Genomic DNA, 115,343 nt, shown 5'->3' with positions numbered 1-115,343 from the left:
GCGCCCACGCTACAATTTGACTGGACGATTGACTTATGGAATAAGCTCAATAGCAGCAAGAAAGCTGCTGTTGAGCGTTATCTAGCGTCAGAAGCCGGACAACGTGCCGTTAAGAGTCAGTTAGTGGCAGATGTTGCCGAGAACTATTATATTCTGTTGGCACTTGATTACAAGTTGTCAGTTATGCAAGAATATATCTCACTGCAGAAGAATGCCGTAAAGATTGCACGCATACAGAAAGAGGCTGATGCAGGTACGCAGTTGGCTGTTGAGCAGTTTGATGCCGAATTGGCAAAGGCACAGGCAGATGAGTATTTGCTGCGTCAATCTATTATCGAAACGGAAAATAATCTAAACCTGCTGTTAGGTAGATTTCCGCAAACCATACAACGCACGAAGGTTGACTTCTTGCAACTACCAATGCCTACAACCTCGCATTCCTTATCTACGCAACTTCTGTTGCAGCGTCCTGATGTTGTGCAAGCAGAACATGAACTTGCAGCAGCCAAATGGGATGTGGAGACAGCTCGTAAGGAGTTCTTACCTACGTTTAACCTCTCTGCTGCAATTGGCTTAAATGCCTTCAATCCTAAGTACTTGTTTAAGTTGCCACAGTCATTGGTGTTTAATGCTTTAGGTGGACTTACTGCTCCTCTAATCAACAAGAAAGCGATACAAGCTAACTTCGCACAGGCTGATGCCATGCAGGTAGAAGCTCTTTATAATTACGATAAGACATTGCTCACTGCTTTTATAGAAACGAGTACGTTGCAATCTAAAATTGCCAACATCAAATTACTGCAACAATATAAAGAGAAACAAAATGAGGCTTTGAAGAGAGCCTTCTCTGCTGCTCAACAACTATACCTTAATAATAGGGCAACTTATTTAGATGTTATTGATAGTGAGCGCGGACAGCTTGATTGCAAGATGGAACTCATTGATACGAAATCACAACAGCTTTCAACACTGATTGAAATCTATCGTGCATTCTTTTAAGTAATTGTCAGGCTCAGCACATGCATCTTTCTAAAGCACAAAAGGAACGTTTATCACGATAATATTTTGTTTGCCCCTTTCTTCTAACTTCCTTTGTTATTGACGCTTAGCGACGCTGAAGAACAACGTAGATGATGACAGGCGCGCCAATGAGTGGTGTGACAGCATTAAGCGGAATAATACCTGTTTCGCCTGGAAGAAAACAAATAAAATTACAAAGCAGAGCAATGGCAGCACCGCACAATACTGTTCCTGGAAGTAGAGTTTGATGATTCTCTGTACGGAATAAGAGACGAGCGATGTGTGGAATAGCCAAGCCAATAAACGAGATGGGACCACAGAAAGCGGTTGTGATTGCTGTCAAGAGTCCAACAATAACTAACAATATGTTACGAAGTTTACGTGTACTAATGCCTAAACTTTCTGCATACTGCGGTCCTAGAAGTAGGATATTCAAAGGTTTCACCAATAGGAAAGATGCCATAATTCCCATCAAACAGAGGATTGCAAAGAAGGGAATATGGTTTATCGATACACCTCCGAAGTTTCCCATTCCCCATATCATATAACTTTTTACTCCTTCGTCAGATGCAAAGAAATTAAGAAGTGAGACCGCAGAAGAGGATACATACCCCACCATGATACCAACGATTAACAATAAAATGCTGTTGCGTACTAAGGTTGAAAGGAACAAAATCAGTGCTGTCACTGCGATTGCACCAAGGAAAGCAGCTGTGAGAATGGCAAGAAAACCAGATACAGTGAACATTGTTGTAGATACAGTCCCACCTAATAATAACATCACCAAAGCTACACCAAGGCCTGCACCTGAACTGATACCAAACACATCTGGACCTGCCAAAGGATTACGAAAAGCCGTCTGAAGCATCAGACCACAAACGGATAACGATGCTCCACAAAGTAAGGCTGTGAGTGCTTGAGGAAATCGATTTTCTAAAATAATATATTGCCAACTCTCTTTACCTATAAACCGACCAAACAGAATATCTAATACATCAGCAAAAGGAATCTGGACCGAACCTGTGATAAGATTCAATCCAAAGAGAAGTAAGATACTTACTGCTAAACACGTAAAAAGAAGAATATTCCGTTTCATCATCATGTCTTATCTATGCTATCAATCTGCCAACTTCTGATAGTAACGTAATGGCGCTATATGTAAGTCGGGGTGGAAGAGTTGTATCAAGTCAGAGAGCAACCAGTCTGGACGCCAGCTCACCTCCTCAAAGTAAGGTTTTCTATCTACCTGACAGCCATAAATCTCCTTTGTTTGATAAGGTTTTAACTTTGCATAGCCTTTATATTCGGCTAACAGGAGTCTGCGATTAAACTTACCATTGTAACTCAAAACCCAGAAATCACTCTGTCCAAACTTATCCAATATCGTTTCAAATGGCATTGATAAGCTACCACTATGTTTATCACTTGCATAAGCATAACTTCCGTGAGCATCCTTATATAGCAATCCCACACTGCTTTCGCCACCTGGCAAATACCAAACAGACCCTACCATCCTGTCTGGTAGGATGCTACGTGTTATCTTACTCTTTTTTGCCTGCGCACTTAAAGTCTTATAATTCTTTTCAACAACAGCAAACAGAGAGTCGGCTACCTTCTCCTTCCCAAAGAGTAAACCATAGAACTTCATCCATTCAGCTCGTCCTAAAGCTGAACGTTCCATATAATCCGCACACTCAATTATCGGTATGCCAATCTGCTCCAAACGTCCGTAGCCACCACTATTCTCAAAAGGTGATAGGAAGATAGCATCAGCATCCAAGTCAATGATACGTTCAATATCGGGTTTCATTCCGTCTCCGCAATCAACAATTCCACCTTTCAACCGTGCACGCTTCTGAATATCTGGTATAATCATGTACTTCAAGTCCGCAACCCCAGCAATGGCTTTCTGTGCGTGAAGCATCTCTGTGAGGTTAGCATGTGCAGTCGTGAAGATCACACTCTTGTGAAGAGGGACAACAACCTTTGTACCATCATCAGGAACTTTTACGTTTGAGTTATGTTCAACCAGATAGTAAGTGTGCAGAACTTTACCCTCTTTCCATGGGTTTAAGAGGCGTACCACTACGTATTGCTTTGTGTGTTCTATCGTAATGTTTTGGGCATACTGCAGTTCTGATTTTGTTACTTTATTGTCATCAGCAGCAACCTTTCGAGTAGGGTTACCACAAGATAAAAACAATAAAAGGGAAAATGTAAAGACCAATAAATGTCGCATATTCGAGAATTTGTTATGCAAAAATACAAAAAAAGCAGAATTCTTTTGCCCGATAAGAATAATTTTTATAATTTAGCCCGCAATAAAATGTAATAACCTAAATTTATTTAACTAAACAACTAAAACCATGGCAGAAGAAAAATCTAATGCACTCAGTAGCCATATTGAGATGAAAAAAGTTTGGGAGCTTTTAGCCATCTTCGTGGTTACAACCATTGTTTGGAACCTTCCCACCAGTGCTTTTGGCATTGATGGGTTGACCGTAGTACAGCAACGCATCATTGCAATCTTTGTTTTTGCAACACTGGCGTGGCTAACAGAATGTATCCCAGCATGGGCAACCTCGCTGAGTATCATGGCCATCATGTGTGTCACTGTGTCCAAAAATGCTTTTGGGGTCTTTAAAAGTGACGGAATCGGTGATTTACTTGACTCTAAGGAAATCATGGCATCTTTTGCAGATCCAATTATTATGCTCTTCCTCGCGGGCTTTATCTTAGCGATTGCAGCATCGAAGTCGGGTCTTGACACGCTCTTAGCACGTAACCTTATCAAGCCTTTCGGAAACAAAAGTGAGAATGTGCTTTTAGGTTTCTTGCTCATTACAGGTCTCTTCTCCATGTTCATTTCAAATACTGCTACAGCAGCATTGATGCTTACTTTCCTTACTCCTGTCTTTGCAGCTCTGCCTGCGAATGGTAAAGGACGTATAGCTTTGACAATGTCAATCCCAGTAGCAGCCAACCTTGGCGGTATGGGAACACCTATCGGAACGCCTCCAAACCTTATCGCTCTAAAATATCTTAATGATCCAACAGGCTTGAATATGAATATCGATTTCATGCACTGGATGGCATTCATGACACCACTTGTAATCATCTTATTGTTGTTGTCTTGGAGAATTATCCTTTACTTCTTCCCATTCACACAGAAGACTATTCATCTGAATATTGATGGTGAGGTACATCGTGGCTGGCGTATGTGGGTCGTAATTATTACCTTTATTGTCACCATTCTCTTGTGGGTAATACCTAAGGATGTTACGGGTATTGATACCAATACGGTTTCTATGATACCAATGGCAGTCTTTGCTATCACGGGTGTTATCACGGCAAAAGATATGCAGGAGATTAACTGGAGTGTCATCTGGATGGTAGCAGGAGGTTTTGCTATCGGTCTAGGTATGAATGGTTCTGGATTGGCAGATGCTGCCATCGAGAGTATCCCATTCGGCGAATGGAGTCCTATTATTATCCTTGCTATCTCTGGATTGATTTGCTACTTCCTCTCCAACTTTATTTCAAACACAGCTACAGCAGCTTTGTTGGTACCTATCCTTGCGGTAGTATGTCGCGGTATGGGTGACAAGCTTGATGGCATTGGTGGTACAAGCACGGTGCTTATCGGTATTGCTATTGCTGCTTCTACAGCAATGTGTCTTCCTATTTCTACACCACCGAATGCGATTGCTTATTCAACAGGTCTTATTAAGCAAAATGACATGCTAAAGGTGGGTCTGACTAGCGGTATTGTTTCCCTCATATTGGGTTACCTCCTGCTTTATGTCATTGGACAGGTAAATTTCCTCGGATAAGGAGAAACAGATATCAATATAAACTTTAAATGAAAAGGGGCACCATCAGTCTGTGCCCCTTTATCATGTACCCAAGTTAGGAATATTATTTATCAACAAACTAATTGACAAGAAGATGATTATAGCAGATTTAACAGCATGCCAGCGCTACTATAGCTTACATCCAAGAATGAAGGAGATGTTGGAATATATCCTCCAACATGATTTCAGCCGTCAAGCGTCAGGACGTATTCAGCTTGATGGAGACGACCTTTTCATTAATTTGGATGAGGTAGAGTTAAAGGCAAAAGAGGAACAACGTTTAGAGTTCCATAAGAATTATATTGATGTTCAAGTCCCTTTGCTCCAAGCTGAAACTATGGGTTGGACTGCTTTATCTGACTTGAACGCTCCGGATATTGCCTACGATTCAGACCGGGATTGTGGTTTTTATACGCAAGCAGCAAAAGAGTACTTCTGTGTCAATCCTGGAAAATTCACCATCTTCTTCCCTGAAGATGCCCATGCTCCTATCATCGGTAAAGGGAAACAAAGGAAGCTGGTTGGAAAGATTAGGATATAACCATCACACTCTTCCAAACTTTGGATGAACACAAGTTCTAAAAGATAAAAGAATTTATCGCATGAAACACAAGCATGGTTTTGATTTAAGTGGTTCTATAACGAATCGTGTGGCTTGTGTGTTAATATTCCGCACGTGTGGTGCGGGTGCTTAGCACATGTGGTGCGGATGGTATGCACTAATGGTGCGGATGGTATGCACCATATGTGTGAAGGGTTAACACCATTGCTGTATATGGAAGGGTAGGGATTTCATGTGAGTTAAGCGTACTAAAACTAAGGTCAATTTGGGGTTTTGTTCATGCATCTTGCTGAAATATAATAAGTTAAGTGCCTGTTATAAGTGACAGAAGTGGCAGGAACTAAGATTTATGAGTGATCTGGTAAAACGAATTTGACTAATTGTTATACACTTCTCCTCTTTCAAAATATGAAGTGATAATCGTAAGTCTCCCAATATCATTTAAAATCTCCGTTCGCTCCTTGCGCCATATAATTGGTACAGATGTTTTCTGGTTCTTTACCAATATAAAAGTAATTGACCTTCAATGTATTTCATTGAAGGTCAATTCTTTTTCTTATCCTTTAGTCGGATAAGGACGTTTACTAACTTTAATTGTATAATGTCTCTCCTGTATCCTCATCCTTGCAACGAGCAGCCTCTCTGGTTCTCGCTCTTCGGTGGGGTGTGAGAGTATTGTTTCCTTAGAAGTGTATGCTGAAGTCCACACCCATCTGGAATGGGTTACCCAGCTGAGCAAAGGTGTAGCGTGTACCAGTTGCAGCACTCTGGACGGCAAAGCTATTGTATTTTGTATCCGTCAGGTTACGTACCCACAGATTGACATTCAATGGACCAAAGTCGGCATCAGCGTGAGCACCAAGGACAGCATAGAAGTTCTGACCGAATGAGTTCTGCTCATCCCAAAACGTCTTACCCTGTGCAGAGAGATTCATTCCGACTGTGACACTACGAAGATGGAAACGATGTGATGGGTCAAGCAAAGCTGCTGGGTCAATGTCAATACGATAATCAGCGTTGGCACCCAGTGTATGCTGTGGAACGAAAGGAACACGCTTGTCCTTATAATCAACTATGCCACCTCCTGCAACAGAATCTTTATATTCATCAAACTGAGCGCTTGTAAATCCATAGCTGAGCCCATAAGTCAGCTTGTTATCTAATGCACCACCACGGAGCGTTGCCTCCAAACCACAGGAGTGACTGCGACCAGCATTCGTCATCACTCGACCGAAGCCATAGTTACCAGCCATCACAGAGAGTTGCTGATTACGAATCTGCATATAGTAAGCTGCAAGGTCAAGGTGCAATTGGTTGTTCAGAAGGTTAAGATGCGCTCCCACCTCATAGTTCCAGCTAGTCTCTGGCTTATATTCTATCGTCTTTGCAATACGCTCATAGTAAGCCTCGTCATGCGTAAGGTCAACATCAGCACGTGCCTTATTTGCCGCCTGTGAGGTCTCAGCTTGAAGTACATCAGAGAACATCTCAAAATTGTAACCACCAGCACGATAGCCCTTTGACCATGTTGCATAAACATTACTACCATCCTGAAGGCGATAGGTCAAGCCAATCTTTGGAAGTAATTGCTTAAAGCTGTCATGTTCTTTATGATTCAAAGAAGAAGTGATTACAGGATTGATAGTTATGCCCATCACGCTCTCTTGTAAGGCTACCCGCGCTGAAGTTGCGTAATCGATGCTCACGTGCGAGTAATCATAGCGCAAACCTAAGGTTGCCATAAGACGATCAGAGAGTTCTATATTACTCTCATGATAAACGCCAAGGTTGAGGGTTGGCGTACGGAAGACGCCTGGCATTGGATCCATTGCCATATTTATATTTACGCCACCTGCCCCTGCAATCATCGCTGCTACACTTGCACGTGCCGTCTTGTTAGCAAGCTCCTCTGACATTCCATTTGCAATCATTCTTTGTGCCATACTTCTTGCCATAGCGTTGAGCATACCATTATAGGCATAATCTGTAATCTTCTTAGAGAGATAACGATTCATTTCCTGATCGAAATAGACTGGCGCAGTTGTCTTCAACCACTGATAAGAGCCAAACGCACCGAAGGTCCAATGCCATTTGTTTTGATTATGACTTTTGATGGATAATTCTTCTGTCAGCGTATTCCCATGCTGACGTTGTGTGAGGTGCATGAAGTCTTGCGGACGATAGTCGATATCCATTAACATATAGTCGCGAAGCATCTGCCATGTGGTCATCGAGTTGATGTCGAAGCCGTTTCCTGCATATCTAATACCCATTCCAGTATTAATAATATTACGGCGGTAATTACCCTGACGATTCTGGTTAGGCAATTGCGTTCCTGCCTTCAAACCATAAAGGGGTGAAGTGATGGTAGCAGAAGAAACCTCATCATCAGTTACTACTTGTCCATAAGGGAAACCATTCTGACGAGTATATTGATAATCGGCAATGAAATCAAAGTTTAACTTCTCTGTTGGACGCCACAGGAAACGTCCCTTTGCACCAAACTCATTGATTAGATCAGCATGTTCACCATTAAACTGATTACGGAAGAATCCATTTTGTCCGCCATAGAAGCCTGCTAACGAATAAGCCATCTTATCGTTGAGTTTCGCATAATGACTAGCCTCTATCTGCCGATGTAACTTCGTACCGATGGAAAGCTTTACGTCTGTTCCCTGATACAGGAAAGGATTATGACTATAAAGACGAATCAAACCACCTTCGGTATTCATACCATAGAGTGTTCCTTGTGGACCATGCAACACATCAACACGCTCGACATCATACATGTGAAAATTGAAGGCACTCTTGCTTAAGATTGGCATACCATCAACATAAACGCCTACGGCTGGAGAATAGACACGTGAACCAATTCCACGTATATATATAGAAGAGGTGTAACGACTTCCATAAGCTGGCATTGAGAATGAGGGAACAAACGTTGACAGATGACGAACATCCTCAACATTGAGTCCTTGTAGAAGTTCGGTACTGAACGACGTACTACTCAATGGCTGCTGTCGCAAACGAAAGGCCTCTTTCGGTTGGTCAACAACTACGACTTCATCAATATCATACACTCGGGAGGTGTCGCCTTTCTCAATAATATTATTGGCTTGCAACCCTATAGGCAATGTCGATGCCACTAAAAGGGAAATACCTAACTTAGACTTAATCATCATATAATCTTGTTTTATGTTTTTGCTATTTGTTAACGTTGGCAAAGGTATGAAGAAAAAGTATAATACACAATCCTAATTTATTAGGAATATCGTTGGAGAGTTAACGAGTTGACGGGTTGACAAGTTGACAAGGTAATTGTTAGCGAGATAGTGAGTTAATAAGTTAGATATTGAATTTCTGTAAAGGTAATTCGCAACGGTAAAGCTATGGATAGGTGAATCTTGCGTCAAGTGTAGTGGTGAGATATTCTTAAATAAGGTGACAATTTTTCTATATGGTTGCCGTCACCGAGGTAAACATAAAATAATGTAAGCGCAAAATCCCTTTACTGATAGTGCAAGTCCTAAACCGGAGTGCAAAAAAAAGTAGAGGAAATCTTTGGATAATCAGTTGGAAAATAGTAACTTTGCATGCGTTTAGCAAATTTAGACACTTTAAAATAGTTGAATGAAGAATGACAAAATGAAAATGAAGTACCGCGTGAACGAGCAGATTCGCGTTAGGGAAGTGCGTGTGGTAAGCGATGATGGAGCTGAGGTGATGCCTACTCGTAAGGCGTTGGAATTGGCTCAAAAAGAAGGAGTTGACCTTGTGGAGATTTCTCCTAATGCGCAGCCGCCCGTTTGTCGTATCATCGACTATTCTAAGTTCCTTTACCAGCAGAAGAAACATCAGAAAGAGATGAAGCAGAAGCAGGTAAAGCAGGAGGTGAAAGAAATTCGTTTCGGTCCTCAAACAGATGAGCACGACTATAAGTTTAAGCTTAAGCATGCAGAGGAATTCCTCAATGCAGGTAATAAGGTCCGTGCCTATGTGTTCTTCCGTGGTCGCTCAATTCTGTTCAAAGAACAGGGAGAGGTGTTGCTGTTGCGTTTTGCAAATGACCTTGAAGAGTTGGCAAAGGTTGAACAGTTACCAAAGCTCGAGGGCAAAAAGATGTTTCTTTATCTTGCTCCTAAGAAGGCGGGTGTTGCTAAGAAGAGTCAGCAAAAGCGTGATCGTGAGGAGGCTGAGGCTGGCGCAAAGGCTGCAGCTGAGGCTGCAAACGAGGAGACAAAGGCTGATGGTGGATTATTCGCCAATGCTAAGAATGGTGCAGACGCACTGAAAAAGTTGAATATTGACTAACGCTCGTTGAACGTTTTCTCTTTACTGAGAGGAAAGTAAATGAGCAACCTGTGCGTAACGTCCTGGTATATACGTTGCCACAGATGAATATAAATAACAATTTTAAATTTTACAAAAATGCCAAAACAGAAGACAAATTCCGGCGCAAAGAAGAGATTCACGTTCACCGGTACTGGTAAGATTAAACGTCATCACGCTTACCACAGTCACATTCTGACTAAGAAGACAAAGAAACAGAAGAGAAATCTTGTTCACCAGACGCTCGTGGATGGTACAAACTTGAAGCAGGTACGCGACTTGCTCAATCTCCGTTAATTCATTAGTCAAACAAATTAAAAGGAAAGAAAAACTATGCCAAGATCAGTCAATCATGTTGCTTCTAAAGCAAAGAGAACAAGAATTCTGAAGCAGACTAAGGGTTACTATGGTGCCCGCAAGAATGTCTGGACGGTAGCAAAGAACACCTATGAGAAGGGTTTGACTTATGCTTATCGTGACCGTCGTAACAAAAAGCGTAACTTCCGCGCATTGTGGATTCAGCGTATCAACGCTGCTGCTCGTCTTTATGATATGAGCTACAGTCAGTTGATGGGTGCATTGCACAAGGCTGGTATCGAGATTAACCGTAAGGTGCTCGCTGACCTCGCTGTTAACAATCAGGAAGCTTTCAAGGCTATTGTTGACAAGGTAAAGTAAATTAATGACGCTCACATCGTGAGCACTCGTTATAACGGAATAGAGCTGTCGCCCGGATGGGTGGCAGCTTTTTTAATGTAGGCCACGAACAGGCATCAATTGGTCAGCCAACAGGCCTATTAATTGGTCAACCAACTGGCCCCTCCCCCTTACTCCTTCCCCGTAGGGAGGGGAGGAAAATGAGAGATACCCCTTGTTGTAAAGGATAGGTAAATGTGTAGGCGGGTTAAGAAATTGCTTACAGACTAGATAATTCCAAGCAAAGTAAGATAATAACTTTTTTAATCTACAATCATAATCCACAACCTATAACTCCTAATTCACAACTCATAATCTGTAATTCATGATTTCTAATCCACTTTTCATATTCTTGGTTATGAAGAGTGTAAAGAGAAAAACATCATGAAATGTGTTGGGTTATCAGAATAATCTATTACTTTTGTATGTATAAATGTTTATACGCTTATTACAGCTCTAATATCTGGTAGGAAGTTTTCGCTAATTTTGATAAAGGATTAGAGCTTGTAGAATTTAATGTGAATAGAACCATTATGGCTAGTAAGAGATTGTTTTGCAGTGTTTTTGGGATTCTCTTTCTTTCTTTCGGAGGTGGACAGCTAGTATTTGCACTAGATACGCCAATAAATGACACCTCACGTCACTTGTCTGTAAGTGATTCTCTGATATCGAATGATTTCGGTATGAAGATTGAAAAGCAGAACGTAGGTCCTTCCCATGCGGGTAATACATGCCTTGTGGAAAAATACTTCCGTAATGGTGCATCTCGACAAACTATACTGAGTATTTCTAAAGGAAGCCGACCAGATCCTGCTACTTATCTGAAGAGAAGATGTATTCGAAGACATTTAAAGGATTTCAAGGCAGGTGCATCATGTATTATAACAAAAGAAGCATTTGATCGTCATGATGGTGATTCACTTGGGAAAGCTGATAATAGTCAGTTTGTTATGACCAAATCAGAGATGGATAGTGTCTTAATAAAGAGCCATGGTAATTTAATACGGATAGAGAATGAACTGGGTATTCCTGTGAACACATGGAAGAATAAGATCTTAATAAGAATAGACATTCTTAAACCCAAGCGATTAAGGTTAAGGATGCCTTCGGGAAACGAAGCAGGTGTGAATGAATTATGGCTTCCGGGTGGTTATCTTCCAACAGGTTATAAAGAAGCTGTGGTTGACAGAATACCGAAAGGGAGTTACACGGCAACTGTTATTGAAATTCTTCAATGATGATGTCTGTATATTTACACATCATAGAATGGTTCCAATATTTCTGTATTATTTTACTGTCCAGATAGTAGATTTTATATATTATTTGTAAAGTCAAGTTTGGACGCTCATTATAAGTAGGTATTTATGCTAATTTTACATACAATAAAATGCATAAACACTTGATAATACATTATTTTTTATCTATCTTTGTCCTCGGTAATTAGTAATGCATAATTGGTATGAAAATAAAAACATACTCATTATAAGTTTCACATAATAACAAAATTATACACTCATGAAAAAAGCATGGAGAGGATTTACTGGAACGAAGTGGCTTGATGAGGTCAATATGCGTCAGTTTATCCAAGATAATTACGAAAGTTATGATGGTGACGCTTCATTCCTTGAGGCTCCAACCGAGGCTACAAACAAACTTTGGGGTATGCTCAAAGAACTACAGAAACAAGAACGTGCTAAGGGCGGTGTCTTAGACATGGAAACCGAAGTTGTTTCTAGTATGACTGCATACGGACCAGGTTATATTGGTGATGAAACAAAGAATCTTGAGAAGGTTGTAGGTTTGCAGACTGATAAACCGCTGAAGCGTGCCTTTATGCCTTATGGTGGTATAAAAATGGCTGAGCAGGCGTGTACAACCTATGGTTATGAGCCTTCAGAAAAGCTTCATGAGATTTTCACGAAGTATTGCAAGACACACAACGAAGGTGTCTTCGATGCTTATACTGATGAGATGAAACTTGTCAGACACAATCATATCCTTACAGGTCTTCCAGATACTTATGGTCGTGGACGTATCGTTGGTGACTATCGTCGTGTAGCACTTTATGGTGTTGACTTCCTTATCAATGAGAAAGCTAAGGACTTGCGCAATTGTGGCGACGGCACAATGACTGAGGATATTATCCGTTTGCGTGAGGAAATCTCTATGCAGATTAAGGCGCTGAATGAAATGAAAGAAATGGCAAAGATTTATGGCTATGACATTTCTGAACCTGCCAACAATGCACGTGAGGCTGTACAGTGGCTTTACTTTGGTTATTTGTCTGCAATCAAAACACAGAATGGTGCTGCGATGTCAGTAGGTCGTATTTCAACCTTCCTCGATATCTATATTCAGCGCGACTTCAAAGAAGGAACACTTACTGAGGCTGAAGCACAGGAACTGATTGACCACTTGGTAATGAAGTTCCGTATGGTTAAGTTCGCACGTATCCCTTCTTACAATCAGCTCTTCTCTGGTGACCCAGTATGGGCAACCCTCGAGGTGGCAGGATTGGGTATGGATGGTCGCTCAATGGTAACAAAGAACGACTTCCGTTTCCTCCATACACTTGAGAATATGGGTCCATCACCAGAGCCTAACCTCACTGTATTGTATAGCTCACGTTTGCCAAAGCATTTCAAGGACTACGCAGCAAAGATTTCAATTGATACAAGCTCAATCCAGTATGAGAACGATGACGTAATGCGTCCAATATGGGGTGATGACTATTCTATCTGCTGCTGTGTATCAGCAACCCAGACTGGTAAGGAGATGCAATTCTTTGGTGCGCGTGCAAACCTCGCTAAATGTCTCACCTACGCTATCAGTGGAGGCGTTGACAGTAAGACACGTGAGCAGTGTGGTCCTGCTTATCGTCCTATTGAGGGGGATGTTGTTACTTATGAGGAGTTTATGCCTCGTTTCATAGATATGATGGAGTGGCTGGCTGGTGTATATGTAAACACATTGAACCTTATCCATTATATGCATGATAAGTACTTCTATGAGGCTGCAGAGCTTGCTCTTATCGACACAGACGTACGTCGTACCTTCGCAACGGGTATTGCTGGCTTCAGTCATGTGGTTGACTCTATCTCTGCTATCAAGTATGCTAAGGTGAACATCATTCGTGATGAAACAGGCTTCCCAATAGAGTATAAGACTGAAGGTGACTTCCCACGTTATGGTAATGATGATGATCGCGCTGATGATATTGCTGTATGGTTGTTGAAGACCTTTATGAATATGATTCGTAAGCATCATACCTATCGTCATTCTGAACCTACAACAAGTATCCTAACCATTACTTCCAACGTTGTGTATGGTAAGTTCACGGGGAATATGCCTGATGGCCGTCCTGATGGAGCACCGCTCGCTCCTGGTGCAAATCCATCTTACGGAGCAGAACAGAATGGTTTGTTGGCATCGTTGAACTCAACTGCTAAACTACCATACGAATATGCATTGGATGGTATTTCAAACACACAGACTATCAGCCCTGATGCACTCGGCCATAATGAAGAGGAGCGTGTCAATACGCTTGTTGGCGTAATGGATGGTTACTTCAATCGTGGTGCACACCACCTGAATGTTAATGTCTTTGGCGTTGACAAACTGATTGATTGTATGGAACATCCTGAGAAGGAAGAGTATGCTAACTTCACAATCCGTGTGAGTGGTTACGCTGTGAAGTTCATTGATCTTACACGTGAACAGCAGATGGACGTTATCGCACGTCGTGCACATGGTTCAATGTAAAGTGGATAATACACAAACGGATTTTTCTAAATTACAAGACAATATGCTTCAGGTTCATTCCATCGAATCTTTTGGTTCGGTGGATGGACCTGGAATTCGCTTTGTTATCTTTCTTAAAGGATGTGCAATGCGATGCCAGTATTGTCATAACCCAGACACATGGAACAGAGCGGGGGGACAACTCCGCTCTGTTGATGATGTCTTAGCACAAGCACAACGATACCAAAGCTATTGGGGAGAAAAAGGTGGTATTACCGTGAGTGGGGGAGAGGCTTTGTTGCAGATAAAACCCCTAACAGAATTGTTTCGAAAGGCGAAGGCCTTAGGTATCAATACCTGTCTTGATACTTCTGCTCAGCCATTTAGTCGCGAAAGCAGTAATTTTGCAGCTTTTGAGGAACTGATGAAATATACTGACTTGGTTCTCTTGGATATAAAACACATTGATAGTGATGCCCATAAGAATTTAACTGGTTGGAGAAACGATAATATCCTCGATTGCGCACACTATCTCTCTGATATTAAGAAACCTGTTTGGATAAGACACGTTCTTGTTCCTGGTATTAATGACGACGACGAGTCATTACGCAAACTTCGTACTTTCATTGATACATTAAGTAATGTTGAACAGGTTGATGTACTGCCTTATCATGACCTTGGAGTATATAAATGGGAGCAACTGGGAATCCCGTATGCACTCACAGATGTAAAGCCACCTTCAAAGGAAAGCATCAATCATGCGAAGGAGATATTAACGGAATGATGATTTAGTAAGTAAAATATATCAGAAGGCAGATGGTTTGATTCATTGAATATAATTCCATCTGTTTTTTAATCAAAAGCTTTATTTATTGAAAACTCGGTTCCATTTGTGTTATCACTTCTCCACAAAATCTGATTTTATTTTGTTTGATGCAATAATGTTTTTTAACCTAATGTCTTCTAATATAAAAATCATATAATGACGCATATGATGATTTTTTTCACATCACGTTTTCAAAAGAATCTTAATTGATTAAAACTTGTCTATGCTATCTCTTTTTTAGTCTTTATAAAGTAGTAGTGTTTATCATTTTGTAAATATATTTCGAATCATCTAATCTTTCTATCTATAAAATACTCATTCGTTTCTTATACTATTCCAATAAAATAGATAATCGCTTTTGTTGTATTATCATTATATACACGTTTGTTAAGCGTGATTTGATCAGTTGTTATTATTTTGGATGAAATAGGTTTTTGTGTAAAATAAATTCATATTTATTTATTTTGCAACTTATATATTTTTGAGGTAAGGATTTAAGAAAGCTCTTCTTCCAAGTAGTGATATTCTTTTTTCAAATTCTATGCCTTGATAAAAAGGCAATTATACTACTAGATGAATCATAATAAAGGTTAAAAACAATAATGGACATGAAAATAATTTGAAAAAGCTTTTGTAGCAAAAAGAAAAACGTGTATCTTTGCAACAAGTTTTTTTAGTGGTTAATTTAGTTTTAGTATTTAAACCTTGGGTGATGTGAATCAGTCAAGGTCTTTTTGTGTTTGTTGAGATTAATGATGCAGATTACTCCTTGATTTAGGCAAGAAAAAACATCATGTATCTAAGATAAGTATTTATTTAATATGATTTGATATGAAGTATGTTAATGATCGTATAAGAAGACAAGATCGTCTAATGGACGAAGAACGTGCTGTCGAACTCTTGCGAGATGGTGAATATGGAGTTTTGAGTATGGTTTCTGAAGATATGGGCTATGGAATACCAGTTAACTTCGTTTGGGATGGTGACCATAGCGTTTATATTCACTGTGCACCTGAAGGACGTAAGCTTGAAGCCATTAAAAAGAATCCTAAAGTGTCACTTTGTATAATTGGTAAAGTAAACTTATTACCACGTAATTTCACTACAGAATATGAAAGTGCTATCTTCTTTGGTGAGGCGCGTATTAATCTCTCTGATGATGAGAAAATGCATGCACTGCATTTATTAATCGATAAGTTGTCGGCTGACTTTAAAGAACTTGGTGATAAATATGCTCACATGAGTTTTCATCGCGTTGAGATAATTCGTGTTGATTTCACTGAGTTCAGCGGGAAACGTAAGAAGGTACTTCGATAGTTAGTGGACGCGCATGTGTAAACAAGTTCTTTGCACTATCAGCTTCCTAATTGCAATAATCTCAGTAATCATCAGTTATTAGCCTGTTGAAGCAAGAATCGTGAACTTTATACATTATAATGGAGATAGCAATAATCGGTGGGGGAGCGGCTGGTTTTATGGCAGCCATCACAGCTAAGCGAACAAATCCTTCTTGCAAAGTGACTATTTTTGAACGTGCACAGAAGGTTTTGGCTAAGGTTGAAGTTACGGGTGGTGGACGTTGTAACGTCACTAATAGCTTTGCGGCAATAACTGATATGCGGCAGGCTTATCCACGTGGCCACAAAGTCATGAAGCGGTTGATGAAGACGTTCAGTCACGAGGATACTTATAGGTGGTTTGAAGCACATGGTGTTCCGTTGATGACACAGGAAGATGAATGCGTCTTTCCAAAGGCACAGGACTCACACGTGATTATAGATTGTTTGGTGCGTCAAGCCAAGGTACTCGGTGTGACTATATGTTGTCGCTACCGATTGATGGATATCCATAAGTTAGAAGACGGAAGGCTAAAACTGGAATTTGAGAATGGTACACATCGCGTATTCCATCGTGCAATTATAACAACGGGCGGCTCACCCAATGGGCGTGGATTACAATACCTCGCTCGACTTGGACATGAAATAGAGACTCCTGTACCATCACTTTTCACCTTTAATATAAAGGACCGTGCCTTCTGCGATCTCATGGGAACGGTTGTTGACCCAGTTGTAACAACTATTCCTGGAACAAAATTGCGCGCACAAGGGCCATTGTTGGTAACACATTGGGGTGTAAGTGGTCCTGCTGCCTTGAAGCTTTCTTCATACGCAGCTCGTTTACTTGCTGAAAACGATTATAAAGCTCCGCTTGCTATCAGTTGGACAGGGGAACGAGCACGACAAGAAGTAGAGGAAAACCTTCTGAAGTTGCAGGCTGCTAACCCACGAAAACAGCTCGCTACCCTACACCCATTTGGACTACCAAGTCGTCTGTGGCTCTATATACTTAGCAAACTTGGCTTAGAGCCTGCGAAACCATGGGCAGAAGTTGGGCGCAAAACATTAAATCGCATGATAGAAACATTGGTCAATGATCAATACACTATTGCTGGTAAAGGTACCTTCCGCGAGGAATTTGTGACTTGTGGTGGCGTAAGCCTTAGCTCTATTAATTCCAAAACACTTGAAAGCAAAGTTTGTCCTAATCTTTTCTTTGCAGGCGAAGTATTAGACATTGATGCCATCACCGGCGGCTTTAATCTTCAGGCTGCATGGACAACAGGCGTCGTAGCTGGACAATGTGCGGCAGGGAGTGTGTAGCTTATAGACCGTCGAGCAAATAAAACCAATCTTAGTATAAGACTATTATTAGCCCATTAAGATTCAATAACACCATATTTATTGCGGGATTACCTACTTAAAAGGTAATTCCACATTATTTTTAGATAAGCAAGTACATTATTTGCTTTTGGTAGTATAACACCTTTTTGACTATAGGTTTCCTCTACCCCAAAAACATATTACAAGCTACGAAACACCCAGCACCAATGGTGCTAACCATCAACACCACATGTGTTTACCCTCAACACCACACATATTAAGCAAGACAACTTCAGTAGAAAGTGTAAAGTGAGGTCTTAACTTATCACTATTAATAATAAAATTAAACTCAAACATACAAGAAAAAGATTTATCAAACAGCACCAATATGTACCAATCATATAGTATCAAATAGAATATTACAAAGATACCCTCCCTGTGCGCTGTTTAATTTTAGGTTCTTCCGAAATATGGAGTGATAACTAAAAGTCTTATATAATAGGCACACGGAGTAACGAAGAGACGGAGGTAATGCTATGTCACGGAGGTGCCGACGGCACAAAGAGCGACGGAGGTATAGCGTACAGATTCTTGATAACTATTTTGAGGTAAACGCTTTGTATATAAATTGCTAATAGAATTGGCAAACAAGCTCCGTCGCTCTATGCACCGACGGTGCCTCCGTTACTTCCATTGCTTTGTTTTAATAATCCTCCGTCCTCTCCGTGCCTCCGTGTGACATTGCTGCAAACTCTAAACATAAGTGGCAAACTTTATCACTCCAAAATCCTGAAGACCCTAATTTTATCATCCCATCAATACAATATTACATCTAACACACTGTTATTACACTCATTTTAGTTAAAAAGTGTTTTATTTTTAAATTCTTCTGTCTTAGATTTTGCAGTTTCAGAAATTATCTATACCTTTGCACTCGCTTTCAACAAGGAAGCAGGTAGACTACAAAGTTGCCTTCTGGAGAGATGGTAGAGTGGTCGATTACAACGGTCTTGAAAACCGTCGTACCGAGAGGTACCGGGGGTTCGAATCCCTCTCTCTCCGCTTTAGGTACTCTGAACAGACCAACAGAGAAATCCTAACAAAAACGTAAGTATCATAGCTACAAGTAGTTATGATACTTTTCTTTTATATACATTCTTCTTCTCAGAGTACGTACAGAGGGGGTAAATACTCCCTAAATACTCTACAATGGCTACAATCTGGCTACACTTTTTGAGGCAAAATAAAAATTGTAGCCAAGAGTTCGTACTGAGTACGCATAGAGTACACGCAAATTGCTGTTATTCAAATAAATATGTCGAACTTTGCAGCGTAGTTACAGAAGTTTACCCTGCTAATATTTCAATCTTTTGGCTACATTTCTATCAGAAGCTGGCTACAATTATTGAATTTTGGCTACAACTTTCCTTGCCACGGCTACAATTAAACAACAGCAGCGCAAATGAAAACCATTTTCAGAGCAGTCTTCTATTTCAACGCATCGTTCGCCTCACTGAATGCCGCCAAGGTCTTCATGAAAGACAATGGTATGGACAATTCCATGGCAAAAGTTATGTCGTTGATGTTCAATGCGAACTATACGAAATTAATTTTCGATATGTCCCGATGCCGACCGAACCGAACTTTAATTAGTAAGATTGTCAAAGAACTCATTGGCTGGCAGCCTAAGGCTGCGTAGCCATATATTCAAATTTTAATGAACTATTAATATGTCGTAACCTGAATAAAATGGCAATGATTTCGTATCTTTACAAGCATTATGAAGGGACAAGAAGTAATGATATCAGCTGAGAACCTGAAACCCTATTGCAATAAAGAATCGTAATCTTGTTCTTATATGGTGGTTCGTCATAGACCCTAAAAATATTGTCAAAAAGAATAGCCTCTAACTAAACACAATTACAAATAGACCTTCGTTTTAATACGCTTAACGCACATTAAATCCCTACCATTCCATATACAGCAATGGTGTTAACCCTTCGCACATGTGGTGCATACCATCCGCACCATTAGTGCGAAGCACCAACACCATATGTGCTAAGCACCCGCACCACACGTGTGGAATATTAACACACAACCCATACGATTCTTTATGGAGCCTTTAACAATATGCATGTGTTTAACCAGTACATAGTTGTATATTATCACCCAACACCCAACACCTCTCCCGAATTACTTTAATCTCCCATATACTTCCCCATAAAACAGATGTTGTTATACTTATCAAGGATGTAATAAAGGAAAGGATGGTCAGCCTTAAAAGTGAATGTAGATGAACTATCCATAGCTGATAATTTGGCGAATAGCATAACTTGAATGGCTTTTGCACTGATTCCTTCCTCGTTAATATTCATGTTTATCTGCTGGAAAACATCGTCAACAGTAAGCGGTTGAACACTCATCTTACCAAAATCGGCTTCACGAGAGAATAGATTACCTAAGCCCATTTCACCATAAAGCTGTTTCATAGGAATATTCGCAGAGATGGTAAAACGTGGAAAAAATACGTTTACATAGTCATACACTTTAGTGTTTTGAGAGATTTTATGCATTTCTTTGATTGTTAACTTACGAATGAGATTCTGCAAGTTATTCTTCTTTTGAGGTAGGACAGCATATAGACTAAAGCCGTTTTCTAAAGGCATACGCAGTACTTGATAATCCTTAGTGGTATAACCTTGATACTTTTGCATCGTGTCATAATTTCTCATCATATAGACCTGCTTGCTTTTGCCATCCTCAGTGAAGAAAGGCATAGGCTTTGTAATATCCTTGTCGAACGGTAAGGACCAAGCCGTCTTAAGTGTAACGGCATTGATAAGCTGTGCGGCACGAGGTCCTGTAAGGTTGATGGGCAAGGATTGAATCTCACCTTTTGTGATTGTTTTACAAAGTTTATTAGCACTTTCTTTGCCCTTCGGAGTGTTGACAGAGTCGATAATATTGGTAAAATAATAGTGTTCTAATGCTTCTTGAAAATCGGGTAATAGTTTTGTTTGCTCATGCAGCATTAGGAAGTTGGCAGTAATCATATATCCCATCGACTCATTATCTACATTCGTCTCCTCCTTTCTCTGACCAATCAGCATTGTTCTGTTAAGTGAATTAATAGCATCAAGGTTATCAGTCATATAGCCAAGTGCCTTCGAAATGACCTCTTGTGTCTTTCCGTTTGCGCCGTTGTTAATCATGTCTAATGAATAAACGACAGCCATGGGCGATAAAACAATACTCTCCTTACTGTTTTTGTTGGCTAATAGTTGGAACAACTTCAGACTGAACGTATTTGAACTTGTGACATACTTTGTCTCTTCTTCTGACAGAACGTAATCTGGTTTGGCTTTTTTGGCAGCATCTTCAAGTGTCAGCTGTGAACTTGTTGTAGTCTTCTGAGCTATTTTTTCAAGTATATGTAGAGTCTTTTTAGATTGTGTGCAACAAACTAATAAAAGTAGGGTAGGGACGTATAGAAGTTTTTTCGTCATAGCGTATTGTCTGTTTAGAATTAGAAAAGATGACTCAAAGATACAAAAAGAATTGCTCTGTTATGTATAAAGGGGCTCTTTTTCTACTTAAAAGTCATTTTTTCTCTTATTTCAATCACTATACCATACATTTTTTATACTTTTGCAAACGGAATGCAAATCAATATATCTCTGACAAATACTAATAAAAATCATTCTATACATGAGTAATTTACAACTATCGCCGACGCGAAAGGTCATTGTGGGAGTGCAATTCCTCTTTGTAGCTTTCGGTGCTACTGTTCTCGTCCCTTTGCTCGTTGGACTTGATCCAGCAACAGCATTATTCACAGCAGGTTTAGGAACATTTATCTTTCATTTGGTTACGAAAGGTAAGGTTCCTATTTTTTTAGGCTCTTCCTTTGCTTTCATTGCTCCTATTATTGAAGCTTCGAAGCAGTGGGGTATGCCTGGAACATTAGCCGGAATATCAGGTGTAGCACTGGTTTATTTTGTGATGTCTGCACTGATTAAATGGCAAGGAAAGAAACTATTGGATAAACTCTTTCCACCCGTCGTGATTGGTCCTGTCATCATTCTGATTGGTCTTTCTCTGTCAAAGGCTGCGGTAGATATGGCGAAAACCAACTGGCTCATTGCTTTCATCTCACTGGGTACAGCTGTTACGGTTCTCTCAATGGGGCGTGGTTTAATGAAGTTAGTACCTGTAATCTGTGGTATCGCAGTAGGCTATCTTGTAGCAGCATGTATGGGGATTGTTGATTTCTCAGGTGTTGAAGCAGCACCATGGTTTGCCTTACCTCCTGCCTTGGCTCACTTCCAGATACCACAATTTTCTTGGGAACCTTTCTTTTATATGATTCCTGTGGCGATAGCTCCTGTCATTGAACATGTGGGCGATGTCTATGTGGTAAGTGCTGTTGCTGATAAGGACTTCACGAAGTCGCCTGGTTTGCATCGTACGATGTTGGGTGATGGTTTGGCTTGTTTGGCAGCATGCCTCTTTGCTGGTCCTCCAGTGACAACTTATAGTGAGGTTACGGGTGCCATGAGTATTACGAAGGTAACCAATCCGCAGGTTATTCGAATTGCAGCTGCTACAGCCATTGTCTTCTCAGTGATTGGTAAGTTGAGTGCTCTCTTGCAGAGTATTCCTCCTGCTGTGTTGGGTGGTATCATGTTATTACTTTTTGGTACAATCGCATCCGTAGGTATTCAGAACCTCGTTCAGCATAAGGTTGATCTCAATCGTACACGTAATATCATTATCATCTCTGTTACGTTGACTATGGGTATTGGTGGTGCTGTGTTGCAGTATGGTCGTTTCTCTATCAGCGGTATTGGATTGTCAGCTGTGGTTGGCGTTATCTTGAACCTGATATTGCCACCTGCAAAGGAGAAAAAGAGCGAAGGTAATTCATAATTCACAATTCATAATTATGATTATCGTTTTTTGCGGTGTTTATTGATCATTAATGATTATGAAAGCTGTTATTTGCGGTGTTTATCGATATGAGCAACTTGTTAACTTGTAAAGTTCTTCAGTTGTAAATATAAATATTGGGCAGATAGGAATAACAAATCCTATTTGCCCAATATCTTTATATAAAAGGGTTAACCACCAATAGAATCTTTGTATTGTTGCTTTATCTTTTCTTCGAGTTCTCCTAAGGTCTGTTTGCTGCTGAAGAAACTTTTGATTAGCCGGAAGCCTAACCATATTAAAACCATACCTACAAGAGCAAGGAGATATTGAATTACGATACTTTTTACCAATGTCTTGGTATAGTTCTCGCAGATGACAAAACCTGCAATGAAGATGACATAATCAATCCATCCCGAACCATTATAGCTACGGGCAATACGTTGATATTCTTCATTGTTGGCAAGAATCTCTTTACGATTCTCTGTCCATTTCTTTTCAAATTCTTCGTTCGTCATGGGGGGTGTGGGTGTTGGGTGTTAGTTGTTGGGTGGTGATGAATTGTGGAGGGGGTGTGGGGTGGTTGAGTGATGGGTGGTGATGAATTGTGATGATAGACTTATACTTTCATTAAATCGCTCATAACAGAGTCGCTAACATAGATACCATTGCGAGTGAGCCGGAGCCAGCCATTGTTTTCGATGAGCAAACCTTGTTCTTGTAGAGGTTGTGCAAGGTGCATGAGATACGTTCTGTGTTCAGCTGACAGGTTCGTAAGGTCTATTCCTTCACACGTACGGAGAGCTGTCATAATCATGTCGTTATAGTGTGTATCTGCATCGATTATCTCCTCTTCGCTTGGCAATATGTTTTCTTGAATAGCAGCGATATAAGCCTTAGTGTCTGATACGTTCCAACTTCTCCTACCATTGCCGTACGAATGGGCAGAGGCTCCGATACCGATATAAGGAACGTTGTGCCAATAGGAGCTATTGTGTTGGGAACGAAAGGGACTTTGGACTTTGAAGTTTGGACTTTGAACATTGAACATTGAAGTTTGAAGTTTGAGGTTTGAACTTTGAGCTTTAAGCTTGGCAAAGTTGCTTATCTCATATTGCTCATATCCTGCTTCGGTTAAGCGGTCGATGAGGGTATCATACATCTGTCTGTAAAGTTCGTCGTCCATCTCCTTAACCTTTCCTGCTTGGAGAAGACGATAGAGTGGGGTACCTTCTTCGTACATCAGACTATATGCAGAGATATGTTCAATGTCTAAAGCTATCAGTCGCTCAATGTCGTCTTCCCATTCTGCAAGTGTCTCATTGGGGAAACCAAACATTAAATCCACGGAGATATTCTTTATATCCACGTCTCTTAGACGTTCGACGGCTGTCTCCACCTCGTCAGCAGTATGTCGTCGATGTAGGAACTTTAGGCGGTCGTCAGAGAAGGTCTGTGCCCCCATTGATACACGATTGATGGGAAGTGAACGTAAGTTCTGTGCAAACTCTTCTGTTACATCGTCTGGATTACATTCCATGGTGATTTCCATGGGAGTCGCAGTCTTACAAGTGTTGCTATCCTCATCCCTTTCTAAACCAATATGAAAGACCTTATCAATTGTCTGGAATATCTTTCTCAGACTCTGAAAGGAAAGTTGCGAAGGAGTCCCGCCACCAAAATAGATGGTTGACAAGGTTGTTCTCTCTCCCGTCATGTCATAGTCATCCCTCTCCCGTAATTCCATCTCATGACAGAGTGCATTCACATATTGCTCTTCTACAGAAAGCCTTTCGTCCTTCTTCTTTGCAGGTACTGTGGAATAAAACCCACAGTAAATGCAGCGACTAGCACAAAAAGGGATGTGAATGTATAATCCTGACATGATAAGTGTATATATGCGTATAAATTAATGTAAGCCTTACAAGAAGTAGTGCAAATGTACTAATAAGTTTTAAAAGAATTTGTTTTTTTTATTAGAAACTTTGGCACTTTCACTTAAAATGTCTAACTTAGACCGCTGAAATGATGAGCTTCGGCTTGTCCCTTGAGACGAAATAAATTATTACTAACAGCTTAAATCTATCAGATATGAGAGTATATCAGACAAACGAGATTAAGAACATTGCCTTGGTTGGCAGTGCCGGTAGCGGCAAGACTACCCTTGCCGAAAGTATGTTGTTCGAAGCTGGTGTCATTAAGCGCCGCGGTTCAGTAGAAGCTAAGAACACAGTTAGTGATTACTTCCCAGTAGAGCAGGAGTATGGCTACTCAGTGTTCCCAACAGTATTCCACGTTGAATGGAATAGCAAGAAGCTGAACATTATTGACTGCCCAGGTAGTGATGACTTCATAGGTGGCGCTATTACTGCCCTCAATGTTACCGATGAGGCTGTTATTCTTATCAATGGCCAGTATGGTCCAGAGGTTGGTACGCAGAACATTTTCCGTTATACCGAAAAACTCAAGAAGCCTGTTATCTTCCTTATTAATCAGTTGGACTCTGACAAGTGCGACTTTGATAATCTCTTTTCAACTATGCAGGAGATTTATGGTTCAAAGTGTGTTCTTGTACAGTATCCTATCGAGACTGGTCCTGGCTTCAATAGTTTGATTGACGTTCTGTTGATGAAAAAATATAGTTGGAAGCCTGAAGGTGGTGAACCAATCATCGAGGATATCCCAACTGACCAAATGCCTAAGGCTATGGAACTTCATAAAGCCCTCGTTGAGGCTGCTGCCGAGAATGATGAAGGCTTGATGGAGAAATTCTTTGAAGAGGAAACACTGACAGAGGATGAGTTGCGTACAGGTATTCGTAAGGGTCTTGTTACCCGTTCAATCTTCCCTGTTTTCTGTGTATGTGCAGGTAAGAGCATGGGTGTTCGCCGTCTGATGGAGTTCTTGGGTAATGTTGTTCCTTTCGTTGACGAGATGCCTAAGATTCATAATACACGTGGTGAGGAGGTTGCACCTGACGGCAATGGTCCGGAGTCACTCTACTTCTTCAAGACGGGTATGGAGCCTCATATCGGTGAGGTAAGTTATTTCAAGGTGATGAGTGGATGCGTGAAGTCCGGTGATGACTTGACCAACTCTGATCGTGGGTCAAAAGAACGTATGGGACAGCTCTATGCTTGTGCCGGTGCTAACCGTATTGCCGTTGACCAGTTGAATGCGGGTGACTTAGGTTGTGCCGTGAAGATGAAAGACGTGAAGACTGGTAATACCCTGAACGGTAAGGGAATTGACCAACGTTTCGATTTCATTAAATATCCTAACTCTAAGTATTCTCGTGCTGTTGAAGCAAAGAACTCACAGGATACAGAGAAGTTGATGGCTGCCTTGTTAAAGATGCGTCAGGAAGATCCAACATGGGTTGTTGAGCAGAGCAAGGAGTTGAAGCAGACCATCGTTCATGGCCAGGGTGAGTTCCACCTCCGTACATTGAAGTGGCGTTTGGAGAATAATGAGAAACTGCAGGTTATTTTCAAAGAACCAAAGATTCCATATCGCGAGACAATTACCAAGCAAGCAAAGGCTGAGTATCGTCATAAGAAACAGAGTGGTGGTGCAGGTCAGTTTGGTGAGGTTCATTTGATAGTTGAGCCATACGCAGAGGGCATGCCTGATCCAACAAGCTATAAGTTCAATGGTCAGGAATTCAAGATGAACATTAAGGGACGCGAGGAGCGTGACCTTCCATGGGGTGGCAAGCTCGTCTTCATCAACTCTGTTGTCGGTGGTGCTATTGATGCTCGTTTCATGCCAGCTATCTTAAAGGGTGTGATGGATTGTATGGAGCGTGGCCCACTGACGGGTAGCTATGCACGTGATGTACGTGTGATTGTCTATGATGGTAAGATGCACCCAGTTGACTCTAATGAACTTTCATTCACTTTGGCTGCTCGTCATGCATTCTCAGATGCTTTCAAGGCTGCTGGTCCAAAGATTCTCGAGCCAATCTATGACTTAGAGGTGTATGTTCCAGGTGACTATATGGGTGACGTGATGAGCGACTTGCAGGGACGTCGTGCCATGATTATGGGTATGGATTCTGAGGCAGGTTATCAGAAGTTACAGGCAAAGATTCCTTTGAAGGAGCTTGCTAATTATAGTATCTCCTTGAGCTCTCTCACTGGTGGTCGTGCAAGTTTCACAACTAAGTTCGCAAGTTACGAGCTTGTTCCTAATGACATTCAGCAGAAGTTGATTGCTGAACATGAGGAAGAAGTGAAGGAAGAGGAAGAATAGTTCTCCAAAATTAAACTAATATAGTTGAAGAGGCTGATTCGATGGCATTGCTAATGCTGTTAGAATCAACCTCTTTTCTGTTTGTTTACATGTCGGCACTGAATAATGAATATGTCTGCTTATTAGTCCTTATTTATAACAAAGTCGACCTTCTCAGCCTATTCTTAGCCGTCGTGTTGAGCCTTAGCACATGTCGTGTTGATGCCCCGCACATATCGTACTAAGGCTAAGCACCACATGTGCGCATACTAAATACGATACAAATGTGTTACTAAGTTTTACCAGATAGCAGTACTTTCCCTTATATAGAGACATACTGCTATATAAGAAAGAATTTTCTCTTAGTGAGTCATAATGTACCGATAGACTGGATATCGGAGTTAGCAAGGTCATGCAGGTGATATAGATTATTTTAATAGGAAACGGCTGTTTCCTGCATAAAAACGGCATGAGGATGAGTGTTATTATAAAAGATAAGTCTTGTGTTAGTTCCATTAATCTGATGTTTATTTTATTGCAAATATAAATATATATTAGGAATAATTCGAGTTATTCATACCTCTCCTATAATATTTTAAATCGTATGGTTCCAACTATGTTAAGAGGTCTCAATTGCGAAGTAGATGAATATATATCAAGACCACTATAGTTAACCCTTGTGTACTGACGCTGATTGAAAAGATTATTTGCTTGCAAGTCTAATTCAATATGTTTCAATTTGTATTTAAATAACATATCTCCAAACCATGTGTGCCTGTTCTTTTCGGTCAAATTATTGTAATTACCTTCTATTGTAGTTGTCAACGTAAATTGCTTAGTGACAAAGACATTTAACTTGATACGCTGAGTTGCTGTTCGAACAGTCTGTGAAGAATTATTATTTATAGCGTCTATGGATGACACATTCCATGCATATCCGCTGGTAATGACAATATTAAGCCATGTAAGAGGAGTGATAGTGCCACCGCCTCCAATACTGATTGTTCGAGAATGGAAAGGATAAAGATTCTGAGCAATGAGGCGCTCACTCTTACTATAACTATAGCCACCAAAAGCACGAATGGTTGATTGTAACCAATCAAAACCTTTGCTGCCATCAAAGCCGAAAGCATAATTATCTGTATATGTTTTTTTATCAATAGCATGTACAACACTGGTTGCACCTCGATATTCATAACCATAAATTTGGTTGTCACAAGTGTGTCCATAGTTACCATTTATACGGAAAAAGGTTGCTGTAAGAGCACTGCGATACCCAACTGATACACTCGTTGTGAAGCAACTTGTTTCTGACAAATGTTCAACATACGACCGTTGAAATGTTCGGTAGTTGTTCATTATATAGCCACTATAGATACTTCCAGGATCTCCGACATTCTTATAGTATGTTGCATTAATGTTACCACTCCAATCACGCCACTCATAGTTTACAGTAAACGATGGTGTTACAAGCAAGCGGGTATATTTATTCTTGTTTTTAGTGATGCGGTCATCAAGAGTTTGTGTGTATAAGTTTAGAGGGCAGGTAAGGGAGAGACGCCAACCTGCCTGCTCGAATTTGTATTGTTGATTTAGCGATAATTCATAAATGTTGTACCATAAATCATTCAATACCGACTGTGATGTGTGATTTTGACTACCATTTGCCGTCAAATTAGTAAAACCACTTAAATCTGTCTTTATGCCATGCAAATTGGCATTAGCTAAAACCCCATAGTCTATAGAGAACAATCCTAAGTGAAAGGTAAAGTTAGTGTGGAAGTCACCAGCTATGTTGCGTGACTTCAATTCTTGATTATAATGGACTGATGTTTGTGATAAAAGAGAATCTACATTAACTATCAATGTGTTAGGGCGCTGGGCATAACCAACAGAGAAATGCAAGTCAAGTGTACGTTTACCATAATTCTGAATGAGATTCATTGTGTTACTGACTGTTAGCGAAGGACGATGAAAATATTGATAAACCCGATTGTCTCCATAGTTGATGGGGACAGCTCCTGTTAGGTCAGAGGTAAGTTGACTCTGTACGTTATCATTATTCCATTCTCCATCTAACTTCAGTACATTGGCTATAAAACCATTTTCACCATTGCGATTGTATCTTAAATTTGTACTAAGATTATTCATGTGCGTTACAAATATAAGCGACTCGCTGCTCAATAGTCGTTGATTAGAACTATAAAATCGGTCGGCTTCTGAGATACCTTCTTGTCGTATAGATGCATGGAGATACGACATATTCAACGTTAGTTCAGATTGTTTGCCTATTTTTTCTAAGTGGTTCATTGATACAATGTGTGACTGATTGTCAAAAGTTCGTTTCTGTGGTAATCCACTGCCAGATGGCGTAACAACTCCCAGTGGGGCAAAAGTAACAAGCTCCACATCATTGATACCAGAATAATGTGAAGTTAATTCTTGGGAAAGATCATCACCTATATTGTTTCCTTTATAGAGTGTTATATTCTGCCTACGTTTTGCAAAGTACATACCTACAACCTCTGCCGTCCATAATGGATTTCTGCCAATAGGGTTTTGTGCATCAGAAAGGGAACGCATTCCGAATCCCCATTCACCAGATTGTTGACCACCACCACCGAGCATAGTGTTTACTGCTACTGTACCTTTAGCGGCATTTTTTAATTTCAGATTTATAGCAACATCATCGGTCGGTGTTCGTCCCTGTAGGGCTTTCACTGGTTGGTGGTTCTCAAGCACTTGAACCGAACCAACATCTTGTGCATTGATATTTCCTGTTGCAAGTCCATAGCGACCTTGCAACAAATCCATGTCTTCAACATAAAACTTAGAGATACTTTTCCCATTGAATTTTATACTACCATTATCTGACACTTCTATACCAGGCATACGCTTTAAAACATCGCCTATAGTGCGATCGCCTTGCTGTTGATATGCACCAACAGAATAGTTAAGAGTATCACCGTTTTGTCGTATTTTCTTGGCATGAACTTCAACTTCCTTAAGTTGTAGTACCTTTTCTTTGACTCGAAAGTTTAACCGTTGTGAACGGTTAGCAACAATTTTAACTTGCTGCCCTATAGACATACCAGCTGCGGTAATTGTTAAACTATCGGATTGTGAATTTACTTCCAAACGATATTCACCCTTATTATCTGTCTCAGCAAATGCCAGTACGCTATTATACCCTTTTGCCGTTACAGTTACAATGGCATCTCCTGCCTTTCCCTGTGCATCTATCACACTGCCTTCAAAGACTGTTTGAGCTTGTATTTTTAAGCAAAAGATAATCAGTAGACTGAATATGGTTGTAGTTTTCATCTATTCTTTTTCTAATGGCTCGTAAGGGTATGGCTTTGATTTTAATTGACCTGACTGATAGTCGCGAGCTCCTGCAGTCCTAAGGTGATCTCGATTAGCGGCTACTTGTAATTTATAAACATGTTCACGTGTATCCTTAACAAATCCTTTATATTCGCTTTTGATAATTGGGAAGTTACCAGATTTTATCTCAACAGCTTCCCATGTATAGAGATGATCTTTATCATATATCTTTAATATTAGTCCAGGTAGCCCACCGAATATCCATGGTCCGAGGCGTGTAGGAATTTTGGTAGTAAACCATGCTTCAAAAGTTCTACCTCTCCATAGGCAAGTTGCTTTTTGGCAATCATACCCCAGTATTGATAGCTGCTCATCAGAAAGTGTCCAATGTTGTTGATACATCGGCTCAGTATAGAAAGCATTATAGCGTTCCATAGCCCATGGCATCGTAGCATAGCAAGTGTATATACCATTAGCAGAGTAAATGTCAGTAAATTGATACTCGCTCCAATACTGACTGTTCCTTCCACCAGAAAAGCATATTCTCGGCATACTATTCGCATTTGGATTTTGCTTAATAAAATCATCATGTAAGGAATCGTTTAGTTCTAAGAAACGACTATAAAGCTTACTCAAACCTTTTCCTATTAGAAGCACTTGAGAATCTAAATAAGTATGTTCATCGTTAATATCATTAGCATTTAGAGCATATATAACTTTAATTGGGGCTTGCCCAATCACTGAACATTTTCCTATACCTCTACTGTTAGGGCGCATTACACGCCCTTGCTTTTCTTGTGCATGCAATGTTAATGAAAAACAAATAAATAGCAATGTTAAGGTTATTATCGAAAACGTTTTCATAATTCTATTTATAGAGTCATTTTTTAGTTGTATTTATTGATAGTTCAGTGTGTTAGTCATTTGTTAATACAGTTTAGTGGTTATTATTGATGAAGTTTAGCTGATAAACTTTATTTACCAGCTAAACTTGCTTCTTTTAGATGTTTACTTGTTAGGTATAGCATACTTGTCGCCGGTCTGCTTAACCAACTCACGCTTGAAATAGTCGCTGTAACCAGTGCGTTTTACATGTTCGCCAAGACCAGTTGGAGTACGAAGGAACTTACCATCCTTCTCTGGTTTTACAACCATATCATTGAACTTGACAATTAGATAAGTTGCTAACTTACGCCAGCATGCAATCATCTCATCGCTTTTCTCAACAGAGTAGTCGTTGAGATATTTCACTGCAGCAGCCTTGTCAGTGTTATAGAGTGTCAATGCCTTATCTTCAACTCCCTTCTGTGCTGCAAGATAAGAGTTGTCGAGTGAGTCGCGTACCTCTTTCAAAGCTGGGAAGAGCTGAGAGTAACGAGGGTAAACCATGTTGCTAACCCAGTTGCATACCCAATAAGCGTTCTTATCAGAGAAGGTTACAGCATCAGCACCTGGGGTGTTGAAACACTCTGCACGCTTAGTATTACTGCAATAGATTGGTACATAGGCAACCATGTTACCATCATCATTACCGAACCAGAGGATACCACCAATCTCACGTGGTAACCATGAACGGAGTTGAGCAACGTAAGTGAAACCTGACTGCTGTGTTGAGATAGGACGTTCGTTGAAGTACTTCTTGCCATCTACCTCAAATTTCAATGGGGTAGGACGGTAAGGTGAATCCCATATACCCTGTGCAATGTCCTTATCGAGTGATAATGCAGTGCCCTCATAGTGATCGCGCATGCAGGCTTCCATCATAGGCAAGTCAACTTTCTTGTCTGGTGCAATCCAGAGTGGCATATCCTCTGCGTTAGGGTCTTTGCCCAATGCCCATGGCAACCAGCGTGACATATCTTTGAAATGGTTGAAGTAACTCCAAACACGAGCATCACACCAACGACGACCACCGAAGTCAGGTGCTGCGTAGGTCATCTTCCAGTTGAAGTCCTTGTCTTTACCATTGAACCAACCCTTTGAACGTGCAAAGCTGATGCAGTTCTTAGAGGTAATTACCTCTGTGTTATAAGTTGAGAACTGTCCTATACGGCTTTGGTTTGCGTGGGCAGAAATCATGCCGTCAGGAATGCGAACAGCAACCCAAACAACCTTCTGTTTCTTGTCGCCGCCACAGCCTTGCATCTCAAGCAACCATACTTCGTTAGGATCAGCGATAGTGAAAGTTTCACCGCCAGAGTTGTAACCATAGGTTTCAACAAGTGAAGTCATGACCTTGATAGCCTCGCGAGCTGTCTTGCTACGTTGCAAACCTAGATACATTAGTGAACCATAATCGATGATACCAGACTTATCAACCATTTCTTCACGACCACCATAAGTTGTTTCACCAATACTTACCTGATACTCATTGATATTTCCAATAACATTGTAAGTTACGGGAGCTTCAGGAATAAATCCGTGACTCTCGTGTGTGTCATAGTCAATGATCTCGCGGCGGTCACCTTTAGCGTGTGTGCCTGCTGGATAATGGCATAGGTTAGTAAACAAGCCGTAATCGTCGGCGCTGTAAGTCACGAAAACAGAACCATCTGTTGTTGCTCCCTTTGTAGCAATGAGGTTTGTACACGCATTAGCATACGTAATCATTGTAAGGAAGAACAGTGTTACAAAAGATTTCTTCATACTCTACAATTTAATTGTTAATACTTTATTTTAGTCAGATATTCTTTTTTGTTGTTGCGATTGTCTGTTGCGATAATCTTCAATGTCCGTTCCATGTCTGTTGGTTGAACGGGAGTTTTTGTAAGGTCACAGAAGAATATTTCTTTGTTTTTACCAAACTGTAACAAGATAAACTTCCCATCCAAGTAAGCCTTACAATCTTGCAGACCACTACCTGTATCAGTCACCTTAAAGGTGAGATTACGAGGGTTCCGATTCTGTTCCGTTATTGTTGGCGCAGTCTCATCAGAGGCTAAGAAGTAAACAGATGCCATCTCACGCATACGTCCTATTACCCATCCATTGGCGTATGTTCCACCACAATAGGAGGCAGGACCGCTAGCATTAAGACTGTTCCGCATGGCTACATACAACTTTTCAGGATTGCGTACGCCGGCAGTAGGCTTGATACTTATCTGTGCATAGTTGAAAAGTGGGAATGCAGCCTTCGAGAAGCTGTAAGCCGCAGATAGTCCGTTACTCGTTCCACCATGCTGTAGCTGTAACCAACTATTTTTTGCAAGTAAGCCTTTTTTGATGTTCAGACGAATACTTCCCGCCTCAAAGCGATTGTCTTTTGCATAATAGAGTGGGCTTGCTCCTTCTGGATGGGAGGCCTTTGGAATAGCTTCTGGCTCACCTCTTACTGTGAATTCTTTTACTGTTTGATTGCCAAAGACATCTTTTATGACGTAACGAAGGTGGTAGTCTCGTTGCTGGTTGAAGTTTATGATGCCCCTATTGGCTCCTGCTCGCAGGATAGGAAGCGTATTACCAGGCTCAATGTAAGACTTCATAAACCAAATCTTTGTAGAAAGGAAGTGGTCGTAATCACCCCACGAATTAACCATTCTGTGGCAACTTGTAGGAATATTGTTCACATCTGAAGAGAATACCAATTTACCATCACAAAACAACTGTGTGTATCTTACTCCAAAATTATTATATACAGAGTCCATGTGGTCACTGGCTCTTACACCAAATCCAACCTTTCCCCATGCTTGGAAATGTCCCTTGTCAAAGGTGAAAATACGTGAGTTGGGAGAATGTTGGAACACACCTTCTCCTGGCTGTGGATAAGCTTTGAAGGAATAAACAGCAGGAGCAGTTTTGTCTTTAACGATACCCTTTAAGAAATTGAGCGGGTCATAAAGGTTGCTGTTTGTAGTCTTGTGTATCTCCAAATGGATGTGTGGACCTTGTGACGCACCAGTATTACCACTCAAAGCAATGAATTGCCCCTTCTTCACAGGGAACTCTCCCGGTCGGAATTTGACATCACAGGCAAACTGTTGATGCTGATACTGCCATTTGCGTACGGCAGCCTCAATCTGTGGAGCAAATCGGTTGAGGTGGACATAACAACTGGTATATCCATTGGGATGAGTGACCATGATGGCTCGCCCATAGCCATATTTCTCCACGATAGCACTTGATATATAGCCATCAGCAATAGAATAGACGCCAAGATTTACTTCCCGTTCAGTTTTGATGTCGATACCCCCATGAAAGTGGTTAGGACGAGGCTCGCCAAAGTTGCCTGCCAGTTGCAATGGAACGTGAACTGGAGAACCGAAAGGTAGTATGGATAATAAAAGATTCAATAATAAATTCATAGGCTATCAGATCTTTTCTACTTATCAAAGTGTGAGTATTCTACTTTCTGGAGGAACAACAGAATTACCTCAGTGGTTGGTTGTCTTTGTAGGCTCTGAGCTTGCCATCATTATCAGGACGTAGGGTGATAGTCCCCACGGTCCATTCTGTCATGGGCTCTTCCTCTGTGAAAGGATAGGCCTTGAGGACAATCCCATCCTCAATAACCACGATCCCTTGTTCTATTGTTCCTTCAGAAGTTTCAATGATGTTGGCTCCAATCCGTCTTATCGACTTCTTCTTGTCGTTCATAACTTATCGGGACCTGTTTGGTATGCCTCGTTCCTTCATTGCGTCAGCGGGAGTCCTTGTAGGAGGTGTGGGTTGACTTGGAGGCGATTGTGAACTGACAGGTTCACCACCAATCGTTCTGATTGGGTCAGACTCCTTCACTGAATCAGCAGGTTGTGTTGCTTCTTGTTTTCTTACATGCATACGAACAAGGTGAATATCGCTGAGGATAAGCAACTTAAAAGTAGTTGTAGGCTGCTGTCCCTTCAACATGAGGAAGTAGCCCCGTATGTTTTTGATACGCAAGGAGTCACCAGCGTCAATTGTCATGGTGTTACGAGAATCAGACGAAATATGCTGATATTGTGTTACGGTACTATCATTCGTATAGGTAACAGCCATCATGATAATAGCATCACGCATACCATCTTGTATGATAAATTGTGAGTTGAAGCTCAAGAGGAGGCGGTCGCCTTTATGGAATGCTGTATCAGCTTTAATCTCAAAGGACTCCCGATCTACTGGAGCGTATGGAGAAAGTATTAATGTGCGGTTGCCACGCCAGATATCTGTGGTATCTCCCTTTGACTTGATGTCACCATATTGTGCTAACTCACTCTCTGAAGCACCTTGTGTACGTGCCTCATTCTCCAATCGCTTGGTAAGTTCAATATAGATATCGTGTAGCTTCTCAGTATGTCGTATGTAGTATTGAAGTGATTTATCAAATTTCTCTTCCGATACGTCATACTTCCTCATAACAGCCAGCTTAAAAGCTTTCTGTTTGATATCAGTATAGCCATCGCGATTTGCTATTGCCATAGAAAGATGATAATCGTAGAGCATATCCTCCATCTCGGAAGGTTGGATATACTCAGAAGGGATAGAAGGTTTACAACTTACAACAAAGATTGTAAGTAGTAACCCACAAAGAGTGGCAAAGGAACGTACCAGATATTTACTTCTCATTGTCTATCTACTGATTATCAGCAATGTCTTCTTTGTCATTAAGTTTCTTATCTATAGTTGGTACCCAACCATTGAAGTCCTTACGGAAGAAGAGGATGATTGTAATGACACCTACAGAGATGCAGGAGTCAGCAAAGTTGAATATTGGTGAGAAGAAGACAAATGACTCACCACCCCAAAAGGGGAACCAATCGGGGAATGTACCATGGAAAAGAGGGAAATAGAACATATCTACTACCTTACCCATCAGTACTGGCGCATAGCCTTCTCCCCATGATACGAGTGTTGCTGGTGTGGCTCCTTCTAAAAAATAGGGTGTAGAAGCTGTAAAAATCTGCCCATAGAGGAGGGAGTCGAAGATGTTACCTGCAGCACCGGCTGTAATCATGGATAACACAATGATATAACCCATTCTGGCTCCCTTTTTAATACGAGTATAGATATACCATAATAGGAAGCCTATAGCAACGATACGGAATAAGCTCAGGAAGAGTTTACTTCCCAATTCCATACCCCAAGCCATACCATTGTTCTCGATGAATTGAATCTGAAACCAATCAAAGATATGGATTGATTCGCCTAAATTCATGTTAAGTTTGACAACAACCTTAATAATCTGGTCTATTACTATTAATAGAATGATTAGCAAGGCTGCTATCAAACTTTGTTTTTTCTGTTTGCTCATTAGTGATTTTTATTTGCCATCTTGGATGCTACGCTCAATGTTGCATGTGGAACAATGCGTAAACGCTCCTTCGGTATCAATTCGCCAGTAATACGATCGATGCCGTAAGTCTTGTTATTGATTCTGACAAGCGCAGCCTGAAGCGCTTGGATAAATTTCTGCTGACGTTGCGCCATCTGGACGAGTTCCTCCTTCGTTTGGTTGGAACTCCCTTCTTCCAATGCCTTATACGTAGGTGATGTGTCATTAACATCGTTCGTATTCTTGTTCATCAGGATTTTCATCGTCTCATCGTAATCGGACTTAGCAATAGCCAATCTTTCATTTACTATCGTGCGGAACTCCTCGAGTTCCTCATCGGTATAACGCTTCTTTGTTTCCATAAAGTAAAAAATTGAATTAGGTTATGAAAGTAATCGATAATGTATTTGAGGTCGTTGAAAGCTTGGTAATAGGGACGTGTACTAGACACGTCCACTATCGTGTTTGGCTTATAGATGTACATGGCGTACATCCCAACTATTTCATTTAGTTCTTTTTGATCTCAATACGGAGTTTGAAGTCATCAAACTCAACATCTGTTCCATTGTTCTCCGCCAGCGTTATGTCATTTGCAAGAACCTGTGTTTTAATCAGGTCGCCAAATGACTCAACAGCTGCTATGGCCTCTGTGTGTGGTTCAATAACAACAGAGATGCGGTCGGTAATCTCAAGACCCGTTTCCTTACGGAGGTTCTGTATGCGGTTGATCAACTCACGTGCCATACCCTCACGACGGAGCTCTTCTGTCAGCTCAACTTCAAGAGCAACTGTCAGGTTACCCTCGTTGCTTACCAACCAGCCTGGAATATCCTCTGAGATGATTTCAACATCTGCAGCCTCTACCTTAATAGGCTGACCATCTAAGTCGAAGTTGAATTCGCCTGCAGTTTCCAATGCAGCAATCTCTTCCTGTGAAAGTGCATCCATACGGGCTGCAACTTGCTTCATCAGTTTTCCGAACTTCTTACCCATAACGCGGAAGTTACACTTCACTTTCTTTACAAGGATGCCTTGACCCTCAACGAAAGTAAGCTCCTTTACGTTCACCTCGTGTTTGATAAGGTCGGCTACTGCCTCAATATGCTTCTTCTGGGTTGTATCAACAGCAGGAATCATTATCTGTGCTAATGGCTGGCGAACCTTGATGTTCACCTTACGACGAAGCGCCAAAACCATTGAAGTGATACGTTGAGCCATATCCATACGTGCCTCGAGGTCAGTATCAATGACAGCCTCGTTGGCTACTGGCCAGTGATCCAAGTGGATGCTTTCTAATTCGCCACCTAGGTCTGAATACAGCTGGTCAGCATAGAATGGAGCGAATGGAGCCAACAAACGTGCAACAGTCATCAAGCAAGTGTACAATGTGTCGTATGCACTCTTCTTGTCAGCACTCATTTCCTTACCCCAGAAACGTTTACGATTCAAACGAACATACCAGTTACTGAGGTCATTGTTAACGAATGAATCGATGAGACGACCGCCACGTGTTGGGTCATAGTTCTCTAACTCTGCTGTCACACCTTTAATGAGTGAGTTGAGTTTAGAGATAATCCAACGGTCAATCTCTGGTGCATCAGCCTTCACTGCCTCACATGTTGTGGCATCATAGCCATCAACATTAGCATAAAGAGCAAAGAAGCTATATGTATTATATAAGGTGCCGAAGAACTTACGACGACACTCGTCAACGCCTTCTGGGTCGAACTTCAAGTTGTCCCATGGTTCGCTGTTCGTCATCATATAGTAACGTACAGGGTCAGCACCATACTTATTCATCATCTCGAATGGGTTGGTCACATTACCCACGTGCTTACTCATCTTGTTACCCTTTGCATCGAGCACAAGACCTGTTGAAATCACGTTCTTAAAGGCAACAGAGTCAAACACCATTGTTGCTATAGCATGGAGTGTGAAGAACCAACCACGAGTCTGGTCAACACCCTCGTTAATGAAGTCTGCAGGGAAGAATGCTGGTGGAACAGCTATACCCTCATAGCATGAGTGTACCAACTGGTCACGATACTCAGCCTCAGTCTTACCCGTAGCCTTCAAGCCTTCAGCATTAATCTCACCCTCAAATGGATAATGGAGCTGCGCATATGGCATAGAACCACTATCGAACCAAACGTCAATGAGGTCTGATTCGCGATGCATTGGCTTTTCTTCATCATTTACGAGGACGATATCGTCAACGTATGGACGGTGAAGATCAATCTTATCATAGTTCTCTTGGCTGAAATCACCAACAACGAAGCCCGCCTCTTTCAGTGGATTCTTCTCCATGATACCCGCAGCAACAGACTTTTCAATTTCGTTGTAAAGTTCCTCTACAGAACCAATACACTTCTCACCACGATTCTCATCACGCCAGATAGGAAGTGGTGTTCCCCAGAAACGTGAACGGCTGAGGTTCCAGTCATTCAAGTTCTCAAGCCAGTTACCGAAGCGACCAGTACCAGTTGACTCTGGTTGCCAACGGATAGTCTTGTTCAACTCTACCATACGTTCCTTCTTAGCAGTGTCCTTGATGAACCAGCTATCAAGAGGGTAGTAGAGGATTGGCTTATCAGTACGCCAGCAGTGAGGATAGTTGTGTACGTGCTTCTGAATGTTGAAAGCTGTACCTTCCTGCTTCATCTCCATACAGAGGATGATGTTCAAGTCCTCTTCCTTTTCAGAAGCTTTCTTGTCCCATACACCATCTGGGTTGAAGCGAGGGTCGTATGCATTCTTCACATAGTCGCCAGCATGATGGCCGTATGCCTTTTCATTTACACAAGCCTTAACGAAGTTCTGATCTAACTCTTCGATAGTAAAGTACTTACCTTGGAGGTCAACCATAGGACGAGTCTGTCCCTTCTTTGAAATCAGATAAAGTGCTGGGATATTTGCATCCTTAGCCACCTTAGCATCGTCCGCACCGAAGGTAGGAGCAATGTGTACAATACCAGTACCATCATCTGTTGTGACGTAATCGCCAAGGATGATACGGAAAGCCTCGCTCTCCATCTCTACAAACTTGTCACGACCATCTTCACTTGCAAACACCTTCTCTGGGTGAGCTGCAGCATAGTCGTTCACAAACTTTGGTGCAAAGTCGCCTGTCTGCTCAACAGGCTTTACCCAAGGCATCAACTGCTGATAGTGTAAGCCTTCAAGCTCTGTACCCATCACACGACCAACGATACGATAAGGAACATACTTGTCTCCACGATCGTACTCAGGTAATTCACCACCATCGGTAATCTCACCTTCTGACTTCAGGTAGGCAGCTACACGACTTGCAGCCATTACGAGTGTTAGTTTCTCTGCATCGTATGGGTTATAGGTCTCAACAATAGCGTATTCAATCTTTGGACCAACACAAAGTGCAACGTTTGAAGGCAAGGTCCAAGGTGTGGTTGTCCATGCAACAAAGCAAGGTTTACCCCATGTCTCCTTTGGTAAGTTTGCCTTTTCAACCAATGCTTTCCAATCCTCTGTAGGGATAGCAAACTGTGCAGTAACGGTAGTATCCTTTACATCACGATAGCAACCAGGCTGATTCAGCTCATGGCTTGATAAACCAGTACCTGCGCCTGGTGAATATGGCTGAATAGTGTAGCCCTTATACAGCAAGCCCTTGTTATAGAGTTGCTTAAGAAGCCACCACAATGTCTCGATATATTTGTTATCGTAAGTAATGTATGGGTGTTCCATATCAACGAAATAACCCATCTGCTCTGTCAACTGCTGCCATTCAGCAGTAAACTTCATTACATTCTCACGACACTTATGGTTGTATTCCTCTGTTGAAATATATTTATCAGATGCGTGGTTGTCGATATCTTTCTTCGTGATACCTAACTCTTTTTCTACACCTAACTCTACTGGCAATCCGTGTGTGTCCCAACCCGCCTTACGGTGCACTTGGAAACCTTGCATTGTCTTGTAGCGATTGAAAGTATCTTTAATAGAACGTGCCAATACGTGGTGAATGCCAGGATGTCCATTTGCTGATGGAGGTCCCTCGAAGAAGATGAATTGTGGCTCACCCTCACGCTCATCGATACTTTTGTGGAAGATATCCTTCTTCTCCCACGCTTTCAATATTTCCTGATTTGTGCTAACAAGGTCAAGTCCCTTGTGCTCGGCGAATTTCTTTGCCATATTATCTATTTGTTTTACTTGTTTTCTAAATACCTGCAAAGATACAAATAACAACTGAAACTACCAAACTTTTTGTTTGTATGAAAGGTGCTGGACTTCCTTTTTTACAATGTGTCATCTGAAGTTAACATTTATACTCTTTCTTATTGTAATATTCATGACTCTTCTGTTCTTCAAAGTTCATAGAAAATGCATCTAATAATAAGTCTTTTTATGGAGAATAATCTATCTTTTCTTGGCAGTCTATAAATCTGCACTATTTTGTTCAAATGAGTCAAGTGGGATAGGGAGGTTTCATACTTCTTAGAATTATGTAAGCTTTCTTTTGTAAAGAAAAATCATAACATGATTTTTTGTTTGGGAATCATTGTTATTCCAAAACTTGAAAGCACATTTTAGACTCTATAATGAATCGTGTGGGTTGTGTGTTGATATCTCACACGAGTGGTGCGGGTGCTTAGCACATGTGGTGCGGGTGCTTAACACTAATGGTGCGGATGGTATGCACCACATGTGCGAAGGGTTAACTCCATTGCAGTATATAGAAGGGTAGGGATTTAATGTGAGTTAAGCATATTAAAGCTAAGGTCAATTTGGCGTTGTCTTTAGTTCGAGGCTATACGTCTTGACTATATTTTAGGCTCTATAACGAATTACCCACATGATCTATTATAGAGCCACTTTTTATCATTAGCTTGTTGTGAACCTATTTCCATACCGTTTTCATACTAAGCCTGAAGAAGGTTAGTTGGATAAAAAAACGGACGCACTAATTGTGCGTCCGTAGAGATTTACAGCTACAGGATAGACCTGTCAGCGTTTTATATTTATTATATGACGATGCTGTTAAAGAATTCAGTCAATGTAATACAGAAAAGAATCTGCCAACTTGCTTGAATCAAAAGATTGTTCGAATCGATATTTGAACTCCTTTGACCAAGCCTGACCTCTTGACTTTTGCTGAACGTCGTATTGTTTTTGCAACTTAAGCTAAGGCATGTTTAGTTCAGTTCCTCACTCTCTTTCATTGCTTCAAGGCACTGAGGACAAATACCTTTATAATAAAGCTGAGTATCGTCAATTCTGAAGCCTTTACCAATTTCACCTGTGTAACGAGGCATCTCCATTGCTTCAAAGTCGAAAACCTTCTCGCAACGCTTGCAGAAGAAGTGTGCATGTGGCTCGGTTATACCATCATAGCATACGCGATGGTCATCAATGGTAATCATTGATGCAGCACCATGTTCTGATAACATTCTCAGTGTGTTATAAACAGTTGTACGGCTCACTGTAGGAAGATGTTTCTTTAATGCAAGAAAAACCTCTTCCACTGTTGGATGCGTCCGATGAGTTGCCAAATATTTCATGATTGCAACGCGTTGGATTGATGGGCGAATACCCAAAGTTGTTAGTTTGTCATATACAGGATCCATTGTAATACCGTTTTCTAAATTTATACCTATTTTTTAAACAACCTAATTATAACAAATCATCTGAAATAATAAGGATGATTGAACTAAAACGTTTGCAAAGATATGAATTTTGTGTAAAACTTACAAATATTTTGTTGTAAAAACTACAAATAGATTTAGATTTTCACTTTATTTTACGTTCCATGTTTTTTGGAAGTTGTTCGTCATTATTTAGTAGTCATAATAGGTTAGTATTGTGTTTGTTGATTTGTGTTTGTTCTTAGATTTTTTTATTTAGGCTTTTATTTGTTTCTTTCGTAGTATCTTGGGATAAATAATTAGTTTTTTTGGTTATATTCTTTTAGCTGTTCAATTCCTTTGTGTTATTGACATTTTTCTTTATTATTATGGATATTTTAAGAGGGGTGAGAACTCTCGATGATTTTATCTCTAAATAAACGCATGGATTCTGTTAACACTTCATCGCTATTCGGCGCCTGAATTTTAGCTATATTTATATACTCAGGTGTTATATCGGTAATATAGCAAGGATAATAACATATTGAGATGTATAAATACACTCAATTTCTAACTTTTTATCTTTTGGAAATTTAACCATATCCTCTTCTGAATTTACTACTTTTTAACCACAAGATAACTTTACTTTCTGTACTTATTTCTACTTTTGCGCAATAAAACACATAATAATAACTAATATGAGAAAAATCTTTTTACTACTGTTGTCTATTTCGTTGAGTGTTGTACTTCATGCACAAAATGGATTACCCAAAGTAACTCTTAAGAATATTGAGGGTAAAAGTGTTGACGTATCATCGATTACAAATGATGGAAAGCCTATCATTATCTCTTTTTTTGCAACTTGGTGTAAACCTTGTAATCGTGAATTGAAGGCCATTCATGAAGTTTATTCAGATTGGCAAGAGGAAACTGGCGTGAAACTAATTGCAGTGTCTATTGATCAGGCGCAGAATATAAATAAGGTAAAGCCTCTTGTCAGTACCAACGGATGGACTTATGAGGTATTGCTTGATCCTAACAGCGATCTTAAACGTGCGCTCGGAGTACAATTAATCCCTTATGTCTTATTGCTGGATGGTAAGGGTAATATTGTGTACAAGCACAATGGTTATACTGATGGAGCTGAATTTGAGCTTTATGAAAAGGTAAAATCATTATGCGGTAAATAGTCATGAAAACTTATATCATAGCAGGTTTGCTGCTCTGTGTTCCTCACATGGAAATGTGGGCGCAGGAAAACAACAATGAAAAACTAAACCTTACGGGAAGTGTACAGAGCGATGTGCTTATCCCACAGGAGGATGAGAAAACGGGTGCAACAAAATCTTCAGGTGATTTCCTAACGAATACTTATATTGACCTCAACGCAACAAGTAAGTATGTAGATGCTGGACTACGTTTGGAGTATCTTAAGCATCCGCTTCCTGGTTTTGAAAATGATTTCAAAGGATGGGGTGTACCGAACTTTTATGTTAAAGGTCGGTATAAAACAGCCGAGCTTACACTTGGTACCTTTTATGAACAGTTTGGCTTAGGCTTCATTCTGCGCACGTATGAAGAGCGCAGTTTAGGCATTGATAACTCTCTACTTGGAGCACGCCTATTGGTTAAACCAGTGAAAGGTGTAACCCTTAAGGTTCTTTCTGGAAAGCAACGTCGCTATTGGAAATATAATCATGCACTTGTTTCAGGAGGAGATGTAGAACTCAATCTTGATGAATGGTTCAAAGCATTGAAAGATAAGACATATATCACTGTAGGTGCTTCATTTGTCAATAAACATGAAGGTGACGAAGACATTATGACAGATGCTACGCACAGATTAAATCTTCCACATAATGTAAACGCATTTGATGTTCGCGCTAGTTTACAACATGGTGCTTTCTCTGTTCTTGCTGAGTATGCCATGAAAGGGCAGGATCCTTCGTTCGACAATGGCTATATCTATCGTAATGGATATGTTGCGATGCTCTCTGGCTCTTATTCAAAACGTGGAATGAGTGTACTTCTTCAAGCAAAACGAAGCGTAAATATGGCCTTCAGAAGTGCTCGCAGTATGACGGGAACTTCTTCGTTTATCAATCATTTGCCACCTTTTACGATGGAACATAGCTATGCGCTTGCAGCATTATATCCTTATGCGACACAGCCTGGTGGTGAATGGGCATATCAAGGAGTGTTTGGATATACCTTCCCTAAACATACTTTCCTTGGAGGAAAATATGGAACGAGTATGAAGTTGAATGTCTCTCATGTACATGGCATACGTAGAAATGAAAAAGGTGGAAAGGGTAGTGATGGATACGGCTCTGCTTTCTGGGCATGGGGACCATCTACTTATTATCAGGATATTAACTTACAGATGGAGAAGAAACTATCTAAGTCTGTTAAGTTGAACCTTATGTATATGAATCAACTCTACAATAAAACTGTCATTGAGGGTGAGGGAGGCGTGATTCATTCTGATATTTTCATTGCTGATGCAAAGTTCAAATTGGCGTCAAAGGCTACTTTACGTACAGAAGTACAGTATCTTTCTACAAAAGATGATGATGGGGATTGGCTCTTTGGTCTCGCGGAATTTTCACTTGCACCATCTTGGATGTTCACCATTTCAGACATGTATAATAGTGGTAAGACTAATTTACATTACTACCAAGGTCTTGTAACTTTCTTGAAGGGTGCACATCGCATACAAGTGGGATACGGAAGAACACGTAGTGGTTACAACTGCTCAGGTGGAGTCTGCAGATATATTCCTGCAAGTAAAGGATTTACACTTTCTTACAATTATAACTTCTAATAAATAATGAATAAGATTTTTCCTTTTATAGCATGTATTCTCTTGATGCTATCTTCGTGTAATAGTATTGATGAAGATGATCGTTTGATTTATGTGGCTCCTACAGCTGTGGGAAGGTGTGTATTGATCGAAGATTTTACAGGACAAACATGTCTCAATTGTCCTCGTGCTGCATTAGGCATCGAAGAACTTCAGAAACAATATGGTGCTGATACAGTGATTGCTGTCGCTATTCATTCCGGTCCCCTTGCATTGAAGCCTTCAGCTTCAGTAGTAGGGCTGCGTACTGATCTCGGTGACCTTTACTATTCACATTGGAAGGTTGAAAGTCAGCCATCGGGACTTATCAATCGTAAAGGTGCTCCTACGAATGATAGTCAGTGGGCATCCCTTGTTCATAATGAGCTCCAACAGCAGGCTACAGTTAACATCAAGCTGACTGTCAGCTATGATGCTACAACAAAACGTGCGCATGTTAAGACTGCTATGACCTCTTTGGGGGCAGCCGTTTCTGGTAAGTTACAACTCTGGTTAGTAGAAGATGGTATCAAAGCTATCCAGCGTATGCCCGACGGAAAGTACAATAGAGAGTACATACATAACCACGTTCTCAGAAAGGCCATCAATGGAGATTGGGGTGAGGATGTAACGCTTGACAAGACAGCAACGATGGAAAAGGAAGCTGATGTTCAGATTGATAATGGGCAGATGGCAGAGCATATGTCAGTTGTTGCTTTTGTTTACAACGATGAAGGGGTACTTCAAGTGACCCGTCAATCTATCACGAAACCTTAGTTATTAACCATAATATAAAGAATGTATGAAAAGATTATTTACCCTTTTTTATGCCATGTTACTTGGCGCTGTGCCTTTGATGGCACAAGGAAATCGTATTTTTGAGTTTGTCGATGGTGCAGGAAAGACCATTGACAATGGCAAAACTGTATCAGTCGCTAAGATTGAAGAGTTTGTTCCTGGTGTCCCTGAAGCTGGAATGACAATGCCTGCTGACATCTCCGTCCGTAATATCTCAGGAGAGAAACAAAACGTTGTCATCGTCGGTACTATTAAGAAATTGAAGGGAGAAGCAATAGAAATTTGCTTCCCAACTAGTTGTAAAATGTGGGACAAGGTCGCAACATTCACGTCTGAGGAGGGCGAATTAAGCGCCGACAAGAAGGTTACCAAGTCATTGGAGATGAAGTTTAATCTTGGTGCGGAAACACAAGGTAAAGGCGTTTGTACTATCAAGTTACAGTTGTTTACTGTTAAGAAGAAAGGTGACAAATTGGTGAAAGACAAGATGGGACCTTATATAACAGTCAACTTTGATGAAGCTTTAGCTTTAGGTATCAACGATGTCAGCTATGGCAAAGCCGTTAGCTACGATGTTTACAACTTACAGGGCGTACTCATTGGTAAAAATCTCACATCATTGCAGGATCTCTCCAAAGGTACTTATGTAGTGAAGACAGTTGATAATAAGGGGGGCGTAACCACCAAGAAGTTCGTTGTTCGCTAATCGAAGTCTATATTTTTATTATTAGTATTAACCTTTTAAAAATAAAACCATGCAAAAAAAATCTACCTTAAGACTTTTTCTCGCATTGTCATTAGCTTTGTTCCAAGCAAATGCATACGCACAAGTATCTACCTTGCCTGCACAGGAGGCTTATGTAGATATTAACTCAAATGGTGTTAACCTGCCAATCTCACTTTCTAAGATGGGCAAAGGAGTGAGAAGCATAGAGTACACACTTACCCAAGGAGGTAAAGTAATCGCAACTAAAACAATAAACATCCCTGCCCAGAGCATGACGAGTTCTGGTCAGTCTGCTGTTAATGTGCTCATTCCACCATATAATGATACTACGGTTGACGAGCTTTCATTAAACATAATAAAAGTAAATGGTCAGCCAACCAATATGAAGGAGCCTTATACAACTATCATACGTAAGACGCTTTCACAGTATGCTACTCGCAAGGTTGTTGTAGAAGACTATACTGCTATGTGGTGTGGATGGTGCCCAAGAGGTTTGGCAATGCTTTCTTACCTTACGCGTCAACACCCAAATGATTTTATCGGTATTGCTATTCATGGCTCAAGTGATCCATTGATGTGTCGTGATTATTCTGATATGACTAGCAGGATAAGTGGATATCCTACTATAACCTTCGATCGGTCCGTAGATTCTAAAGACTACTCCGGTGAAAATACATTCAACTCGGAAAGAAGACAGGGTGCAGACATGGATGTGAGTGTATCAGCAGTTTGGGATAGACAGAAGCGCAATATTTCTATAACAACCAAAACGACTTTCCGTACAAGACCTTACAGAAACACGTATGCACTTGCTTATGTGTTGACAGCTGATGGTTTACAGAGTAGATCTTATTATCAAAAGAACTATTTTTCTGGCAATAGACAGTATAGCGGTTATACAAATGAGTTGAACTACTTTGTTAACGCTCCTAGTACAATAAGCAATTTCAAATTTGACCATACAGCAATCTCTGCTCTTGGTATTACAAGTGGTATAAATGGTAGTATTAGTCAGATTGTTGTTGACAAGCCTCAGACTCACACTGCTTCATTCGATAACATCTCACAGTATAGAGTTATCCAAGATAAATCTAAACTGCATGTTGTCGTATTGGTACTCAACACGTCAACAGGGAAAATCGTCAATGCAGACCAATGTGAAATCTCAGATCATACTCCATCGGGTATAGAGTCTGCTCCAACAACTGATGAGGTTGTAGAAGTAGCACGATATAATATCTCTGGAGCACTTCTCGACAAGCCTGTAAAGGGTTTGAATATCGTTAAATATAGTGATGGACGCATTGTAAAGGAAATCGTGAAATAGGAATTCGGAAGTTACTAAGAAAATCTTGGGTAAATCTTATGCTTACGCAATTGCAACGAATAAGCAATTATAGGTTTTGAAATTAATAACTTAATATCTTCCTAGTGAGCTTAATAAGTTGTTTGTCAGATCTTATCTGAATGTAAGCATATCCTATCTCCGTGTTGTCTTACACATTATTCAACCTTAGCACACATGGTGTTTTCTATGACACCATGTGTGTCTATCTATAAGATAAGTTTAATGTCTATTTGCGGTCACTTTTAATGATTAATTTATATCATTGAATAATAACGAGTTAAATCTATACAATTGATGTGTGGATTGATAGGAAATGACCTTTGAACTTTGATCTCTGAACTTTGAGCCTTAAGCTGACTTTTCAGTTTTGACCTTTGAGTTTTATTTCTTCCTTTTATCTTTTTACTCTTACCTTTTTACCTTTAGTTTTTACGTTTTTGATTTTTATTTGTATCTTTGTCTTAGTATGATGCTTTTGCATCATTAATCAAGTAGGGTTTATTAAAGAATAAACTTTTTCGCGAACGTATTGTTTAATATTAATTTAAGGTATAAAAAGGAAAGGAATCATGACTGAGGTAGATTTTAAGAAATTGAAGTTTAATCCGTTCAAACTTTTAGGAAAAGAATGGATGCTATTGTCAGCTGGTAATGAACAAGATGGTTGTAACACGATGACAATCAGTTGGGGACATCTTGGTTGTATATGGGGAAATAACGACCCTACGGCTGTAGTTTATATACGCCCTAGTCGTTATACAAAGACCTTTGTAGATAAGGAAGATTATTTTACGCTTTGTGTGATGGATGCCTCTTTTAAGAAGCAAATGGCTTATCTTGGTTCTGTATCAGGACGTGATGAGAATAAGATTGAGAAAGCTGGATTGACAAAGGTTTTTGCTGATAATAGTGTTTATTTTGAGGAGGCTAAGTTGGTTCTGATTTGCAAGAAAGAGTATGCTGCTGACTTAAAAGAAAGTGGTTTTATTGATAAGGAGGTTTTAGAACAGGCTTATCCTATGCGCGACTTACATACGATGTATGTTGGTAAAATAGAAAAGATACTTGTTCGTGACGATGAATATCTTGGTTGAGTTAGTTGACGAGTGAACAAGTTTACAAGTTGCTTGTAATAAAAAAAGTGCCAGACAATCATCTTGCCTGGCACTATATTTTTAAGCTAATTGGTCGTGCCTCTCATCAAATTCCGTCACTAAGACGAAAACCTGGGAGAGAGCGACCTATAGAGATAGAACTTTAGAATACGAACTGCAGACGAGCTTGAACCTGGTGGAAGTTTTTGTCGTAAGGCAGGAAGTCCTTGGTGAGGTGATGGTAGGTATAATCAACCATCACTTGTGCAAACTTGTTGAAACTATAGTTCAAGCCAAGTGTGTAAGAACGTACGGCACCACCACCAACGCTGCTAGAGTTGTAAGGCCAATCGGCCATGTAACCATCAGGATAGTACTGGTTGCGACCTACAGAGTAGTATTCACCCTTTACAATGTCGTTCAATCCGGTGTAGTTGAAACGGCCAACAACCTCGAGAGAACGGCCACTCAAACCACGAAGTACACCTTCGTTCTTGTCGTAGCTGTAAGGTTTACCAAAAATCATGTAGCCAGCTTCGATATATCCTCCATGGAAATTGTTGGAGCGAAGAGGGTTGGCTGTAATCCAAGCATCGAGAGTTCCCCAAGTATCAATGTTGTTGTTGCTTGCATCAAAGAGGGTCTTTGAGTCGCGTTTCTTGGTGACATGCTTGTAGAGATATTCACCACGAACAAACATCTTCTGGTTATGATAGAGTGCTTCTACGCCGGCATCAACAACGTTTTCAGCCCAAGGAAGTTCGCACGAAACAAATTGTTTGTCTTCGTCAACAAAGGTTTCCATAGTCTGCCCGAGCTTCAATGTCTTCTTCAGGACATTGTTTTCAGCAACACCGCCACCTACATGCTGATAACGAACGCTACCACCGACGGCTAAAGTCTGATGTTCATCGATGATTGGACGATAGAGGTATCGGCCAGACAGCACAATGCCATTGAAGCCGGCTTCAATCTTGTTGTACTGGTCCTCAGTGAAGATACCCTGATAAGCCATGAACTTATCATTGGTATATTTATAGGTAAGACCCAGTTCACGTCCTTCACCCAGTGCATTGGTAGCGCCTGCACGCGAGATGAAATGATAGCTGCCTAGCGAGGTGTTGCGTGCCATAGAACCTGCAGGGTCGTTATAATAACCACCCTTGATGGCGTGACGACCACCCTTGCTGTCTTCTTTGGCATACTGCAGGAAGATGTTCTTTTGGCTGAACTTGCCGCCCCCGAAGCCAAAGTCAGCATAGAAGTACCAGTCCTGGTAAGTCAGCGAGGTACGGATACGTGCATCGGTGATGGCTGCTCCACTCTGCATAGGAGTGAAGTCTGTATGATAGTAGGCAGCGTCAGCCATGAAACGGGCTCCTACAGTGAAATGAAGGTCTTCGGCCTTATTATCAATAGTGATAGTTGGTTTAGAGTCGAAGTCCTGTGCGTTTGCTGACAATGCAGTGAGAGCCAGCAGAGGCATCAACATATATTTCTTCATATTCGTTTCTTACTTTGATTGTTTGATGGAATTTTGTTCCTAATTAATAGCCTAAAGCATCGAGAACTGCATCGGCATTAGGTACTTTTGAAGGTGCCTGAGAGTTGTCGTAGAGCTGTCCAGGATGGAAAGGATTAGCGAGTTTCGCATTGCAACGGAAACCGTTTTCAATCATATAGTGGAGTGAAATCTCCGAGCGATTGGTGAAATAGCCATCCATGTAAACAGGATGTGTATCTGGTTCGGTGAACGTTGTGTAGGCAGTTGGCTGTACAGTTACATTGAGCAAATCATCAAACTCAGTAGGATTCTTACCCCAGAAGTTCACATAGTAACCCATGTTTCTCTTCATCTGAGCATCAGAATCAAATGAGTATGGATGGTTAAGCATGCCTGCCTTGCGAATCATATAAGCCTGCCAAGGCTTGTTCATCTCAGGATAGTTGTTTGGTGCACCAGCAATAGATGGGCCAATGATGTGCGCACCATTGTCTTGTGCATACTTAATGAAGTCAGCATAACCTGCAGGTGTGTCATAAGCAAGGTCTGTTGCATAAGCTGGCTTGCTGATCCAAAGCAGGTAGCACATAGGTACTTTACCCTTAAACACACCATAAGCACGGTGTAAAGCATCGAAAGAGAAGGTCTGAAGAATCACCTTTCCATTGGTGTTACCTACATTCACCTTACCACCTACATAGAACGGATTATTGGCGTTCTCAGGCTTTGTGATGATGTTCCAGCCCCATTCGTCAAGGATGTTATAAACGCGAATTTCGATGTCTTTAGGGTTCAACCATGACTCTTTGAACTCAGGATAGATGCCAGGACGGTTACCATTGTCGGCAGGGTCGTTGACATAAGCTGTAGAACCATTCTTATCACCGAAGCTATATTCTACGAAGTCCATGTATTTTGCAGCCTTGCTACCCACGACACTTGGCTCATCACGCTTCACAGCAGCCTTGGCAGCCTTGTATATTTCGGCTAAGGTCATGTTCTGGAATTCTGGTTTAATCTTGTATGTAAGCACACGACGACCATTGGCATCACGGTTGAGTTTCTTACCCATGGCATAGTTAATCTGATCCTGCAACGCTGAAACATACAAGCCATCTGAATACTGGATGGTTGGAGCGCCACTGGCATTGTAAACTACCTTACCATTGTTTCTTGCTGCAAACGAAGCTCGTTCTTGCTCAGGTGTAGCGTCGTTGAACCACTTTCCTGCATCGAGCATCAGCAATTCTGCATAATAATAAGATAAGGTATAGTTCGAACGGAAGTCCTTTTTGTCGCGCTGATACTGTTCTTCAATGTCCTGTTCCGTGAAATGCTGACTGCCATCGGCATTACGGAAGCTACGATAGAAATCCTTACGAATTGTTGGAACCTCATCAGAGAACACGTCTTCAATGTTTGTCGTACGTTTCAAATTCTCATCGTGGTTGGCAAGTACCACGCCATCTTTAGTGGCCTGAAGGTCACTTTCAAGATAGTCTGCACCCATGTTACGTGCCCAACGCCATGCTGCCTCCGTCTCTTCCGGAGCCCAATAGGTTGAACCACGGTGTGCCATACAGGCATACAAAGGCACATAGTCGCGTACTTTAGCCATCTCTGGAGAAATCTGCTGCACTGCAATACGCTTTGCATCTGTGTTCTCGTTGGTGAACTCCTGTTCATCAGAACAAGAGGACAGGACTGATACGGCTGCTAACCCCAAGAGTCCTAATCTGTAAAGAGTCTTCATCTTTCTTTTGGTTTTAGTTGTTTATGATTTATTTTAACATATTTCTTATTTCTCTTCTTCCTGAGATTTCTTGGCCAGATACTGCTCCTCGCGATAGGTCAAGCCCATGAAAAGGATAGAGAATAGACAGGCAAAGATTAGAAGGATGAAGGTCCAGTTCCATCCGGCTGCTTCTGCCACGTAGCCGATGACGATGTTAGCCAACAGCGCTGTACCAAGCACATAGCCCATGAATCCTGTCAAGCCGGCTGCAGTTCCTGCCGCATTCTTTGGGGCAAGGTCGAGTGCCTGAACGCCAATAAGCATCACAGGACCATAAATTAGGAAGCCAATAGCTATCAAGCAACCGATAACTACGTTCACATTGTCAATGTTCTGCCAGTAGATAACGATGGCTAAAGCCACGAGAATCATGAACAAGATTGTAGGCAATGCACGACGGCCTTGAAATACTTTATCTGAAAGCCAACCGCAAATGATGGTTCCAGGAATAGCCGCCATCTCATAAGCAAAATATGCCCAACCAGCACTCTTGATGTCAATGCCACGCTCAGTGAGGATTGTTGGTGCCCAATCCAAACAGCCATAACGCACCATATAAACGAATGCGTTTGCAAAGGCTATGTACCAAAGGAACTTATTGCTCAATACAATCTTGAAAATCTCTTTGGTAGAAAGCACTTGCTCTGCCTTCTCCGAATAGTTCTTTGAAGCCGAACCGCTCCATTTCTCAATAGAAGGTAAACCGCAAGATTGAGGGGTGTCGCGAATCATGCTATAGGCCATCAGTGCTATTAAGATGGCAACAGCAGCTGGGAAAGCATAAGTTCCGATGAGAAAATAACGCTGCTCGTCTGCACCATAGAACCAAGAACCGAACCAGAGTGCACCATAAACGGCCATTGGACCTACCAATGCGCCGCCCACATTATGGGCACAATTCCAGAACGACATCCAGGTTCCACGCTCTTTGATAGAGAACCAATGGGTCATCACGCGACCGCAAGGAGGCCAGCCCATGCCATTAAACCAACCTACAAGGAAGTTCAACACTGCCATGAGCAGGATGGCAAGCGACTTATGATCGGCTCCAATCCACTGAATAGGCACGATCATAAAGAGCATAGAAATGGCCGCCATAATCAAACCCAATGGGAGGAAGGTGCGTGCATTACTACGGTCAGAGATGCTCGCCATGATGAATTTAGAGAAGCCGTAAGCGATAGCGTTCATCGAAAGCACGATTCCAAGCTCACCTTTCTCAAATCCAAAGTCGGCAAGCATAGGGATTGCCATAGAGAAGTTCTTACGAACAATGTAAAATCCGGCATATCCAATAAATATACCTAAAAAGACTTGCCAGCGCAGTTTCTTATACTTTGCGTCAGCTTCTGGGCCGGTCTGTTCAGCTTTATAGGCCGGTGGGGTTAATAGTTTCCACATAATCGATTGTTATAGTATTTGGTTTGATAATTTTGTTCTTATTTCTTGGCTGGCCATATGCTCAGAAGTTACATTGCTCGGACGACGTATTTTTGATACATCGACCATATTACTTTGAGCCGTTCGCTTTATTTGGTTTTACCAAGTATTGTTTAAGGCCTACATATTCGTACCTCAAACTATTGTTAGTTTCATTTCGGAATGGTTTGAAAGTTATTCGCTTGCAAAGATAAGATTATTTGTTTCATTTCGAAACAAAGAAAGATGATTTATGTCAATTATGTGTTATATATTAACATTTTTTATAAATTTGGTTCTAAAACGTAACTATGCAAGTTCAATATAGAACCAAAGTTTTAGGTGCAGGCGTTGCCAAATAATCTATAGCTGAAAACACCGAGGGGGTGTGGGCGAGCAGCCCTCATGCAAGAGATAATTCAACAAGTAATGCATAAAAACAAATAAGGAGACCCCATCTCCCAAAGATTAATAAAATTTGCATTGTGAAGTACAAACAATTAACCTCGGATCAAAGGTACACAATTTTTGTACTATCTCAAAATGAGACAAAACGAAAAGACATCGCCAAGTCGATAAATGTAAAAACGTTAATGCTCCAGTTTCCTAGTTCCAAGGATAATCTTCTATGTTCTTATCGTTCATTACTCTAAACTTCTGAAACGTTCTTTATGTAACATAATACTGTTCTGAGTACAAAATAATGAGAATTTGTATCGTTTCTATTTGCAGTCTAGTTAGGTCATGCATAGTGCTCACCATCCTCATATCTGGTGCTAAGTATCCGCACGCGTGGTGTTCACCCTCCGCACGCATGGTGCTAAGCGCCCGCACAATATGTGCGGAGCATAAGCACATTGGTTAAAGATTTTGTTCCAAGGACAAGGTAAGAATGTGTTGTTTACTACTCTTCACTCAATATTCAGGATGAAGGGAGAAATGAACGAAATAGCGGAACAGGATAAGTATGTAATTCTCTATTTCTTCACAATCATTTCCCTTGTTTTGGAATCAAAAAAAGAAAGCCCAATTAACAGAACTTTATGTAATGATAAGCTACTGTTAATTGGGGTAAATATGATAATGCAGAATTTGTTATGTCTTACTTTCTTGTAACACGTACATATCTCATCACTTTCTTAACAACCACTCTTCGCAAATCGCTGTCATTGAACTTCGTTTGAGTTAACTCAAACTCGTTGTTGTTTATAAATCTAATTTGCAAGTGCTTGCGCATCTTACCATCTATCTTCATGAAGAAACCATCATTACGGAAGCCATAGACACCCATGTCGTCATCGCGTTCCCATCTACCATTGCCTTCTTTTTCAATTACACTCATTGTGCCATCACGATAGAAGTCAAAGCGGTGCAACTCATCATCGAGATCATTATCGTTGTGATCAACAAGTGTTCGCAGGTTTACACTTTCGCCCGTTTTAAAATCAACTGGAATGAATTTGTAATCGTCATATCTGTCGATTATGAAACCAACTTTATATTCTTGGTGTGTTCTTGGATTACGGACAATGGCATAGCTACCTTTGTTAGTAAGTTCCCAAGTTCCTACAATCTGTGAATGTTTGATTGGTGCAGCCGTTATTACGTTATTTTTTTCGTTTACTTCATTCTTTGCAGCATTTAGACTGGAAAATGTAAACAGTCCACCTAATACCAAGCCTGCGTATAAAGTATGCTTAGAGAAACATGATTTTTTCATTGTTAAAATATTCATTTTTGGATTAATATATTGCAAATATAAATAAAGTTGTTATGGGTAAAAGAATAATGTATGTACTTTTTAAGTGATTTTGTGTATATTGAAAATAAAAGAGCATCTAATTAACAGATTTGTTCAAAATAAAACAATTCCTATTAATTAGATGCTTAAATTGTGTATTTACTTTTTATTTAATTGGTTTATTGTCCATCGTAAAGTCGATATTAGGGCCCGAAAGCAAAAGCTCATGTTCAAAATAATGATGCGGATAAGGTTTACCATTGATTGTTATACGCTGAATAAAACAATTTTCTGCATCATTCTTTTCAGCATTGATTGTTATTATCTTTCCATTTTCTAAATGTACTCTAACCTTCTGGAAGTATGGTGTTCCTATCATATACTGTGTACTACCGGGGCAAACCGGATAGAAACCGAGTGCTGAGAAGACATACCAAGCTGATGTTTGACCATTGTCTTCATCGCCACAATAGCCGTCAGGCTGCGCCGTATAGAGTCGGTCCATCACCTCACGCACCCAATATTGTGTCTTCCATGGCTGTCCGCTGTAGTCATAAAGGTAAATCATGTGCTGGATAGGTTGGTTACCATGTGCGTAATTACCCATGTTCATGATTTGCATCTCACGTATTTCGTGAATGGTGAAGCCGTAATAGCTATCATCAAATATAGGAGGAAGTTGGAAAACACTATCCAACATAGCGTTGAACTTGTCGTATCCACCCATCAGTTTTGCTAGTCCTGCAGGGTCATGGAAGACACTCCATGTGTAATGCCAGCTGTTGCCTTCTGTGAAGGCGTCGCCCCACTTGAAAGGATTAAAAGGTGATTGGAAACTGCCATCTTCATTGCGTCCGTGCATTAATCCAGTCTCCTTATCGAAAACCTTTTGATAGTTCATGGCACGAAGCTTGAAAGGTTTTAACTCTTTTGCACTCTTTCCGAGTTTTAATCCTAACTGATAGATGCACCAGTCATCGTAGGCATACTCTAAAGTGCGGGCCACACTCTCGTTGATTCCAACATTGTAAGGTACATAACCTAAGCGATTGTAAAATTCGAAACCCTTACGCCCAGTGGAACTAACAGTTGGATGTACGGCATTGGCATCATGGACGAGCGCTTTCCATAGCGTTTCAATGTCATAGCCACGCAATCCCTTAATATAAGCGTCAGCAACGACTGAGGCCGAGTTATTACCCACCATGCAGTCGCGATGTCCTGGACTTGCCCACTCTGGTAGGAAGCCACTCTCCTTATAGGCATTAACAAGACCTGCTTGCATCTTCTCATTCATAGAAGGATAGACAAGGTTAAGCAATGGGAAGAGCGAACGGAAGGTGTCCCAGAAGCCTGTGTCAGTAAAGAGGTAACCCGGTAGTACCTTTCCATTATAAGGGCTATAGTGGATAGGCTGCCCTTGTTCGTCAATCTCATAAAACGAGCGTGGGAATAGGACTGAGCGATAGAGACAACTATAAAAAGTGCGAAGATGGTCGATGTTGTCATCTTCTACCTCTATTCTTCCTAATATATTATTCCATTCTTTCTTGCCTTCAGCCTTAACTATATCAAACGATTTCCCTTCAACTTCTTTGAGGTTACGTTGTGCCTGTTCATCACTGATAAATGATGAGGCTATCTGCACGTTGACTTGTTCGCCTCGCTTGGTATGGAAACCCACAACAGCCATAGCGTGATTGCAGGTCGTTGATGTCTTTCCTTCTGATAATTTACCATCTTCAATACTGCCAACAAAAGAGAAGTCGTGGTCAAATCGAAGGATAAAATAGTTTTTGAAGTTTGCTGGAACACCTCCGCTATTTTTTGTGGTATAACCAATAATAGTGCGCTTATCGGGTATAATGGTCACAGAAGAACCTTTGTCAAAGGCATCTACAACCAAGTAAGCCTCCTCGGTTTGTGGATACGTAATGCGCACAGCAGCAGCTCTACTGGTAGGACTAATCTCTGTGGTGACGTCGTAGTCAGCCAAATAGGTCTTATAATAATAAGGTGTAGCTGTCTCAGCTTTGTGCGAAAACCAACTAGCACGTCCTTCTTCATCAAAAACTTTTTTGCCAACGACGGGCATGATAGAGAACTGTCCGTAGTCGTTTATCCATGGACTTGGCTGATGAGTTTGCTTGAGACCGCGAATCTTATCGGCCTCGTAGGTATAAGTCCAGCCGTCTCCCATCTTTCCTGTTTGTGGAGTCCAGAAGTTCATACCCCATGGTAGGGCTGTGGCAGGGTAGGTGTTACCGGTTGAAAGTTCTGATTTTGAAGCCGAACCAACTAATGTGTTTACATAATCGACTGGGTTCTTTACGTCGAAAGCATAACTATTAAATGTCAATGACAAAAGTAAGAGAATAAGAGAAAGCGCTTTTTTCATATCGTGAAAATGTGATTTGTTTTTATATTTTAAGCTAAGAGTAAACTTATAAGTAAAGTTGAGATGATGTTATAGTTTTCTAATGTTATGCAATGGTAGTGATTACAATTACTTAGTTGCCGACTTCCATACCCATACTTCGCCCATTTGAAAGCGAATTAATAGCTTTGCACCTTCATCTGAAAGCATAATACCTTTTGTGCCCGGTTGTAATAAGAAGACCTCTCCATTATTCAATTGATCAATGAGTGTAGAGTCTGTTTTACTTATTTCATTTGGACGAGGCAATAGGTCAAGATCATTCTTGTTGACAGCTCCAAAGCAAGGGCTTGTCAATGTAAGCTCATTAGCTCGGTTACTAATGAAGCCTGCATCCCTTTTGTTAGCATCTTTGATAGTCTGATCTCCGTTCTCTACAATCTCGGTAGGGAGTGTACTCATGCTGTGATAGTCTTGTTTTGGTTCTTCTTGTGGCCCTTTTTTACAGCTACTTAGCGTTAAAGCTGTTGCAGCAATAAGGGTATATTGCTTTTTAATCATATCGTTTTACGCTTAATATGCAAGTACAAATGTACACTTTTACAAGCATAAAGGCAAGAGATGTAGAAAAAAAACGATAAATATTATTTCAATAGAGGATAATAATTCTGAAGTAATAACTTTATATTGTATAGAATAAAACTAGTGTAAAAGCTAGTACTTTACATATTGTTTGTTCTTACTAATATTTCGTATTACATTGAAATATAATACGAAAAGTTATTCAATTAACTTTATTTAGCTATTTGTACTTGACTTTATTACGAATAATTCGTAGCTTTGTGGCGTGAACTTTTAGATATATAATTTATGGAGAAACTAACTAAACAAGAAGAAGAAATAATGTTGCAGGTATGGAGTTTGAAAACTTGCACTATCAAAGATGTGTTACAAGAGTTGGAAGAGCCTAAACCTCCTTATACCACAGTGGCTTCTATTTTGAACAATCTGAAGCGTAAGGGATATGTAGTCGCTGAGCAGCATGGACTGACCTATCACTTTGTTCCGAAGATAGAACAGACGAAATATAAGGCAGATTTCATGAAAGGCTTCGTTGATAAGTACTTTAAGAGTTCTTTCCGTGAAATGGTTTCCTTTTTTGCAAAGGAGGATAACATCTCGCCAGAAGAACTGAAAGATATTATAAATGAGATTGAAAAGGGGAAAGAGGAGTAGTCTATAAATACGAATCTTATCTTTTCATCTATAACAATGACTAAACATTTTATCGATTATGATAATGTATTTATTGAAATTGAATATAGCCCTTATTCTACTTTTCAGCTTTTATAAGTTGATGTTCACAGGGGATACTTTCTTTTCATGGCGTCGGGCTACGCTTATCGGAATGTATTTTGTTGCTATGATGCTACCTGTAATGGATTTTTCCGCATGGCTAAGCAACAGTGAAGGAATGACATCCATTGCAAATGAATATGCAACAGTTGTTTTACCAACTGTATCTACTTCATCGAAAGGTGGTGGAGCCTTACTATGGGAGTTGGTAGTGTTGATAGTTTATGGTGTTGTTACCTGTGTTTTACTACTACGTTTTTTATGGCAGTTATTTTCTATTATATTGTTAAAGAACAATAGTCAAACTGCGTATATATATGATACAGAGGTTTATGTGTTAACCGATGATGAAGGTCCTTTCTCTTTCTTTAATTGGATATTCATCAATCCAGAGAGGCATAAGAGTGATGAGGTTGAGGAGATTATGATGCATGAATTAACACATTGTCAGCAGCTTCACTCCATAGACATAATCTTTGCAGAACTATTTTGTGTAGTCTTTTGGTTTAATCCTTTCGTTTGGTTGCTCAAGCGTGAAGTGCGATTAAATCTTGAGTATCTTGCTGATAATAGCGTACTTGCTAATGGTAAGGATAATAAAGAGTATCAGTATCATTTGCTTGGCCTAACATATAGGAAGAATGTAGCTACAATAACAAATAATTTTAATGTTTTACCTATTAAAAAACGAATCAAAATGATGAACAAAAAAGAAACAAAAGGAATCCTTAAAGCAAAGTATATGCTTTATATTCCATTGGTAGCAATGCTATTGGCGGTAAGTAATATCGAGACTATTGCACGTAATGTAGCAAAGGTTACGGCAAGTGTTGAGATACAGCGGAAACCAAAGAAAGCACCTGAACGAGTATATACAGTGGCAGAAGTCATGCCTACATTTAAAGGTAATTTATATCAATGGCTATCAGAGAATCTTCGTTATCCGAAAGATGCAGTAAGTAGAAAAGAGCAAGGACGTGTTATGGTACGTTTTATCGTAACAGACAAAGGTGAGGTTATTAAGCCAGAGATTGTTCGTTCTGTCACTCCATCTCTTGATAAGGAAGCCCTTCGTGTTGTGTCAAAGATGCCAGCGTGGAATCCTGGTAGAAATGGTAATAAGAATGTTGCTACAAAGTATATGTTACCTATTATTTTCTCCTTAGGTTCGAAGTAGAATATATATAGGTGTAAAGTATAGTATTCTTTGATGGTTTATATTGCTGGGATGCACAATATTTTGTGTGTCCCAGTTTTTATGACCTTTCTCTTTAATGCATGGGTAACTACCCCTATAAGGTGTATAAGTTTAACGGAAGAGCCTAAAGTGTTTACTAAACAAAACCATAATGTCAAAGTACAATAAATGATGAGATCCCTGTTTGATAAGCAATTATCAAACAGGGGTCTCAGTTCTTATGATGTTTTGTTAGTCAATTGGTGTTAACTCACCTGTATGTGAATCAATGATAAAGCCACGTACTACAACGTTTTTGGGTACGAGTGGGTGCTGTTGAACTGCCTTGACCGTGCGGCGTACACTTGCCTCTGTGTCATGAAATCCGTCCAAATATTTGTTAAGATTAACGTGCTTTTCAGCTTCTTGGATTGCCTCGTCTGTGATTCCACGCTCACGCATCAAATGAAGAAAATGGTCTGCATTCATGTGGCAAGCACCACAACCAGAGTGATGAATAATCATAATCTCCTGACAATCTAACTCATAAATAGCCACAAGAAGGGAACGCATCACAGAATCGTAAGGTGTAAGAATGGTTCCGCCGGCAACCTTGATAATCTTTGCGTCACCATTTCGTAAACCGAGTGCATTCGGTAGTAGCTTGGTCAGTCGAGTGTCCATACAACTGACGATTGCTAACTTCATATCAGGTTGTCCTGACGTAATAAAAGGTTCGTAGCCCTTTTCGGCCACGAACCTTTTGTTATAAGAAAGTATCTGATCTATCATAATTGAATAAATTACTTCACTACTCTTCCACGATAATAGGTGTCAAATGCATCTTCTGCATATCCATCTTTCAGAACTTTGAAGCTGGAGCTTCTTGCATCCTCTATCTTTTCCCCTAAGTAATAGACATCAAAGACATCTTTTGCATATCCCCACCCTAAATCCTTGAAGCTGCTTGGGCGTTCACTAATCTTCCTGCCGTTATAGAGAACGGCGTTAGAAGTAACGACATAACCTTCATTATAATAAGGGTCATATTCATCGCTTGGATCAACGGGATAATCGCCTGGGTAAACTCTGCCTGGAACCTTTAGTCGGAAGGTCGCAGGGTCAACGTAAGGAAGAATCTGTCCTTCAAAATAAACGTTGTATCTATCTTTTGCATACCCATAACCAAGATCTATGAAGGTACGATAGTCAATTCCCATGACTGGTTGACGACCATAGAAAACACCTTTCTTATTAAACGAGTAGGGACGTACTTGGCGTGAAGACTGTGCCGAAGCTGTGAGCGCAAAGACTGCCATGAGGACTACGCAACTTAGGCGTAGTTGGCGATAAAAGTTCATCTTTTCCATAATCATCAGTTTTCGTTTATTATTATTTTAAATGTTATAGCGCAAAGTTAATAGGAATAGATTATTCATCTTGTGGAATGACCCTAAAAGAACTTAGGGGAACGCCTTTTTGTGCGTGGGAATTTCCGCTACCAGGAATAACCTGTTGGGTTAGGCTAACTCTGATAATTCTAACCAACGAAGCTCAAGCTCATCTAACTCATCTTTTAAAAGCGGTAGGCGTTTACTCTTCTCTGTCAGCTCCTCAACAGATAGATTTCCTGAGCAGAGTTCTTCTTCGAGTTGTTGCTTCTCATTCTCTAATTGGGCAATCTTCTCTGTCAGTTGCTCATATTCATGCTTCTCCTTGAAGGACATCTTACGTTTTTGATTGTTATGATAATCCTTCTTAGGTTCGTTCGGCGTTGTGTTATTCTTTGTTTGTTTCAGCTGCTCTTCTTCCTTTGATTTCATCTTTTGGAAATCACGGTATTGTGTGTAGTTTCCAGGGAAGTCTTGAATCTCACCATCGCCTTTGAAAACTAAGAGATGGTCAACAACCTTATCCATAAAGTAGCGGTCGTGTGATACCACGATAACGCAGCCTGGGAAGTCCTGAAGATACTCTTCGAGAATCTGTAGGGTCTGTATGTCTAGGTCGTTGGTAGGCTCATCAAGAACTAAGAAGTTGGGATTCTTCATCAAAACCGTACATAGGTAGAGCTTTCGCTTCTCACCGCCAGAGAGCTTATAGACATAGTTATGCTGTTGCTCTGGCGTGAAGAGAAAGAAATTGAGGAACTGTGATGCCGTCATGTGCTTACCTCCACCAAGGTCGATATAATCAGCTATGTCTGTGATAATATCAATAACCTTCTGGTCATCACGGAACTTTAAGCCTTCCTGTGAGAAATAACCGAAGCGAACAGTCTCACCAATATCGAACTTACCACCATCAGGTGCAACCTCTCCAAGCAACATCTTTACAAAGGTAGATTTCCCCGTACCATTATTTCCAACGATGCCCATCTTCTCAAAGCGTGAGAAGTTATAGTAGAATTCATTGAGTATTATCTTATCGTCAAATCTCTTTGAAACGTATTGGCACTCAAAGATTTTACTACCAATATATACATTTGACGACTTCAATCGTACCTGTCGTTCTTCAATTCGCTGTTTTGCTTTTGCTTCCAGTTCATAGAAAGCCTCTTCGCGATAGCGTGCTTTATGTCCACGTGCTTGTGGCATACGACGCATCCACTCTAATTCTGTGCGATAGAGGTTGTTTGCTCGTGCAATCTCTGCGCGGGTGTTGTCAATTCTCTCTTGGCGTTTCTCTAAGTAGTATGAGTAATTACCACGATAGGTATATATCGTGTTATTATCTAACTCAAGGATGGTATTGCAGACATTATCAAGGAAATAACGATCGTGCGTAACCATGAAAATAGTCTTGTTCCCACGAGAAAGATAGCCCTCTAACCATTCTATCATCTCTAAGTCAAGATGATTGGTTGGCTCATCGAGGATAAGGAAGTCTGGCTCTAAGATAAGCACATTTGCCAAAGCAACACGCTTCTGTTGTCCACCACTTAGTTGTCCCATAGGTTGGTCTAAGTCGTAGAGTTTCAACATCGTGAGAATCTGCTTTGCCTTTAAGAGTTTCTCTGGGTTCCCTTCGTGGTTGAAGCAAGCATCAAGAACACTTTCTTCTGGGTCGAAATGTGGACTTTGCTCTAACATTCCCACCCGCAAGTCATTGCGATAGATGATTGAACCACTATCATAACCCTCTTTCCCGGTAAGGATAGATAGTAAAGTGGACTTTCCCGTACCATTTTGAGCAACAAGTCCGATGTGCTGTCCTTCGGCAATAGAGAAAGAGATATCCTTGAAAAGGACCTGTGCACCGAAGCTCTTTGTTAGATTTTGGACGTCAAGATAGGGTATCTGTGCCATAAGTCCTATTCTAAAGTCTTATTGATTTCGTCAATATAATCTAACACCTCATCTCTGCCCGTCTTGTTTTCTGCAGAAGTAATGAAGTAGGGTGGGAGAACTTCCCATCTGTCTTGCAACTTCTTCATCCAGAGCAGGGCGTTTGACTTCGCTTTAGCAGGTGACAACTTATCCGCCTTTGTAAAGATAATAGAGAAAGGAACATTGCTTTCACCCAGCCAATCAACGAACTCACGATCAATCTTTTGTTGCTCATGACGGATGTCAATGAGAACAAATACGTTGACAAGCTGTTTGCGTTGGAGGATATATTGGGCGATCATCTGTTCTAATTTGTTTCTTACAGTCTTTGAACTTTTCGCATATCCATAGCCGGGGAGATCTACCAAGTACCACTCGTTATTGATAATAAAGTGATTGATAAGTAGCGTCTTACCTGGTTTTGATGATGTTTTTGCCAAGCCCTTATGGTTACAAAGCATATTGATGAGGCTTGACTTTCCTACGTTTGAGCGTCCAATAAAGGCATATTCTGCCTTTGTATCTTCTGGACACTTTGACAAAGAAGGTGAGGATATAGTGAATTCTGAATTCTTGATAATCATATATTGATAAGTATGTTATATAACAGCTTTTCTTGCAAAGTTACTAAAAAGTTAATACCTATGAATGGTCAGTTGATAGTTTTTTCGTATTTTTGCAGAAAAATATGTTGCACTCGGCAATGTGAGAGTAAGCTTTCTTTGCTGTCGCTGATGTGTTTGTAGAAAACAAATGTGTAAATGAAACAAATCAACTGGGGATTTATTGGCTGTGGTGAGGTGACAGAAAAGAAGTCTGGACCTGCGTTCAACGAAGTAATGGGTTCGCATGTTGTCGCTGTGTTTAGCCGTAGCGAGTTGAAAGCACGTTCGTATGCTGAACGTCAAGGAATTCGTAAGTGGTACACCGATGCACAGGCTTTGGTCGATGATCCTGACGTAAATGCAATTTATATCGCTACACCACCTTCTGCACATGCCACCTTTGCTATCATGGCCATGCGTGCAGGAAAACCCTGTTACATAGAGAAGCCACTGGCTGCATCTTACGAGGATTGTGTGCGTATTAATCGTGTCTCAGAGCAGACAGGCGTACCTTGCTTTGTTGCTTATTATCGTCGTTATCTGCCTTACTTCAGGAAAGTAAAAGAAATCGTTGATAAGGGTGAGCTAGGAAAGATACTTACGGTGCAAGTACGTTTTGCCGTTCCTCCACGTGATTTGGATTATGAGCATAATGAACAACTGCCGTGGCGTTTGCAGTCGCATATCTCTGGTGGTGGCTATTTCTATGACCTTGCACCTCATCAGCTCGATCTTCTACAGAATATGTTTGGTGTTATTGTCAAGGCACATGGTTACACTGCCAATCGTATGGGACTCTATAACCTTGAAGATACGGTCAATGCCGTCTTTCGTTTTGAATCGGGATTGACAGGTAGTGGCGCTTGGTGCTTTGCTGCTCATGAAAGTGCGCGTGAGGATCGTATTGAGATTTATGGCTCAAAGGGCAGATTGTCCTTCTCTGTATATACTTACGCACCTATTCATCTTTGTACAAGTGAAGGTGAAAGAGATATTGAGGTAGCTAATCCTCCTTATGTTCAACTCCCTATTATTAAGTCAGTTATTGAGGATATGCAAGGATATGGTACCTGTGATTGTACGAGTATTAGTGCAACTCCAACTAACTGGGTGATGGACCGTATCCTCGGTAAGATATAAAAGAAGGCTTTAAGGTATTTGTTTTTGTTTTATTAATTAAATGAAGCTAACTTTCAACGACTACTTGATTTTGTGTCTCCTCCTATTGTTTTTAGGGGGAACAAAGGTTTATGCGTTTTCAACAACGACTTTATCTGATAGCTTGGTTGTTAGGAAGGATAGTGGAGATATTCCTCCAAGCAAGCAGCCAACTGACTCTGTGCGATGGATGCGCAGAGGCGAACCTTCATGTTTTTTTAAGCAGAAGTCGGGTAAGGGCGGTGGCTTTTTCCAGTATTTCAATGAGATAGATACTTCTTATATTGAGCCTCAAAAGTATAATTTTGCTTTTATGTTGCAAAATACAAATACCTATGAGGTGTATCGTTTGAGTAGTTCGAAAGAGCAAAGTATCACCTTTGCACCAGAGGCTACTGTACGTATAGGACCTTATTTCGGTTGGCGATGGATATTCTTGGGTTACACACTCGATATAAAGCACTTAGATTTTTGGAACAAGAACAATAATCCACGACAAGAATATGATTTAAGTTTATATAGTTCGATGCTTGGACTTGATATTTATTATCGCAAGACAGGCAATGATTATAAAATCAGGCAATTGTATCTTGGGAAGGATATTAACACAGATGCGATACGTGGTACTGACTTTGGTGGACTGACCTCAACCATTAAAGGTTTCAATCTTTATTATATCTTCAATCACCGTCGATTCTCTTATCCAGCAGCTTTTAGCCAAAGTACGATACAACGTCGTTCAGCTGGTAGTCCGTTGTTGGGTATTGGATATACCCAGCATAGCCTTGATGTCAATTGGGGGGAACTTAATAAAGTTATTTCAAATCGTCTTGGTAGCCTGGTTCCTGCTAATCCGATAGATAGTACATTGATGTTTAGCGAGGTTAAGTATATTGATGTTTCTATTAGTGGTGGCTATGCCTATAACTGGGTTTTTGCTCGAAACTGGTTGTTGGCAGGCTCTCTGTCTTTGGCATTAGCTTATAAGCATAGTGCCGGAGATGTTCTCCATAGAAGTTTCTCTTTCAGTGATTTCAAGTTTAACAACATAAATGTTGATGGAATTGGGCGCTTTGGCTTAGTATGGAACAATAGCAGATGGTACGCCGGAACAAGTACAATCCTTCATGCTTATAACTATCGGCGTCATAACTTCTCAACGAATAACTTCTTTGGAAGCATAAACGTCTATGCAGGTTTTAATTTCGGGAGAAAGAAGTAGAAAGGGTATATGACCTGTCACCTGATTTGTAGTTTATTAAGATATTATTTTTGAAACGAAACTAATAAAAATGACACTAAAATATAGTTTTTTCTTGTCAGCCCTATTTGCTTTTTCTTCGTGTGGGGCAAAGCCTGACCTGAAAGCAACAGTAGAGATGGTGGGTGATGCGATTATGGAGACACAACCAGAGGCAGACACTATTCCTGCGGCTTCGACTACAGAAAAAACAGATACGTTACCAACCTATATTGATCGATACACCAAGGCTGATAGTAATATGGTTTGTCAGTTGTTACAGGAATTTGTGCTACAGCGACAGCAACTCACCAATGAACAGCTTATCATCGGGATTGCACGAAAGTTTATTGGCATACCTTATGTATCTCATTCTTTGGATAAAAACGACGATGAAAAACTTGTTGTCAATCTGCATGGATTAGACTGCACGACTTACGTTGAGACTGTTACTGCGTTGACGCTTTGTGCAAAGAAGAATGAAATCCGTTTCTCAGACTATGTTCGTCAGTTAGAACAATTACGCTATCGTGGTGGTAAGCTGAGTTATATAAATCGTCTACACTATTTTCATTGGTGGCTGGAAGATAATGAGCGTATGGGTTTTGTTAAAGAGATTGATACTCCTAATCCTCCTTTTATGGCTGTTCAGACGCTGAAAATCAACTATATGAGTCAGAATGCGGGACTATATGATATGTTGAAGCATAACCCAGAGCGTGTTGCTGAACTAAAGAAATTAGAGGATGCTACCAATGGAACAAAGCTACGCTATATCCCTAAGAGCTTGCTTAACAATAGTAAATTACTTCGAGAGGTAGTTCGTGATGGTGATATTCTTGCGATTGTAACCAGTAAGCGCGAGTTAGACACAACGCATCTTGGTTTTGCTGTGTGGCATAAAGATGGTCTTCATTTACTTAATGCCTCTAATTTGAGGAAGAATGGTAATCAGGTTGTCGATCCTGTTGAGACACTCTATAACTACATGATGGCTCGTCCTGCTAATCTTGGAATACGTGTTGTGCGTATTCTATAAAACTATTAGCGCATTATAAAGAATGTGCACATGTCGTGCGGGTGCTCCGCACCATTGGTGCTAAGGCTCCGCACACATGGTGCGGAGGGCATGCACCATTCTTAATAAGCATATCATAGATTAGACGATGTCACTGTTAAGAGAATAATTCATTGTGAATAACGAAATCACATGTGGCAGAGCTGTTTCTAACAGCTTGTAAAACAGATAAAAATAAAAAATGCTCTGGCAGAGAATTAATCGTTCTGCTAGAGCATTTTTCTTATTTATTCATCTTAGCTTTGCGTGCATACTCGAAGAGTGCAGCAGGTAAATGGCAATAACCAGTTGGATGTTTGTCAAGATAATCTTGGTGGTATTCTTCAGCAGGGTAGAAGTTCTTGAGCGGTTTCACTTCAACGGCAATCTTTCCGTTGATGTGCTTCTGCTCCTCTTTAAATACTTTTTTTATTATCGGGAGGTCGGCAGGGGCGGTGTAGTAAACGCCTGTTCGATATTGGCTGCCACGGTCGTTACCCTGCTTGTTTATGCTCGTTGGGTCGATAGACTTAAAGTATAAGCCGAGCAAGAAGTCCAAACTTATAACCTTAGGGTCGTAGGTTATGTGTACAGCCTCGGCAAACTGTGTCTTATCTGTGCATACCTCCTCATACGTAGGGTTCTTGATAATGCCGTTGGCATACCCTACTTCGGTAGCCGTAACGCCCTCTATCTGTTTGAGGTAATGCTCTGTTCCCCAGAAGCAACCACCTGCTACATAAATTTCTTTCATTGGTCTTACTAATTTAATATAGGCTTCGTAGCCTTTTGCTTTCATCTCTTCGAGTGGGATGAAACGTAACGAAGCACTGTTGATACAATATCTTTTGCCCCCAGTCGCTGCTGGTCCGTCATCAAAGACGTGGCCAAGGTGCGCCTTACCTGTCTTGCTTCTCACTTCCGTACGCACCATACCATGTGATGTGTCGGTGTGGTTTGTAATGACTTTCTTGTCGATTGGTTTTGAAAAAGCTGGCCAACCGCAACCAGAATCGAACTTATCAGTAGAAGAGAACAGCGGTTCGCCGGTTGTGATATCTACATAGATTCCCTCTCTGAACTCATGGTCATACTCGTTGGTGAAAGGTCGTTCGGTGGCAGCCTGCTGTGTTACAGCATACTGTTCGGGGGTAAGCATCTTTCGTAATGTCGCATCATCAGGACGTGTGAACTTCGTCTTAGGAGCGATGATAGAATCAGTTTGTGTCATAGTTGTCTTGGTCTTGTTTGTGCAAGATGCTGTTCCTGTTATTAATAAGCCACAAGTTGCGGCTTCAACAAAGGTCGGAAGAATCAGTGTGCACAATATGGATAAAATGTTACGCATAATTTGTAGTGTTTATAAATGTGATTAATAAAAAGTCAAGAGATAACAAAGGGTGTATCAAAATCCAATATTCTGGATTCTGAAACACCCTTCTTTATATTTGTTTTGTTTACTGCTTCTGCAAGAAACGGTCAACCTCAATAGCTGCCATTGCACCTGTACCAGCTGCTACGACACCCTGACGATAGGTTGGGTCTGCCACGTCACCTGCTGCATAAACACCCTCGATATTGGTTGCTGTAGACTTTGGCTTGATGATGATGAAGCCGTGATCGTCCATCTCTAACTGACCTTTGAAGAGGTCGGTGTTAGGAGTGTGACCAATAGCCAAGAAGAAACCATCGATGTTGATATCGAATTTCTCCTCGTTCTCCTCACCCTTAAAGCGTACCAAATGTGCACCCTCTACACCGTCTTCACCAAAGAGACCGAGTGTATTTGTATTATAAAGAATCTCAATATTCTCCTTCTCTGTCACACGCTTACGCATAATCTCTGCCGCACGCAACTGAGGCTTACGCACAATCATATAGACCTTCTTTGCCAAACCAGAGAGATACATAGCCTCTTCGCAAGCAGTGTCACCACCACCAACAACGGCTACGGTGCGCTTACGATAGAAGAAACCGTCGCAAGTAGCACATGCACTCACACCCTGACCACGGTATTTCTCCTCATCAGGTAAGCCCAAGTACTTTGCACTTGCACCTGTTGCGATGATTACTGTCTCTGCTTCAATCTGATTACCACGCTCATCTTCGAGGTGGAATGGACGACTGCTGAGGTCTGCCTTTACGATAGAACCATCGCGAAGGTCAGCACCATAGAGCTTAGCCTGCTCACGCATCTCTGACATGAGTTGGTTAGCATCGATTCCTTCGTGGAAACCTGGGAAGTTTTCTACTATGGTTGTGGTTGTCAACTGACCACCAGGTTGCAGACCAGAATAGAGTACTGGCTGGAGATTAGCACGTCCAGCATAGATAGCTGCAGTATAACCTGCAGGGCCGCTACCAATTATAAGGGTTTTTACTTTTTCCATATCAATATATTGTATGTTGCCCCTTTAATAGGACTTAACTCCTAAGTGGGGCTTGATTAATATTTTTGTACTTATTACAGAACAAACATTGTGCCAAAGAAAGACTATCCCTCTTATTCCATTGGGAATAAGCCAAAGAGTCGGTCATCAATCATATCTGTGACACGTTTGAAGTCTTGTGGGTTGTCTTGGAAGTCTGTTGTGTCACCATCGACAATCATTAGATGTCCTTTGTAGGTCTTAATCCATTCCTCATAACGCTCGTTGAGACCACGGAGATAGTCAATTCGCATGGTCTGTTCGTAGTCGCGGCCACGCTGTTGGATGTGATCGATGAGGCGTGGGATAGAACAACGGATGTAAATCATCAAGTCTGGCAGTTTAACCAGTGAGAGCATCAAGTCGAAGAGGTCGGTGTAATTATTGAAATCACGCTCTGACATCAATCCCATATCATAGAGGTTCGGTGCAAAGATACGTGCATCCTCAAAGATAGTACGGTCTTGGATAATCGTATCCTTTGATTGTGAAATCTCTACAACATCACGAAAACGCTTGTTGAGGAAGTAAATCTGCAGATTGAACGACCAACGAGTCATGTCAGCATAGTAGTCTTCCAAATACGGGTTGTTGTCAACTGGTTCGAAGTGAGCCTTCCATCCGTAACGTTTTGCGAGCATTTTGGTGAGTGTTGTCTTACCTGCTCCAATATTTCCTGCGATTGCTATATGCATAATATGTGTGTATCTAATTGCCCATCTCGTGGTAACCCCTAATAGGAGGCATAGTTGATAACAATGCTGTGGGCATGTGATTTCTTGTTAGTTAGTTGATGTTAATCCCCTTTTCACTACTTTGATAATCCTCTTTTCGGTGAGGGTAGGGGGCTTTGGGCGTGTATTAGAATAAGCCGAAGAGCTCTCTGTCAATCTTGTCAGTAATGAAGCCAAAGTCTTTCGGTCGGTGTTGATAATCGAGATTGTCAACATCAATTGTCAGTACACGTCCTTTATATTTCTCTTTGATAAACTCATCGTAGCGTCTGTTGAGGTTCTCAAGATAGTCTAAAGGCATCTTCTGTTCGTACGCTCGACCACGTTTCTCAATGTTTGAAACCAGATGGCTGACAGAAGCACGAAGGTAAATCATGAGGTCAGGGTAGCTAACAGCATCCGTCATGTCCTCAAACAACTCTATATAGGTCTCATAGTCACGGTCGTCAAGATTACCCATAGCATAGTTGTTCTCCGTAAAAACGTAAACACCTTCATAGATAGAACGGTCTTGAACAACTGACTCATCACTCTGACTTATCTCTAGCAAATCCTTAAAGCGTTCCTTTAAGAAGAATATTTCCATAGGGAACGACCAACGCTTTATGTCTTTATAATAGTCTTCTAGGTAGGGATTATAGTCAACAGACTCAAACCTTGGCTTCCAACCATAGCGTTTGGCAAGCATTGTTGTCAGCGTAGTTTTACCGCTACCAATGTTTCCTGCAATTGCAATGTGCATAACATAATGTCCACAAGTATATCTCTGGCTTTCCCTCTGATAGGCAAAACCAGAGATGTCAGTGGAGGATAATTGTTTAAATTTAGAATTGATTTCTTGCCTCACCTACACAACCATTTGGCATCTGGATGTGTAACATCGCACAAACAGTAGGTGCAATGTCCACGATATGTGCCTCAACATTGCTAGCACCATGCTTCACGTTCCAACCAAAGAGGACGAAAGGAATGTGTGTATCGTATGGGAATGGCTGTCCATGCTGTGTGCCACGGAAGTCAGGTCTGTCCTTACCTCCGAAGAATTGTGGGCGTGTGACAACGCCAATCTCGCCTGAACGGCCACGGAAATAACCATTCTGCATACGCTCCTTAATCCATGATGGCATTGTTGTCTCGCTAATTTTCTCCTCGTCAAAGACATAAAGGAATTGAGGGTCTTTCTTTAACCATTCTACAGACTCATCAATAATCTCCTGCTTCTTCTTTCCTGCAGCAGAGATGGTAGAGTCGTTGAGGTAGAATTGATAGTTGTCTTCACCCATTACAGGGCTAATACCAAACTTTCCTTGCAGATAAGTATTGAGGTCTGCTACAGTCTGCTTATAATCCCATCCACCTGCAGGAATGCGGTGCTCACGCATATAGTTATAGTTGTGAGCAGCACCATGATCGGCAGTAAGGAAGAGTAGATAGTTGCCTTCACCCACCTCTTTGTCAAGCACCTTAAGGAACCATGCCAAGTCTTTATCTAACTGCATATACACCTCGTGGTTCTCTTTTCCACGTGTAGAGAATCTATGTCCGATGATATCTGTAGATGAGATACTCACGGTAAGCATGTCAGTTTCTTTTCCCTTACCAAGTTTCTCGTTCTTCAAAGCAGCTTCAGCCATTTTGAAAGTCATGGTAACCCCCTGTGGTGAGCCCTTGATGTCGAACTTAGGAGCTGTGTGGTTCTTGGCGTTAAAGTCTTCTACCCACTGTGGCAGTTTGTCCATATAGAAGGTTGAACTAACGAAGTGGCCAGCAGAGGTATCCCACCAATAAGCAGCATCAGCAGCATGACCAGCAGGAAGGATTGAAGCACGGTCCTTCAGTGCCACACCAATCACCTTTGAACGGAAGTCTGTTGCTACTTGAAGTTCATCCCCAATCGTAGAGGTAAGCATGCGACGTGGACTCATCTGACCTTCTGAACTATCAGAACCAACACTCTTCACGGTCTTATCTTCGCAGCAGTAAACACTCTTGTCGTCTTGATAGAAATAGTTTCCAGCAATACCAGTAAAGGCTGGGATAGAGCCTGTGTATACAGAGCTATGTCCGATGGCAGTTACGGTTGGTGCATAGTTGATATGTGTGTTCTCAAAAGAGAAACCTTGGTTGAGCAATCTTTTCAAACCATCATTACCATACTCATTGTAATAATAGTAAAAATAATCCCAACGCATTTGATCGACAACAAGACCAACAACCAACTTCGGTCGCTGTATCTGTGCATTCGCAGCAGCAGCAATTAGCAAACCAGCTACAAGAAAAAGGAGTTTCTTCATCTTAGGTATGTGTTTAAATTATGTTGCAAACTTACATAAAAATTTTTAATTTCTCGACTTTTTTATCTACTTTTGCACTTGTCGAAATGATAGCAAATACTAACAAGAATTATGCAGAATATTATCATTGCAGATAATCAAGACATCACGCGGGCTGGAATGGCTTATGTGCTTTCAACTAGGGGGGATGTAGCTTCTCAAGTGGCAAGCAATAAGTCTGAGTTAATACTTCGCTTAACGGATTGTCCTGAGGCGGTTGTAATACTGGATTATACGTTATTTGATATCTCTAGTACGTCTGACCTTATGAATATTGGGCAGCGTTTCCCACTTTCTCATCTTATTTTATGGAGTGAGGATTTAAGTATTGACTTTATTCGTAGCCTTGTTAATGCAAGTAGTCGCATCAGTGTGCTTATGAAGGATGCCCGCATGTCAGAGATAGAACAATGTCTTGACTATGTGCTATGCGGCAATCGTTTTCTTTGTCAGCATGCTACAAATATGATTTTAGCACCTGAATACGTACTTGATAAGGAAGGAATACAATTGACTAAAACTGAAGTTGAGATTTTGAAAGAGATTGCAACGGGTATGACGACGCGTGAGATTGCCGAGAAACGTTTCTCATCGTTTCATACGGTGAACACACATAGAAAAAATATCTTTCGTAAATTAGGTGTGAATAATGTCCATGAAGCGATTCGCTACGCCATGCGCTCGGGATTGGTGGATGCTGCAGAATACTATATTTAAAACTGCTCCTTATTCATCAATCTGATATTTTCCTCCATCTTTTCGGATGAATAAGGAAATTGTGAACGTTTGTGGATTGTGAAAAGTATTTACTTTTGTATCTGTTTATGACCCGATTTTTCTCTCTGAAGTACCCATTTTGCGTACTTCTATAATTTGCTTGTTATCAGATACTTGTGATAGGATAAACCTAAAGGACGTTAACAAAGTCCTAAAAGTGCCTTAGTAAGACTGTCAAAGTGCATATGTTGAAAGGCAATTGGGCCTTAATTAGAATGCTGTTCAGCCTTAGCTTATTTTTATAAGTTGAATTTTTATTACAATTCTCTGCAAGTTGATTGTACTTTTTGGAGTGTTTTATATAATCTTGGATACATTTTTCAAAGGTATAAGCATCGTAAAAGAGCCGTATCAAACACACTTATGGTGATTTGATACGGCTCTTTATACGTGTTTATAAATTGTCGTCTAGCTTGGAAATCTACTCTGATAAATCCTTCTTGTTGAGCTTTGTAGCAAAAATGAAGTAAAGAATCAATGCAGCGTAAGCAACGAGAGAGAGAAGCTCAGAGAGATGGTTCTCCCACCATGAAGAATAATCGAACTCGATACCACCAAACTTCAGTAAGGCAGAAACAACACCCATGAGGGCACCTCCAGCAATGAAACCAGATGCGAGGAGAGTTCCCTTGTCGCCACGAGCCTTGTTAATGGCCTCATCTTTAGAGCGAGTCGTTACATACCAGTTCACGGCACCACCAACGAGGAGTGGAATGTTCAACTCTAAAGGAATGAACATACCGAGTGCAAAAGCCAATGCAGGGACCTTACAGCGATCGAGTACGAGTGCGATAACTGCACCGATGCCATAGAGAATCCATGGAGCACCTTGACCACTCATCAATGGTTTGATGACAGCAGCCATTGCGTTGGCCTGTGGAGCAGCTAACTTTCCAGAGTTGAAACCATAGGTCTTGTCCAAAACAATCATCACACCAGCCACGGTAGCTGCAGAGATAATCGTGCCGAGGAACTTCCATGTCTCTTGTTTCTTAGGAGTTGTACCAAGCCAATAACCAATCTTTAAATCGGTAATGAATGAGCCTGCCATGGAAAGGGCTGTACATACTACGCCACCCATCAAGAGGGCTGCTAGCATACCTGCATTGCCTTTCAAGCCAACAGCTACCATAACTACAGATGCAAGGATGAGTGTCATCAGCGTCATACCTGATACAGGATTGCTTCCAACAATTGCAATGGCATTGGCTGCCACGGTGGTGAAGAGGAAGGCGATGATTGTAACCAGAAGGATACCAACAACGGCATGGAGAAGATTGAAGTCCATCACACCAAAGTAGAAGAATAGGAAAGTGATGAGTAGGGTAGCGATACTTCCGAAAGCAATAATCTTGAATGAAATGTCACGCTGTGTACGGATGACTTCTTCTTGTCCACTACCCTTACCTTTCATCTCACGTGCTGCCAAACCAACAGCACTTTTGATAATGCCCCATGACTTCACGATACCAATGATACCTGACATTGCTATACCACCGATACCGATTGAACGAGCATATGACTTAAAGATGACTTCTGGTGCCATCTGTCCTACGGCTGTTGTGATAGATGGGTCCCACTGGTTCAGTATGGTGTCTGGGAAGAGGAGTGCCATTCCTGGTACGATAAGCCACCAAACGGTTAACGAACCAACACAGATGATAAAGGCATATTTCAAACCGATGATATAACCAAGCCCGAGGACAGCTGCACCTGTATTGACCTTGAAGACGAGTTTCGCTTTATCAGCTATCGTCTCACCAAAGCCAATCATACGACTAGTAACGTTCTCATTCCACCAACCGAAGGTTGCTACGATGAAATCGTACAGACCACCTACAAGACCAGCGAGGAGAAGAGGTTTCGCCTGACTTCCACCTTTCTCACCACTCACGAGCACCTGTGTTGTAGCTGTTGCTTCTGGGAAAGGATACTTACCATGTTGATCCTTAACAAAGTATTTACGGAAAGGAATCAAAAAGAGAATACCTAAGATGCCACCCAAGGCTGCCGCAATGAAGATTTTGAAGAAGTCGGCCTCCAAATCAAGCATATAGATGGCTGGCATAACAAAGATGCCACCTGCTACGACAGCACCTGAACAGGCACCAATACTCTGGATAATTACATTCTCACCAAGAGCATTCTTGCGCTTTGTGGCAGATGACAAACCAATAGCGATAATGGCAATAGGGATGGCAGCCTCAAACACTTGTCCAACCTTCAAACCGAGATAGGCTGCAGCAGCAGAGAAGAGAACGGCCATGAGAATACCCCAAGTGATAGACCATGGACTTACTTCACGATATGTCTCATTTGGTGACATGACTGGCTTATACTCTTCGCCGTTTTTCAACTCCCTAAAAGCATTCTCAGGAAGTTCAATGTTTTGATTCGCTTTATTTTCCATTGTTTAATAGTATTATTTGCTTGCAAAGATAAATAAAAATCATTTATCTTGTATCAATTCACTGTAAAATATTACCTTTGTCCGTATGAAAGAGATTAAACCCATTGCTTTTTTTCATTCTCCCCTGACATCGAAGTTTGGTATTCCACGTCAGAGTGGTCTGTCTGATAGTCTCATCGGTAAGATTGTCTTCGAACCTCAATATCAACGTGAGGAAGCACTGCGCGGATTGGACGATTTTGATTATCTGTGGTTAATATGGGGCTTTTCTGCTAATAAGTCTTACGATGATAGCAAGCTGACTGTTCGTCCTCCCCGCTTGGGTGGGAATGAACGGTTAGGTGTTTTTGCCACGCGTTCGCCCTTCCGTCCGAATGGGCTTGGGCTGTCTTCTGTTCGGATAAAGCGAATAGTGAATGGTGTTATCGAAGTTGTAGGGGCAGATCTGATGGATGGTACACCTATCTATGATGTAAAACCTTATATTTCTTATGTTGATAGTCATCCTACGGCAAGAGGTGGCTTTACTGATAAGAAAGAATGGCAACAGTTGTCTGTTATTATAGCGGAAGAATATTCGAAGTGCTTCTGTGAAGAAGAACTGACAGCCTTAAAGGAAGTGCTCTCGCAGGACCCACGCCCGCAATATCAACATGATGCAGCACGTGTTTATGGAATGTCTTTTAGTGGAAAGGATGTGAAGTTTAGGGTTGAGGGTAATGTGTTGGAGGTTGTTGGGGTCGATAATTAGGCCAATTGCCTTATTAGCCCAATTAGTCTAATAATAAATTATTTTCTCCTTAAATACCATATCCAAGCAAATGAGCGCCGATGAGAAAGATAATCAAGGTTATCCATATTTTGGTAAGCCTCTCGCTCAAATGATAAGTTCATATAGGCACGTCCTGTCATAGGAAGGCGTATAAGCCACTCTGTGAAGTACCATATATAAAAAGGGAGGATGAGCATTTCCTGCATCTGTCGTGTGTGGATGCGCTCATGATTGATTATCTCCTTCGTCAGTTTAACGCCAGGATGAATAAAAAGAAGCCCAAGAATGTTGATTGCATCATACTTCTTGGGTGGGAGATATTTCGATCGAATAATCTTCATTAATCTGTTTCAATTGATTCGATACGAGGTTTAGAGGCTGCAGGAGCGACAGGTTGTGTCTCACCAGAAGAATTTGAAGACGCTTCTGAAGAACCATTCTGTTCGTCTGCATTGTCTGATGTAGCATCATTGTGATTGTTAGAATGGTTTGAACGATGACTTCTTCTGATGCTATTGAAGACTTTCTCAGCCTGTTTTTCTTCTTGTGCATCGGCTGAATCCTTCGCTGTAGTGTCTCGAGCGATAGTGTCAAACTTCGCCTTGTTGTTGTCTGCTAAGTTCGAGTCTGGCTCAATAGCAGTCTGTGTATATTCAGGGTCGTTCTTATGTTGCCCATAGTAAAAGAATCCAAAAGCCACAAGGAATATCGTACCAAGAATGATAAAGGTAATCATACCGAAACCTAAAGTTGGTCCGTCGTTCGTATCATTCTTATGTAGTGGTGTGTTACAATAAGGACAGTTCTTATCCTTCTCACTCACCTCATTATTACAATTTCGACATTTCATATTTCTTTCTTTATCTTTGATTTCTGACGACAAAGGTAAAAGAAAAGGTAGAGATGACAAAACGATTTCGCTTTTTATTCGTTTCTTCTTTCTTTTTTGTATCTTTGCAGGGATTTTAAAAGACATTATAGTCATATTACAAACAGAACAGAAGGATTTTTTCGAAATGAAAAAAACATTGATAATTATATGTCTCCTTACTTGTTGGCTGTGTGCTTCTGCACAGAGTCTGCGTGAGGTATGGATTGAAATGCCGGATAGCGTATTGCCTTATCTGAGTAAGAGCCAACGTACAGAACTAGCTGATTACGTTGAAATGAAGGCTGATCCTGCTGTGTTGAATACTTTTGGTGATTCCGTGCGAATTGAACGTATGACTAAAAACTATCTTTTGCTCAGAGCAAGTAATGTGTCTTTCTTAGAAATAAAGTTGTTGGACGATAATACCTTGGCTTTAGTTCAAACATGGAAAGCACCAGCGGCAGAGAGTAAACTAAGTCTTTTCAATCTGCAATGGCAACCTAAAAAGATGGTTGTGGAATGTAAAGAGAATTTTGTAAAACCTGTCGCAATGAGTGATGAAGAGTTTAATGACCTGCAGTCATTGATGGTTCCTCGTTTGAAAGAATATCATCTGTCGGCAGATAACAACTCATTGTCAGTAAGTTGGAACTATCCATTGCTGTCAAAGAAAGATGTAAAGCGTGTTGCAGACTTATTAAAACCACAGATACTGAGTTGGACAGGAAGAGATTTTCGGTAGTAAAAAACGTTCGCACATTTGGCAGTTTCTGATAAAATAACTACTTTTGTACTCATAAAATAATAGCTTATAGCATGAATTTGAAGGTACGTTTAGCGTTGATGAACTTCTTAGAGTTCGCAGTGTGGGGAGCTTATTTGACCTCTATGGGTCGCTATCTTGGTAATATTGGTATTGGACCTGAGATTGGTTATTTCTACTCAATGCAGGGTGTGGTCTCAATTTTTATGCCAGCTTTGATGGGTATCGTTGCCGATCGTTGGGTACCTGCTCAGCGTTTGTTAGGCTTCTGTCATCTGCTTGCTGGTTTGTTTATGTTTGCCACAGCTAGTTATGGTTTGAGTATTGGTGACCATGCAGAGTTCTCTACTATCTTTACACTTTATTCGCTTTCTGTTGCCTTCTATATGCCAACACTGGCTCTCTCAAACTCAGTTGCCTATAGTGCTTTGAGTAATGCAGGCATGGATACAGTGAAAGCATTCCCACCTATCCGTGTGTTTGGTACTATAGGTTTTATACTTACGATGTGGTTGGTTGACCTCTTGGGTTTCCAAAGCAATCAGAATCAGTTCATCACTTCTGGTATAGTAAGCATTATCCTCTTCCTTTATACCTTTACATTGCCTAAGTGTCCAGTTAGCAAGGGTAATGAAAAGAAGAGTTTTGTGGATGCTTTTGGCTTGCGTGCCTTTGCTCTTTTTAAGGAGAAGAAGATGGCTATCTTCTTTATCTTCTCAATGTTATTAGGTGTGAGCCTTCAGATTACTAATAGCTTTGCTAATCCATTCCTCTTTAGTTTTGGTGCTCAACCAGAGTTTGTAAACTCTTTCGGAGTACAGCATGCTAATATCTTGATAAGTCTTTCACAGGTTAGTGAGACTTGTTGTATTCTTCTGATTCCATTCTTTATGCGTCATTATGGTATTAAGAATGTGATGTTGATAGCTATGTTTGCATGGGTATTACGCTTCGGTTTGTTTGGGGTTGGTAATCCAGGCTTCCCAGGCATCTTCATGTTCGTACTTTCAATGATTGTTTATGGAGTAGCCTTTGACTTTTTCAATATCTCTGGTTCACTCTTTGTTGATAATAGCACGGAGCCAGCTCTTCGTTCTTCTGCGCAAGGTTTGTTCATGTTGATGACCAATGGTGTTGGTGCAACAGTAGGAACATTGGCAGCTCAAGCTATTGTAAATGCCTATACACATCCACAGACTGTGGGTTCAGATACGTTGACAGTCGGTGATTGGCAGTCTTGTTGGTTCATCTTCGCAGGCTATGCCTTTGTTGTAGGTGTCTTGTTTGCTGTTATCTTCCGACCTAAGAAGGCATAATTGCATACTGATAAATCGTATAGAATTAATGAGTAAAGTTCAACTTATATATGAAGGTGTCTCACAGATAGTAGGAGGTCCAGAGTTAGGACTCCTAGTTCTGTCTGACCTTACACATACAAGGCAGATTGCTATTGTGTGTGATAAACATATGGAGTTTGAACTTGGTTTGCGAACAGGTGAAAAATCTGTTACAGAAAGATTGTTGCCAGAAGTGCTTTGTAGTGTGAATCCAATGATGACAAGTGAGCACTATGAGATACTCTTCAATTCTATTATAGATGGACAATATAAGGCTCTTTTGGTAAATAAAGATAACTTAACGCTTACCCCTATACGTGCTTCTGATGCAATATTATTGGCACATGTGGCAAAGTTGAACATCTTTATGGAAGAGCATCTATTCAAGCGTCAGAGTGTTGATAGCAGTGTAAGCCAGAACAAAATGGCCTTACCTTTAAATGCTTTAAGTTTTGAGATGTTACATCATGCCTTGGAGAAAGCTATAGAAGATGAGAACTATGAACTTGCTTCTATGCTTAGAGATGAAATGAAGAATAGGGCTAAGGAACCTTGATTACGAAAGCTAATCAAGAATAACGAATTGCTATATAGAACATCTTTTGTTAAGAAGATGATATAAAACCAGAGAATGAAAGAAGCAAGATATTTTTATGTCCCTAATGCAGCCGCAGAAACGGAGTTGCCTGCTGATGAAGCTGTTCATGCAACACGTGTACTTCGGTTAAAGGAAGGCGACGAAATGTTCCTTATGGATGGTGATGGTTACTTTTATAAAGCAGAAGTAGCATTGGTATCATCGAAGAAGTGCCTTTATACAATTAAAGAAACGCTGAAACAAGACCTTGTTTGGCGTGGAAAAATTCATCTTGCTATTGCTCCAACAAAAGATATGGGACGCATAGAATGGATGATAGAAAAGATTACTGAAATAGGTTTTGATGAAATTAGCTTCTTAGATTGTAAGTTCTCTGAACGTAAGACATTGCGTGTTGATCGTATTGAAAAGATTGTCATTTCAGCTGTAAAGCAAAGTCGTAAAGGCTGGAAGCCAGTTGTAAATCCGATGACACCTTTTCATCATTTCATAGAGAATTGTTTTAACAATGGACGGAAGTTTATCTGTCATTGTTATCCAGAGATTTTACGAGCAGACTTCTTTACCGCCATTTCACAGGAATGTCAGCCTTCATCTGCAGAGGATATTACCGTATTGGTAGGTCCAGAAGGCGACTTCTCTATTGATGAGGTACGTTTCGCTTTAGAACACGGTTTTGAGAGTGTAACATTAGGTAATAGTCGTTTGCGCACAGAGACAGCAGGACTTAGTGCCGTTATGATGTCGCAGCTTGCATGTAGAGTGTAAGCTGTTTTTGTGTGTATAGAGTTACAATAGATGGTGATGAGTTCTAACAATAAATATGAGTAATTGCAATTATCATATTCCGCACCATTGGTGCTAAGCGTTCGCACGATGCGTGTTAAGCGTTCGCACTATTGGTGCGGAGCATCTGCACGACAGCAAATGATGGATAGATTTATCCTTCATAGACATTAGCTGATATGTAACAAAATAAATAAGGGATAATATAATACTAATAATCAACTTATATGAGAAAAAGTTTATCGGACGTAAATGAATTGAGTTTTTTCATTCCACTCCCGTGTTTGTATCAGAAAAAATGCTTAATTTTGCAGCATTCATTTAAATAACGTTATTATTTATATTAAAATTTTTAGCTAAACTATGCAGAAAAGATTACTTTTCTTGGTTACGTTGTTGCTTGCAATGACAACTACTGTCATGGCACAGATAACAACATCAGGAATCAGTGGTAAGGTAATGTCTCAAGGTGAAGATGTTATTGGTGCTACCATTACAGCAACGCATCAACCTTCAGGGACTGTTTACCGCGCTGTGACGAACATCGATGGTCGTTATACCATTCAAGGTATGCGTGTCGGTGGTCCGTACAAGGTGACAGTGGCTTACATTGGTCAGAAGACAAAAACTTTTGATAATGTGACACTTCGTCTTGGTGAAACGGAAGATCTCTCTTGTTCACTTCAAGATGATACAAAGGAACTTCAGGAGGTTGTCGTGAAGGGTAGTGCGGGTGTCAACGCAACCAAGACGGGTGCTGCACAGAGTATCAGCTCTAAACAGATTGCTGATATGCCAAGTATTACCCATGGTATTGCTGATGTCGCTAGACTTAATCCACAGTTGACTACAACGAATAGTGGTGCCATGTCATTCGCTGGTACAAGCAATCGTTACAACTCTTTCATGATTGATGGTGCTGCCAACAACGACGTTTTTGGTCTTTCTAGTGATGGAACAAATGGTGGTAGAGCAGGTGCACAGCCAGTTTCAATGGAAACGATTGAGCAGATTCAGGTGAACGTGGCTCCTTTCGATGTTCGTCAAGGTGGTTTCACGGGCGGAGCTATCAACGCTATTACGAAGAGTGGTACTAACGTTTTCCATGGTAGTGTTTATGGTTTTGGTAACAATCAGAATCTTGTCGGTTCAACGTATCCACTTGCGGATGGCGGTTATGCACCAAAGTTCAACAAACAGCAGGAGTACAACATTGGTGTAACCTTAGGTGGTCCTATTATTAAGGACAAGCTGTTCTTCTTTGCAAACTATGAGAAGACCAACAAGACTTATCCAAACCTTTATGCTCTTGGTTCAGAGCAATCAGCTGTTGATGCAGCAAAGGCAAACGATATCTTGATAAAGATTGCAGATATAGCAAATCGTCAGGGTGTTAACTTCCCTACAGCCCTTTCAACAGATGATATTTATACGAAGAGTGATAAGGTTGGTTTGAAACTTGACTGGAATATCAATGAGAGTAATAAGGCTTCTGTACGTTGGAGTCTTGTGAATGCTGTTCAGTTGAATAATGCTGGCTCAAGAACTGCTGTTAATGGTAAGAGCTTTGCCTTCCCATTTGAGAGTGTTACCAACTCATTCATTGCTGAGTTGCAAAGTCGCTTATCTCCATCAGTTGCTAATGAGGCTCGTGCCAGCTATGTACGTGTAAGAGATAATCGTGCTATTACTGGTGAATACCCTAATGTAACAATTAATAATGTGGGTGGTGGTTCGGTAAACTTGGGTATTGATCGTTCTTCTATGGCTAACCGCTTGGACCAGGACATCTATACGCTTGAAGATAACTTGACATGGTATAAGGGTAATCATACCTTTACTTTTGGTACTCATAATGAGTTGTATAAGTTTACAAACCTTTTCCTCCAAGATCTCTTTGGAAGTTATACTTTTAAGAACTATGATTCTTTCGTAAGCTACTACAACGATTATGTTGCAGGAACATTAGATCCTAGGAAATCTTATATCAACCAGTATCGTTATGGTCACGCAAATGTTGACGTAACGGGTAATCCTCGTTGGGAAAGTTCTTTCGGTGCAGCGCAGTTAAGTTTCTATGCACAGGATAAGTGGGATGCTACTTCAAACTTCCAGTTGACTTATGGTTTGCGTATGGACATTCCAATCATCATTGACACACCTACAGCTAACGAACCGTTTGCTCAGTATGCTGACACCAAGGGTTGGAACGTTAAGACAAACCAGCGTTTGGCAAGTACTCCTCTTTGGAGTCCTCGTGTAGGTTTCCGTTGGGATATTAATAAGGATCGTCGTTACATTCTCCGTGGTGGTATGGGTGTGTTCACAGGACGTATTCCATTCGTTTGGATTAGCAATAACTATGCTAACACGGGTATTCAGGTATCTACCTTTTATGCAAACTCTCCAACAGGATTGGAACTGTTGCTCGACCCAGCAGGACAGGATGCAAATGCAAATAAGTTGAAGGCGTTAGGAAATCAGACGATTAATGTTTACGATCATAACTTCAAATATGCACAGAACCTTCGTTTCAATCTTGGTCTCGATTTTAATGTGTTGGGCATTAATTGGACAGCTGAGGCTATCTACTCAAAGACATTGAATGATATCCTTTATCAAAACCTTGCATACGAGCAGACTGGTATGACATTTGGTCAGGTTTATGGTAGTGCGGGTGTACCTGTAGAGGATAATCGTCCACTTTATTCTAAGGTGACAAACGGAAGCCCTTATGCAAATATCTATAAGCTCAGCAATACCTCAAAGGGTTACACTGTAAACTTGAGCTTGAAGGGTGAGAAGCACTTCGACTTCGGTCTTGATTTGATGGCAAGTTACACTTGGACAAAGTCAATGAGTGTAAATAATGGTGGTTCTTCTGTTGCTGAAAGTAACTGGAGATTTAATTACACATATCGTAACCCTAACGACCCTGAGTTGGGTAATTCAGCTTATAATATCCCTCATCGCATTCAGGCTTCTGCTTACTATCATATAAACTATGGTGCTCAGAAACAGTGGCAGACGACAGTGGGGCTTATTTATCAGGCAAAGAGTGGCTCTCCATATACTATCTATTACTATGGTGATGTTAATGAGGATGGTGCAAATGGCAACGACCTCTTCTTCATTCCAACTGATGCACAGATTGATAAAATGCAGTTTGATGAGACAAATTTCTCTGCTAATGCACTCACAAATACAGTCTTTGGTGATGGTTTCACAGCTCCTAAGTTGACTGCTGATATGCAACGTGCGATGATGAAACATTGGATTGGCAATGATTCTTATATGAAGAAGCATCGTGGAGAGTACTACAAGCGTTATGCTGATAACCTCGCTTTTGAGCACCACTTTGATGTTCACTTTGCACAGAAGTATAGCTTTAAAGTGGCTGGTCAGGTTAACTCTCTTGAGTTGAGCTTTGATATTATCAACGTTGGTAACTTGCTGAATAAGGATTGGGGTCACACTTATGGAGATGGCTTCGGTATCTACTACAGCCCAGTAAACTATCAGAAGAATGGTCATTACCAGTTCACAGGTGGTTATGCAACACGTAACTATAGCGACTACTATAGCCGTTGGCGTGGTCAGCTTGGTTTGCGTTACACATTCTAATCTGTCAAATAAAACCAAATAAAAAAGCAGAGACTCTTATGGGGTCTCTGCTTTTTTTCTTATCTTTGCATATAACAATTTAAGAATTATGATAATTGATTTTGACAAGATTGCCGAAGAGCATATAGAAGGCTTTAAAGGCGGTGAAGGAAAATTGGACTTACGTGCTTTTGTTGATGATAAGGCGCGTATCATGTACTCAACTTTGCGTCCAGGTGCAAGCAGTGGTAAGCATCAGCATGTAGGTACATTTGAGGTGATGTATGTTATCAGTGGTGAACTGACCGTTCATTATGATGATACAACGGAGGTTGCAAGGGTAGGGCAGTTGCACTATTGTCCGGAAGGTCACTTTCATTGGTTTGAGAATTGTACTGATCACGATGTTCTTTATCTTGCTATTGTCCCTACGTTGAAATAACAGTTAGTGCTTTTCGAGCAAAGATATATTATTCTTATCGAAAGATATTTCCGTCCGATTGATTCATCACGTGGTGTTATCTTATCGGAGGATACGGATATGCTAACAACGAATGATAAGGATAATAATTGATTACGACAAGGATTTATACTCTTTGTCGTAAGTAAAGACATCCATATACTAGCTTTAATGTATGATGGATACTCACGAGCAACATTAACCTAAAACGATGAAACTTAAAAACCTAATAATGACAGCGATAACCTTATTGACGGTATTGGAAGTGAATGCTTCTGATGCTGATAGCTTAGTGTTAATGAGTGGCTTTCCTAGTGAAGAAGTGGGAATTGAACAGGGCGTTTCCGCCTGTTATGCGGGGTGTATTGATAATCAACTTGTAATGGCTGGTGGATGTAATTTCCCTGTACACACTTTGGCACCTGATAGTAAGAAGCTTTATTATCGTGGGATTTATGCATCCAAGACTGATGAGGATAATCAGCTGAATTGGAAGTTGGTTGGTCATTTACCTGAACCTCTGGCTTATGGTGTCGCAGTCAATTGCGATAACAGTATGATTATTGTAGGTGGAATGAATAATGATGGGAGCTGTAGGAACGTTTATCGTGTTAACTTCGTATGCGGTAAAGCTGAAGTTATGTCTCTACCTTCTCTTCCTTATTCTGCAGACAACATGGCGGGAGCCTTAGTAGGCAGACATCTTTATATTGCAGGAGGAATGATGGATGGCAAGGCTTCGAATCGAGTTTTACGATTAGATTTAGATCATCTTTCAGCTGGTTGGAAAGACGTAAAACCTTTCCCCGGAATTGTGCGTGTGCAGCCAGTAGCTGGTAGCATTGGTGATAATCGTTTCTGTCTATTTGGTGGTTTTGCCCCTGCTGCAAATGGTGAGGAAGCAAAATTGGCGATGGATGGTTGCATATATGACGAAACTACAGATGAATGGCAGACGATTGAAGGACCAAAAGATGAAAAAGGTGAACCATTGTTTGTTGGAGGTGGTACGGGTATTAACCTATCCAAAGACCAGCTGCTTGTGATGGGAGGCGTAAACAAAGATGTGTTCCTCTCGGCTGTCAATCATCCGCAGCCAGATTATCTCAGTCATCCTATAGATTGGTATCGTTTTAATCCTTACACCTTATATTATAATGCAGATGGTTGGAAGGTCCTCTATAAGAGTCCTGACACGGCTCGTGCTGGTGCAGCTTTGGCACAGACGGAGCAAGGTCTGTATGTTATTGGTGGTGAGCTAAAGCCAAGAGTGCGTAGCAATAAGGTTGTGAGATATCCTAAACGCTAATAATACTCCTCGATTCTTACTTATTGAAATTAATCATTAATTGCCCATTTTTCTCAACGGAGCCTTCTTTTACTTCTTTTGAATGAAGAGGATGATGTTAGAAAGGGCTAAATTCATTTATGAAAAAATATTATCCTTGGGTACTTGTTGCTCTCCTCTGGTTTGTTGCCCTGCTCAATTATATGGACCGACAGATGTTATCGACAATGCAGGAAGCAATGAAAGTTGATATTGCTGAGTTAAACCATGCTGAAGCATTCGGTGCTTTGATGGCTGTGTTCCTGTGGGTTTATGGTCTTGTGAGTCCGTTTGCTGGAATCATAGCTGATCGTGCAAACCGCAAGTGGCTTGTCGTAGGCAGTATTTTTGTTTGGTCAGCTGTGACCTTGCTCATGGGATATGCAGAGAGTTTCAATCAACTTTACTGGCTTCGTGCGTTTATGGGAATCAGCGAAGCACTCTATATTCCAGCAGCTTTGTCGCTTATTGCCGATTGGCATGAAGGAAAGTCACGCTCACTGGCGATTGGTATTCACATGACGGGTCTGTATGTGGGCCAGGCAGTGGGTGGTTTCGGCGCCACACTTGCAGCGATGCTTTCATGGAATGCTGCCTTTCACTGGTTTGGCATCATCGGTATAGTTTATTCAATTGTCTTACTCTTATTCATGAAAGAAAGTCCTAAGCATGGACAGAAACGTACTTCACAAGAAGAGGCTAAAACAAGCAAGAATCCTTTCCGTGGATTGTCAATCGTCTGCTCTACATGGGCTTTCTGGGTAATACTCTTTTACTTTGCAGTACCAAGTCTTCCAGGTTGGGCAACAAAGAACTGGTTGCCAACATTGTTTGCTAATAGTTTGAACATTCCAATGTCAACTGCAGGACCGATGTCAACAATAACAATTGCAGTCTCATCGTTTATAGGTGTTATCATGGGAGGTATCGTTTCTGACCGTTGGGTACAACGTAACCTGTGCGGACGTGTTTATACCAGTGCCATAGGTCTTGCCCTGACTGTTCCTGCTCTGATGTTGTTGGGTTTTGGTCATAGTCTTGTTGCTTTTGTTGGAGCAGGGTTGTGCTTCGGTATCGGTTATGGTATGTTTGATGCTAACAATATGCCAATCCTTTGTCAGTTCATATCTTCAAAGTATCGTAGTACGGCTTACGGAATCATGAATATGACAGGTGTGTTTGCTGGTGCCGTCGTAACACAGGTGTTAGGCAAGTGGACAGATGGTGGAAACCTCGGTCTTGGCTTTGCCATCTTAGGAGGTATTGTGGTTTTAGCTTTGGTTTTACAACTCTCTTGTTTAAAGCCAACAACCGACAATATGGAATAAGAGGTTTTTATAATTGCTAATAATTATCACATATAATCGTCTTTACCACTCACGTAATTCGCAATGAAGAGAATAGAAGGTGGAGGGCAACATCATTTATGGAAAAGATTATCGGATTAATTGACGCTCCGTTCACGCCATTCTATGCAAATGGCGATGTCAATCTTGAGCCTATAGAGGCTTATGCTGCTATGTTGCAGAAGAACGGATTACAGGGTGTTTTCATCAATGGTTCATCAGGTGAGGGCTATATGCTCACAACAGAAGAACGTATGCAGTTGGCTGAACGTTGGATGCAGGTAGCACCAGAAGGTTTTAAGGTTATCGTACATGTGGGTAGTTGCTGCTTGCGTGAGAGTGTACGTTTGGCTGAACATGCTGAGAAGATTGGTGCATGGGGTATTGGTGCTATGGCTCCTCCATTCCCAAAGATTGGTCGTATTGAGGAGTTAGTGAAGTATTGTGAGACAATTGCAGCTGCAGCTCCTTCACTTCCTTTCTATTATTATCATATCCCTGCTTTCAATGGTGCTTTCTTGTCAATGCTTGAGCTGTTGAAGGCTGTTGATGGTCGTATTCCTAACTTCGCTGGTATTAAATATACCTTTGAAAGCCTTTATGAGTACAACCAATGCCGTCTTTACAAGGATGGAAAGTTTGATATGTTGCACGGACAAGATGAGACAATACTCCCAAGTCTAGCACAGGGAGGTGCAAAGGGTGGTATCGGTGGTACAACTAACTATAATGGACGTGAGTTGACGGGTATTATTGAGGCATGGAACAGGGGAGATATTGAGACTGCACGTGAGAAGCAGAACTTCTCACAAGAGGTTATCAATGTCATTTGTCACTTCCGTGGTAATATTGTTGGTGGTAAGCGTATCATGAAACTGATTGGCTTTGACCTTGGTCCTAATCGTGTTCCGTTTCAGAATATGACGGATGAGGAAGAGGCACGTATGAAGAAAGAACTTGAGGGAATTGGTTTCTTTGAGCGTTGCAATAAGTTCTAACAAGCGATTATATAAACGGGAAACAGCCCGATATTTCTCTTTAATCTCCTTTATAAGTTTGTTGACTAGGAGATTGGGAAGTATTGGGCTGTTTCTACTCTGTTTACACAGAGTACTCTTGTAATTCTATGTCGTTTAACTACGTACTTTTGTTTTGTGTCTTTTTGTGAGGTTTCGTTGGTTTCAATTATAGATAGTGATTTCACCTGCAATTGATTGATTCATGTATTTACGGATAGTTTCCGTGTCTTTATACTTAGCTTGCAGGAACATCAGTTTTGTTACAGCAGCCTCAACGGTACTGTCATAGCCACTGATAACGCCAGCATCCTTGAGTTGATAGCCCGTGTCATAACGGTTCATCTCAACCTGGCCACTAATACATTGGCTAATATTGACAACAATAATATCACGCTCTGTAACTTTGCGGAGTAAGTTCATGAGCCATGGTTGTTGTGGTGCGTTTCCACTACCATACGAGCGCATGACTATGCTTCGCAACTCTGGAGCATCAAATGTGTGTCGAATTAAATGTTCTTCGATGCCAGGGAAGAGTGAGAAGATAATAACATTGTTGTCTAACTCGAAATGTGGCACCATAGGCTTCGAGAAGTCAGGCTTTAAGATATTGTGTTCTTTAAAGTTGAAGTTGACCCCAGCTTCACAAAGGTGAGGATAGTTAAATGAGTCAAATGCGTTGAATTCATCAGCATTTTGCTTCGTTGAGCGGTTGCCTCTAAGAAGGTGTCCACTAAAATAGACACAAACCTCTGGCACAATAGGTGTGCCATCCGCATGATGAGACGATGCCAATTCAAGACTTGTCATAAGGTTCTCCTTACCATCGGTACGAAGCTGTCCAATAGGAAGTTGCGAACCTGTAAGAATGATAGGCTTTGTGAGGTTCTCAAACATGAACGATAAAGCAGATGCGGTATAGGACATCGTGTCAGTACCATGTAATACAACGAAACCATCATACTCATCATAGCGGTCTGAAATAACTTTTACTAACTGCTTCCATTTTACAGGTGACATGTCAGAAGAGTCAATAGGAGGGTCAAACTGGTAGGTATCAACCTCTGTAGGGATAAGTTTGAATTCGGGAACGTTGTCAACGAGATGGTTGAAATCCAATGGCTCCAATGCACCTGTCCGTTGGTTATGCCCCATACCAATGGTGCCACCTGTGTAAATAAGCAATACTTTGTTGGTTCTGTTCATCGCGCATTAGTTTGTTGTTTTTGCAAAGATAACAAAAAAAATAACTCATATCCTAATTTCTCTACATTATTTTTTATTAGTGTTGAACAATAAAACATTTCTCTAAAAAGGAATCCTTAATAAGTCTGTTTGGCAGTTGTAATAAAGGCACTAACCTTTTTCAAAAAATCTACTAATAAAAAGCATGAATGGTGCGGAGGCCTAGCACGAGTGGTGCTGGTGCTTAGCACGAGTGGTGCTAAGGCCCCGCACGAAGTGTGCGGAAGGCTAAACACATTGTCACATGCTTTTAGGATGAAGTCATTCTATTGTTAATGAGAATTTGAAGAAGTATAAACAATGAAAACTCTGATAGTAATGTATCTTACTTCCTCTTTGATAGGGGAGGATAATTGTTAATGTGTCTTTTTTGAGGAAGTTATGTATAGGAAAGCTTTTGTCAGTCATTGTGTATGCGTGATTTCCTTTACAACGTTTGGTTATCTCTGCATTTATGCTTATCTTTGTGTTTCAAACATAATCATTCACTATATTACCAAATTATCTTTCAACTATGGAGAAGAAATATTTTGCCCCTTCGGAGCTGATTATAAATGAAGATGGAAGCATCTTCCACCTGCACTTGAACCCAGAGAATCTTGCAGATAAAGTTATACTTGTTGGTGATCCAGGTCGTGTAGCACTTGTTGCTTCACATTTTGATAATACCGAATGTGAGGTGTCTAATCGTGAGTTCCGTGCTATCACAGGTACATACCATGGGAAGAGAATCACCGTTTTAAGTACAGGTATTGGATGTGATAATATCGATATTGTTGTAAATGAGCTGGATGCACTTGCAAATATAGATTTCAAGACACGTACAGAGAAAGAAAAATTGCACCAGTTGACACTTGTACGTATCGGTACTTGTGGAGGATTACAGCCTTACACACCTGTTGGTACTTATATTGCATCTGCTAAGAGTATTGGTTTTGATGGTTTACTAAACTTCTATGCTGGTCGTAACCAGGCTTGTGACCTTGAGTTTGAAGCGGAGTTCAAGAAGCAGGTGAACTGGGACCCTCAGTTGGGAAATCCGTATGTGGCATGTGCTGATAAGGAATTACTTAATACGATTGCTTCTGACGATATGGTACGTGGCGTCACAATCGCATGTGGCGGATTCTTTGGGCCACAGGGTCGTGAACTTCGTTTACCTTTGCAGGACCCTAAATTGAATGAGAAGATAGAAAACTTCTCTTATAATGGTATGCAGGTAACCAACTTCGAGATGGAATCATCTGCCCTTGCAGGTCTTGCAACCCTGATGGGTCATAAGGCTGTAACTGTATGTATGGTTATTGCAAACCGACTTGCTAAAGAAGCTAATGCAAGCTATAAGAATACGATTGATGGCTTGATAGAGAAGGTGTTGGAGAGAATATAAGAAACCATATTTTATGAGCAAACAAACTGATAAGATATCACAATCAATGTTATCCACTCCCCAGTCAATTCTTTCGGGGAGTGGCGAGCCAATCTGCTCGCTTGCTACTCAGCCCGGTGGAGCTATAGGTATCATCCGTGTGAGTGGAGAGAAAGCGATAAAAGTAACGGACAAAGTCTTTCAGGGTATTCATAGAAAGCATTTAACAGATGCGAAAGCTAATACCTTGCATTATGGCGAGATCCTCGACAAGGAGGGGAATACCATTGATGATGTTCTTGTCAGTGTCTTCCGAACTCCTCATAGTTATACGGGTGAGAATAGTACTGAGATATCTTGTCATGGTTCTGCTTATATTCTTAATCAAGTAGTTAAGGCACTTATTGATGCTGGATGCCGTCAAGCTCAGCCTGGTGAATATACACAGCGGGCTTATATGAATGGTAAGATGGATCTCAGTCAGGCTGAGGCTGTTGCCGACCTTATTGCTGCTTCTAACCGAGCGTCGCATCAAGTGGCATTAAGTCAGCTTAAAGGTCATTTTAGTTCTGAACTTTCACTCTTGCGTGAGCAGCTATTGAAGATGACTTCTTTGTTAGAGTTAGAACTTGACTTCTCTGATCATGAAGAACTTGAGTTTGCTGACCGCACTGAGCTGAAGGCTTTGGCAGAGAAGATTCATCAAAGAGTAAAGTCACTCACTGATTCTTTTGAAACAGGTAAAGCATTAAAAAAAGGTGTACCTGTAGCCATTGTTGGTAAGACGAATGTCGGTAAATCAACGCTATTGAATTGTCTTCTCCATGAAGAGAAAGCCATCGTCTCAAACATTCATGGTACCACCCGTGATGTCATTGAAGATACTACCGAAATCAAAGGTGTCACCTTTCGCTTCATCGATACAGCGGGAATTCGTCATACTGACGACCAAATTGAGAAGTTAGGTATTGAGCGCGCTTATCAGAAAATGGATGAGGCAGCCATTGTTTTGTGGGTTGTTGATGATGTACCAACAGCAGAAGAATGTGCTGAGATACAACGATTAGCACAGAGGAAGCATTTGATTACGATCTTTAATAAGATAGATAGTAAGGCTGCGGAGCCAAGAATGGCTAATAAAGAACTACATACAATCTATATCTCTGCTAAGTTGAAGCAGAATATCAATGAATTAGAGGAAGCAATTTATGAAGCTGCAGACATCCCTGAGATAAACGAAAATAGTGTTATCATCACTTCTGCCCGTCATTACGAGGCCTTGACTCATGCGGATGAGTCAATCCTTCGAGTGATGTTAGGTCTTGATTCCGGTCTTAGTGGTGACCTCATTAGCGAGGATCTGCGTATCTGTCTCCATCAACTTGCTGACATCACAGGTGGCCAAATCACTACACATGAGGTTCTTGGTAATATCTTTAAGCACTTCTGTATCGGAAAGTGAATTCTCAGAAACTTGAGGTTTTATAGTTTGTTGGATTCTGTTTACTGAGAGATATATCCCTCTTGGTCATACCCCTTCCGCTCACTATGAATGAGATTTATCAATTGTTGAATCTCGTTTATATCTGTTTTAATGTTTTTATAGCGAGCATATTGTTCGTTATATCGTGTAGCAGACCCATGTTTTAGCCGAGTTGAAATATCCTCTGGGATTAGGAAGGTGGTGCGTTCAGCCCCTAGATGTCTTTGAAACTCTGTTAGAAAAATCTGAATACCAGCTAAATCGAAGTCGCCAAAATGAAGGTATTGATTCGGAAGAGAAGCTAGCCATTCTCTAAGGTCTGTTGATTGTGGATAACGTGAAACGAATAATACCTTCTGAGAAAGTTTGTGTTTCTGCAGATACGTATCAAAAAACGCACGCTGTTGGCGTATCATTCTGAAATTCTCCATGTTCTCAATTCCTATTATGGTCATATCCGCTGGAATTTTGAATGTTCTCCAGTCAGCAACAAATAAGAATGAACCTTCTACAGGATTGATAACAAAAGCTTTATTATTAAAGCTACATTCTATTGGTTCATAGCTGTTTACAGGAAAGCCTGGGCACGAACGTACAGTCACGAGTTTTGAGTTCCCTGTTTCGTTTGCCATTGAATGCCGTGAGTCTGAATCATCAACTTCTAATATTCTAAAATTCTCGTCTTTGTCAATGAGATGTCTTTTCAAAGCTTCGATGTTGATGGCTCGATACGACTTTCTAGAACCGCGAATAATGATTTGTAGCAGTCCTTCTTGCATAAGTTCTGTTAGCAGTCTTGGGTTTATCTTTGAACCTGCAACTGTCTCGCCAGCTATTAAAGCTTGTAATGATGCACTTATTGCCATAACCCTTTCTTGTCAGATTCTTTTTAAAAGTTTCTCTACTCTTGTCTTTACGCCATGCTTGCTAAGTAAATAGGTATATCGATAATCGTATGGATTATAGGATGTCGGAGAACTATTAATGAGATAGATGTTACGAGAGTTAGCAAATTGTAGTATGCCTTTGATGTTGTTGGGGTGCAAACGTCCTATCTCATCCATCATACAATGTACAATGAAGTCGCCATTTTTACGTGCTGCTTTCTTCTTAAAGACATTTATAAGCATGATGTTAACCATCGCTTTTACTAAGATATCTGTTCCGTCCGAGCCAACGTTATTAATGCGTTCTACCCATCCTGTATCATTGTCGTTTTCTTTAATACGGAATTGTAAACGGAAAGCATCACTCAATGACACATTACTTCGATTTGGTTCGTTCTGTAACTGATGAGACAAACTCTTGAGATAATCAACAACCTTACGATTTACTTCATCATGATTATCACTTGAAAATAGGTTTAGTTCTCCAATTGAAAGTGCATTGTCAACACTGTAATCATGAATTGAAATAAGCAATTGCATAAGCTTATCAGAGGACTCATTCGCTCTTAACTCTATACTTTTGATAACGCCTGCAAAGTTCTTTTCTACAAAGTCACGATTGATGTCGAGAATTACTCTATCAACATCAGACCTACGTTTCATCAATGTACCTATCTCGGTTGAGATACGTCCTAAGATGTCTTTGTAATGTTCGCTTGTACGCCTTCTATACTCTTCAATCTTGTTATTGTCCATGAACTCTTGTAAGTCAACTGAGATCTGCATATAATCGCTGTCTGTTACAGGCATCGTGTTGAAGTGAAAAGCATTCTGAGGCTTAAAGTTGCGATTGAAGTTTACGACGGTTCCTTTTAGTATCTCAATGGCTTCTCGTTTCTGATTAATGGTGCCTCTCAGCTGGCTTATTAGCTGTAAACAGTCTAAATGTGTAGCCTTTACCTTATTATCAGCGAGATAATCGTTGGATACTAAGTGTTCATTTTCTATAACTTGATGATATTGATTTAGTCCATCTCTTCTATGAGCGAGGTCTTTTTGGATTGCTCTCTGTTGGTCTTCAAATGCCTGCTTCTTCTTTTCTATGCGTATTCGTTTGTCTTCGTAGCGTTGTTGCAACATAATAAGTCGCTGTCCAATCTCCTTTATATTGTTTCTAATATCAGCTTCTTTAGAGAAGAGCGTTTCCACCGCATCTTCGTATTTGATTACGTCATTGCGGTCTGTCTCTATCTGTTGAAGTAGCTTGTTAAGCTCATCAAGTGCTTTGCGATATTCATTCAATAGTTTGATATCTACTCCCTTGCCTTCAAGCTCAGCTTTTTGTTGCTTGTCAAGTTGAGCTTTTTGATTTTCAAATTCCTGATTATGCAATTCGGCTTCTGACTTTTGTTGCTCTTGAAACGCATGTAGTTCATTATTAAGTGCCTTTACAGACCTGTTGAAAGCAGCATCAAGTTCCTTCAAATCCTTTTCGTTCTTAGCATCATTCTTAGCTTGTCTTTCTTTCTCTGCTTCAACTTTAAGTGTGGCATCATTGAATGCACGCATACGTAATTCTTGTTCGCTTGAGATTATCTCCTGCTCTTCCATCTCTAATTTATGCTGTTGGTTCTGCAGGTTTTGTCTCTTTGTAGGTATTTGTTCAGCCTCCACTCTTAACTGAGTAGCCTCTTGACGTAATGGTTTAAGTAGGTTACCATACTTCTTACCGAGTTTAGATATTTCCTCTTGAAGGGTTACTGGTAGTTGTGATAACTGTCTATTCAATAGCTGAAGTTGGCTTTCTAAATTTTTCTTCTTTGTCCTATACTCATCAGGGGTACGATGAGCAGGCTCAATATTTTCCAAGTTGAGCTTTATTCCAAATAGGTTGTCCGTTTTACTGTCTAATGTTGGTTCAAGTCCTTGGGCGTAGAGTATCCGTTCTTCATCTACAACTTTTCCAATTGTATCTTCCCATCCTACAGCGTTCTCACACAACCAATGATACAGCGAGTCATCCAGATGTGACAGCAAGTCGTTGATTCTTTCAATCTCATTACGGCATATTGTACGATCGTTCTCCAATCGCTTTTGTTCCTGCAAAGAGGCTTGTTTCAACTCTGCCTCTTTCATTTCGAATTCATTAGTCAGCTTTTCTATTTGAATTCTAACAATTGTCTGCTGTGCTCCGTTAGCCTTTTCTTTGATATTTAATTGCACCAGTTGCTCCTTCACCAACTTGATGTCATCCTCTTTTGGGCGCCATTGACGTAGTTCTTTAAGTCTACTATCTGTTCTATACCGTTCTGCAAAAAGGTCTTGAAGACGATTTTTAGAATCATTTGACAGAACACGATACGTATTCATAACCTGATTTCTGTTCTTAGAACGCTCTTCTTCATAGCGATTTCGTTCTTGTTGTAGCTCTGTTTGTTTTGTATATAAAGCCTCTCTCAGCCTATTGATAAATGCTTGATGAGCGTTTTCAAGTTTCGCTTTGGCGATGTTATACTTCTCTGCTATTGAAGCATTCGTTTTGAGCAAATCATCCAATAGCATTTTTTTCTCAGCCGTCTCATGTTTTAATGACTTCTCACGAGCGTTAAGTGCAACCTTTTCTTTTATATTGATAGCATCAAAATACTTTCGTTTCTCAGCTATCTCTTTCAGCTTACTATTTTTCCCACCAAGGTCTTGATTGAGTGAGTCTTTTTCTTTGTCATAGTCAGCTTTAAGTTCCTTCTGACGTTTACTTTCTTTCTCAATATTGTTCCTTACATCTACAAGTTTACTTTCCAATAGTGGTATTTGTTGTTCATCGTCTGCTACAACATAGTTCAGCATGTGCCATACATCAAGTAGTTGCTGATCAAACGCAACTATCTTACGCCCCTGTTCAGCTATTTTCAGTGCTTGCTGGCGTACGGGATAAATTCCGTCACGTGTCTGACGAAACCAACAGTCTATTTCATCGTATTCCCTTTCAAAGTCTGTTACCAGTCTTCTGTACGTTTGTAAATCAATAGGGTGGTCTTCGTCAGCCATTGACAGGATGATTGTATTCTTCACAAAGTCAGCATCCAACTTCGTGTTAAGAAATACATTTTGAATACTTCGTGGAATATTCTGATAGTGTGCACTTTGTACTAGTGCATAGCGTGTGAACTTATGATCGTGGGTATTGCCAAAGATGATATCCTTGAACATGACACCAGAGTCGATTCTCGCTGATACAACTATATTATTCTCGATGCGTTCACGTATCTTTACCCAGTCACTCAGTACCTGCTTGTTATCGTCAATGAGCCACTCTCTCTGGTATGGAGCATCGATAAATCGCCATGAAGCACGACCTTGATAGCGGTTTACTAAGATGGTATAGGCTCCATTATCACGCATTACCTCATATAAGATATGCGAGTTAGATTGACGAAAATAGAATTCATCAAAGGACTTTTGTCCTTGTTGAATGCCGAGCCGATGCTTGTCTGCATTATAGAAGAAAAGTAGTGCTCTCAGTATAGTACTTTTTCCGACACCTTGTGTTCCTGTAAAATGCACGTTACCATCTATTGCTATCTCTGCATAAGGAATGTTGGCACTATTGATAAAAATAATCTTATTCAGGTACTTCATCTTCGTTGGCTATTTGAATCATGTTTACCAGTTCCTCAGCATAATGGAATGCTGAAGTAATTTTATAAGTCTCATCTTGTTCGCTGATGCATTCAGCAAAGCCCATATTCTGCATCTCCTGAAGAAGTTTGTTCACAGTTTCCAAATTTGAACCAGCCCCATATTTCTTGAATAGGTGATTGGCTTTCTCCTTGAGTTCGATGTCAAGACTGATTTGTTCTATCAGATTACTCTTACGAAACTGGTAACCGGCAGTAAACGATTGATTATAACATTTAAGAAAGTCAAGATAATCAAGCCATTTTGAAAAGCTTTCCAGCTTCTGTCCTATAGTATGTTTCCCCTCTTCTAAACGTGAAAAATAGAAGTAACCATTACCCATCTCTAACTGAAGCCCAATTTCTTTGAAATAATCGGTATAGTCTTCTAGATTCTCTTCAATGTCCTCATAGAGATGACGGATAGAATTGTCTGTGCTGTCAACCGATAGGAATTCTCCTCGACTCAGCCTTTCATATATTCTTTGAGTATTATTTCGCATAGATGATAGGGTATTCAATGTTTTGATATGTAGCATATTTTCCTGTCATCTTACATTCATCAGCGTGTAAGATGACGAGTTGACAAAAGAGGGCAGCATGATCTTTAAGATCACGTTTCGTAGCATAATTGTATCGCAGTATGAATTCAAACAGATTGTAACTTGATGCTGCAAAGGTATTCCAAATTTCTGCTGGGTCCACCTCTTTCAGACGCTGTATGTGTACTTGTAAGTCTTCATCTGTCAGGGGTTCTGCTTCTGTTCGTGCAGACTTCTGTATTCCATTGCGTTCAGCAATTCTGCGCAGTACCTTTACTATCTCATCGTTCTCTTTTAATCTTTCTAATGAAAGTCGAAGCTTACTATATTGTCGAGACTCCATCCATAAAGGATTTATGTGCTCTAATACTTGTACAAGATTCGTGTCAGTCTTAATGAGTAGTTGGTCTTGCAGGTATTTTAGTTTGCGAATCTTTTTATATAGTTGATTCTGTTGGTCTATTTGATTGATATAGACAATAATCTGTCTGTCAATCTCCATTAATGCATGATAAGCCTCTGTAAAGTCGTGCTTAACATTACTGCAGGTTTTAGCCATGTGAGGGTCATTGGCCATGATGAAGAAGGCCTGTTCATTGTCCATTAGCTTCTCACACTCACGTATCATTGAGCGTATGCTATGACTTTTTTCGTCAAGATTCTGTAGCTTAGTCTTCTTTATAAGGTAGTTGGGTTCTTGCTTATAGGTGTTGTCCATGTTTCGCTTCAAATCTACGACATTCTTTAATGTCCTGAAGCCTGTCTTCTTTAAGAGTTGTCGCACACTATCTTGATAACCTGCTTTTCGATTTACATTGGTTTCTTGCAAGAAATAACCAATATGCTCCTTTAAGGTGTTAATACACTCTTGCACACTAAGAACACTTATTTCTTCATTAATATTCAGCACCTCCTCGAAGAAGTTGATGTAATCACTCTCTATTTCAAGGGAGTTACCTGATTCCACCAACACACCATAGTCCACAAGTCTTCTAAGTCGGTTTTCGTTTCCACCGACTAATTCTATTGCTAACCCTATCGGAAACTTCATCAGCTTACGTTTCTCAAACATCTGACTTAGTAGTTCTTGCTCTCGAGAGAGCGTTTTTGTTAGTTCTTCTATGGTTCTAAAATGTGAGAGAATATCCATTTGATTGCTTACTAAATAAAGATTGTGTTAGCATTTGTTTTCCAATAGTTTGGGCGATGGTCATCAGTATGTTGATAGATGATTACGAAAGAAGCATTGCTTCTAATAAGCGCTTTACTGCCTATCAATCAACAACTTGTTGATAATCACTACAAGAACAATTCTTCTGTCCCTTGTATAGATGATGTTTGATAGGAATAATTTTAACTATAAAACAGAACTTATATGACGCCCTTTGGATGATTTATCGTAATCATCTATATTATTTCAGCTTCTTACTCATCCTACCATCAGGTGTTACTCGCAGCTCGATAACGTATGTTGTGTCAGCATCAGGGATTCCAATGATTACATAGTAATAAAGAGCTTTGGCATCAGCTTGCGTGAAATACATCTTGCGTAAGATGCTGCGAGAGAGAAACTCTTTTGGGATGAGTGACTGGAACTCTTGTTTACGGAAGTCATGAGCAAAGACAGGTGTACCATGATTGTACAATCGTAAGGATGCAACATTGTCAAGATAAATGTTATCAACTTCCACTCCGTTATCGTTATAAGTTGATTTAACAACCTTGTCAGATGTCGTTTGAACATGGACTTTACTTTCAAAATAGCCTAAATCTGTACGGATGATAGTGTCTTGCGACTGCTCCAAGAAGGTATTCATCGCATAAACATGATAGTTAAATGCAGAGTATAGAGCTTTGTCGTAACTCTTTATCAACTTTACTTCATCACCATTTTGGTTGGCAAATTTAAATAAATGAGCTGCCTGCTTTTCTATTTTATACCCATGAATGTTTTGACCTTGCAAATAAATGGTATCTTGATAAATCCAGAAGCGTACAGGCATACTGGCTGAGTCAGGGTAGAAAATACTATCTCCCTTAACCAACATAGCCGGATCACTGTTCTCACCATTGGTCCATAATCCCTGTAGCATCTCTTTTGCTTGCTTGTCTTCGTGTTTCTGTTGAAAATCTGTACCACGATTGTTGCATGCTGTTAAAAGAGCCATTAGTATTATTAAGTAGGGAAATAACTTCTGTTTCATCTTTGCTGATACCTGGTTGAACGCATTGGTGGTGCGCTCATAATAGAATTCGTTATGACGGATGCAGCCTCTTTGCGTCCGCTATTGTAGTCACTTCTTAAGTTTATTCAAACACTTTTGCGTCCTTTAAAGACAATCCTTTGTTAAGGTCTTTGTCTGAAAGTAAGACGTCCTTGACATCGATAGGCCATTTAACACCTACAGTCTCATCATTCCATCGAAGACTTGCCTCTGTCTGTGGAGAATAAACATTATCTACCTTGTAAGTGAAGATAGCCTCGTCAGAAAGTACAAGAAATCCATGTGCAAAGCCACGTGGCACAAAGAACTGACGTTTGTTCTCTTCCGACAACTCCGCCATAACATACTTGCCGAATGTTGGAGAACTCTTGCGGAGGTCAACAGCGACATCAACAACTTTTCCTTTGATGACACGTACCAACTTTGCCTGAGCGGTATCACCTTCTTGATAGTGAAGTCCGCGCAGAACACCATAGCTTGACTTAGACTCATTGTCCTGAATGAAATCAACATGATAGCCTATGTGTTTGTCGAATTCTGCCTGCTTGAAAGACTCGAAGAAATAACCCCTTTCATCATTAAATACTTTAGGCTCAATAATCCAAACACCATCGATTTCGGTCTTAATAAACTCCATAGTTTTAATTTTTAGTTCTTAATGCAAAGATAATAAGTTTTATCGATTATCGGAAGAATTACGACCTTATTTCATTCATTAAGCAAGAATTTAACGTTGGCAACTTGCCACTTCCAAATAAATTACTTAATTTTGCAAACGTGATAAAACTCGACCGACATATAGAGATTCTTCTGCTGGGAAATGACTGTGTCATTGTTCCGGGCTTAGGTGGCTTTGTTGCCCATCATATTTCAGCTAGATATGATGAGCAGGATGGCTTGTTCCTGCCACCTTATCGTACGCTTGGCTTTAATGCACAGTTGCGAATGAACGACTCATTGTTGGTACAGTCTTATGTTGATGCCTACGATTTAAGCTATCCAGAAGCTTTGCAGCAGATAGAAAATGAGGTTGATGAGATTTACCGAAGATTAGATGAGGAAGGATTATTTGAATTGAATGACCTTGGTAGTCTTTCAAGAAATGCTGATGGTAATTTGGAGTTTGAACCTTTCGAAAGTGGCATACTGACGCCATTTTATTATGGTTTAAGTAGCTTTAGCTTTAAAAAACTTGAAAACCAAAAGCAGTCTACACTAACGACGATAGAAGTCAAGACACAAAAACAGGGCGTTGTATTTGTTGACGATTCTGATAGTGAAAACAAACGTCTTAGCATCAGCATGCGCGCTTTACGTAATGTTACGGCGGCAGCAGTCTTCCTAACGGCAGTCTTCCTTGTTGCATTCCCTGGGTCAACTCGAAAGGGCTTGTATGATAAACCGCAAATTAAAAGTGGTGTACTCTATAATATCTTCGACTCTGATGATACGTCGAATGCTTCGAAACGGTTTAATGCGGTAATACCAAGTAGTCATGTGGCTGGTGTAAAGACTGCACAGAAGGCAACTCCATCTATCTCTTCTCATTATTGGGCAATCGTTATGGCAAGTCACGTAAGTGAAAATAATGCACGTGCCTTTGTTCATAAATTGCAGAAGAATGGTCTCACTGACATACGTGTCTATGAAGGTAGTGAGAGTATAAAGGTGCTCTGTGGCTATTTCTCAAGTCAGCAAGAAGCTTTTGCAAAAATGAAGGTCATCAATAAGACCACACCATTTAAGGAAGCTTGGGTGATAGAGATAGGGAAGTAAGCGTTAACACATTAGCTTTAAAAGGTTGAAGTTAATTACTCCTTTCTCAAACAAAATCCAATATAATTATAGTCGAAGAACAGGCTTTTCGACATTTGTATCTGTTTAGCCTTGTTCATTTCTCCATGAGAGCCTCTTTTTCCTCTTACGAGGTGAGGGGCATTTTTATTAAAATTACTTTTATTATATGAAGAGAGTAAGATGTCCGAAGTGTGATAACTTCATAACTTTCGATGAAACAAAATATAAGTCAGGACAACGTCTTGTATTTCAGTGTCCTCAATGTAATAAGGAGTTCGGTATTCGTATGGGTGTCTCTAAATTGCGTAAGACACAAAAGGAAGAGAACGAAGCGACAATGGATGAAGATGCTGAAAATAAGTATGGTTCGCTTCATGTAATTGAGAATGTCTTTCATTATCGTCAGGTTATCCCATTACACATGGGTGAAAATGTTATCGGTCGTTATATGAAAGGTAATCCTATTAATTGTCCTATTGAGACGGTTGACCCAAGTGTTGACATGACGCATTGTACGATTACTGTGAGTAGGAACAAACAAGGAAAGTTGCAATATGTTTTGCGTGATGGCCCATCTTATACAGGTACGTTTGTTGACAACGTCATTCTCGGCGACCGTGAGCGTCGTCTTATTGAAGATGGGACACTCTTTACGATAGGTGCAACAAGTATTATTCTTCATACATCTGATGAAGAGAACGTGGCTCAGTAGAGATAGTATGGGGGAGGAGGGCTGCAAGAACTGAAGAATTTTTAAGGTTGGAGTGAGAAGTAGTGTCAAGACAAAGGCGACTATTACTAATTCTATAGAAAGGTTTAATTTCAGTTTGCTGTCATTTTTAACATTTCATGCATCTTCTTGAAATATAACAAGTTAGATGTCGGTCATAAGTGATAGGAATGACAGGAAATTATAATCCTCACCCCAATCCCTCTCCGAATGGCGAGGGGAATAGAAACAGAGACACACCTTATGTTGGTTGGCAGCTGGTTAGTTAACAAGTAAGCTATTTGCTTGCCCTTTTCTACATACATTCGCGTGATTCGTAGTTCTCTATATTTCTTCCGTTTATGTACATTGAATAATATGTTCATTATGTAAATCTGTTTATCTATTTTGTGTTTGTATAATTCCAACCTTTCGAATTGAGTATATTAGATCGTGAAAATAGTTTATACAGAAATGAGCGTTTAGCAGTTAAAAACCTTAGAAATAGTGTCTTTTTCTGACGTTGTAACTATGTGGGGATCAGTTAGTTATGGCGCGGTATTCTAATAGGTGCTTAGTAAGGCTTCAAAAGAGCCTTAGTTAGACCGCAAAAGGGCACCTTTTAGAAGACAATTGAGGCTTAATTAAAAAGCTGTTCAGTCTCAACAAAAAACGTAAATGTGAATTATTATTACAAAATGGATAAATGCAGGATGTTTATAAAACAATAAAGCCGACTTCTACACATCAGTAAAAGCCGGCTTTATTGTTCATATCTAAGTACTTATTTTCCAGTCATTACACCTTCTACATATAGGCGTGTCATTTCAACTTTTCCATTTGTACGTACGGTAATACTCTTTTTGAAGTGTCCTGGGAACTTACCAGTTCCGTTGTATGTCACATCAATCGTGCCTTTTTGTCCCGGAGCAATTGGTCGCTTATCATAGGTTGGTATGGTACAACCACAACTTGCAACAATCTGGTTAATTACCAACGGGGCCTTACCCACATTTGTGAATGTGAATGTTGTTTTGTGCACTGGATTGTCGTCTGAGAAAGTACCGAAGTCGTAAGTTACTTTATCAAATTTAATTTCTGCCTGATTCTGTGCTGCAGCAAATGTCAGTCCGAAAACTAACATCATTGTCATTAATAAGAACTTTTTCATGTCGTCTTTGTTTAATTGATATTTATAAGTTCGATGCAAAAGTAATCAGAAAGTTTATTGTTTCACTAAAATTTCACAATAATTAAGGAGAAATTAAAATTTTATCGTCTTTCTACCTATCGTATTAACATTAAAACCTGCAGAACAAATTTGATATTTTCATTAGGTGTTTCCCATTTTTAATTTAAAGTTCGTATCTTTGCAGGAGATTAATAAAACTAAACGATTGGAAGTTAATACTCCTTTTTGTTAATAACAGAAGCGAAATATAATAAACATATAATAAGGTATGTATAGAACAAATACTTGTGGAGAGCTGCGCCTTTCAGACGCAGGCAAGGAAGTGACCCTTGCTGGATGGGTACAACGCACGCGTAAAATGGGCGGTATGACCTTTGTCGATCTCCGTGACCGCTATGGTATTACCCAGTTAGTTTTCAATGAGGCCGACAATGCAGAACTTTGTGGTGAAGCTAACAAGTTAGGACGTGAATATTGCATCCAAGTAAAGGGTATTGTTAATGAGCGTCAGAGTAAGAATAGTAAGATTCCAACTGGTGATATTGAGATTATTGTCAAGGAATTGAATGTACTCAGCAGTTCTGAGACACCTCCATTCACTATTGAAGATAATACTGATGGTGGTGACGACCTCCGCATGAAATATCGCTACCTTGACCTTCGTCGTGAGGCTGTACGTAAGAATATGGAGTTACGTCATCGTATGACAATTCTCATTCGTAACTTCCTCGATGCTGCAGACTTTATGGAGGTAGAAACGCCTATTCTCATCGGTTCTACCCCAGAAGGTGCTCGTGACTTCGTAGTTCCTTCACGTATGAACCCAGGTCAGTTCTATGCACTCCCACAGAGTCCGCAGACACTGAAGCAGCTGTTGATGGTAGCTGGTTTTGATCGATACTTCCAGATAGCAAAGTGTTTCCGTGATGAAGACTTACGTGCTGACCGTCAGCCAGAGTTTACACAGATTGACTGTGAGATGTCATTCGTAGATCAGGAAGATGTTATTAATCTTTTTGAGGAAATGGCACGCCATCTCTTCCGTGAGATTCGTGGCATTGAGCTTCCTAAATTAGAGCAGATGAAATGGCACGATGCAATGAAACGCTTTGGTTCTGATAAACCAGACTTGCGTTTCGGTATGGAGTTCGTTGAGCTGATGGATGACCTGAAAGGCACAGGTTCATTCTCTGTCTTTAATGAAGCTGCGTACATTGGTGGTATTGTTGTTTCTGGTTGTGCTGATTATAGCCGCAAGCAACTCAATGAATTGACCGATTTTGTTAAGCGTCCACAGGTAGGTGCTCAGGGACTTGTATTCATCAAATATAATGCTGATGGTACTATCAAGAGTTCTATTGATAAGTTCTACACAGAGGATCAGCTGCTGAAGGTGAAAGAAACAACAGGTGCTAAGGATGGCGACCTTGTATTGATTCTTTCTGGTGATAATGTTAGAAAGACACAAGTTCAACTCTGTTCTTTGCGTCTTGAGATGGGCGATCGCTTAGGACTTCGCGATAAGAACGTGTTTAAGTGTCTTTGGATTGTTGACTTCCCATTGTTCGAATGGAGTGATGAAGAGCAGCGTTTGATGGCCACTCACCATCCATTTACAATGCCTAATCCTGATGATATCAAGTTGTTGGATGAGCATCCGGAGCAAGTTCGCGCAAAGGCATACGACTTTGTATGCAATGGTATTGAAGTTGGTGGAGGTTCACTCCGTATTCATGATACCCAGTTGCAGGAAAAGATGTTTGAGGTCCTTGGCTTCACGCCAGAGAGTGCAAAGGCACAATTTGGCTTCTTGATGAATGCATTCAAATATGGTGCACCACCTCATGCAGGTCTTGCTTTCGGTCTCGATCGCTTCGTAAGTATAATGGCTGGTCTCGACTCAATCCGTGATTGTATTGCCTTCCCTAAAAACAATAGTGGACGTGATGTAATGTTGGACGCTCCTTCATTCATTGATCAAAAGCAGTTAGACGAGCTAGAAATCAAGTTGGATTTGAAAGCATAAGTCTCATTTTCGTTGACTTATATCAATAATTTTAGCATAGAGGAGATAAAGGACTCTCTATCTGTTACTTTTCGTTGTAAGTCTTTGATAATTTGAATTATTAGCTGTACTTTTGCAAACAATAAGTAGCGTCAGATGCCGGAATGTTTATAATTCTATTATTTGTTAGCATTACTTATTGTAGATAAATACAAATAGGACTATTCGATTGCTTGAATGAGACTTTAATTGTGTACAACTATGACAGAAAAAAAAGAAGTTAAGTCTGCTCCTAAGGCAGCAAAGAAGGCTCCTGCTAAGAAAGCTCCTGCAAAGAAAGCAGTAGTAGCTATTAATGCAGAGAATGTTGGATTTAAGGCTGGCGATGTTTACAACGCTCTTGCTGCTGAGGCTAAGGCTTTGACAGTTGCTGAGATTGCCAAGATTGCCAAGATTAGTACTGAGGAAGTTTACCTTGGTATTGGCTGGCTCTTCAAGGAGGGTAAGGTTAATGGAGAAAATGACAAGGTTGCTCTTGCTTAATAAAGAGTAATTGTTATAACACATGAGGGGGAGTCTGTATAATAGAAGATATAGGCTCCCTTTTTTTGTATGCACTACGATAGAGAAATATTAAGGATTCTTGCTGAAGCTGGTAACGAGGGACTTTCTGTTCAGAAAATCTCCCGTCATGTTTTTAATGCTTGTAATTCTTTTTTCAATCCGCTCTGTCAGAACGAGGTGCATAAATATGTACAATCATTCCTTTTGAAAAATAGTAAGTCTGTTGTTTCCCTTGTTGAAAAGAGAAGTAAAGGAGTGTATCGACTTAACGAACATTGTAATTTGTCGCAACAACTGTATATTCAGTTTCGTGACGATGTTGAAACACCCAAAGAGAAGCCTGTTGAGGATCAAAGCTTGAATCTCTTTGAGTGCTAATATTTCAGCCTGTTTCCCTTAATTCTTCTTGGTAAGAACGACTAAAAATGAAAAAGCTACACCAATAATTGTTGTTATTCATTTTTATTTGTATATTTGCAATCATATTAATTTTTTGATAATAGTTATGGCACAAACTGATAATCATCTTGTCATTATGGCGGGAGGCGTTGGCAGTAGATTCTGGCCGATGAGTACTGCAGAGCGTCCTAAGCAGTTTATTGATGTTTTAGGCGTTGGAAGAACGCTTATACAGCTGACGTATAATCGTTTTGCTGATGTCGTTTCGCCAGATAATGTATGGGTTGTAACAAACCAAAAGTATGTAGCTTTGGTTCATGAACAGCTTCCGGAGATACCCTTAAATCATATTTTGAGTGAGCCTTGTCGTCGCAACACGGCTCCTTGTATTGCTTATGTGAGCTGGCGTATCAAGAAAGAAAACCCTAAAGCTAACATCGTGGTGTCACCAAGTGACCATATTGTAGCAAATGATACAGAGTTTAGGCGTGTTATCACTAACTGTTTGAAGTTTACTGCAGAGACCGATGCTGTGGTAACGTTGGGTATGAAACCAACACGTCCTGAGACAGGCTATGGTTATATACAGGCCGATCTCTCAACAGCATCAGCACGTAATCGTGAAATTTATCGTGTTGATCAGTTCCGTGAGAAGCCTGATTTGCATACTGCTGAACAATATATTAAGCAGAATAACTTTTTCTGGAATGCTGGTATCTTCATTTGGAGTGTATCAACGATTGTTAATGCCTTCCGTATCTATCAGCCAAGTATAGCAAGAATCTTTGAGCGTATCATGGATGTCTTGGGAACCGTAGATGAACAGCGTTTCATAGATGAAGTATATCCTGAATGTGAAAATATCTCTGTCGATTATGCGATTATGGAAAAGGCAGAGGAGATTTTTGTTTGTCCAGCAGACTTTGGATGGAGTGATTTAGGTACTTGGGGCTCTTTGTTAGCTCATACGAGGCATGATATCTATGGTAATGCTGTGATTGGTAATGACGTGCATCTGTTTGATAGTAAGAACTGTATTGTTCATACAACAGAGGAGCGTAAAGTCGTCATTCAAGGACTTGATGGTTATATTGTAGCTGAACAAGATGGTAAGTTGCTTATCTGTCGCCTCACTGAAGAACAGCGCTTGAAGCAATTTACGGGTGAAGGTTAATCTTTCTTGAATAAAGATTTTGATAGAATTGTTTGCGTAGGGATAGTTTTTTTAACTAGTTCCTACGCATATATCTTTTCATATGCTTCGTGAAATTAGTTCTTTCACTCTGCAGCGTAACTTTCAGTTAGTTATAGTTAAATGGGAAGTAGATGTCTATTCGTTCTCAATCTGACATATTGTTAATTGGTGTTTAGGCTCAACACCAATTGTGCGGAGCATGAACACCAATGGTGCGGGGCATGTGCACTACATGTGCGGAGTATCTGCACGTAGGCGAAAGATGCATAGTAAGAACGTTTGTTATCGTGATGCTCGAAGTTAATGACCAAAACCAATTGTTATAGTCTTGGTCTTTTGATAGCTTAAATACAAATACGACAATGGTACTAAAATTTAAGTTTATATTTTTCCTTGTATCTTTTTCCCCTTTTGTGCTCTTTGCGCAAACTCCGCAGCTTGTGCGTATCAATCCCCAGCATCATTTTCAGCATACTGTCCCTAAAGGGAATTATAGCGGACTGACATGGTTGGGTGGTGATCGTTATGCTGTGGTATCTGACAAGGCAGCAGAAAGTGGTTTTTTCATCTTCCGTATTTTGATTGATAATGTAAGTGGAGATATAAAAAGTATTGAAAATGAAGGCTTTCTTTCGTCTGGAACGGCGAATAAGGACGAAGAAGGCATTGCTTTCTTTTCAAAGGACAGTACGTTGTTTATCTCTCGTGAAGCTGATAATAGGGTAGTTGAGTTTGGAATGGATGGTAAACTAACGGGTAGGGAGTTGGCGATACCGTCTATCTTTAGCACAGCCACGCCTGCCTATAGTTTTGAAGCACTTACGTATAATGCGCAAACACATCGTTTCTGGACAACCTCTGAAAGTACGTTGAAAATTGATGGGAAGCAAGCCACCGCTACAAATCTAGTGCAAAATCGACTTCGTATGCAGTCTTTTGATGATTCTTTGGCTCCTAAAGAGCAGTATGCTTATTTGATGGACACAGCTGAAAATCATCCTTCAGCTTCAAATTTTGCGATGGGTGTCCCTGCTATGATTGCCTTAGATAATGGATGGGTACTTATTCTCGAGCGCGAGTTCTTGGTGACGACGAGTAAGCTTGGATCTTTTGTTGAGAATAAGATATATTGTGTCAATCCAATGGCGTCTGTAGCTATTAGTCAAGAAAAAGGGCTAGATTCTGATAGTCCGTATATGCATAAGACACTTGTTGCAGCATGGAAGACCTCCTTGGGCTTACTTCGTCAGAATCTAGCTAATTATGAGGGAATGTGTCTTGGTCCCCGTCTTGTAGATGGAAGCCAAGTTATCGTGCTCTGTGCTGATAGTCAAGACCAGTATGGTGGTGTGCTACGTGACTGGTTTCGTACGATTATCATTCGATAATAATCTTATCGTTCTGTACAACCATTATTTCATCTTTTTATGAAGTTTGCGCAATGCCTTGTCACGAATCTGACGTACGCGTTCACGTTTCAGTCCCATGTACTCCGCAATCTCAGCCATTGTATAGTTAGCCCCGCCCAGTCCATAGATATAGGTGATGATACTTTTCTCTCGGTCATTGAGTACATCTAAGCCTTTTTGAATCTCATTGCTGAGGATTTCTCGGTTAAGATGTTCATCAGCATGCTTTGCGTTCTCGTTCTCAAGGATGTGCTGAAGGGTGAAGTTGTTATTACTTCCTACGGGTACTGGCTGGTCAATAGAGATTGCATGCGAACGTTTTTGTTCAAACTTACTCGTCTCGTTTTTAGGAAGTTTATACAGTGTAGCCTGCTCTTTGATAGCTTCTTCCATGGCCTTACGGATGTAAGGAGCAGCAAAGACAACAAAGCGTACGCCCCGTGAACCATCAAACTTCTGTGCGGCATACATCATACCGATGTTTCCCTCGCTAATCAAATCGTCTTCGCCTAAACCACGATTACGATATTGATGTGCCAACGATACGACAAACTTCAAGTTAGCCTTGGTAAGTTTCTCTAAGGCACTAGCATCGCCAACCTTTATCTTTTTAGCTAACTCATGTTCTTCTTTATCTGAAAGAAGTTGCTCATTGACGATATCTTCGATGTATTTTTCGTTTAAAGTCATAACAGGGAGATTTTGTTAATTATCAGTATATTGTGTTATACCTGCTGTTGTTTACTATTGTCATTCTTCCTTTTCTTGATATACCACTTAACAAGGATGTACAGACACGCAAGGATAACCAAAATAATCAATCCAAACTTGATGTACTCACCGTACTCTAAGATTTTCTCTTCGAGTTGCTCTTCTGGTACAAAAGAGTGCATGTAATGTCCTAAGAAGGCGAGAATACTATGCCATGAAGCAGCACCAATAGTTGTATAAAGCAAGAATTTCCAATAATTCATCTTTGCCAATCCTGCTGGAATGGATATAAGATGACGTATGCCAGGTAGGAGGCGACCAGTGATAGTGGCAACCATACCATGATCATCAAAGTATTTCTCACTCTTTTCCACCTTCTCTTGATTCAATAAGCAAAGATGTCCCCATTTGCTATTAGCAAACTTATAGATGATAGGGCGACCAAGATACCATCCAGCGAGATAGTTTATTGTTGCACCAATGTCTGCTCCCAATGTAGCGAAAAGGATTACCAACCATATATCAAGGTTGCCTGCGGCAGCATGATAGGCAGCTGGGGCAACGACTAACTCTGATGGTACTGGGATAATCGTACTTTCAAGAAGCATCAAAACGAAGATGGTGCCATAGTTGAGATGTCCGAGCATCGATGTGATAAAACTCATAATGATTATGTTATTAATTATAACTCAATTTATTGTAAAACATTTATACGGGGATAATCCTGTGGTTTTGTTCCTTCTGGATAAAGGTCTGAAAGCACTTCAATGCTTTCCTCAGGATTTCTTTCAACAGCTTGTTGCAAGTTTATCTTGAATTCTTCGTTCAGCTTCAATTCATAACAACAGCGTGCAAGGTATGCAAAGCCGATGTCCCAGTCATCATTCATTTCGGGTAACAGCGTACTTAAGATATTATAAGCATATTCAACATAACCATTGTCAAAGGTAGAAATACCAATGTGGATGAGTGTCAAACTTTTATTCTTAGTTTCTGTTAATGCTAAATGAAAATAACGTTGCGCTTCTGAAGCATTGCCCTGCATGAGATGTATATGTCCGATGGTAACATCAACGATGGCTGTATCCTGTTGGTGACAAAGGCACTTATAACGTTCGTAATACTTAAGAGATTCCTCATAATTACCAAGCGTAAAGAGTCCGTTTGCCTTGTTTAAGATTGCTTCTTCGTCATCTGGGTTGATGGCAATAGAGAATTCGCTAGAAGTGATAGAATCCTTAACATCATCTCTTAAAAGCTGATTCTGTGCTAACTGGTTCCAATAAGGGCCAGAATAGGGGTTGGCATCAAGAAGTTCATTGAGAATAGATTCGCTCTCTATGTACTTCCCACGACTTTTGAGGATACGAGCATGAAGTTCTTTATAATCATTGTCCTCAGTCTTTGTAGAACGGCTTAACCATTTCTCCACATATTCAGTTTCCTCATAGTCGGAGAAGAGGGCTGCTACATCTAAAACATAATCCTCACGGTCTTCGGATGAAATAATCTCGTCATACTGTCTTTGAAGAAAGTCATCAGCTTCGCTCGTTCTATTGTCAACAATCATTATTTCAGCCTTGAGATAGAGGTAGTCTAAGTCACTCTTGTCGATTATTGTCTCTGCAATCTCATCGGCGAGTTGCGGGTTGTTGCTGCTGAGCAATGCCATACGAGCTTTGAAAGCAAGTGGAGACGTAGCTGTTGGGTACATACGAATGGCATAATCAGTTGCTTCAAGTGCTTTCTTGTCCTCACCGATATAGTGATAATATTCAGCAACATCAGTCAGTTCCTCTGAATCGAGGAACTCGCTGATGTTGTCTTCTTGCAGTGCTTCATACCTATGAAGTAACTGTCTGAACTTTTCACTCTGATAGTATATATCCAATGCTTACTTTCTTTAGTTATGCTTTGGCCTTCTTAGCCCATGTATCCTTTAAGCCAACAGTCTTATTGAATACGAGGTGGTCATTTGTTGTGTCAGGATCAAGCATGAAGTAACCAGTACGCTGGAACTGTAGATAGTCGCCTGGCTTCTTCTCTGCAAGATATGGCTCAACATAACAATCTGTACGAATAGTAAGACTATCTGGGTTAAGCAACTCACGGAAATCACGTTCGTCAGCTGCTGGATTCTCAACGTTGAATAGGCGGTCGTATTCATGGACCTCTGCCTTCAGACAATGGTCAGCGCTAACCCAGTGGAGAGTACCCTTCACTTTACGATCAGCACCTTGCATGCCACTTTTGCTGTCAGCATCATATTCAGCTTGAATCTCAATGATGTTACCTTCCGCATCCTTCGTACAGCCTGTACATTTAACAATGTAGGCATTCTTCAGTCTTACTTCTTTGCCAGGAGACATACGGAAGAATTTCTTTGGTGCATCCTCCATAAAGTCAGCACGCTCAATCCAAAGATTCTTTGAGAAAGTGATGGCGTGTGAACCATCTGCCTCGTTCTCTGGATTGTTGATTGCTTCCATCTCCTCACTCTTTCCTTCTGGATAGTTGGTGATAACAAGTTTTACAGGGTCGAGGACTGCGCTGACACGTGTTGCCTTCTTGTTCAAATCTTCACGTACGGCAGCCTCCAATAATGCTACGTCATTGAGAGCATCAAACTTCGTATAACCGATAGAGTCAATGAAGTTACGAATAGACTCAGGAGAGTAGCCGCGACGTCGCATACCGCAAAGGGTCGGCATACGTGGATCGTCCCAACCCTTGACATGATGTTCATCAACCAATGTGTGAAGCTTACGCTTAGACATTACTGTATATGTAAGATTCAAGCGGTTGAACTCAATCTGTCGTGGACGGTTATCTTCCAGATTGTCAGCTGTGCCATCACTTTCTTTCAAGAAGTCAATGAACTTATCATAGAGCGGACGATGCGGTACGAACTCGAGTGTACAGATAGAGTGAGTGACACCCTCAAAATAGTCGCTCTGTCCATGTGCAAAGTCATACATTGGATAACAATGCCACTTCGTTCCTGTACGATGGTGTGGAATCTGAATGATTCGATATATGATAGGGTCACGGAAGTGCATGTTAGGGTTAGCCATGTCAAGCTTAGCACGAAGTACCATGCTTCCCTCAACAGCCTCAGGTGTATTCATCTGCTCAAATAATGCAAGACTCTCTTCTATCGGGCGATCGCGGTAAGGTGATGCTGTACCCGGTGTAGTTGGTGTACCTTTTTGTGTTGCAATCTGTTCAGAAGTCTGCTCGTCAACGTATGCCAAGCCCTTCTTAATCATCCATATTGCAAAATCCCACAACTTCTCAAAGTAATCACTTGCATAATAAATGTTACCCCACTTGAAACCGAGCCAGCTAATATCATGAAGAATGTTCTCAACATATTCATTATTCTCTTTGCTTGGGTTTGTATCATCAAAACGAAGATTACAAATACCCTTATAGTTCTCAGCTACACCAAAGTCCATGCAAATCGCTTTTGCATGACCAATGTGAAGATAACCATTAGGCTCAGGCGGGAAACGTGTCTGAATACGTCCACCGTTTTTACCCTTTGCGAGGTCTTCCTCTACCAGTTGTTCAACGAAGCTCAAGCTACGCTTCTCCTCATTGGTGTTGTTCTCTATCGTAGTCATATTTTCCTATTTATTATTATGATTGCAAAGATACTTATTTTTTCTCGTTTTTTGTACACTTTGTTATTAAATAATGATACCCATTTTGTGTTACTAATATTAATAATCTTTAGGAAATACGTAATTGAGTGATGTTCTACAATATAAGTTATGGTTTTCGTAATGAAATGAAAGGAATTCTTTTGTTAATTTTTAATCGTTTAATGAAATGTAATAAGACAATATGTCAGATATTGACTTATACTGGTAACAAATGTTTCTTTATTGATAAAAAAGTTGCAAAAAAGTTTGCACGAAAAAAAAATATCTATTATCTTTGCAAACGTTATCCTGAATACAATCTTTTTACCTTAAAGAAACTAATACCTATTGAGATTGAATGCCCATCGCTGTGAAGCGTAGGGCATTTTTAGTTTTAGACATTTTTTATTCATAATATTTTTCTTTACATTATTACATTTAAATGCTTCGTGGACCTTATAAAATTCTATTATATTTTTAGTTTCTAACTTACAAAAAGAAATGATATAATATATTTTAGGTGTTTGTATAACAGTTCATAACTCTTTGAGTATTTTATGTTTAACTTTTGTAATTAATTATTTGTATTGATATAAGAACAAGTTATAATTGAATAATTTTAAGCGAATACTTATGTTTAGGTATTTTTCATTCTTTCTTGTAGTATTTACAAAATTAATATTTTCGCGCTTGTTGTTTTTCGTTGATAAATTGTAACTTTGCATAAAACTGAAAAAATGAAGAATATCTTAAAAGAATTAAGACGTAAGGATCATCCACGTGTACTGGGTGGCTTAGATATATTTAAGTTTATTGGTCCTGGTTTATTGGTGACCGTTGGTTTTATTGACCCAGGCAACTGGGCAAGTAACTTTGCAGCAGGTTCTGATTATGGCTATGCATTGTTGTGGGTAGTAACACTTTCGACGATTATGCTTATAGCTTTACAGCATAATGTTGCCCATCTTGGAATTGTGACAGGACTCTGTCTTAGTGAGGCAGCTATTAAATATGCTCCGAAATGGATAGGCCGTCCCATTATTTTGAGTGCTATTCTTGCCAGCATCTCTACTTCTTTAGCAGAGATTCTTGGTGGTGCGATTGCGTTACAGATGCTTTTCGGTATTAGTA

Annotated in this window: 92 protein-coding genes and 1 tRNA gene (2 of these 93 running past the window's edge); 47 read left to right on the top strand and 46 right to left on the bottom strand. The window is 40.5% G+C overall.

The window, feature by feature from the left end; translation table 11 throughout:
• Positions 1–999, top strand: partial view of a TolC family protein gene (locus tag J4856_RS03300; protein WP_025836617.1) — the 3' portion only. Its footprint begins 423 nt before the window's first position; the window shows 999 of its 1,422 coding nt (coding positions 424–1,422); the start codon falls outside the window, past its left edge; its stop codon occupies positions 997–999.
• A 106-nt stretch (positions 1,000–1,105) separates the two neighbouring features.
• Here J4856_RS03300 and J4856_RS03295 read toward each other — a convergent pair whose 3' ends face one another.
• On the bottom strand, positions 1,106–2,116 hold the full coding sequence (locus J4856_RS03295; protein ID WP_025836615.1) for an iron ABC transporter permease: 1,011 nt from the start codon (positions 2,114–2,116) through the stop codon (positions 1,106–1,108).
• 21 nt (positions 2,117–2,137) lie between these two features.
• Positions 2,138–3,259 (bottom strand): ABC transporter substrate-binding protein, encoded by a 1,122-nt coding sequence (locus tag J4856_RS03290; protein ID WP_025836613.1) that lies wholly within the window; start codon positions 3,257–3,259, stop codon positions 2,138–2,140.
• A 127-nt stretch (positions 3,260–3,386) separates the two neighbouring features.
• Between J4856_RS03290 and J4856_RS03285 the strand changes: the two genes are divergently transcribed.
• Positions 3,387–4,853 carry an SLC13 family permease gene (locus J4856_RS03285; protein ID WP_065367899.1) on the top strand — a complete coding sequence of 489 codons (1,467 nt, stop codon included), beginning with the start codon at positions 3,387–3,389 and terminating at the stop codon, positions 4,851–4,853.
• 115 nt (positions 4,854–4,968) lie between these two features.
• On the top strand, positions 4,969–5,415 hold the full coding sequence (locus tag J4856_RS03280; protein ID WP_025836612.1) for a NanQ anomerase/TabA/YiaL family protein: 447 nt from the start codon (positions 4,969–4,971) through the stop codon (positions 5,413–5,415).
• A 704-nt stretch (positions 5,416–6,119) separates the two neighbouring features.
• Here the strand turns inward: J4856_RS03280 and J4856_RS03275 are convergent.
• Positions 6,120–8,615: a TonB-dependent receptor gene (locus tag J4856_RS03275; RefSeq protein WP_065368066.1), complete on the bottom strand. Its 2,496-nt coding sequence runs from the start codon at positions 8,613–8,615 to the stop codon at positions 6,120–6,122.
• Positions 8,616–9,066: 451 nt separating this feature from the next.
• Here J4856_RS03275 and infC point away from each other — a divergent pair, with 451 nt between their 5' ends.
• The 10 genes from infC to J4856_RS03225 all read left to right on the top strand — a co-directional run bounded on the left by infC (position 9,067) and on the right by J4856_RS03225 (position 19,387).
• Positions 9,067–9,747 (top strand): translation initiation factor IF-3, encoded by a 681-nt coding sequence (gene infC, locus J4856_RS03270; protein WP_025836609.1) that lies wholly within the window; start codon positions 9,067–9,069, stop codon positions 9,745–9,747.
• A 117-nt stretch (positions 9,748–9,864) separates the two neighbouring features.
• Positions 9,865–10,062 carry a 50S ribosomal protein L35 gene (rpmI, locus tag J4856_RS03265; RefSeq protein WP_004360280.1) on the top strand — a complete coding sequence of 66 codons (198 nt, stop codon included), beginning with the start codon at positions 9,865–9,867 and terminating at the stop codon, positions 10,060–10,062.
• Positions 10,063–10,098: 36 nt separating this feature from the next.
• The gene (rplT, locus tag J4856_RS03260; protein ID WP_004383393.1) at positions 10,099–10,443 is read left to right on the top strand and encodes a 50S ribosomal protein L20; all 345 of its coding nucleotides are present in this window, start codon (positions 10,099–10,101) and stop codon (positions 10,441–10,443) included.
• A 551-nt stretch (positions 10,444–10,994) separates the two neighbouring features.
• Positions 10,995–11,699 (top strand): hypothetical protein, encoded by a 705-nt coding sequence (locus tag J4856_RS03255; protein WP_025836607.1) that lies wholly within the window; start codon positions 10,995–10,997, stop codon positions 11,697–11,699.
• A 277-nt stretch (positions 11,700–11,976) separates the two neighbouring features.
• Positions 11,977–14,223 (top strand): formate C-acetyltransferase, encoded by a 2,247-nt coding sequence (gene pflB, locus J4856_RS03250; RefSeq protein ID WP_065367898.1) that lies wholly within the window; start codon positions 11,977–11,979, stop codon positions 14,221–14,223.
• Complete coding sequence (gene pflA / locus J4856_RS03245) at positions 14,210–14,986, top strand: pyruvate formate-lyase-activating protein (protein ID WP_025836605.1); 777 nt, start codon at positions 14,210–14,212, stop codon at positions 14,984–14,986. The genes pflB and pflA overlap by 14 nt, the downstream gene beginning before the upstream one ends.
• An 873-nt stretch (positions 14,987–15,859) precedes the next feature.
• The gene (locus J4856_RS03240; RefSeq protein WP_025836603.1) at positions 15,860–16,345 is read left to right on the top strand and encodes a pyridoxamine 5'-phosphate oxidase family protein; all 486 of its coding nucleotides are present in this window, start codon (positions 15,860–15,862) and stop codon (positions 16,343–16,345) included.
• Between the two features lie 119 nt (positions 16,346–16,464).
• Positions 16,465–17,688: a BaiN/RdsA family NAD(P)/FAD-dependent oxidoreductase gene (locus J4856_RS03235; RefSeq protein WP_025836601.1), complete on the top strand. Its 1,224-nt coding sequence runs from the start codon at positions 16,465–16,467 to the stop codon at positions 17,686–17,688.
• A gap of 977 nt (positions 17,689–18,665) precedes the next feature.
• A tRNA-Ser gene (locus J4856_RS03230) sits at positions 18,666–18,750 on the top strand.
• 400 nt (positions 18,751–19,150) lie between these two features.
• Complete coding sequence (locus J4856_RS03225; RefSeq protein ID WP_025836599.1) at positions 19,151–19,387, top strand: hypothetical protein; 237 nt, start codon at positions 19,151–19,153, stop codon at positions 19,385–19,387.
• Between the two features lie 499 nt (positions 19,388–19,886).
• Here J4856_RS03225 and J4856_RS03220 read toward each other — a convergent pair whose 3' ends face one another.
• Entirely contained in the window at positions 19,887–21,194 is a 1,308-nt protein-coding gene (locus J4856_RS03220) for a serpin family protein (RefSeq protein WP_025836597.1), read from the bottom strand.
• A gap of 202 nt (positions 21,195–21,396) precedes the next feature.
• Between J4856_RS03220 and J4856_RS03215 the strand changes: the two genes are divergently transcribed.
• Entirely contained in the window at positions 21,397–22,617 is a 1,221-nt protein-coding gene (locus J4856_RS03215; RefSeq protein WP_065367897.1) for a uracil-xanthine permease family protein, read from the top strand.
• Between the two features lie 191 nt (positions 22,618–22,808).
• Here the strand turns inward: J4856_RS03215 and J4856_RS03210 are convergent, their stop codons facing one another.
• Positions 22,809–23,135, bottom strand: a complete 327-nt coding sequence (locus tag J4856_RS03210; RefSeq protein WP_025836595.1) for a hypothetical protein — start codon at positions 23,133–23,135, stop codon at positions 22,809–22,811.
• A 101-nt stretch (positions 23,136–23,236) separates the two neighbouring features.
• Positions 23,237–24,502, bottom strand: a complete 1,266-nt coding sequence (hemW, locus tag J4856_RS03205; protein ID WP_025836593.1) for a radical SAM family heme chaperone HemW — start codon at positions 24,500–24,502, stop codon at positions 23,237–23,239.
• A 206-nt stretch (positions 24,503–24,708) separates the two neighbouring features.
• On the opposite strand from hemW, the gene J4856_RS03200 reads away from it, so the two are divergent.
• Complete coding sequence (locus J4856_RS03200) at positions 24,709–26,871, top strand: elongation factor G (protein ID WP_025836591.1); 2,163 nt, start codon at positions 24,709–24,711, stop codon at positions 26,869–26,871.
• Positions 26,872–27,435: 564 nt separating this feature from the next.
• Here J4856_RS03200 and J4856_RS03195 read toward each other — a convergent pair.
• The 10 genes from J4856_RS03195 to J4856_RS03150 form a co-directional block, all read right to left on the bottom strand.
• Positions 27,436–30,174, bottom strand: coding sequence for a TonB-dependent receptor (locus tag J4856_RS03195; RefSeq protein WP_025836588.1), 2,739 nt, complete (start codon positions 30,172–30,174; stop codon positions 27,436–27,438).
• On the bottom strand, positions 30,175–31,041 hold the full coding sequence (locus tag J4856_RS03190; RefSeq protein ID WP_234967152.1) for a GLPGLI family protein: 867 nt from the start codon (positions 31,039–31,041) through the stop codon (positions 30,175–30,177).
• A gap of 144 nt (positions 31,042–31,185) precedes the next feature.
• Positions 31,186–32,823, bottom strand: a complete 1,638-nt coding sequence (locus J4856_RS03185; RefSeq protein ID WP_065367896.1) for a dipeptidase — start codon at positions 32,821–32,823, stop codon at positions 31,186–31,188.
• A 17-nt stretch (positions 32,824–32,840) separates the two neighbouring features.
• Entirely contained in the window at positions 32,841–34,478 is a 1,638-nt protein-coding gene (locus J4856_RS03180; RefSeq protein WP_025836585.1) for a M23 family metallopeptidase, read from the bottom strand.
• A 64-nt stretch (positions 34,479–34,542) separates the two neighbouring features.
• Positions 34,543–34,770, bottom strand: coding sequence for a hypothetical protein (locus J4856_RS03175; protein ID WP_025836583.1), 228 nt, complete (start codon positions 34,768–34,770; stop codon positions 34,543–34,545).
• 3 nt (positions 34,771–34,773) lie between these two features.
• Entirely contained in the window at positions 34,774–35,718 is a 945-nt protein-coding gene (locus J4856_RS03170) for a DUF4296 domain-containing protein (RefSeq protein WP_025836581.1), read from the bottom strand.
• A gap of 7 nt (positions 35,719–35,725) precedes the next feature.
• A complete protein-coding gene (locus J4856_RS03165; RefSeq protein WP_065367895.1) occupies positions 35,726–36,403 on the bottom strand; it encodes a lipoprotein signal peptidase in 678 nt (225 codons plus the stop codon).
• Positions 36,403–36,786, bottom strand: coding sequence for a TraR/DksA family transcriptional regulator (locus J4856_RS03160; protein ID WP_025836579.1), 384 nt, complete (start codon positions 36,784–36,786; stop codon positions 36,403–36,405). Before J4856_RS03160 ends, J4856_RS03165 begins: the two co-directional genes overlap by 1 nt.
• Positions 36,787–36,931: 145 nt before the next feature.
• Positions 36,932–40,597 (bottom strand): isoleucine--tRNA ligase, encoded by a 3,666-nt coding sequence (gene ileS, locus J4856_RS03155; RefSeq protein ID WP_065367894.1) that lies wholly within the window; start codon positions 40,595–40,597, stop codon positions 36,932–36,934.
• A 1,001-nt stretch (positions 40,598–41,598) separates the two neighbouring features.
• Positions 41,599–42,030, bottom strand: a complete 432-nt coding sequence (locus J4856_RS03150; protein WP_025836578.1) for a Fur family transcriptional regulator — start codon at positions 42,028–42,030, stop codon at positions 41,599–41,601.
• A gap of 695 nt (positions 42,031–42,725) precedes the next feature.
• On the opposite strand from J4856_RS03150, the gene J4856_RS03145 reads away from it, so the two are divergent.
• The 6 genes from J4856_RS03145 to J4856_RS03120 all read left to right on the top strand — a co-directional run bounded on the left by J4856_RS03145 (position 42,726) and on the right by J4856_RS03120 (position 48,836).
• Entirely contained in the window at positions 42,726–43,217 is a 492-nt protein-coding gene (locus J4856_RS03145) for a TlpA family protein disulfide reductase (RefSeq protein ID WP_025836576.1), read from the top strand.
• A gap of 2 nt (positions 43,218–43,219) precedes the next feature.
• Positions 43,220–44,851 (top strand): DUF6029 family protein, encoded by a 1,632-nt coding sequence (locus tag J4856_RS03140; protein WP_025836574.1) that lies wholly within the window; start codon positions 43,220–43,222, stop codon positions 44,849–44,851.
• 6 nt (positions 44,852–44,857) lie between these two features.
• Positions 44,858–45,646 (top strand): Omp28 family outer membrane lipoprotein, encoded by a 789-nt coding sequence (locus J4856_RS03135; RefSeq protein ID WP_025836572.1) that lies wholly within the window; start codon positions 44,858–44,860, stop codon positions 45,644–45,646.
• A 25-nt stretch (positions 45,647–45,671) separates the two neighbouring features.
• The gene (locus tag J4856_RS03130; RefSeq protein WP_143150336.1) at positions 45,672–46,373 is read left to right on the top strand and encodes a T9SS type A sorting domain-containing protein; all 702 of its coding nucleotides are present in this window, start codon (positions 45,672–45,674) and stop codon (positions 46,371–46,373) included.
• Positions 46,374–46,422: 49 nt separating this feature from the next.
• Positions 46,423–47,721: an Omp28-related outer membrane protein gene (locus J4856_RS03125; RefSeq protein ID WP_025836567.1), complete on the top strand. Its 1,299-nt coding sequence runs from the start codon at positions 46,423–46,425 to the stop codon at positions 47,719–47,721.
• 590 nt (positions 47,722–48,311) lie between these two features.
• A complete protein-coding gene (locus tag J4856_RS03120) occupies positions 48,312–48,836 on the top strand; it encodes a flavin reductase family protein (RefSeq protein ID WP_025836566.1) in 525 nt (174 codons plus the stop codon).
• A gap of 163 nt (positions 48,837–48,999) precedes the next feature.
• Here the strand turns inward: J4856_RS03120 and J4856_RS03115 are convergent, their stop codons facing one another.
• The 6 genes from J4856_RS03115 to J4856_RS03090 all read right to left on the bottom strand — a co-directional run bounded on the left by J4856_RS03115 (position 49,000) and on the right by J4856_RS03090 (position 58,233).
• Positions 49,000–50,340, bottom strand: coding sequence for a porin (locus J4856_RS03115; RefSeq protein ID WP_025836564.1), 1,341 nt, complete (start codon positions 50,338–50,340; stop codon positions 49,000–49,002).
• Positions 50,341–50,383: 43 nt separating this feature from the next.
• Complete coding sequence (locus J4856_RS03110) at positions 50,384–52,093, bottom strand: glycerophosphodiester phosphodiesterase family protein (protein WP_025836562.1); 1,710 nt, start codon at positions 52,091–52,093, stop codon at positions 50,384–50,386.
• A 45-nt stretch (positions 52,094–52,138) separates the two neighbouring features.
• Entirely contained in the window at positions 52,139–53,536 is a 1,398-nt protein-coding gene (locus tag J4856_RS03105; RefSeq protein WP_025836561.1) for an MFS transporter, read from the bottom strand.
• 1,120 nt (positions 53,537–54,656) lie between these two features.
• On the bottom strand, positions 54,657–55,274 hold the full coding sequence (locus tag J4856_RS03100; RefSeq protein ID WP_025836559.1) for a hypothetical protein: 618 nt from the start codon (positions 55,272–55,274) through the stop codon (positions 54,657–54,659).
• 187 nt (positions 55,275–55,461) lie between these two features.
• A complete protein-coding gene (locus J4856_RS03095; RefSeq protein WP_072904644.1) occupies positions 55,462–57,693 on the bottom strand; it encodes a GH92 family glycosyl hydrolase in 2,232 nt (743 codons plus the stop codon).
• Between the two features lie 108 nt (positions 57,694–57,801).
• Positions 57,802–58,233, bottom strand: coding sequence for a hypothetical protein (locus J4856_RS03090; RefSeq protein WP_025836557.1), 432 nt, complete (start codon positions 58,231–58,233; stop codon positions 57,802–57,804).
• A gap of 309 nt (positions 58,234–58,542) precedes the next feature.
• Between J4856_RS03090 and J4856_RS03085 the strand changes: the two genes are divergently transcribed.
• Together J4856_RS03085 and J4856_RS03080 are read left to right on the top strand one after the other, a co-directional pair.
• On the top strand, positions 58,543–58,908 hold the full coding sequence (locus J4856_RS03085; protein ID WP_025836555.1) for a BlaI/MecI/CopY family transcriptional regulator: 366 nt from the start codon (positions 58,543–58,545) through the stop codon (positions 58,906–58,908).
• 58 nt (positions 58,909–58,966) lie between these two features.
• Positions 58,967–60,205 carry a M56 family metallopeptidase gene (locus tag J4856_RS03080; protein WP_065367892.1) on the top strand — a complete coding sequence of 413 codons (1,239 nt, stop codon included), beginning with the start codon at positions 58,967–58,969 and terminating at the stop codon, positions 60,203–60,205.
• 252 nt (positions 60,206–60,457) lie between these two features.
• Here the strand turns inward: J4856_RS03080 and J4856_RS03075 are convergent, their stop codons facing one another.
• From J4856_RS03075 to yihA, 4 genes are all read right to left on the bottom strand, one after another.
• A complete protein-coding gene (locus tag J4856_RS03075) occupies positions 60,458–60,997 on the bottom strand; it encodes a beta-class carbonic anhydrase (RefSeq protein WP_025836553.1) in 540 nt (179 codons plus the stop codon).
• Between the two features lie 11 nt (positions 60,998–61,008).
• On the bottom strand, positions 61,009–61,575 hold the full coding sequence (locus J4856_RS03070; RefSeq protein WP_172823689.1) for a DKNYY domain-containing protein: 567 nt from the start codon (positions 61,573–61,575) through the stop codon (positions 61,009–61,011).
• Between the two features lie 150 nt (positions 61,576–61,725).
• The gene (abc-f, locus tag J4856_RS03065) at positions 61,726–63,513 is read right to left on the bottom strand and encodes a ribosomal protection-like ABC-F family protein (RefSeq protein ID WP_025836551.1); all 1,788 of its coding nucleotides are present in this window, start codon (positions 63,511–63,513) and stop codon (positions 61,726–61,728) included.
• A 5-nt stretch (positions 63,514–63,518) separates the two neighbouring features.
• Positions 63,519–64,118, bottom strand: a complete 600-nt coding sequence (gene yihA / locus J4856_RS03060) for a ribosome biogenesis GTP-binding protein YihA/YsxC (RefSeq protein ID WP_025836549.1) — start codon at positions 64,116–64,118, stop codon at positions 63,519–63,521.
• A 177-nt stretch (positions 64,119–64,295) separates the two neighbouring features.
• On the opposite strand from yihA, the gene J4856_RS03055 reads away from it, so the two are divergent.
• The 3 genes from J4856_RS03055 (at position 64,296) to J4856_RS03045 (ending at position 67,576) form a co-directional block, all read left to right on the top strand.
• Complete coding sequence (locus tag J4856_RS03055; protein ID WP_025836548.1) at positions 64,296–65,279, top strand: Gfo/Idh/MocA family protein; 984 nt, start codon at positions 64,296–64,298, stop codon at positions 65,277–65,279.
• Positions 65,280–65,319: 40 nt separating this feature from the next.
• Positions 65,320–66,519 (top strand): DUF4421 domain-containing protein, encoded by a 1,200-nt coding sequence (locus tag J4856_RS03050; protein WP_025836546.1) that lies wholly within the window; start codon positions 65,320–65,322, stop codon positions 66,517–66,519.
• 175 nt (positions 66,520–66,694) lie between these two features.
• Complete coding sequence (locus tag J4856_RS03045; RefSeq protein ID WP_373277331.1) at positions 66,695–67,576, top strand: N-acetylmuramoyl-L-alanine amidase-like domain-containing protein; 882 nt, start codon at positions 66,695–66,697, stop codon at positions 67,574–67,576.
• Between the two features lie 262 nt (positions 67,577–67,838).
• Here J4856_RS03045 and J4856_RS03040 read toward each other — a convergent pair whose 3' ends face one another.
• The 5 genes from J4856_RS03040 to J4856_RS03020 all read right to left on the bottom strand — a co-directional run bounded on the left by J4856_RS03040 (position 67,839) and on the right by J4856_RS03020 (position 73,051).
• Positions 67,839–68,942 carry a bifunctional methionine sulfoxide reductase B/A protein gene (locus J4856_RS03040; protein WP_025836542.1) on the bottom strand — a complete coding sequence of 368 codons (1,104 nt, stop codon included), beginning with the start codon at positions 68,940–68,942 and terminating at the stop codon, positions 67,839–67,841.
• A 109-nt stretch (positions 68,943–69,051) separates the two neighbouring features.
• Positions 69,052–69,984: a thioredoxin-disulfide reductase gene (gene trxB, locus J4856_RS03035; protein ID WP_065367890.1), complete on the bottom strand. Its 933-nt coding sequence runs from the start codon at positions 69,982–69,984 to the stop codon at positions 69,052–69,054.
• Positions 69,985–70,097: 113 nt separating this feature from the next.
• A complete protein-coding gene (locus J4856_RS03030) occupies positions 70,098–70,718 on the bottom strand; it encodes a deoxynucleoside kinase (RefSeq protein WP_021673202.1) in 621 nt (206 codons plus the stop codon).
• A gap of 166 nt (positions 70,719–70,884) precedes the next feature.
• Complete coding sequence (locus J4856_RS03025) at positions 70,885–71,499, bottom strand: deoxynucleoside kinase (protein ID WP_025836540.1); 615 nt, start codon at positions 71,497–71,499, stop codon at positions 70,885–70,887.
• An 82-nt stretch (positions 71,500–71,581) separates the two neighbouring features.
• A complete protein-coding gene (locus J4856_RS03020) occupies positions 71,582–73,051 on the bottom strand; it encodes an alkaline phosphatase family protein (RefSeq protein ID WP_025836538.1) in 1,470 nt (489 codons plus the stop codon).
• A 111-nt stretch (positions 73,052–73,162) separates the two neighbouring features.
• Here J4856_RS03020 and J4856_RS03015 point away from each other — a divergent pair, with 111 nt between their 5' ends.
• Positions 73,163–73,807 carry a response regulator transcription factor gene (locus J4856_RS03015; protein ID WP_025836537.1) on the top strand — a complete coding sequence of 215 codons (645 nt, stop codon included), beginning with the start codon at positions 73,163–73,165 and terminating at the stop codon, positions 73,805–73,807.
• A 481-nt stretch (positions 73,808–74,288) separates the two neighbouring features.
• Here J4856_RS03015 and J4856_RS03010 read toward each other — a convergent pair whose 3' ends face one another.
• The gene (locus J4856_RS03010) at positions 74,289–76,277 is read right to left on the bottom strand and encodes an OPT family oligopeptide transporter (protein WP_065367889.1); all 1,989 of its coding nucleotides are present in this window, start codon (positions 76,275–76,277) and stop codon (positions 74,289–74,291) included.
• Positions 76,278–76,362: 85 nt separating this feature from the next.
• Here J4856_RS03010 and tsaA point away from each other — a divergent pair, with 85 nt between their 5' ends.
• Complete coding sequence (gene tsaA, locus J4856_RS03005; RefSeq protein WP_025836535.1) at positions 76,363–77,028, top strand: tRNA (N6-threonylcarbamoyladenosine(37)-N6)-methyltransferase TrmO; 666 nt, start codon at positions 76,363–76,365, stop codon at positions 77,026–77,028.
• 38 nt (positions 77,029–77,066) lie between these two features.
• Here tsaA and J4856_RS03000 read toward each other — a convergent pair whose 3' ends face one another.
• Positions 77,067–77,390 carry a hypothetical protein gene (locus tag J4856_RS03000; RefSeq protein ID WP_025836530.1) on the bottom strand — a complete coding sequence of 108 codons (324 nt, stop codon included), beginning with the start codon at positions 77,388–77,390 and terminating at the stop codon, positions 77,067–77,069.
• On the bottom strand, positions 77,390–77,899 hold the full coding sequence (locus tag J4856_RS02995; RefSeq protein WP_025836529.1) for a zinc ribbon domain-containing protein: 510 nt from the start codon (positions 77,897–77,899) through the stop codon (positions 77,390–77,392). Before J4856_RS02995 ends, J4856_RS03000 begins: the two co-directional genes overlap by 1 nt.
• A 178-nt stretch (positions 77,900–78,077) precedes the next feature.
• Between J4856_RS02995 and J4856_RS02990 the strand changes: the two genes are divergently transcribed.
• From J4856_RS02990 to J4856_RS02950, 9 genes are all read left to right on the top strand, one after another.
• A complete protein-coding gene (locus J4856_RS02990; protein WP_306302183.1) occupies positions 78,078–78,662 on the top strand; it encodes a DUF3256 family protein in 585 nt (194 codons plus the stop codon).
• Between the two features lie 74 nt (positions 78,663–78,736).
• Complete coding sequence (locus J4856_RS02985; protein WP_025836527.1) at positions 78,737–79,999, top strand: nucleoside permease; 1,263 nt, start codon at positions 78,737–78,739, stop codon at positions 79,997–79,999.
• A gap of 28 nt (positions 80,000–80,027) precedes the next feature.
• The gene (locus tag J4856_RS02980; protein WP_025836526.1) at positions 80,028–80,576 is read left to right on the top strand and encodes a bifunctional nuclease domain-containing protein; all 549 of its coding nucleotides are present in this window, start codon (positions 80,028–80,030) and stop codon (positions 80,574–80,576) included.
• A gap of 75 nt (positions 80,577–80,651) precedes the next feature.
• The gene (locus J4856_RS02975; protein WP_025836524.1) at positions 80,652–81,386 is read left to right on the top strand and encodes an RsmE family RNA methyltransferase; all 735 of its coding nucleotides are present in this window, start codon (positions 80,652–80,654) and stop codon (positions 81,384–81,386) included.
• A gap of 381 nt (positions 81,387–81,767) precedes the next feature.
• The gene (locus tag J4856_RS02970; protein WP_025836522.1) at positions 81,768–85,028 is read left to right on the top strand and encodes a TonB-dependent receptor; all 3,261 of its coding nucleotides are present in this window, start codon (positions 81,768–81,770) and stop codon (positions 85,026–85,028) included.
• Between the two features lie 88 nt (positions 85,029–85,116).
• A complete protein-coding gene (locus J4856_RS02965) occupies positions 85,117–85,449 on the top strand; it encodes a cupin domain-containing protein (RefSeq protein ID WP_025836520.1) in 333 nt (110 codons plus the stop codon).
• Between the two features lie 229 nt (positions 85,450–85,678).
• Complete coding sequence (locus J4856_RS02960) at positions 85,679–86,776, top strand: cyclically-permuted mutarotase family protein (RefSeq protein ID WP_428842425.1); 1,098 nt, start codon at positions 85,679–85,681, stop codon at positions 86,774–86,776.
• Between the two features lie 119 nt (positions 86,777–86,895).
• On the top strand, positions 86,896–88,122 hold the full coding sequence (locus tag J4856_RS02955; RefSeq protein ID WP_065367888.1) for an MFS transporter: 1,227 nt from the start codon (positions 86,896–86,898) through the stop codon (positions 88,120–88,122).
• A 98-nt stretch (positions 88,123–88,220) separates the two neighbouring features.
• Complete coding sequence (locus tag J4856_RS02950) at positions 88,221–89,138, top strand: dihydrodipicolinate synthase family protein (RefSeq protein WP_025836518.1); 918 nt, start codon at positions 88,221–88,223, stop codon at positions 89,136–89,138.
• 183 nt (positions 89,139–89,321) lie between these two features.
• On the opposite strand, the gene J4856_RS02945 is transcribed toward J4856_RS02950, so the two are convergent.
• On the bottom strand, positions 89,322–90,362 hold the full coding sequence (locus J4856_RS02945; protein WP_025836515.1) for a type I asparaginase: 1,041 nt from the start codon (positions 90,360–90,362) through the stop codon (positions 89,322–89,324).
• Positions 90,363–90,915: 553 nt separating this feature from the next.
• Here J4856_RS02945 and J4856_RS02940 point away from each other — a divergent pair.
• Together J4856_RS02940 and mnmE are read left to right on the top strand one after the other, a co-directional pair.
• Positions 90,916–91,791, top strand: coding sequence for a nucleoside phosphorylase (locus tag J4856_RS02940; protein WP_065367887.1), 876 nt, complete (start codon positions 90,916–90,918; stop codon positions 91,789–91,791).
• 46 nt (positions 91,792–91,837) lie between these two features.
• A complete protein-coding gene (gene mnmE, locus J4856_RS02935) occupies positions 91,838–93,232 on the top strand; it encodes a tRNA uridine-5-carboxymethylaminomethyl(34) synthesis GTPase MnmE (protein ID WP_025836513.1) in 1,395 nt (464 codons plus the stop codon).
• Between the two features lie 41 nt (positions 93,233–93,273).
• Here mnmE and J4856_RS02930 read toward each other — a convergent pair whose 3' ends face one another.
• The 6 genes from J4856_RS02930 to rfbC form a co-directional block, all read right to left on the bottom strand.
• Positions 93,274–94,119, bottom strand: coding sequence for a DUF7281 domain-containing protein (locus tag J4856_RS02930; protein ID WP_025836512.1), 846 nt, complete (start codon positions 94,117–94,119; stop codon positions 93,274–93,276).
• A gap of 12 nt (positions 94,120–94,131) precedes the next feature.
• The gene (locus tag J4856_RS02925) at positions 94,132–97,779 is read right to left on the bottom strand and encodes an ATP-binding protein (RefSeq protein WP_025836509.1); all 3,648 of its coding nucleotides are present in this window, start codon (positions 97,777–97,779) and stop codon (positions 94,132–94,134) included.
• Positions 97,763–98,320, bottom strand: a complete 558-nt coding sequence (locus J4856_RS02920; protein WP_025836507.1) for a condensin complex protein MksE — start codon at positions 98,318–98,320, stop codon at positions 97,763–97,765. Before J4856_RS02920 ends, J4856_RS02925 begins: the two co-directional genes overlap by 17 nt.
• The gene (locus J4856_RS02915; protein WP_065367886.1) at positions 98,310–99,509 is read right to left on the bottom strand and encodes a hypothetical protein; all 1,200 of its coding nucleotides are present in this window, start codon (positions 99,507–99,509) and stop codon (positions 98,310–98,312) included. Before J4856_RS02915 ends, J4856_RS02920 begins: the two co-directional genes overlap by 11 nt.
• 262 nt (positions 99,510–99,771) lie before the next feature.
• Positions 99,772–100,563 (bottom strand): DUF4738 domain-containing protein, encoded by a 792-nt coding sequence (locus J4856_RS02910; protein WP_025836505.1) that lies wholly within the window; start codon positions 100,561–100,563, stop codon positions 99,772–99,774.
• A gap of 103 nt (positions 100,564–100,666) precedes the next feature.
• A complete protein-coding gene (gene rfbC / locus J4856_RS02905) occupies positions 100,667–101,221 on the bottom strand; it encodes a dTDP-4-dehydrorhamnose 3,5-epimerase (RefSeq protein WP_025836503.1) in 555 nt (184 codons plus the stop codon).
• A gap of 140 nt (positions 101,222–101,361) precedes the next feature.
• Between rfbC and J4856_RS02900 the strand changes: the two genes are divergently transcribed.
• Both J4856_RS02900 and J4856_RS02895 read left to right on the top strand, forming a co-directional pair.
• Positions 101,362–102,360 (top strand): HU domain-containing protein, encoded by a 999-nt coding sequence (locus J4856_RS02900; RefSeq protein WP_455430427.1) that lies wholly within the window; start codon positions 101,362–101,364, stop codon positions 102,358–102,360.
• 187 nt (positions 102,361–102,547) lie between these two features.
• On the top strand, positions 102,548–103,093 hold the full coding sequence (locus J4856_RS02895) for an FHA domain-containing protein (RefSeq protein ID WP_025836499.1): 546 nt from the start codon (positions 102,548–102,550) through the stop codon (positions 103,091–103,093).
• 781 nt (positions 103,094–103,874) lie between these two features.
• Here J4856_RS02895 and J4856_RS02890 read toward each other — a convergent pair.
• On the bottom strand, positions 103,875–104,261 hold the full coding sequence (locus J4856_RS02890; RefSeq protein WP_025836497.1) for a DUF1573 domain-containing protein: 387 nt from the start codon (positions 104,259–104,261) through the stop codon (positions 103,875–103,877).
• 289 nt (positions 104,262–104,550) lie between these two features.
• Between J4856_RS02890 and aspS the strand changes: the two genes are divergently transcribed.
• The 5 genes from aspS (at position 104,551) to J4856_RS02865 (ending at position 109,833) form a co-directional block, all read left to right on the top strand.
• Positions 104,551–106,308, top strand: coding sequence for an aspartate--tRNA ligase (gene aspS / locus J4856_RS02885; protein WP_065367885.1), 1,758 nt, complete (start codon positions 104,551–104,553; stop codon positions 106,306–106,308).
• A 240-nt stretch (positions 106,309–106,548) separates the two neighbouring features.
• Positions 106,549–106,830 carry a winged helix-turn-helix domain-containing protein gene (locus J4856_RS02880; RefSeq protein ID WP_025836496.1) on the top strand — a complete coding sequence of 94 codons (282 nt, stop codon included), beginning with the start codon at positions 106,549–106,551 and terminating at the stop codon, positions 106,828–106,830.
• Between the two features lie 69 nt (positions 106,831–106,899).
• Positions 106,900–107,229, top strand: coding sequence for a hypothetical protein (locus J4856_RS02875; RefSeq protein ID WP_025836494.1), 330 nt, complete (start codon positions 106,900–106,902; stop codon positions 107,227–107,229).
• Positions 107,230–107,356: 127 nt separating this feature from the next.
• The gene (locus J4856_RS02870; protein WP_025836492.1) at positions 107,357–108,424 is read left to right on the top strand and encodes a mannose-1-phosphate guanylyltransferase; all 1,068 of its coding nucleotides are present in this window, start codon (positions 107,357–107,359) and stop codon (positions 108,422–108,424) included.
• Positions 108,425–108,807: 383 nt separating this feature from the next.
• Positions 108,808–109,833 (top strand): esterase-like activity of phytase family protein, encoded by a 1,026-nt coding sequence (locus J4856_RS02865; RefSeq protein WP_025836490.1) that lies wholly within the window; start codon positions 108,808–108,810, stop codon positions 109,831–109,833.
• A gap of 24 nt (positions 109,834–109,857) precedes the next feature.
• On the opposite strand, the gene J4856_RS02860 is transcribed toward J4856_RS02865, so the two are convergent.
• Genes J4856_RS02860 through J4856_RS02845 form a run of 4 tightly spaced genes read right to left on the bottom strand, consistent with a single transcriptional unit; the run spans position 109,858 to position 114,191 of the window.
• On the bottom strand, positions 109,858–110,544 hold the full coding sequence (locus tag J4856_RS02860) for a sigma-70 family RNA polymerase sigma factor (protein ID WP_025836488.1): 687 nt from the start codon (positions 110,542–110,544) through the stop codon (positions 109,858–109,860).
• A 35-nt stretch (positions 110,545–110,579) separates the two neighbouring features.
• On the bottom strand, positions 110,580–111,230 hold the full coding sequence (locus J4856_RS02855) for a DedA family protein (RefSeq protein ID WP_025836486.1): 651 nt from the start codon (positions 111,228–111,230) through the stop codon (positions 110,580–110,582).
• Positions 111,231–111,259: 29 nt separating this feature from the next.
• Positions 111,260–112,456, bottom strand: coding sequence for a tetratricopeptide repeat protein (locus tag J4856_RS02850; protein WP_065367884.1), 1,197 nt, complete (start codon positions 112,454–112,456; stop codon positions 111,260–111,262).
• A gap of 16 nt (positions 112,457–112,472) precedes the next feature.
• Positions 112,473–114,191, bottom strand: a complete 1,719-nt coding sequence (locus J4856_RS02845; RefSeq protein WP_065367883.1) for a glutamine--tRNA ligase/YqeY domain fusion protein — start codon at positions 114,189–114,191, stop codon at positions 112,473–112,475.
• Between the two features lie 758 nt (positions 114,192–114,949).
• On the opposite strand from J4856_RS02845, the gene J4856_RS02840 reads away from it, so the two are divergent.
• Positions 114,950–115,343, top strand: partial view of an Nramp family divalent metal transporter gene (locus J4856_RS02840; RefSeq protein WP_025836476.1) — the 5' end (the start) only. The gene runs 869 nt beyond the window's last position; only the first 394 of its 1,263 coding nucleotides appear in the window; the start codon lies at positions 114,950–114,952; the stop codon falls past the right edge of the window.

This window comes from Prevotella scopos JCM 17725 (assembly GCF_018127785.1).
Taxonomy (GTDB): Bacteria; Bacteroidota; Bacteroidia; order Bacteroidales; family Bacteroidaceae; genus Prevotella; species Prevotella scopos.
This window is presented reverse-complemented; position numbering and strand designations above follow the sequence as displayed.

Coding starts and splice junctions, on each gene's coding strand:
- J4856_RS03255 (WP_025836607.1), top strand. CDS start 10,995: ATGGCTAGTAAGAGATTGTTTTGCAGTGTTTTTGGGATTCTCTTTCTT.
- J4856_RS03045 (WP_373277331.1), top strand. CDS start 66,695: ATGGAGACACAACCAGAGGCAGACACTATTCCTGCGGCTTCGACTACA.
- J4856_RS03195 (WP_025836588.1), bottom strand. CDS start 30,174: ATGAAAACTACAACCATATTCAGTCTACTGATTATCTTTTGCTTAAAA.
- tsaA (WP_025836535.1), top strand. CDS start 76,363: ATGAAAGAGATTAAACCCATTGCTTTTTTTCATTCTCCCCTGACATCG.
- J4856_RS03075 (WP_025836553.1), bottom strand. CDS start 60,997: ATGATAGATCAGATACTTTCTTATAACAAAAGGTTCGTGGCCGAAAAG.
- J4856_RS03170 (WP_025836581.1), bottom strand. CDS start 35,718: ATGAGAAGTAAATATCTGGTACGTTCCTTTGCCACTCTTTGTGGGTTA.
- J4856_RS03100 (WP_025836559.1), bottom strand. CDS start 55,274: ATGAAAAAATCATGTTTCTCTAAGCATACTTTATACGCAGGCTTGGTA.
- J4856_RS02970 (WP_025836522.1), top strand. CDS start 81,768: ATGCAGAAAAGATTACTTTTCTTGGTTACGTTGTTGCTTGCAATGACA.
- J4856_RS03015 (WP_025836537.1), top strand. CDS start 73,163: ATGCAGAATATTATCATTGCAGATAATCAAGACATCACGCGGGCTGGA.
- J4856_RS03085 (WP_025836555.1), top strand. CDS start 58,543: ATGGAGAAACTAACTAAACAAGAAGAAGAAATAATGTTGCAGGTATGG.
- J4856_RS03185 (WP_065367896.1), bottom strand. CDS start 32,823: ATGAAGAAATCTTTTGTAACACTGTTCTTCCTTACAATGATTACGTAT.
- J4856_RS03135 (WP_025836572.1), top strand. CDS start 44,858: ATGAATAAGATTTTTCCTTTTATAGCATGTATTCTCTTGATGCTATCT.
- J4856_RS03125 (WP_025836567.1), top strand. CDS start 46,423: ATGCAAAAAAAATCTACCTTAAGACTTTTTCTCGCATTGTCATTAGCT.
- J4856_RS03280 (WP_025836612.1), top strand. CDS start 4,969: ATGATTATAGCAGATTTAACAGCATGCCAGCGCTACTATAGCTTACAT.
- J4856_RS03160 (WP_025836579.1), bottom strand. CDS start 36,786: ATGGAAACAAAGAAGCGTTATACCGATGAGGAACTCGAGGAGTTCCGC.
- J4856_RS03090 (WP_025836557.1), bottom strand. CDS start 58,233: ATGATTAAAAAGCAATATACCCTTATTGCTGCAACAGCTTTAACGCTA.
- aspS (WP_065367885.1), top strand. CDS start 104,551: ATGTATAGAACAAATACTTGTGGAGAGCTGCGCCTTTCAGACGCAGGC.
- ileS (WP_065367894.1), bottom strand. CDS start 40,597: ATGGCAAAGAAATTCGCCGAGCACAAGGGACTTGACCTTGTTAGCACA.
- J4856_RS02975 (WP_025836524.1), top strand. CDS start 80,652: ATGAAAGAAGCAAGATATTTTTATGTCCCTAATGCAGCCGCAGAAACG.
- J4856_RS02940 (WP_065367887.1), top strand. CDS start 90,916: ATGGAGAAGAAATATTTTGCCCCTTCGGAGCTGATTATAAATGAAGAT.
- J4856_RS03050 (WP_025836546.1), top strand. CDS start 65,320: ATGAAGCTAACTTTCAACGACTACTTGATTTTGTGTCTCCTCCTATTG.
- rfbC (WP_025836503.1), bottom strand. CDS start 101,221: ATGGAGTTTATTAAGACCGAAATCGATGGTGTTTGGATTATTGAGCCT.
- J4856_RS03210 (WP_025836595.1), bottom strand. CDS start 23,135: ATGACGAACGAAGAATTTGAAAAGAAATGGACAGAGAATCGTAAAGAG.
- J4856_RS02845 (WP_065367883.1), bottom strand. CDS start 114,191: ATGACTACGATAGAGAACAACACCAATGAGGAGAAGCGTAGCTTGAGC.
- J4856_RS02880 (WP_025836496.1), top strand. CDS start 106,549: ATGACAGAAAAAAAAGAAGTTAAGTCTGCTCCTAAGGCAGCAAAGAAG.
- J4856_RS03275 (WP_065368066.1), bottom strand. CDS start 8,615: ATGATTAAGTCTAAGTTAGGTATTTCCCTTTTAGTGGCATCGACATTG.
- J4856_RS02860 (WP_025836488.1), bottom strand. CDS start 110,544: ATGACTTTAAACGAAAAATACATCGAAGATATCGTCAATGAGCAACTT.
- J4856_RS03055 (WP_025836548.1), top strand. CDS start 64,296: ATGAAACAAATCAACTGGGGATTTATTGGCTGTGGTGAGGTGACAGAA.
- J4856_RS03030 (WP_021673202.1), bottom strand. CDS start 70,718: ATGCATATAGCAATCGCAGGAAATATTGGAGCAGGTAAGACAACACTC.
- pflB (WP_065367898.1), top strand. CDS start 11,977: ATGAAAAAAGCATGGAGAGGATTTACTGGAACGAAGTGGCTTGATGAG.
- J4856_RS03120 (WP_025836566.1), top strand. CDS start 48,312: ATGACTGAGGTAGATTTTAAGAAATTGAAGTTTAATCCGTTCAAACTT.
- rplT (WP_004383393.1), top strand. CDS start 10,099: ATGCCAAGATCAGTCAATCATGTTGCTTCTAAAGCAAAGAGAACAAGA.
- J4856_RS03180 (WP_025836585.1), bottom strand. CDS start 34,478: ATGAATTTATTATTGAATCTTTTATTATCCATACTACCTTTCGGTTCT.
- J4856_RS03175 (WP_025836583.1), bottom strand. CDS start 34,770: ATGAACGACAAGAAGAAGTCGATAAGACGGATTGGAGCCAACATCATT.
- J4856_RS03285 (WP_065367899.1), top strand. CDS start 3,387: ATGGCAGAAGAAAAATCTAATGCACTCAGTAGCCATATTGAGATGAAA.
- J4856_RS03240 (WP_025836603.1), top strand. CDS start 15,860: ATGAAGTATGTTAATGATCGTATAAGAAGACAAGATCGTCTAATGGAC.
- rpmI (WP_004360280.1), top strand. CDS start 9,865: ATGCCAAAACAGAAGACAAATTCCGGCGCAAAGAAGAGATTCACGTTC.
- J4856_RS02995 (WP_025836529.1), bottom strand. CDS start 77,899: ATGAAATGTCGAAATTGTAATAATGAGGTGAGTGAGAAGGATAAGAAC.
- J4856_RS03010 (WP_065367889.1), bottom strand. CDS start 76,277: ATGGAAAATAAAGCGAATCAAAACATTGAACTTCCTGAGAATGCTTTT.
- J4856_RS03130 (WP_143150336.1), top strand. CDS start 45,672: ATGAAAAGATTATTTACCCTTTTTTATGCCATGTTACTTGGCGCTGTG.
- J4856_RS02950 (WP_025836518.1), top strand. CDS start 88,221: ATGGAAAAGATTATCGGATTAATTGACGCTCCGTTCACGCCATTCTAT.
- yihA (WP_025836549.1), bottom strand. CDS start 64,118: ATGATTATCAAGAATTCAGAATTCACTATATCCTCACCTTCTTTGTCA.
- J4856_RS02895 (WP_025836499.1), top strand. CDS start 102,548: ATGAAGAGAGTAAGATGTCCGAAGTGTGATAACTTCATAACTTTCGAT.
- J4856_RS03105 (WP_025836561.1), bottom strand. CDS start 53,536: ATGTGGAAACTATTAACCCCACCGGCCTATAAAGCTGAACAGACCGGC.
- J4856_RS03000 (WP_025836530.1), bottom strand. CDS start 77,390: ATGAAGATTATTCGATCGAAATATCTCCCACCCAAGAAGTATGATGCA.
- J4856_RS02985 (WP_025836527.1), top strand. CDS start 78,737: ATGAATTTGAAGGTACGTTTAGCGTTGATGAACTTCTTAGAGTTCGCA.
- J4856_RS02915 (WP_065367886.1), bottom strand. CDS start 99,509: ATGGATATTCTCTCACATTTTAGAACCATAGAAGAACTAACAAAAACG.
- J4856_RS03115 (WP_025836564.1), bottom strand. CDS start 50,340: ATGAAGAAATATATGTTGATGCCTCTGCTGGCTCTCACTGCATTGTCA.
- J4856_RS02960 (WP_428842425.1), top strand. CDS start 85,679: ATGAAACTTAAAAACCTAATAATGACAGCGATAACCTTATTGACGGTA.
- J4856_RS02890 (WP_025836497.1), bottom strand. CDS start 104,261: ATGAAAAAGTTCTTATTAATGACAATGATGTTAGTTTTCGGACTGACA.
- J4856_RS02965 (WP_025836520.1), top strand. CDS start 85,117: ATGATAATTGATTTTGACAAGATTGCCGAAGAGCATATAGAAGGCTTT.
- J4856_RS02875 (WP_025836494.1), top strand. CDS start 106,900: ATGCACTACGATAGAGAAATATTAAGGATTCTTGCTGAAGCTGGTAAC.
- J4856_RS03140 (WP_025836574.1), top strand. CDS start 43,220: ATGAAAACTTATATCATAGCAGGTTTGCTGCTCTGTGTTCCTCACATG.
- hemW (WP_025836593.1), bottom strand. CDS start 24,502: ATGTCAGGATTATACATTCACATCCCTTTTTGTGCTAGTCGCTGCATT.
- infC (WP_025836609.1), top strand. CDS start 9,067: ATGAAGAATGACAAAATGAAAATGAAGTACCGCGTGAACGAGCAGATT.
- J4856_RS02855 (WP_025836486.1), bottom strand. CDS start 111,230: ATGAGTTTTATCACATCGATGCTCGGACATCTCAACTATGGCACCATC.
- J4856_RS03215 (WP_065367897.1), top strand. CDS start 21,397: ATGAGTAATTTACAACTATCGCCGACGCGAAAGGTCATTGTGGGAGTG.
- J4856_RS02925 (WP_025836509.1), bottom strand. CDS start 97,779: ATGAAGTACCTGAATAAGATTATTTTTATCAATAGTGCCAACATTCCT.
- J4856_RS02930 (WP_025836512.1), bottom strand. CDS start 94,119: ATGGCAATAAGTGCATCATTACAAGCTTTAATAGCTGGCGAGACAGTT.
- J4856_RS03025 (WP_025836540.1), bottom strand. CDS start 71,499: ATGCACATTGCAATTGCAGGAAACATTGGTAGCGGTAAAACTACGCTG.
- J4856_RS03020 (WP_025836538.1), bottom strand. CDS start 73,051: ATGAAGAAACTCCTTTTTCTTGTAGCTGGTTTGCTAATTGCTGCTGCT.
- J4856_RS03165 (WP_065367895.1), bottom strand. CDS start 36,403: ATGAGCAAACAGAAAAAACAAAGTTTGATAGCAGCCTTGCTAATCATT.
- J4856_RS02945 (WP_025836515.1), bottom strand. CDS start 90,362: ATGAACAGAACCAACAAAGTATTGCTTATTTACACAGGTGGCACCATT.
- abc-f (WP_025836551.1), bottom strand. CDS start 63,513: ATGGCACAGATACCCTATCTTGACGTCCAAAATCTAACAAAGAGCTTC.
- J4856_RS03080 (WP_065367892.1), top strand. CDS start 58,967: ATGATAATGTATTTATTGAAATTGAATATAGCCCTTATTCTACTTTTC.
- J4856_RS02910 (WP_025836505.1), bottom strand. CDS start 100,563: ATGAAACAGAAGTTATTTCCCTACTTAATAATACTAATGGCTCTTTTA.
- J4856_RS03225 (WP_025836599.1), top strand. CDS start 19,151: ATGAAAACCATTTTCAGAGCAGTCTTCTATTTCAACGCATCGTTCGCC.
- pflA (WP_025836605.1), top strand. CDS start 14,210: ATGGTTCAATGTAAAGTGGATAATACACAAACGGATTTTTCTAAATTA.
- J4856_RS03070 (WP_172823689.1), bottom strand. CDS start 61,575: ATGGAAAAGATGAACTTTTATCGCCAACTACGCCTAAGTTGCGTAGTC.
- J4856_RS02920 (WP_025836507.1), bottom strand. CDS start 98,320: ATGCGAAATAATACTCAAAGAATATATGAAAGGCTGAGTCGAGGAGAA.
- J4856_RS03290 (WP_025836613.1), bottom strand. CDS start 3,259: ATGCGACATTTATTGGTCTTTACATTTTCCCTTTTATTGTTTTTATCT.
- J4856_RS03110 (WP_025836562.1), bottom strand. CDS start 52,093: ATGAAGACTCTTTACAGATTAGGACTCTTGGGGTTAGCAGCCGTATCA.
- J4856_RS03145 (WP_025836576.1), top strand. CDS start 42,726: ATGAGAAAAATCTTTTTACTACTGTTGTCTATTTCGTTGAGTGTTGTA.
- mnmE (WP_025836513.1), top strand. CDS start 91,838: ATGTTATCCACTCCCCAGTCAATTCTTTCGGGGAGTGGCGAGCCAATC.
- J4856_RS03095 (WP_072904644.1), bottom strand. CDS start 57,693: ATGAAAAAAGCGCTTTCTCTTATTCTCTTACTTTTGTCATTGACATTT.
- J4856_RS03190 (WP_234967152.1), bottom strand. CDS start 31,041: ATGAAAACGTTTTCGATAATAACCTTAACATTGCTATTTATTTGTTTT.
- J4856_RS03200 (WP_025836591.1), top strand. CDS start 24,709: ATGAGAGTATATCAGACAAACGAGATTAAGAACATTGCCTTGGTTGGC.
- J4856_RS03295 (WP_025836615.1), bottom strand. CDS start 2,116: ATGAAACGGAATATTCTTCTTTTTACGTGTTTAGCAGTAAGTATCTTA.
- J4856_RS02980 (WP_025836526.1), top strand. CDS start 80,028: ATGAGTAAAGTTCAACTTATATATGAAGGTGTCTCACAGATAGTAGGA.
- trxB (WP_065367890.1), bottom strand. CDS start 69,984: ATGGAAAAAGTAAAAACCCTTATAATTGGTAGCGGCCCTGCAGGTTAT.
- J4856_RS02955 (WP_065367888.1), top strand. CDS start 86,896: ATGAAAAAATATTATCCTTGGGTACTTGTTGCTCTCCTCTGGTTTGTT.
- J4856_RS03235 (WP_025836601.1), top strand. CDS start 16,465: ATGGAGATAGCAATAATCGGTGGGGGAGCGGCTGGTTTTATGGCAGCC.
- J4856_RS02865 (WP_025836490.1), top strand. CDS start 108,808: ATGGTACTAAAATTTAAGTTTATATTTTTCCTTGTATCTTTTTCCCCT.
- J4856_RS03040 (WP_025836542.1), bottom strand. CDS start 68,942: ATGCGTAACATTTTATCCATATTGTGCACACTGATTCTTCCGACCTTT.
- J4856_RS03150 (WP_025836578.1), bottom strand. CDS start 42,030: ATGGATCCTGTATATGACAAACTAACAACTTTGGGTATTCGCCCATCA.
- J4856_RS02870 (WP_025836492.1), top strand. CDS start 107,357: ATGGCACAAACTGATAATCATCTTGTCATTATGGCGGGAGGCGTTGGC.
- J4856_RS03220 (WP_025836597.1), bottom strand. CDS start 21,194: ATGACGAAAAAACTTCTATACGTCCCTACCCTACTTTTATTAGTTTGT.